Source organism: Humibacillus sp. DSM 29435, from assembly GCF_001758225.1.
GTDB lineage: Bacteria > Actinomycetota > Actinomycetes > Actinomycetales > Dermatophilaceae > DSM-29435.
In genome coordinates this window covers 1-115343 of record NZ_MAST01000004.1, presented here as the reverse complement: position 1 = coordinate 115343, position 115343 = coordinate 1, and the positions used below count along the sequence as shown (strand labels likewise).

The following is a 115343-nucleotide window of genomic DNA, read 5'->3' as shown; positions in this document are numbered from 1 at the left end:
CGCCGGTGAGGTCGGGATCGGTGGGGCGATCGTGGTCGACGGGGAACCGGCTCGCGGCCAGCACGGCTGGTCGGGCGAGATCGGCCATACGGTCATCGACCGGTCGGGCCCGCGCTGCGCGTGCGGAGCCACCGGGTGCCTCGAGCAGTACGCGGGCCTCGACGTGATTCGTCGGCGTTCCGGGCTGTCGCTCGAGACCACCGTCGACCAGCTGCTCGACCGCGAGCGTCGCAGCATCCGGGTTCGACGGTCGTTGGAATGGGCGTCGGCGGCCATCGGCGTGGCCGTGGCCACCACCTTGAACCTCGTCGACGTCGAGCGCGTCGTGCTCGGCGGGGTCTACGCCCGGCTGTTCGACCACCTCGCACCCGGGATTGAGCGAGAGGTGCGGTCGCGGGTGCTCGCAGCACGATGGGCACCGGTCGAGGTGGTCGCGGCCCTGGCCGGGCCCGACTCGGCGGCTACCGGCGCGGGGTGGCGCGTGCTCGACGGAGTGGTCGCCGACCCGGCGAGATGGATCGCCGGCCACTCCCACCCCTGACCGTGGCGACGCCATCCCGGCATCCGGCCTGACCGGGTGTACCAAAGTGGCCACTCGACCTTGGGGTCCGCCCAGCCCCAGGTCGAGTGGCCAGTTTCGTACGGGCCACTCGACCGGGTTTGCGACTGCGAGGGGTCAGGTGGTGAAGAGGGACTGACCCCAGAACTGGCCGGGGACGGTGCCGGGCGGGCACGCGAAGACCGCCGACCCGTTGTGCTCGATGTACTCGTTCAGCCCGTCCTTGCTCGCCAGGGCCCGCTGCATCGGCACGAACTGCTTGCCCGGGTCGCGCATGAACGCGAGGAAGAACAGGCCGGCATCCAGGTGACCGACGCCGTCGGTGCCATCGGTGAAGTTGTACCCCCGCCGCAGAATCTTGACGCCGCGCAGGTTGCTGGAGTGGGCCAGGCGCACGTGCGCGATCTCGGGGATCGCGGGCGTGCCGTCTGGAGCCTTCTTGGCGAAGTCGAGCTCGTCGAACTCCTTGGCCTGCCCGAGCGGAGCGCCCACCTTCTTGTCGCGACCGATGATGTCCTCCTGCTCCTGCAGCGAGGTGCGGTCCCAGATCTCGATGTGCATGCGGATGCGCCGCGCGACGAGGTAGGAGCCCCCGACCATCCAGGCGGCCACGGGCTTCTCGTCTTTCGTCGCCACCCAGACGTGTTCGGCGAGGCCGGCGGGGTCTTCGAGCTTGAGGTTGTTCGTGCCGTCCTTGAACCCGAACATGTTGCGCGGCGTGGCCTGGGCGGTCGAGGTGGAGGAGGTGCGCCCGAAACCGAGCTGGCTCCACCGCACCGACACGACCCCGAAACCGAGCCGCACGAGGTTGCGCACCGCGTGCACGGCCACCTGCGGGTCGTTCGCGCAGGCCTGGATGCAGAGGTCACCGCCCGAACGGTTCGCCTCGAGCTGGTCACCGACGAACGCCGGCAGGTTCTCGAGTGCGGCCGGCTTGCGAGCGGCCAACCCGAACCGGCCGTCGAAGAGTGACGGACCGAAACCAACCGTGATCGTCAGGCCGGATGCCGGGAGCCCGTAGGCCTCGCCGGTGTCCTCGGGCGCCGCGAAGGGTCCACCTCCGACCAGGCCGCCGGGAGCAGCCTCCGCACCGGCCGACATCCGCTCGGCTGCTCGGGTCCACGTCTTGAGCAGGGCGACCAGCTCGGCCCGGTCCTTGGTCACGACGTCGAGGGCCACGAAGTGCAGGCGGTCCTGAGCGGGGGTGACGATGCCGGCCTGGTGCTCGCCGTGAAAGTCGATGGCGGCATCCAACGACGGAACGCCGGGCCCGGCATCCGCGGGCGTGCCGTCTGCCGTTGCTCGCCCAGCGGCATACGTCACCCCGGCGCCCGCCACGAGGCCGACGGCTGCGGCCGTTCCGGTGGTGCCGAGCAGCCGCCGCCGGCTGACACCGCCCGATGTCGGGGAGGCAGCGACGGGCGTGGGCGCGTCCGACCGTTCTGCTGCTGAAGACGACTCGGTCACTTCGACTCCACGACGGCCGGCACCTTCGAGACTTCCTCGCCGAGGGCGTCGAGCGACACGGTCAGCGCCTTGATGTCGGCGGCGGTGAGCTTCGTGTACGACACGAACGAGCCGTTCACGCGGTGCGACTCGAGCAGCTTGTTCAGCTCGCCGAAGCGGGCGTCGAGGGTCTTCTGCAGGGCGGGGTTGCGCTCGGTGACGACGGGGCGCAACGTCTCGAGGGCCGACTGGGAGCCCTGCAGGTTGCCGCGGAAGTCCCAGAGGTCGGTGTGGGAGTAACGCTCCTCCTCGCCGGTGATCTTGCCGGTGGCCACCTCGTCGAGCAGCGCCTTGGCGCCGTTGGCGATCGTCAGGGCGGTGGGCTCGACCGACTTGCTCTTGGTCGCGATCTCCTTGACGTCGACGAGCAGCTGGTCGGCGATGGCGTTCGAGTCGGCCTGCAGGCCGGTGACCCAGAGGTCCTTCTCGAGGCGGTGGTAGCCGGTGAACTTCATGCCGTCCTCGATGACGTCCTCGCGCCCGTCGATCCTCGGGTCGAGGTCGCCGAAGCTCTCGGCGACCGGCTCGATGGTCTCCCAAGGCAGGCGGGCCGTCGGGTAGAGCGTCTTCGCCTTGGCGACATCGCCGGCCTTGACTGCGGTGACGAACTCCTCGGTGCCGGCGAGCAGCTTGTCGGACTCGGTCGCGACGAACGCCCGGTAGTCGGAGATCGCCTTGGCCACCTTCTGGTCGGCGCTGCCCTTGGCGGCCGTCCCCGTGACCGTGAAGTCGCTGCGGATGCCGTCGCCGACCATCCCGGGCTTGCACGCGGTCGTGAAGGTGCCCGGCTCGGTGATCTCGACCTTGAGCTGGCGCTTGAGGCCCGGGGTGATGTTCTCGACCTCCGAGACGATGCGGTCGCCGGCGGCGTAGACGTAGAACTCGTTGATCTTCGTTCCCGCGTTGGAGATGTCGAAGGTGACCGTGCCGGCCTGGGCCGTCGAGGCGCTCAGCTCGCACGCGGTGTCGGTGGCGTTGACGGTGATCGCGCCAGAGCCACCGGCCTTGGTCGACGACGACGGGGTGTCGGGCTTGTCGGTGCACCCGACCAGGGCTAGGGCGGCGATCGTGGCCAGCGCGAGGGGCGCGGCGCGACGGGCGGTGCGGGACATGGTGCTCCTGGTGGGTCGATCGCGAGGTGATGCGTGATGGGTACGGATGCCGGCGGGCGGCGTGCTGAGCCCGTCGGGGTGTCGTCCGCCTGGCCGGGTCAGGAGACGACGGCCGGCTGGCTGCCCGAGGGCTTCGCCGGCACTGTTGTGCCCGGTCGCAGCGGCCGCAGGAACAGGGTCATGACGACCGCGACGTAGAACACCCAGGCAATGGCCTGCAGCCAGGTGGTGGCCGGGGTGAAGTTGAAGATGCCCTTGAGCAGCACGCCGTACCAGCTGTCAGGGGCGATCACCGCGCTGACGTCGAACGCGAGTGAGTTCAGCCCGGGCAGGAACCGCGCCTCCTGCAGGTCGTGGAGCCCGTACGAGAGGATGCCGGCCGCAACGAGGATGAGCAGGATGCCGGTGTAGCGGAAGAACTTCGACAGGTTGATCTGCACGGCTCCGCGGTAGATGAGCCAGCCGAGCACCACCGCGCTGCCGAGACCGATCACCCACCCGAACATCGGCAGGTTGTTGCCCTGGCCGGCCGCCTGCGTGGTGGCGTAGAAGAAGATGGCCGTCTCGAGCCCCTCGCGGCCGACCCCGAGAAAGGCGACCAGGGCGATGGCCAGCGGACCCAGGTCTAGGGCGTGGTCGAGCTTGCCCTTCAGCTCGCCCGAGATGGTTCGGGCGGCACCCCGCATCCAGAACACCATGAAGGTCACGAAGACGACGGCGATGATCGAGGCGGTGCCCCCGATGAGCTCCTGCGCCTCGAAGGTCAGCGACTTCGTGCCGAAGGTCAGGAGGGCGCCCAGCACCACCGACAGGGCCACGGCCACTCCGACCCCGAGCCACACGTAGCGCAGGGCCCAACGCCGGTCGGTCTTGACGAGGAACGCCACGAGGATCACCACCACCAGGGCGGCTTCGAGGCCCTCGCGCAGGCCGATGAGCGCGTTGCTCACGAGCATGTGGTCCTGCTTTCGCCAAAGTGGTCAGGGGGCCGAACCGTCCGTCTGTGACGAGATGGGCTTACGAGATACCGCACGTCGACCTGTCGTAAACCAGGGAACCACAGGTATGCCTTACCTAACAAGTTGCGGACCAGGATGCGGCGCACGGACCCCCGTCCCCGACCACCCGACGCCGGCTCATCGTGCGCAGCCGGCCGGTCGGTAGGTTGAGCCGGTGACCACGACCAGCGCACCAGCCCCCTCAGTCGTCCCTGCGCCGGTAGCGGTCGACGCCTACGTCATCGGCGCCGGCCCGGCCGGGCTCGCGGTCGCCGCCACGCTCAAGCAGCGCGGGCTGCACGCCGTAGTGCTCGAGCGGGCCACGGGCGTCGGCAGCTCGTGGCGTCACCACTACGACCGGCTCCACCTGCACACCCCCCGTGAGCTCTCGGGCCTGCCGGGGCTGCCGATCCCCAAGGAGATGCGCCGGTGGGTCGCGCGCGACGACGTGGTGCGCTACCTCGAGCTGTATGCCGCTCACCACGGTCTCGACGTGCGCCTGGGCACCACGGTGGCCCGGGTCGACCGCTCCCCCGACGGGCAGGGGTGGTCGGTGACCCTTGACGACGGGTCGGTGCTCAGCGCTCCGTACGCCGTCGTGGCGACAGGCTTCAACCACACCCCTCGAGAGGCAGCCGTCAGCGGCATCCAGCAGTTTCCCGGTCGGGTGGTGATGGCGCACGACTACCGCACCGGCGCCGACCTGACCGGGCTCGACGTGCTGGTCGTCGGCAGCGGCAACACCGGCACCGAGATCGCGGTCGACGCCGCCGAGCACGGGGCTGCTCGGGTGCGCCTCGCCGTGCGCACGGTGCCGCACATCCTGCGCCGCTCGGCCGGCCCGTACGCCGCCCAGTACACCGGCATCCTCGTGCGACGGCTGCCGCTTCGCCTCGTCGACCGGGCTGCGTCACTGGTCGAGCGGGTGACGACACCCGACCTCTCGGCCTACGGACTGGCCCGGCCCGACACGGGGTTGCTGAGCCGTGTCGTCGACGACAACGCGATCCCCGTGCAGGACGTCGGCATCATCGACGCGATCCGCTCGGGCACGGTCGAACCGGTGGCCGCCCTCGAGTCGTTCGGGTCGCCCGGCGGCGCAGCCGTGCTCGCCGACGGCAGCCGCCTCGAGCCCGACGTCGTCGTGCTCGCCACCGGGTTCACGCAGGGCCTCGAGCCGTTGGTCGGCCACCTCGGCGTGCTCGACGCGAAGGGCCACCCGGTTCGGTCGGGAGGCGCCACCGCCCGTGGGGCGCAGGGCCTCTGGTACATCGGCTTCAGCAACCCGATCTCGGGCATGCTGCGCGAGATCGCCATCGACGCGCGCAAGATCGCCCTGTCGATGGCCCTGGCCAAGAACACCCGCATCACCGAGCTGACCGGCAAGCGCCTCTGACCCGCTTCTCGTCACTCCTGACGGCTCATCAAGCGGCGGATCAGACTGCACCTGGTGCTGCTCTGACGACACCGAACGCAGACTGATCCGCAGACTGATCCGCCGTTGACCCGATCAGGGGGTGAAGCGACCCCCGAGGTTGAGGAAGGCCGCCGCGACGGGGTCGGTCGAACTGATGGCGCGCGCGAGAGCCTCGTCGCTGGGGACGCCCGCCGCGAGGGCCTCGTGGTGGGCGGTCATCGCGGCCGCCGCCACGTCGTCGGGCACCGGTGCCACGGCCGCCACCACCGACCGCGCCCCGAGGGAGAACACGGCGGCGGCCAGGCCGAGCTGTTCGTCGCCCGGTCGGAAGGTGGCTGATCCCACGTCGCACGCCGAGAGCACGACGTGATCGGCCTGCACCCCCGAGGGTTGCAGCTCGTGGGCGAAGAGTGGCCCGTCGTGCAGGGCCAGCGACGAGAAGAGCGGCGACTCCACCTGGTGCGTGCCGTGGGCCGCCACGTGCACCACGCCCCCGCGCGTCAGCGCCTCGACGAGCCCCCGCGCGCTCGACGGCGTGGCGACCTCGACCTGGTGGCCCCCGCGCGTCCACGTGGCCGCCACCGCGTGGGCCTCCCCGACCGCCCTCGTCAGCTGGGGGCCCACACTGACGTAGACGCTGCGAGGCCCGGTGGCAACACGACCGGCGCGAGAAGGTGCGTCAGCGGTGACACCGGAGGCAGTCTCTCGGCGCGAGAACGAGGTGAGCGAGGAGGCAATGGTCAGGGGCCGGGTGTGCATCGACGGCAAGAGCGCCCAGGGCAGAGCCGACATCTCTTCGCAGGTGACCAGCACGAGACCCCCGCGCGACGAGCGCCACGGCCGAATGATGGCGGCATCGAGCCGGTCGACCGCTGACCGAAGCGACCCCCAGACGGCGCCGGCCAGTGGCCCGAGGTGGTGCGTGGCCGCAGCGCGCAGGTCGACCCGCACCCGGCGAGCCAGCTCGGCGGCCTCGGGCAACGGCATCAGGTCGCGAACGGACGCGCGTCCACCGATGACACCGACACCGCAGAGTCGCTGTCGGTGGGTGAAGAGCCACACGAGGTCGCGGTCAGCGACGTCGAGGGCCGCCCTCGCCTCTCGCACCCGCATGGGAATGGCCGACCCAGACCGGGTCTGGCTGCTCAGTGCCCAGTCACGGTCACGGATCTGCCGCTCGAGACGAGCCGCCCGCGCCTGCAGGTCGCGCAGCTGCTCCGGCTCGGGCGCCCCCCGCATGCCGGCCCGCACCGACCGCAGCGTCTCGGTCAACGAGGCGAGCTCATCGTCGGTGGGCCGTCCGAGCGAGGGCAGCCGGTCAGTGGCGCTGCGCCACCGTTCGAGCGTCTCGATCACCGCCGGGCTTCCGCGGGGAACGGCCAGATCGAGGTCGATGGAGGCCAGGCGCACTCCGTGCACGGCTCGGGCCGTGCGCAGGTCGAGGCTCGCACTCCCCTCCTGACCGGCGGCGAGACGTCTGGCGGCCCGTGACAGCAGCCGTCTGGCGGCCGCGGACTCACCGGCCGCCACCAGCACCGCGGCCGTGACCGCGGCCGCGTCGAGCTCGTCAGACAGCGAACCGGTCGAGACTCGTTCGAGGCCGAGCAGCCGGGTCCGGGCCCCGTCGACGTCACCGCCGAGCAGCAGTGCCTCACCCGACACGACCCGGGCGGCGTCGGCCAGCTCGGCGTCACCGTTCTCGGTGGCCGTCTCGACGAGCGCATCCGCCCGGCCGGCGGCCTCCAACGGCGGGCGCCGGCCGCTGCCTCGCTGCTTCGCGAGGTCGACCATCAGACCGACGAGGGTGGCCTTGGCCGCCCAGGCCGTGGCTCCGATGCGCTCGAAGGCCGCCCGCGACATCGCTGCGGCCTCGGCCGAACGGTCGAGGTGCCCGAGGAGGCGGTGAGCGCGGGCCAGCTCGAGGTCGAACTCGGCTCTGGCCTGGTCGTGGCCCTCGGCACTGAGCTCGGCCGTGCCGACCTCGAGGGTCTCGATCGCCTCCCGCACCAGCCCGGCCTCGAGCAGCACTCGGCCTCGGTCGAGGCGTGAGGGCGCCCGGAAGACGTCGGCCTCGAGCCGGTCGGCATCGGCCATGCCCGCGAGCGACCGCGGCAGGTCGCCGAGAAGGTAGGCCGCATAGCCCTCGTTGTGCCGCGCCATGAACTCCTGTTCGAGGCCGCCGAGGGCGTGCGCCAGGCGCGCCGCCTCGGCGAACGACTCGAGCGCCGCTTGGGGCCGGAACAGCTCGAAGGCGAGCATCCCCCGGCTCAGGTGCACCGAGCACTGCTCGTGCGGGGTGAAGGCGTCGAGCTGGCCGGCCGCGGCTTCGAGCCCGTCCCAGGCCGACGCGAGGTCACCCACCCGGCCGTGGATGTTGGCACGTTGGTAGTTCAACCGCGCCCGCAGCGCACTGTCGGAGAGCTCGTCGACGATCACCTCGGCCTGCGCCAACCGGGTCGTGGCCGCCTCGACACCCGACAGCATGAGCTCGGTGAGGGCGAGCGTGATCAGCGTCTTGCACCGCAGCTCGAGACGCTGGCGCGTGGGTGCCTGACCCGAGAGCCGGTCGATCTCGTCGAGGGCCGCCGCGAGGGAGTGGGCAGCCGCCATCGGCCGCCCGGCCACGTTCTCGGCCGAACCGCGCTCACGCAGTGTGCGTGCCCGCTCAAGCAGATCGATGGTTCCCGCCCGGCCTCTCCCTGCGCCGGGCCGCGGCTCAGATCTGGATCGTCGGAGTGATGACCGGTCGGTCTCCCTGGTTTGCCGGGTCGGTCACGAGGAAGTGTATCGGCCCGTGCGGCAGGTCATCCAGCACAAATCGTCCGTTGGCGTCGGAGGTGGCCGACCGGCTTCCGTCGGCGGTCACCGCCTCGACCTGAGCGCCCGGCGTGGTCACCCAGCCGTCGACCCGAACGCGTTCGTCCGTTCCACTCGGGCCGCCCGTGCCGCTCGCATCGCTCGTATCGCTGACGCCCCACGAGACCATCACACTCACGGATGCCGCTGTGAAGGTGACCGAGTCGGTGGGCGTGGGCTCCACCGCGGCGTCTGCAGCGTCACGACCGCGCGTCACGAGCAGGGCAGAGTCGATCAGCTCGGCGACCTCTGCGTGCAGAGCCTGCACCGAGATGGCGAACTTCATCCGCTCGGTGAGGTCGGAGGGAACGGGATCCGCGTGCGCGAACAGGTCGCGCACCGACCGCAGGTTGACGACGTCGTGTTCGTCGATGGCTTCGCTGTGCGACGACATGTCAGACCGCCCATCCGGTGTCGGAGCCGAGGGTGAGCCTCAGCTTCTGAAGGCATCGGCCGCGAGTCGGGCCGATGCTGCCGACCGGCATCCCGAGCGACGTGGCGAGTGCCGCGTAGTCGGGTCGGTCGGCGAACGCGATGACCCGGATCAGCTCCTGGCATCGCGGTGAAAGACTGGAGATGTGCTGCCACAGCACGCGCTGGCGCTCGGTGAGGATCGTCTGCGCCTCGGGGTCGAGCTGCTGGGTCGGGGCCTCGGGCACGTCCTCGACACCGATCTCACGCCGCGACCCGCGCGCCAGCCGCCAGGTCTCGCGCTTGACGACCACGACGAGCCAACCGAGCACCGCTGCCGGCTCGTTGATCGAGTCGGCCCGCGCGACGAGCTGGAGGAAGGCGGTCTGCATCGCGTCCTCGCACGTGGCCGGGCTGGCGCCCTGCGAACGGGCGGCGTTCCAGAGCACCGGGGTGACGATGTCGACCAGCTCGGAGAGCCGCTGGCGGTCGCCCCGCACGTAGGCCGCGAACGCCTGCCCCGCCAGGGTGCCGAGCCCATCGGAGGCCGTCGGGGTCGGCGTCATGAGCTGACCCTTCCGATACAGGCCCGCAGGGCACGGATGGCGCGCCCGCGCATCGCCCGCGGGCTCACGTCGGTGAGGTCACCCTGGTCGATGAGGGCGACCGCGAGCTCGGCCGCGAACACAGGAGTGGCGAAGGAGGTGCCACTCCACACCCCGAACCCACCGGTGTAGTCGTCGGGGTCGACCGTGCAGCGCACGGTGCCGTCGACCGCGATCTTGGTGCTCGGCTGGCCCATTCCGTTCGTGAGGGGCAGGGTGCTGACGACCGAGACGCCGAGACGCACGGCACTGACGACCGCGAGGTTGTTCGAGAACAGCGCCACGGTGATGCCGTCGGGGTTGCAGGCCCCGACGCTGGCCAGCGGCGGGTTCGACCTGGGCAGGATGCGCTTGGGCGGCTCGGCCGCGAGCGCGGCCGGCACGAAGGGCGAGCTCGTTCCGTCGTTGCCCACTCCGGCGACGACCGCGACACCGCTCTCGGCGAAGCGGTCGAGCATGTCGGCCACCGGCCCGGAGGTGTAGGTGGAGTCTTCGGCGTAGTAGCCGAGCGAGAGCGAGAGAACGTCGACGACGTCGCTGACCGGGCCGTGCTCCTGACCGTGGACGTGCCGGTCGAGCAGGGCCTGGAGCACGTCGAGCATGACGCCCTCGTCGACGATGCCGTCGTCTCCCATGACCGGGATCGACACGATGGTCGCCTCGGGGCAGCCCTGCCGGATCAGGCCCGCGATGAAGGTGGCGTGGCCCTGAAGCAGGCCGGGCGGCTCAGCCTGCGCAGAGGGGTCGCCGGGTGGGAGCTCGCTGGTCGGGAGGGTGGAAGACGCGGCGGTCTCACCGAGCGAGTCGGCCGGTACGAGCCGGCCGTCCTTCATACGGAGCCGCACCACCCGGGCGCTGTCCTTGAACCATGGGTGCTTGGCGATCTCGGTGTCGGGAACGACGATGACCGGGTTGCGGTCGAGCACTTCCGCCCGCAGCGCCGGGTCGGGCAGGGCCAGGCTCACCGGCATCCGCCCACCCCGACCGGGAACCGAATACTCCTGCAGGGCCGATCCGCCGACTCCGCCCCAGTACCCGCCGACCCCGCCCCAGTACCCGCCGACCCCGCCCCAGTACCCGCCCACTCCACCCCAGTAGCCGTCGGCCGGGCGGAGGACGTGCTCGAGGCTGAGGTTGTCGGTGGCCGGGCCGTCTGCAGCACGGAGCTGCTGGAGCACGGTCCAGGCGTCGACGGGGTCGATGGGCGAGGTCATCGACCGCAGAGTGATGCTGGTTCCCCAGGATCCCGAGTCGAGCTCACGCGGCCCACCGTCGGCGCGCGGGGTGAGCTCGTAGCGGAGGTCGAGCTTGGCCAGCGCGTCACCGATCGAGGAGAGGTCGCGGGTCAGGCCCGCGCCGTTGCGCACCAGCAACCGGTCGGAGAGGTACAGGGCGGGAAGAGGCGCCTCGCCGTCGGTCTTGCGCTTCGAGGTCGCCGGGTCGATGGCGCGGACCGGCGGCCGGGGGCGGGCACCCGCCCCCGAGGCCGCACTGGTGTCGGGGCCATCGCTGGGACCGGCTGGGCCTGAATCGGACATCTGGTTGACCTCCTGGGGACCGCGGGTCGCGGGGAGTGGGCTGGACTCGGTGCTCGTTTACGAGCCCTCATCCGCACAGAGTCGGCGACCTGGTGGTTGATACTCCTCCGACGAATCAGACTTTAGGGCGAATCGATGTATCAGCGCTGCCCCCACCGCCACTGAGCAGCGTGGGGGAGCGGATGACTGAGGCGCGGGGGGCTGCTGGGGAGCAGCGCGCCTCGGACACTCGAACTGGGTGCGTGCGAGCTTGAGGGGATCGCACGGGCCCGCGGCAGGGGCGTCGACGGTGGTTCCTTCGACGCCCCTGCCTTCGCACGCCGCGACACCGTTCGAGACAGCGACCAGCGGGCGCGAGGGCGCCTGAGCGCAAGGGCGCGAGGGCGCGAGGGTCAGGAACGCAACCGGCCCAGCCAGGCGCTGGCGTCGTGGAAGTCGGCATCGGCCGTACCCACACGCATCTCCGACGGGATGCCGTCGGCGCGCGGGTAGGAGCCCAGGAACCGCACTTCAGCGCAGACCCGCTGCAAACCCATCAGCGTCTCCCCGACCCGGGCGTCCTCGACGTGACCCTCGAAGTCGATCGAGAAGCAGTAGCTGCCCATCGCCGAGCCGGTCGGGCGCGACTCGAGACGGGTCAGGTTCACGCCCCGCACGGCGAACTGCTCGAGCAGCTCCAGCAGACCTCCGGAGTGGTCGGTGCGCTGGAAGAGCACGACCGTCGTCTTGTCGGCGCCGGTCGGATCGGGCAGGGTCCCCGGCCGGGCGACGAGCACGAAGCGCGTGACGGCCGCCTGGTTGTCACCGATGTCGTCGGCGAGTACCACCAGGCCGGCGTCGGCGGCTGCGACGGGGGCACACACCCCTGCGTCGAACATCACCTCACCCGGCTCGGCCAGCATCGAGGCCGACGCAGCGGTCGACAGGGTCGGCACGTAGACGGCATCCGGCAGGTTGGCCGCCATCCAGCCACGCACCTGCGCCCAGGCGTGCGAGTGGGTGCCGACCGCGCGGATGTCGCGGATCGGCGTTCCGGGTCGCGCGCACAGCACGAAGGTGATCGGCACGAGCACCTCGCCGATCACGACGAGCGGGTCGCCGGTCGCCAGCGCGTCGAGCGTCGCCGAGACGCCGCCCTCCACCGAGTTCTCGATCGGCACCATGGCGGCGTCGATGTCGCCACTTCGCAGCGCGGCGAGTGCGCCGTCGACGGAGCCGAAGGGCACCTGTTCGCGGTCGGCCGCACCGTCCCACGCGTCGAGCGCCATCTGGGTGAAGGTGCCGCGGGGGCCGAGGAAACCGAAGCGGTGCAGCTCGGCCGGCTTGCGCGGTGGGGTCATGAGACGTCCTTCGATCGGTGGCGGTCGGCCGGCGGGGCGCTGCGGCTCTCACCCTTGGTGGCGGAGGCGAGCGCCTGCTGCTCCTCCGGTGTCAGGGTGATGCTCGAGGCGCCACCGACCACGCCCTTGGCGTAGGTGCGTGACTCACCCCTGGCGTGGATCGACGAGATGACGATGCCGTCGCCGAGGTCGTCGACGATGGCAGCCGAGAAGGAGAGCCGGCCACCCATGTCGCCGAACGCGTCGTAGCGCACGACCGCGACGTTGCGCAGGCTCTGGCGCACGTCGTTCTCCGCCGCGGCGAGATGCTCACGAAGCCGGTCGACGTCAGCGGTGACCCGGTCGAGGCGCTGGTTCTGCGTGGCCGCCACGCGCGCGATGTCGACCTTCCCGTCACCGCCGAGGGTGCGAAAGTCACGACGCACTCCAGCCAGGCGCAGCTGGGCCAGCACGGCGAGCACCAGGGCGACCGCCGCGACCGCCGTCGACCCGATGGCCAGGCTCGTCAGCGTCGTCTCGTCCACGATCGGCAAGGGTAGCCGCGCCGCGTCTGCCGGCCGTCGCTGTTCCAGTCAGTGGCCGGTTCGGGCCGGCGACGCGAGGTCAGGACGGGGCGAGTCGGCGGCGCAGCCGACGCACCCCGAGGGCGAGGGCAATGTCGCGGTACTGCGCCGCCCGGTGCACCTGGCTGCGCCAGTTCGTTCCGGTGGCCCCGTGTCGCAGGTCGCAGGTGACCTCGACGACGCTGAGACCGGCATCGAGCACGTCGACCGTCATGGCGACCTCGGCTCCCCAGCCCCTCGCGAACGGGGTGGCCGCTGCCACCGCGGCCGGTGAGAGGCAGCGCAGCCCCGACAGTGGCTGCTTCGGCGACCAGCCGACCAGGTCTTCGATGCCCTTGTGAGCGAGTCCCACGACGAGGCCGTGCCCGCCGCCGAGGTGCATCGCCGCACCGGTCGGTTCGCTCACGTCGGGGCCCCCGGCGGCGATCGCGAGATCGGCCCGGCCCAGCATCACGGGCCGCGCCACTGCTTCGACGTCGGCTGAGGTGACCCCGAGGCCGACGTCGACGAAGAGCACCGCGGCGGAGCCACCCAGCCGGCCCGCTCGCTGCAGGCTCGCCATGCGGCCCAGGCCACTCATGAGGGCGTCGCCCCTGCCGTAGCCGCGCTCGAGGCGCACGATCTCGGCTCCCGCGTCGGCGGCCACTCGCGCCGTGTCGTCGCTGGAGCCGTCGTCGACGACGATCACGACCCCGACGCCCTCGACCTCGCCGACGCACGTGACGATGTCGAGGATGCGCTCCGCCTCGTTCCGCGCCGGGATGACCACGGCGAGGGGCGAGGCGGCGCGTGTGGTCATGGGCTCATCTCAGCGCAGGGTGACCTGGCGATTCGTCAGCCCCGCCTTGGCGCCCCGCTCGGCTGCCGTCAACGGCTCGGTCACGGCGGCCGCAGCGTCGATCAGCGTCTTCATCGCGGCAACGGCATCCTCGAACGTGGCGGCCTGCGCCTCGGCGTCGACCTCCCACACGGGGATGAGCAGGCCACTCGAACGGAAGCAGCCGAGCAGGCGCCCGCCGCCACCGAGAACGCTGGTACCGGCCGCGTGCAGCCGCGAGAGCGCGTTGGTGGAGGTGTCTTCGTCGAAGGGCAACACCCAGCGGACGTAGGCCCGTTCACCGATGAGGCACCAGTAGGCGGACGGCACCGACTCGAGCTTCACCGTCGGGATCGCCGAGTCGTTGGCGCGGTCGAGTGACTCCTTGCCGTCGGCGTCGAGCTCGGAGTCGGCGACCCAGAAGTCGAAACCGTCGTGAACCGTGATCTCGAAGGGGCTCTCGGGGTCGAGCAGGTCCTGGAGGCGCACGGTCTCGAGCGTCGACACGGGCAGCACGCTGACCGGCGACCCGGGGTCGGCCGCGACCGCCAGCTCGATCGCAGCCGCGATGTCGCGGCTGGTGTCGCCGCTCGCGTTGCCCGACTGGATGCCGACCAGCACGTCACCGTTGTCGCGGTGCAGCCCGGGCCACGCCAACGGCAGCACGGTCGCCACCGTCACCTCGGCCGGGGCGCCCTCAGGCGCCTTGCCCTCGGCAAAACGAACGGTGGCCGTGGCGGCGGGCACGATCTCACGCATCGCCACCCAGTCGGTCTCGCCCCGCAGGCCCTCGAACGGGCGGGCGACGAACGGGGCCGGCGCCGGGCGCGCAGCACGAGCGGAGCGGTCACGCGGACGTCGAGATGCCTTACCCATGCGCGCAGCCTAGTCGCCCGCCATGACCCGTCAGACCTCGTCAGACCCGGTGGGGGTAGCGGTCGCCGACCCGGCATCCTGCAGAACGGAAAGGCAGGCGCCGACGAACCGATCGCGCAGCAAGCCCTGGGCGCCGTGGTCGGTCAGTGCGAACGACGACGCGACGGGCCACCGAGCGAGGCCCAGACCGTACGACCGTTGGGTTCCTCGACCACACCCCACTCGTGGGCGAGCGAACGCACGATGCGCAGACCTCGCCCACCGGGGGCCCAGGTCGCCGGCGGGGCCGGGCGCGGCACGGAGGTCCCGCCGCCGTCGGAGACCTCGACCTCGACGACGTTGTTCTTGACCTTCCAGTGCACGCGGACTGCGCCGTCGGCGAGCGGTCGAGCGTGCCGGATGGCGTTGGCCACCAGCTCGCTGACGACCAGCTCGGCCTCGTCGATGACGTCACCGGGCACGCCGCGGGCCACCAGGTCGTCAACCAGCTCCTTGCGCACGCGGGCGGCGGCCGATGGCGCCCACTGGATGCGCATCGTGCGCTTCTCGCCGCTCGGGCCCGCGTTTCCACCAGCCGTTGCCGAACCTTGGTCCCGGTTCGTCGTCGTCACCCCGCTGCCTCCTTCAGGCATGCAACTCCACCCCTCGCCGTTGCACGGTAACGAAACCGTGGCCCCACCTCAACGCGCCGGGCGGAGACGTCGTCGACGCAGATTCTGCGCCGCACGGGGAACCTCCCCGAAAGATCGACAGGCCGTGGTTACGAAGCGGTGTCATGTGAGTGTCTCCCGTTCTGTTCGTCGGTGCCCGGGACGTCCGTAACGACGACCGCCCGCGGGGCCTACCCAGGTGGTTCGGAGTCATCGCCGTCGCGGATCCCTCAGCCCCGCCGAAATGGGCAGCCGGCGGCGCACGGCCGCTCGTGTCGAGGGTGCGAGCCGGTCGAGAGGGCAGCCGGCGTCGGCAGATCCGCTGGGAACAGATCTTGCTTCCCCGTCGTTGCCGATATATCGTCAACCTATCGCGACTGTTCGTGAGTCGCGGAACGAAAGGAAACAGCATGAACAGCAACAGAGACTTCGGATGGGACTCCGAGCCTGAGCACGAGCACGACCACCACCGCGAGCACCACGGCGAGCACGGCGGGCCCCGCCGCGGCGGTTGGCCCGAAGGCGGCCGGGGCTTCGGCCCGGGCGGTCCCGGCGGACCCCGTCGTGGCTCGCGGGGGCCCGGCTTTCCGGGCGGCGCCCCGCCGTGGCTGCACCTGATGCGCCAGTTCGGCGCACAGTTCGGCGGCCCCGCGTTCGAGCGGGAGTTCGGTCGCGGCTTCGCCCGGGAGTACGGCGGTCGCCGTGGGCCCAAGGCACGGCGCGGCGACGTTCGGGCCGCCATCCTCGACGTCCTCGCGGGCGACGAGATGAACGGCTACCAGCTGATCCAGCAGATCTCCGAGCGCACCGACGGTGCGTGGAAGCCGAGCCCCGGCTCGGTATACCCGACCGTTCAGCAGCTCGAGGACGAGGGCCTGGTCGAGGGCCGCGAGGTCGAGGGGCGGCGCCTGCTGCGCCTCACCGACGACGGCCGTCACTACGTCGAGGAGCACGCCGACGAGATGGCCGCCACCTGGCGGCCGTTCGAAGAGGCCTCCTCGCACGAGCGCACGGCCGCCGACGACATGGGCGACCTCATGCCCGTCACTACGCAGGTGATGAGCGCCATGTGGCAGATCATGACCACGGGCACCTCGCAGCAACGTGCCGAGGCCACCGAGATCCTCTCCGAGACCCGGCGCAAGCTCTACGGCCTGCTGGCCGAGGGTGACCCGAAAGGCACGTCCGAGTGACCGCCTGAGAACGGGAACACCGAACGAGGCGGATGCCGCTGGGCCACCCAGCGACATCCGCCTTCGTCGTGCGCGGGGTGGCTCGGGCAGGATGAGCCGGGTGAGCAGCGCATCAGGCATCCTCGTGGCCGGCACGTCGTCGGATGCCGGCAAGTCGGTGATCGTGGCCGGGCTCTGTCGGGCCCTGGCTCGCCGCGGGGTTCGGGTGGCTCCCTTCAAGGCCCAGAACATGTCGAACAACTCCATGGTGTGCGCCGACGGGGGCGAGATCGGCCGCGCGCAGTACCTCCAGGCCCGAGGTGCCCGAGTCGAGGCGACGACGGCGATGAACCCGGTGCTGCTCAAGCCGGGCACCGACCGACGGGCCTTCGTCGTGGTCAGAGGCCGGCCCGCCGGCGTGCTCGAGGCCGGCCAGTACGCGACCGGTCGGGCCCACCTCGCCGAGGCCGCCTTCGCGGCCTACCGCGAGCTCGAGGGCGCCTACGAGCTGGTGGTCTGCGAGGGTGCCGGGTCGCCGGCCGAGATCAACCTCCGGTCGGGTGACTACGTGAACATGGGCCTGGCCCGGCAGTTCGGGCTACCGGTCGTCGTCGTCGGCGACATCGACCGGGGCGGCATCCTCGCTGCGCTCTACGGCACGTGGGCGCTGCTCGACGATGATGACCGGGCCCTGCTGAAGGCCTTTGTCATCAACAAGTTTCGCGGCGACGTCGCTGTGCTCGAGCCGGGTCTTGCCGAGATCACCGCGCGCACCGGGGTGCCGTTCGTCGGGGTGATCCCGTGGCTGCTCGACGTGTGGCTCGACAGTGAGGACACCCTCGAGGTCGGCCACTGGCGCGCCTCCAGCGCATCGTCGGGCCTGACGTCGGAAGCGGCGCGCGACCGACTCACCGTCGCGGTCGTCAGGCTGCCGCGAATCTCGAACGCGACCGACGTCGACGCGCTCGCCTCCGAACCCGGGGTCGACGTGATCGTCACCGTCGACCCCGGCATCATGGAGTCAGCCGACCTCGTGGTTGTGCCCGGGTCGCGTTCAACCGCAAGCGATCTCGCGTGGCTTCGCGAGCGGGGGCTGGCCGACGTCGTGACCCGGCGAGCGGCATCCGGTCGACCCGTGCTCGGCATCTGCGGTGGCTACCAGATGCTCGCCCACGACATCTGCGACGACGTCGAGACCGGCCTCGGGGTCGTCGAGGGCCTGGGGCTGCTGCCAACGCGTGTCGTCTTCGGCGCCGACAAGGTGCTGAGCCGGCCGTCGGGGACGTGGCGCGGCCACCCCGTGACCGCCTACGAGATCCACCACGGCATCGCAACGGCGAAAGAGACTGGGGCAGCAGCCTTTCTCGACGGTTGGCAGGTCGGCGCGGTCTGGGGAACGATGTGGCACGGCGCCTTCGAGAACGACGACTTCCGCCGGGCCTGGCTGCTCGAGGTGGCTGGCACGGCCGGCTCCGGGTGGCGGCCGGCCACCGACGCACCGGGGTTCGGTGAGCGGCGGGAGCGGATGCTCGACATCCTCGCCGACGCCGTCGAGCAGCACGTCGACCTCGACGCGCTGCTCGCTCTGACTCGAGCTGCGACCCCGACCCCGGCCACGACGCCCCCCGACCTCACACCCACCACCCCGCAACACACCGAGAAATCGACAACCCCACGGGCCACAACCGGGGGGAGCTCACTGGTCCTCGGTGTGTTGCGTGGCGGGGAGGGCCCGTGATCAGCCGGGTGCGCATCATCGGCATCGGGATGGGCAACCCCACCCACCTCACCGGCGAGGCCGTCGCCGCTCTTGGCACCGTCGACGTCTTCCTCGTCGCCGACAAGGGCGAACGCGCTTCCGACCTCGTCACGGCGCGTCAAGCCATCTGCGACGCCGTCATTCCCGCCGACCGGCCCTACCGCCTGGTCGAGGTGCCTGACCCGAAGCGAGGGCCCGACGCCGAACGCGACTCTGCGGCCTACGGCGATGGGGTGCGTGACTGGCATGCGGCCCGGGTCGCCACCTACGCCGAGGTCATCGAGAGCCTCGGCGACGCGGAGCAGACCGTCGGGTTTCTCGTGTGGGGCGACCCGGCCTTCTACGACTCGACGATCCGCATCGTCGACGCCCTGGTGGCCCGCTGGGCGACGTCGGGTCACTACGTCGATCACGACGTGATCGCCGGTATCAGTGCGCCGCAGCTGCTCGCCGCCCGCCACCGCATCACGTTGAACCGCATCGGCTCCCCCGTTCACATCACTACGGGGCGCCGGCTCGTCGAGGAGTACGATCCGGGCCTGGGCGACGTCGTCGTGATGCTCGACGGTCACCTCGCGTGCGCTGCGCTGGCCGAGCGGCATCCGGGCCTCGAGCTCTTCTGGGGCGCCTACCTCGGAACGCCGGACGAGCTGCTCGTCTCGGGGCGGTTGCACGATGTGATCGAGCAGGTGCGACAGGTTCGCGCCGCGGCACGTGAGCGACACGGCTGGGTGATGGACACCTACCTGCTGCGCTCGCCTTGACAGGGTGTGTCGAAGGCTGGCGCCTCGACGGCGTCGCAGGCCGGACCCTCCCCCAGTAGCCGAGTCAGAGCGTCGTCGGCAGGGGTGCGCGCAGGGCGAGCAGGTAGCGCCGGGTCATGAGAGCCTGCGCCAGGTCGTCGAACGGACCGGACAGCCGGGCGAGCCGCCAGGCCGGTCGCGAGAAGGCCGTAATGGTGAGCAGCACCAGCCCGGAGGGCATCAGCTCGACCACGAACTGCTCCTCTCCCGACACCGGATGACCGGGCAACGTGCCGTAGGCGAAGCCGCGCGCCGTCGGGGTGTCGATGGTGTGCACGACACGAACCGGCGCCGCCACCCGAAGCGGACCAACCCCGACGCGAAGGTCGGCCACCTCGTCGACCGCCGCCACCGGCGCCGACGCCCGTACCTCGGTGCCGGCCCGACGCTGTGCCTGCCAGGCCATCAACGCGGCGGACGCATTGCGGAACTGGGTCGGCCCGGCGCCGATGGCGGCCCGCCTTCGCGCGTGGTGATAGCCGGCTGGAAGCTCTCCGCGGGTCGCACCGACAGCGGCGTACGTGAGGGATGCCGCCCGCAGCTCGGCCAGCCTTCGGGTGGAGAGGGTCGCCGCAGTCATAACCGTCATCATCCACGCAGGGCACACCGACCTGGAGGCGGGCTGGGGCGTCGCCCCGGGTGCACGCCGCTACCCGTCGAGAGTGGGCGTTCTCACCCCCGTGGTTCTTCGACGAGGACCGGTGCGGCAGAGGGCCGCACCAGCCCGGGTCACCACACCCGAATCCGTGAGGTGCCTGCCGACAGGGTGGCGATCGGGCCGGCCGGGTAGCGGCGGTCGAGGTTCTTGCGCTCGCCGAGAAGGTCACGGTCGACCGTCACGGGTGAGCCGTCTCGCTCCTCGAAGTCGGCGTCGACGAAACGCACCCGGGGCAGGTCGGCTCCCGTGACGACAGTGACCTGCAGCCCCTCGAACGACGGCGGGAGGTCGGCCTCGAGGAACACGGCATCCGCCTCTTCGATGATCGTGAAGTCGGCCCGGTCGAGTCGCAGCGGGCCCTCTTCGGCCGCGTACGCCGTGGCTGCGCCGGCGTACGCGTTGTGCCGGATGTAGACAGCCTGCGGCACCTCCGGGAAGCGGTTGTGGTCACCCGGGGGTTGGGCGTCGATGAGGGCGAGGTAGTCCTCGAAGGTCGACGGGTGCCCGTCGTAGCCGGCAGTACCGACCCCCGCGCCGTCGTAGGTGTGTGCTTCGCGGCCGTAGGCGAGCTCGACCTCCCCGCCCGCGAACAGGTTGCCGACCCAGCGGTCGTCGGCGCCGTAGATGACGGCGTAGCCGGCGACCTGCGTGCTGTGCGGGCGATGGTAGGGGGTGGCGCGATCCATCACCTGGGTCAGGCCGAGAGTGCCGCACACGAGGTTGCCGACGTAGGCACCACCCTGGCTGAACGACTCGATCGAGACGGGCGAGGCGAGGATGTTGTGGTCGATCACGTAGGGCCCGTGGCTCACCTCGACGAAAAGGTCGCGAGAGTTGTCGTAGAGCAGGTTGCGGGCCACCCGGGTGCCCTGGGTCTGCCAGTCGAGCCAGATCCCGAGCGAGCACGAGTGGATGCGGTTGTGGGTGATCTCGACGTCGATGGCCGCGTGCAGCTTGATGCCGGCGATCTCGTGACCGTAGAACTCCCGCTTCAGGGCGATGCGGTAGATGTGGTTGTCCTCGATCGTGGAGAACACGCAGCCGAGATGGCCGGCGATGGCGCACTGCCCGCAGTCGTAGATCGTGTTGCGTCGGATGACGTGCGAGCCGATGTGCTCCTGGTCCCAGCCGATCTGCTGGGCGGAGAAGACTGACTCGAGCTGGTACTGGTAGCCGGGCTTGTCGCCGCGGAGCGTGTAGTTGTTGTCACCGGTCGACGCCTCCTTGCCGATGGAGACGGCGACGCACTTGGCATCGTGGATGAGGTTGTCCTCGATCACCCAGCCCTTGGCCCAGTTGGGACCGATGAGCCCCGGCTGGTCCGCGGTCGGGGGCGCCCAGGGGGTGGCCGCCTGGCACAGCTCGAAACCACGCACGGTGATGTAGTCGACGTGGTGCTCGGTGGGGTAGAAGACCGAGCGCCGCACGTTGATCTCGACGAGCCGCTCGTTCGGGTCGGCATCGTGGAAGTTCGCCCAGATGGTGGTGGCCTCGGAGCCGACCTGCGCGTGCCAGACGTAGGTCGTCTGGTCGGCATCGGCGACGGGGACCGGCCGCGACGTCCAGTCGTCGACGATCTCGTCGTGGCGAGCTGCGGTCGACACCTCCTCCCTGCTGCCGACCTCGTAGAAGCTGCGCCCGTCGAGGTAGACGTCACCAAGGTGCTTGCGTGCGCCGGCTTCGATCGGTCGTACGACCCAGTCGCCGACGACCTCCTCGGCGAAGGGGTTGAAGGAGCCGAAGAGCGCGTTCGGCACCTCGACCGTCCAGACGGTGCCGACCTCGCCAGTGTGCTTCCACCCGGTCACTCGCTCGGAGCCCTTGATGACGACGTGCGCTCCTTCGGCGGCCTCGTAGGTGATCCGGCGGAGGTCGCTGAGGCCGCCTCGGGCCGGCCGGACCCACTCGCGGTACTCACCTTCGCGGACGACGACCCGGTCGCCGGCCCGGGCCAGCTCGGCAGCGCGCCCGATCGTGCGGAAGGGGCTGGCCGCGGATCCGTCTGCCTGGTCGGAGCCGGTGGTGGCGACGTGCAGCACGGTGATCACGACTAGGTGTCCTCTCGGTGGGGTGGGTGCGGGCGCGCCACTGCCAAAAGGAGGCATGGTCAGACCCGATCAGTGCGCGTCGACGACACTACGCACGTTGCGCCCGGCCAGGGTGGATGCGTGCACCTGATGGTCGGCGTCGGCACCGGATCCCCGCGCTCAGGCACCGCCACGGCCGACAAAGCCCGTCTCGTAGGCGACCACGACCGCCTGCACGCGGTCGCGTACGCCCAGCTTCGCGAGGATGCGCGCCACGTGGGTCTTCACGGTCGTCTCGGCAACCACCATCTCCGCTGCGATCTCCGCATTGGACAGGCCGCGAGTCATCGCTCGGAGCACCTCGAGCTCCCGATCGGTGAGCTGCGCGAGCTGCGCCGGGATGCCGGGGGCCGCCACCGGCTCGGCGAACCGTTCCACCAGTCGCGCGGTGATGGACGGCTCGATGAGCGAGTCGCCGGTGGCTGCCGCACGCACCGCGGCGATGAGGCGGGACGAGGGCGCGTCCTTGAGCAGGAAGCCGGCTGCGCCCGCGCGCAGTGCGCGGTAGATGTACTCGTTCTGGTCGAACGTCGTGAGCACGACAATCGTCGGCGGGTCGGCCTGACGCAGAATCTGCTCCGTTGCGGCCAGGCCGTCGAGCTCGGGCATCCGGATGTCCATCAGCACGACCCGGGGTTTCACGAGCGCTGACTGACGAACCGCCTCGTGACCGTTCGCTGCCTCCGCGACGACCTCGATATCGCCCTCGGCCTCCAGGATCACCCGGAAGCCGGTGCGCACCAGCTCTTGGTCGTCGGCGATGAGAAGCCTGATCACCCGCCCATTCTGCCGCCCACCGGCCGGTGACGAGTCCTCCTTGAGGAGGACGCGTGGCGTGAGGATCATCCTCGCTGCTGACGCCGACTACGGGGCCCGGTTGGGAGCGTTATGCCAACGGGGTCGACCAGGCGCCGGATCGAAAGGAAGCAGAGATGGACATCGTCAAAGGCCTCCGGCCCCTCGACTACGTGCTGACGGCCGTCATGGTCACTTTGGCCACAGTGAGCGGGCTCGAGAACGTCAACGCGGCAGCCGATGCCGACGTGGCTCACGCGCTCGACTCGCATTCTGTGCTCATCATCCCGGTCTTCGTGATCGCGGCACTGCCGATCCTGTGGCGACGACGCGGCATCCTGGCCGCGATCGCCGTCTCGGTGGTGGTCGTCGCGGCCAGCGTCTCGGCCTTCGGGTGGGTCACCCGCTGCGGGTTCGCCTTGCCCCTGTCTCTCGCGATGGCTTACGCCGTAGCGCGATTCGCCGGCACCAGGTCCAACCACCTGATCGGGCTGGTCGGGGTGCTCGCCCTCCAGTTCGTCACCCTGGTGAAGGACTCCTCGACCGGGGGCCTGAGCGCCCTCGCGTTCTCGGTGCCGGCAGCCGCCGTCTTCTACGGCATCGGAGTCTTCGTGCAGTCTCGCGCAGAGCAGGCCCCTACGCCTACGCTGAGCGTCGACTACGTTCACGCCTGAGGGGGTCGAGCGATGAGTGAGGGCCGTGGCCGGGTGTCCCCGGGAATCCGTCCTGTCGACTGGGTCGTGGCCGGAGCCCTCACCGTGCTCGGCACCGTGACGATGGTGGGGGACGTGCTCTTCCCCGACGGGGATGCCGCATCCGAGATGGCCGGGGGCGCCATGGTCCACGAGATGACGTCACACTCGTGGACCATGGTCCCGGTCTTCGCCCTGGCGACGGTTCCGCTGCTGTGGTGGCGACGCAACGTGATGGCGGTGACCGGGCTCGCATTGGCGGTGATGGTGCTCCACGACCTGCTGTTCGGGTGGGTGAGCCGGTGTGGCGCCGGGCTACCGCTCGCGTTCGTGCTCGCCTATCTCGGCGCGGTCGCCCTGGAACGCAAGCAGGCGTCGATGCTGCTGGGCCTCGCCACCCTGCTCACGGCGGCGGTTCTCGTGGTCGACGCGACCACCGGATTCGAGCCGTTCCTGCTGGCTTTCCCGATCGTGCTGATCGTTTTCGGCATCGGACGCGCGGTCCGCCACCGCACTGCCCTGAGCGCCGAGCTCACAGCCCGCACGGCCCAGCTCCAGCAGCTGCGTGACCAGCGAGTCGCGTCGGAGGTGGCCGACGACCGCGCCCGGCTCTCCCATCAGCTCGACGGGCTCGTGCAGGAGCGGCTCAGCCAGCTCTCGGTCGCCGCCGAGTCGGGCCAGGACCTCGACCCCCGCAGCGCGAAGGTGCTCTTCGAGTCGATCGAGAACGACAGCCGGGCCACCCTCGAGGGGATGCGTGAGATCGTGGGGCTCCTGCGAGCCGGCGACGTCGCGCTCGCTCCGCCGCCCAGCGTCACGCACCTCGACGCCTTGCTGGCCGGACACACCCAGGCGGACTCGCGACTGACTGTTACGGGTGAACCGCGATTGCTGACCCCAGTGGTCGAGCTCTCGGCTTACCGCATCGTCGAGTATCTGGTGAACGTCTTGGCAGACCAGTCGGACTCGTGCATCGAGGTCGATGTCCGTTTCGAGGACGGCTGTCTCGAGATCCGCGTGAGGGGTCCGGTCAACCGGTCCGCCGACGTCAAGGCCGCCGTGGCTCGAGCCACGGAGCGCGCGACGTTCCTTGGTGGCTCCTTGGACGTGAAGGTCAGCCGGGGCCGGGCCCACGCCGTGGCTCAGCTCCCTGTGCAGGGATAGCAGCGACCCCGATGCGTCGAGTCGAGCGGATCGGCATCGCCCTGGGGGTGTTCCTCCTCGTGGCGTTGCCGACGCTGCTGCACGGCTGGCCGACGACGCTGCGCGGCAACCTGTTCACGGTCCTCCTCCTGTGCAGCGGACTCGTGCTCCTGGGGTGGCGAAGCCATGGGCGCAGCGCCCCGGTGGTGGCCGCCGGTCTCGTCCTGGCCGCTCTGGCCATCGATGGCGGCTGGCTCCCCGACACGGCCGTCGCGATCTACTCGGTCAGCTTCGCGCTGATCGCACTCGCCTGGTCGGGGCCCGCTGCCTGGCTCGTGGCCGCGTGCGCCGTGGCCGGGCTCATCTCGTTCTACTACGTGGGTGAGATCGGCAGCTGGGTGGCTGCCGCCATGTTCACAGTGCCACCCTTCGCCGCCGGAACCATTCTGCGGCTACGTCGGGAGACCGCAGACGAGCTGGCTCTGCGCGCCCAGGAGATCGAGGACGAACGAGGGCTCTTCGCCGAGATCGCGATGCGGCAGGAGCGAGCGCGGATCGCCAGCGAGCTGCACGACATCGTCGGTCACGCGATCAGCGTGATGGTGATCCAGGCGGCTGCCGGACAACGTCTGGTCGAAGCGGACCCCGTGCGGGCCAAGGCGGCCTTCGCGGCCATCTCGGAGTCTGCCCGGCAGGGCACGAAAGACCTCGAGCTTCTTGTCGAGCTTCTCGGCGGCACCAGGAGCGACGAGGGAGAGACCGGAGGCCCCGATCTCTCTCTCGTCGACGAGGTGGTCACCCGGGCAGCCCGCAGCGGGCTGAATGTCACCTGTCGTTTCGAGGGTGACCGCGATCGCGTCCACCAGCCGCTCGCACACCTGGCTTTCCGGGTGGTGCAGGAGAGCCTCACCAACGCGCTCAGGTATGCGCCGGGAGCGGACGTCCGCATCCTCATCAGTGTGGATGGGGCCGAGCGTGGCGTGGTGGTTCGGGTCGAGAACGACTGCGCCGAGGTTGTCGAAACCCCTCTTGTCGGCACCGGTCGCGGCCTGGTCGGCTTACGCGAGCGCAGCCGCGCGCTCGGAGGGCAGTTCAGCGCCGGGTCGACCGGGATGGGCGGATGGGCGGTCGAGGTGCGTCTGCCGGGCGGATGACCCGGCCCGAGAGACGGTCGACCAGCCAAGCCGGTCGCGAGAAGGCCGTGATGGTGAGCAGCACGAGGCCAGAACGGTGCAGCTCGACGACGAACTGCTCCTCACCGCTCGCCGGATGCCCGGGCCCGAGAGGGGTCGGCGGCGACCCGGCGCCGCGGTTGCTGGTCGCGCCCCAGGGGCCTCAGCTCTCGAGGTCGCCCTCGACGTCGAGAAAGACCTGTTGCAGATCGGCCAGTACCTGCGGGTCGGGCTCGGCCCACAGCCCGCGCTCGACCGCCTCGTGCAGCCGCTCGATCATGCCCTGCAACGCCCACGGGTTCGCGTGCTGCACGAAGTCGCGGTTCTCCTTGTCGAGCACGTACGTCTGCGCAAGCTGTTCGTACATCCAGTCGGTCACCACGCCGGCGGTCGCGTCGAAGCCGAAGAGATAGTCGACCGTCGCCGCGAGCTCGAAGGCGCCCTTGTAGCCGTGCTTTCGCATCGCAGCGATCCACCGCGGGTTGATGACGCGGGCCCGGAAAACTCGGGCCGTCTCCTCGCCCAGCGACCGGGTGCGCACGGCATCCGGCGTGGTCGAGTCACCGACGTAGGCCTTCGGCTCGCGCCCGGTCAGCGCGCGCACGGTGGCGACCATGCCACCGTGGTACTGGAAGTAGTCGTCACTGTCGGCGATGTCGTGCTCACGCGTGTCGATGTTCTTGGCCGCGACGTCCATGCGGGCGTAGTTGCGCTCCATGTCGCCGCGGGCCGGGATGCCGTCGAGCCCCTTGCCGTAGGCGAAGCCGCCCCACGTGGCGTAGACCTCCGCGAGGTCGGCGTCGGAGCGCCAGTTGCCCGCCTCGATGAGCGGCAGGATGCCGGCGCCGTACGAGCCGGGCTTGGAGCCGAAGATCCTTGTCGTGGCGCGGCGCTCGTCGCCATGCTCGGCGAGGTCGTCGGCCACGTGGGCCTTGACGAAGTTGTCTTCGTGAGTCTCGTCGAGGCCCGCGACGAGCTGCACGGCGTCGTCGAGCATGACGATGACGTGGGGGAACGCGTCGCGGAAGAAGCCGGAGATACGCACCGTGACGTCGACGCGGGGGCGACCGAGCTCGGACAGGGGGATCGCACCCAGGCCGACGACCCGCCGCGACATCTCGTCCCACTGGGGGCGCACCCCCATGAGCGCCAGCACCTCGGCGATGTCGTCGCCCGAGGTGCGCATCGCCGAGGTGCCCCACACCGACAGCCCGATCGACCGCGGCCATTCACCGGTGTCGTCGAGGTGTCGCTGCAGCAACGAGTCGGCCATCGCCTGTCCGGTCTCCCAGGCCAGCCGCGACGGGATCGCCTTGGGGTCGACGGAGTAGAAGTTGCGGCCCGTGGGCAGCACGTTGACCAGCCCGCGCAGCGGTGAGCCCGACGGCCCGGCAGGGGTGTAGCCACCGTCGAGAGCGTGCAGCACCGCGTCGATCTCGCCCGCCGTGCCTCGCAGTCGAGGCACCACCTCGTGGCACGCGAAGGTCAGCGAGCGGCAGACCGCGTCGTGCTGCTCGGACGTCAGCCGGTCGCCCATCTGCCTGTCCACAATCTCGGTGACCGCCGTTGCGTCCCAGCCCGATTCGGCCAAGGCGTGCACCATGGCACTGGCCATCGCCTCCGCGTCGTCGACCTCCGACCGGTTGCCGTCACCTTCGGTGAGCCCCATCGCGGCCCGCAGCCCCGGGACCGCCCCGACCGAGCCGGCGAAGACCTGGTTGGCGCGCAGCATCGCGAGCACGAGGTTGGCCAGACCCTCCCCCTCCGGGGCCTCGCCGAGCGTGTGCAGCCCGTCGCGGATCTGCACGTCCTTGACCTCGCACAGCCAGCCGTCGACGTGCATCACGAACTCGTCGAAGGCGTCGTCATCAGGGCGGTCGGTCAGGCCCAGGTCGTGGTCCATCTTCGCGGCCTGGATGAGGGTCCAGATCTCGGCGCGCAGAGCCGGCGCCTTGACCGGGTCCATCGCGATGACGTTGCCGTACTCGTCGAGCAGCTGCTCGAGACGGGCGATGTCGCCGTAGCTCTCGGCTCGGGCCATCGGCGGCACCAGGTGGTCGATGATCGTCGCGTGGGCGCGCCGCTTGGCCTGGCTGCCCTCACCCGGGTCGTTGACGAGAAAGGGATAGACCAGCGGGATCGAGCCGATCGTCGCGTCGGGGCCGCACGCCGCCGACAGGGCGAGGTTCTTGCCCGGCAGCCACTCGAGGTTGCCGTGCTTGCCCATGTGCACGATGGCGTGGGCACCGAACTCCCTCGCCAGCCAGTCGTACACGGCCAGGTAGTGGTGGGTGGGCGGCAGGTCAGGGTCGTGGTAGATCGCGATCGGGTTCTCGCCGAAGCCGCGGGGCGGCTGCACGAGCACGACGACGTTGCCGGCCCTGATCGAGGCGGCGACGAGCTCGCCGTCGGGGTCACCTCCCGCGCCGTGGTGGTCGACGAAGACCTCCCCGGGCGCGGCGCCCCAGTGACGGGTGACCCCCTCGACCAGCTCGGGCGCCTGACGGGCGAACCACTCGCGGTAGCGCGCGGCCGGGATACGCACCGGCTGCCCCGAGAGCTGCTCCTGCGTCAGCCAGTTCTCGTCCTGCCCACCGGCCGCGATGAGGGCGTGGATGAGCGCGTTGCCGGCGGTGGTGTCGAGGCTCTCGCCGTCGACGCATTCGAGGGGCCCAGTGCCGGGGATCTCGCCGGGGGCGCCCAGGTCGTAGCCGGCATCCCGCATGGCCCGCATCAGCCGGATGATCGAGACGGGGGTGTCGAGCCCGACGGCGTTGCCGATGCGTGAGTGCTTCGACGGGTAGGCCGACAGCACGATGGCGACCTTGCGATCGGCCGGGGCGACGTGACGCAACCGTGCGTGGTTGACCGCCAACGCAGCCAGTCGAGCGCAACGCTCGAGATCGGGGGCGTAGTGCGGCAGGCCGTCGGCGTCGGTCTCCTTGAACGAGAAGACGCTGCCGATGATGCGGCCGTCGAACTCGGGCACGGCGACCTGGGTGGCGACGTCGGTCGGCGTCATGCCCACGTCGCTCTCGGCCCACTGTTCGCGGCTCCAGGTGAGGCACAGGCCCTGGATGATCGGCACGTCGAGGGCGGCGAGGGCCTGCACGTCCCAGGCCTCGTCGTCCTCCCCCGCACCGGCCGTGCCGGGCTTGGTGCCACCGGCCGCGAGCACGGTGGTGATGAGGGCGTCGTAGCCGGTGAGGTGTTCGAGCAGGTCGGCCGGGGCATCACGCAAGGAGGCGACGTAGATCGGTTCGCCGACACCGCCGGCGATGTCGACCGCGTCGGCCAGAGCGTGCACGTACGCGGTGTTCTCGGCGGCGAACTGTGCCCGGTAGAAGAGGATCGCGACCCGGGGGCGCGGCGTGTCTGCCGTCTCGGGCGTGGCCGGCTGCGCTCGCTCGAGCAGGCCCCACTTCGGCAGCGACGCCGGTGGTGAGAAACCCTGGCCCGTCATGAGCAGGGTGTCGCCGAGGAACGCGTGCAGCTCACGCAGGTTCGCAGCGCCACCCTCCGCGAGGTAGGCGTGCGCCTGGGCGACGACCCCGGGGGCCACCGTCGAGAGCTCCATCAGCGCCGCGTTCGGGGTCTGTTCGCCGCCGAGCACGACCATCGGCTTGTCGATTCCTCGAATGCGGCGGAACCCGTCGCAGAGGTCCTGCGGCCCGCCGAGGATACGCGCGACCACGACGTCGGCGGCCTCGATCGCGTCGGCCATCGACGTGTGGCCCGGCCTCGCCGGGTTGGCGACGACGTAGTCGACCCCGCTGCCCCGGGCGCACACGAGGTCGGTGTCAGACGTCGAGAGCAGCGCGACACGAAGCGAGCCGGATGCCGCCCCGTCGGGATGCGGGGGGAGGTTGCCGGCCGGCTCGTCGCCAGCAGGGGTACGCGTCATGAAGGCTCCTCGGCGGGGTATCCGCGCCCCGCGGTCGAAAGGGTGTGAGGCGCCGCCGGCAGTTCCTGACTCACCGGCCCGAGGTGCGGCTGGTTCACAGTGGCGGGACCGTCCCGGACTCACACCGGGTTCCTGGTCGATGACGCTGTCGACACCTTAGCGCGGCGCGGCGCGGCGGTTGGGGCGGGCGCGTAGAACCTCCCCCCTGCCTCGGCCTCCTGCGTCGCGCCGGGCCTACGATGTGCCGCGTGAGCGAGCCTGAGACGCAGCCGAGGTCGGCGGCGGACGCCTGCCCTGGGCTCTCGCGTCCCTTCCTGGCCGCCGACGGAGCCATCGTGAGACTGCGCACCGGAGGCCTGCCCATCTCGGTGTCATCTCTACAGGGTTTGATGAGCATTGTTGCGCACCAGTCAGATCCGAGCATTCAGCTGACCTCCCGCGGCGCCTTGCAGATCCGCGGGCTGGCCGTTCCCCTGGAGGCCGAGACCCGGGATGCGGTGGTGTCGACGGGGCTGGTGCCGTCGCCGTCCCACGAGCTGGTGCGCAATGTCGTCGTCTCGCCGCTCACCGGTCTCGACGGTGACGGCTACGCAGATCTGAGACCCCTTGTCCGCGATCTGGACAGCATGATCTGTGCCGATCCCGGGCTCGCCGCCCTGCCCGGGCGCTTTCTGTTCGCCCTCGATGACGGTCGGGGCGACGTGATCGGCCAGAGCTTCGACCTCGGCCTGATCGCCACCGGGCCCCATCGGGTCACGGTGCTGGCGGGCTCTGCGGATCGCGGCTGGTCGGTACCGCTCACCGGTGCTGCAGACCTGCTCATCGACCTCGCGCAAGACTTCGTGCGCGCGAACGAGGCGAGCGGCGGTGGGTCGTGGCACGTCGCCGAGCTCGACCGCCCTATCGGCACGCCGACCGACTGCTCGCATCGCCCGCGAGACGCTGGCGCCGCGCCCGTGTCTCGACCGCTCGGGGCAGTGGGTGATCACGCGGTCGTAGGTGTGCCCCTCGGGCTGCTCACCCCCGCTCACCTCGAAGCCCTGGCCTCCTGCACCGATCGCGTGGGCATCACCCCCTGGCGCTCGCTCGTCATCGAGAACGGCGCCGCCGCCTTGCCACGCCTCGCGACGGCCGGCCTCACGACGAGCGCTGCGTCGCCCTGGGTCAGGCTGCACGCCTGCACCGGGTCGCCCGGGTGCGCGAGGTCGACCCTCGACACCCGGTCACTGGCCCGCCACCTCGCACCCCGCCTGCCGGTCGGGTTGCTCCCTGTGCACGTGAGCGGGTGCGAGCGACGGTGCGGAACCCCGACCACTCCGTTCGTCGACCTGCTGGCGCCGAAGTCGGTCGACGCGGCCCTCGAACTGATCACCATGGAGGACCGATGAGCACTTCGACCCGTGCCACGCCGACCGAGCAGCACGAGGAACACCAGCAGTTCGGCCCACCGACGCGCCGCTACGACTATGAGCGCGACGGGCAGCAGATCTACCGGCGCTCGTTCGCAACCATCCGAACGGAAGCTCGCCTCGATCATCTGCCCGAGAGTGCCCGAGTGGTGGCCGTGCGCATGGTGCACGCGAGTGGCGACGTCGAGCTGACCGGGCAGATCGCGGTTCACCCCGGGCTCGTCGCCGCTGCCCGTTCTGCGCTCGAGTCGGGCGCGACCATCTTCACGGATGCCGGCATGCTCGCCTCCGGCGTGACCCGCGCCCGCCTGCCCTGTGACAACGACGTCGTCTGCACGCTGCGGGACGGCCGGGTTGCGCACCTCGCGAGGGAGTGGGGCACCACGAGGTCGGCCGCCGCGGTGTCGCTCTGGGACGACCGGCTCGAAGGGGCCGTCGTCGCCATCGGCAACGCCCCCACGGCCCTGTTCCACCTGCTCGAGCGGATCGCCGACGGCGGGCCTCGCCCCGCCGCGATCGTCGGCATCCCCGTCGGTTTCATCGGCTCGGCCGAGTCGAAGGTGGCCCTCACCGAGAACCCGTTCGACATTCCGTGGCTCGTCGTGCACGGCCGCCGGGGCGGGTCGGCGCTCGCGGCGTCGGCCCTCAACGCGCTGGCGCAGGAGGACGAGCTGTGAGCGGGCTCGGCTGGCTGCGCGGAGTCGGCGTCGGGCCTGGAGACCCCGAGCTCGTCACCGTGAAAGCAGCCCGCATCCTCGGTGAGGCCGACGTCGTGGCCTTCCACAGCGGCACCCGCGGCGACTCGATCGCCCGCCGCATCGCCGTCGGCTACTTCCGCCCCGACGCGATCGAGGAGCTCTTCGTCTACCCGGTGACGACCGGCTCCACCGACCACCCCCTCGGCTACCACGGGCTGATGTCCGACTTCTACGACGAGTCGGCGGATCGCCTTGCCGCCCATCTCGACTCAGGGCGCAACGTCGCCGTCATCGCCGAGGGCGACCCCCTCTTCTACGGCACCTACATGTACCTTCACGACCGTCTCGCGACCCGCTACGATGCCGCGGTCGTGCCCGGCGTGACCTCGGTGAGCGGCTCCACGGCGGCCGTCGCCACGGGCCTGTGTCGTCATGAGGACGTGCTCACGATTCTGCCGGGGACGCTCCCGGTTCCCGAGCTGGCCCGGCGTCTGGCCGACACCGAGGCCGCCGTCATCATGAAGCTCGGTCGCACCTTCGAGGGGGTTCGTGAGGCCCTTCGGCAGGCGGGCCGCCTCGACGACGCCCGCTACGTCGAGCGCGCCAGCTCTGACTCGGAGCGGGTGCTTCGCGTGGCCGACGTCGACCCCTGCTCCGTGCCCTACATGTCGATGATCGTTGTGCCAGGGCGAGATCAGCGTTCCGACGCGGCTGGTCGAGCGGCGTCGAGCTCGACTGCAGCGCAAGTGGCCTCGGCGGATGCCGTCACGCTGGGTGAGCGGCATCCGGGCGGTGAGGTCGTGGTGGTCGGTCTCGGGCCGGGCCCTGACCGGTGGCTGACCCCTGAGGTGTCTGCTGCGCTGGCCGAGGTCGACCACGTCGTCGGTTACGCCCCCTACGTGAACCGCGTGCCACAGCGTGCGGGGCTGACCCGGCACGCCTCGGGCAACACCGTCGAGGTCGATCGCGCCCGCCATGCCCTCGAGCTCGCGCGGAAGGGGGAGCGCGTCGCCGTCGTCTCCGGTGGCGACGCCGGCGTGTTCGGGATGGCGTCGGCTCTCTTCGAGGCGGCCGACGACGGGGCCTTCGGCGACGTGACGATCCGGGTGCTGCCTGGCGTGACCGCGGCGCAGGCCGTGGCGGCTCGAGCCGGCGCACCGCTCGGCGGCGACTTCGCCGTCATGTCGCTCAGCGACCGGCTCAAGCCCTGGTCGGTCATCGAGGCCCGGCTGCGGGCAGCCGCCGGCGCCGACCTGGTGGTCGCGCTGTACAACCCGGCTTCACGAAGCCGAACCGAGCAGATGGCCCTGGCCAGAGCGGTGCTTCTCGAGGTGCGCTCCGCCAGCACGGTCGTCGTCGTCGGGCGTGACGTGGGTCGTGCGGGCGAGGCGCTGACCGTGACGACACTGGGCGACCTCGACCCGGCGAGCATCGACATGTCGTGCCTCGTCATCGTCGGGGCGAGCGGCACGATCGTGACCGAGCGCGGTCAGGTGTGGACCCCCCGCTTCATGGCCGAAACCACCTCTTCCACCTGAGCGCTCGAGACCTCGGCCCGGGTCGCCGCGTCGGCCAGGATCAGGTCGACGGTCTCAGCGGCATCCTGCGCCGAGGTGTCGAGCCACCAGCCCAGGTCGCGCATGACCGTCAGCTGCTCGTGCAGCGCGGACGTGTCGTAGTCGATCTGCTCACGGGCTGGCCGCGTGGTGTTGCGCTGAACCGTGACGGCGTGGCTCGGGGCCAGCGTCACGAACAGCACGGGGCGGGGCACCAGCCACTCGATCATGCGACCCAGCACCTGCGGGTCGGGCACCACGTGCTCGATGATCGGGAAGAAGCCGGCTTCGGAGAAGTTGTTCGCGAGGCTGCAGATGTTGCGCGCCCTCAGCAGCAGCTGCCGCTCTGCCTCGTCGGCCGGCTCTCCCACCGGCCCCACCCACCCGCTCGCGACCATTCGTGAGACGTCGTCTCCGGCCACGATGGCCGAATGCGTCAGGCTGGCGGCCACGGCCCGGGCCACGGTCGTCTTGCCGGCTCCCGGCGCGCCCGAGAGCACGAGAGCCCCGTTCTGCGGAAGCAGCGAGTCAGTCATGGCTGGATGCTGCCACGGCGGGACCGAGGGCCGACTGCGGGATCCGTGCCCGGCGACTCCCCCGTGTTTGGCGCAGGGCGCTCAGTCCGGCTGGGGCAACGCTGCGAGAAGGGCAGCGGCCTCACCCGGATGACGCAACCGCACCACGGTCAGGGGCTGCCATCGTGGGTCTGTGGTTCGCTCGGTCAGCTGCACACGGCGCAGTCGGTGGCTCGACCACGCGCGCCGGAGCGGATGCCCGGGGTCGAACCAGTCGCGGAACCTCTCCACGTAGCCGTGCCACAACGGTTGCCGCGTCAGCACGCGCATCACGTGTCGCTTGAAACCCCGAGCCAGCACGACCCACTTCGGGTAGTCCAGCCAGATCACGGTGTCGGCTCGGTCCCACATCAGCTCTCGGTGGATCGGTGGCGCCGGCGAGCTCAGCGGTGCGCCTTGAGAGTCGATGACCCATCGGCTTCCGCTGGTGACGGCGTCGATCGCGTCGACGAAGTCGTCACGCATCGCCGGGCCCGGGCCGTAGTACAGATCGTCCAGGATGGTCAGGGGCAGGTCGAGGCGCGCAGCCACCGCTCGGGCCAGCGTGGTCTTACCCGAGCCACCTAGCCCGGCGAAGAGAACCCGTTCCATCTCTTCATCGTCGCACCGACTGCTCCCTGACCGCCACGGCACTTCGGCAGTACAACCTCCGCTACCGCGAGGTCGGTGCCCCAAGAGCAAGGGTGTCGCGGGCGGGGTCGATCAGGTGACCAGTGACCGAAGGCCGTCTGCTGCGGCTGCGCGTGCGAATCTCTCGCCCATCAGCTGATGGGTTGCCGCGTCGGGGTGAAGACCGTCGGGAAGCGGATGGGCGTCGGTGTCGCTCTCGGCGTAGAGCCGTCGTCCGTCGAGGTAGTGCAGGTTGGGGTCGGTGGGTTGCCGCTCGGCGACGATGCGCGCCAGCTCGTCACGGATCACGGCCAGGGTGAGCTTCCCGGCCGCGCGCTCAGCGGGGTCACCCGTGGCGCGGAACCGGAGCGTGCCCTTGGCGAGGGCATCGAGGTCGAAGGCGCACGGGCCGGGGGTGTGCTCGTGGATCGCGCAGTACGTCGCAGAGACGACGAGCAGCGGGGTGGTGGGATGACCTTCCCGGATCGTGTCGAGGAAGCCGTGCACGGCCGGACCGAAGGCACGCAGGCGCATCAGGTCGGCGTTGACGAGGTTGATCCCGAGCTTGAGGCTGATGAGGTCTGCAGCAGAGTCTCGGATGGTCCGGGCGGTGAACGGGTCAAGGAGCGCGCTGCCGCCCAGGCCGAGGTTGACCAGCTCGAGGTCAGCCAGGCGGGCCGCGACGACGGGCCAGATACCGGTCGGTCGGGTGGCGTTCGAGCCGTGGCTGATGGAGCTCCCGTGGTGTACCCACACTGCACGTGTGCGAGCCGGTCCGGGCTCAGCGGGTGCGTTGCAGCGCAGCTCGAGCAGCTCGATCCGCTCGTTGTGCGGAAGCCAGATCTCTACGTTCTTCATCGCGTGCGACAGGTCGGTGAAGCGGGCTCTGGTCACCGCTCCGACCTCCGTCTCGCAGGCCCCGGTGGTCATGTCGATCGTGATCGTGGTGCCCCCGGAGGTGGCGGAGTGCGCGACGAGGTCGCCGTCGATGACGAGCTCGAGGATGCCGTCGGGGCGGGCGGGGATGCCCCGGAACGTGGTGCGCGACCGTTGCACGTCGAGCTCGATCACTGTCGCCGCTGTGCGGAAGGCGAGGTGCACGCCGGAGGGCTGGCTCTCCACCATTGCGAGCTGCGGATCGGCGCACTGTGCACGCGCCCACGCCGGAAGCCGGTGCGGTATCACGCCGACCTCGGTCGGTTCGAGCTCGACGGCACCGAGAACGAGGGCCGTCGTGAGTGGAACGGTGGTCAGGTGGTGGGAGGTCATGGTGCTTCTTCGTCTCGTCGTGGGATCAGGGTGGGTTTCAGCGTTTCGGCCAGCTGGACAGCAGCGTGTCGAGGGCGTCGACGATGCGCGTCCAGCTCTGCGACGGTTCGGGGGCGCTGCGGTCGACGCTGCCGCTCGTCTCCAGGGTGATGACGCCACGAAGCGTGCTGCCCAGCAGTGTGGCGGGGACCGTCGCTGGCCCGGGCGGTCTCGGAGTCGAGCGAGGCCGGCGTGGCGGCGAACCGGCCGGGGTGGTCGCGGTACGCGTTCGCGAGCCCGGCGAGGGTGACGCGCTCAAAGCCGATCTCGTGAGATGCACGGGTTCAGCCGGTCTGCCCCTGCTCGCGGCTCTCGGCGATGCGGTGGGGGATCCGAAGCAGACGGATGCCGGTCACGAGCACGAGCCCGCCCACCAGGTTGCCGAACGCCGACCACCCGAGGGCCCCGAGCCAGTCGAGGTAGCCGTAGTCGGCCCTGCCGGTGAGAAGCCCGGCGAACATCAGGATCGAGTCCAGCACCGAGTGAAAGAGCTGGGCGCCGACAAGCACGAACGACATGAGCACTGCGGGCACCAGCCGGACCCCAATGCTCTCGGTCGCGTGCTGCATCCGCGTCAACAACGTGATCACCGTTCCGGCGAGCACCGCGAGAAAGAACGAGCGCCACGAGACACCGAGGTGGGCGTAGTGCGAGCCGGTCTTGACGGCCACCTCATGAACGTCGGGAAGCGCCACGACGATCATCCCCGCCATGGCGAAGCCCCCGACCAGGTTGGCCGCCAGCGTGACGACCCACAGCCTGATCAGCTGCTTGAGCGTCCCCTTCTTGGCGACCACCGAGATCACCGGCACCAGGAAGTTCTCGGTGAACAGCTCGCTGTTGGCCAACAGCAGGGCCACGAAGCCGATCGAGAACGCCATCGAGGCGAGCAAGGCGTTGCCGGTCTTCGCCTCCACCACGAGGTAGATCAGCACGCCGACCCCTACGTCGACCCCACCCAGCAGGCCGGTCGACAGCAGCGGAAGCAGGGGCCGGTCGAGCCGTTCATGACCTTCCTCGACCAGGCGGTCGTAGGTCTCCTCGAGCTCGGGCTCGGCCCGAGAGCCCTTCGGCGCGACGACGTCGTCGGAGTCACCGGACGGCCGGCTCACGATCGGGGCCTGAGCCCGGAAGAAGGTGAAATCATGACGGCACGTTATCCGCCGACTCGCACCGCTCGGTCACGGCCCGTCACGTGGCGCCCAGGGCCCGGTTCGAGCGACGGTCGGAGCAGCGCCAGTTTCGCCCGAAGCGAGCCGGTCAGAGTCAGGGGACGTTCGGCCTGGAGCGGGCGCCGTAGAGGTGGGACTCCACGGCGTCGGCGTCGTCACGGGCCAGCGCGCGCCCCACGAGGATGATGGCGGCCTGACGCAGGCCGGCCGCCTCGACCTGACCGGCGATGTCGGCGAGGGTGCCGCGCAGCACCACCTGTGACACCTGTTCGGCGTTCGCGACCACGACGACCGGGCAGTCGTGGCCGTAGTCGTCGACCAGCGATGCCGCGATCTCGCGCGTCTGTCGGATGGCGAGGTGGATCGCCAAGGTGGCCTGCGACTTGGCGAAATGCGAAAGCGCTTCTGTGTCAGGCATTTTCGTCGATTCGCGCTGCGCCCGGGTGAGCACGACCGTCTGCGCCAGCTCGGGCACCGTGAGCTCCCGCCCGATGAGCGCTGCGGCCGCCGCGTAGGCCGGAACCCCGGGTGTGACGTCCCAACCCACCCCGGCTCGGTCGAGTCGGCGAGTCTGCTCGGCGACGGCCGAGTACAGCGACGGGTCGCCCGAGCACAACCGGGCGACGTCGTGCCCTCTCTCGTGTGCTGCGACGCAGTAGGCGATGATCGCGTCGAGGTGCAGGTGCGCGGTGTCGACCAGCGTGGCCCCCTCGGGGCAGTGGGCCAGCACCTCCTCGCCGATGTAGGTGCCGGCGTAGAGGCACACCGGCGACTCACCGATGAGCCGAACGGCGCGCAGGGTGAGCAGATCGGCAGCGCCGGGCCCGGCGCCGATGAAGTGCACTGTCATCGGTCGTCGTCCCCTCGATAGCCCTGGCTGGGCTGAGCGGCAGGCTTGCTCACGCTCCACTGCACCACCGCACGGGCCGGCCTCCAGCCCGTGAAGGAGCCGATCGGCTCGAGGTCCTCGACACTGATTCGCGACAGTGAGCCCCCGTGGGCCAGCCGCGAAGCGACCAGCACCTGCTCGGTCTCGACCGTCACGCCGTGCACGACCAGCCGCCCGCCGGGCGACAACGCCCGCCACGCCAGCTCGACGACGGAGGTCGTCGCGCCGCCCCCGATGAACACGGCATCCGGCGTGGGCAGCTCGGCCAGCAGGCCGGAAGACTCACCCTCGACGACGCTCAGCCCCGGCACCCCGAGCGAGCGGGCATTGCGTCTGACCCTCTCGGCCCGCTCCGGGTCGCGCTCGACGGCGTACACCCGGTTGCGAGGGTGCTGGCGAGCGAACTCGATTCCCACCGAACCGGCCCCGGCGCCCAGGTCCCACATCACGTCTCCCGGCTGGGGAGCCAGGTGGGCGAGCGCTGCTGCCCGCACGACACGCTTGGTCAGCTGTCCGTCGTGCTCGTAGGCGGCATCCACGAGACCGGGAACGAGCGACCGGGCGACCCGTTCCCCAGCGTCGGGGCGACACTCGACGCACACGATGTAGAGACGAGGGGTGAGACGCCCGTCCCACGTTCTGGCCATTCCGTCGGTGCGTGACTCGGCGACCGACCCGAGGTCGCCGAGCACGGTGATGCGGCTGGCGGCGTAGCCCTCGTCGACAAGCAGCCCGGCCACCAGGGCGGGACCACCCGCACCGCTGGTGAGCACGATCAGCCGAGCCCGGCGCGAGAGGTCGCGTCGCAGCCGGTCGACATCGCGACCGACCAGCGTCACGACCTCCGACTCCTCGGCGCTCCACCCCATCCGCGCCCTCGCGAGCGCTGCCGACGACACGGCCGGGTGCACCCGCACGCGGCTTGCCCCCAGCAGCTCGATGAGCGTCGAGCCGATGCCCGACACCAGCGGGTCTCCGCTGGCGAGCACCACAACCCGGCGCTCACCCCACGACTCCACGAGCGAGGGGAGCGCCGGCTTCAGGGGCACCGGCCAGGTCACGAGGTCTTGGCCGGATGCCGGTTCGATCATCTCGAGGTGCCGCTCTCCGCCGATGACCACCTCGGCCGCCGCGACCAGGGCGCGTTCGAGCTCGCCGAGCGACGACAGCCCGGCGGCGCCGACGCCGACGACCTCGATGACTGCTCCCGAGCCGACGACCACAGAGCAGACCCTAGCGACGCGCCGGCGACGCGATGGGGAGTGCTCCCCATCGCGACCTGACCCGCGTCGCCGTAGGGTCGAGCCGACCGAAGGGAGGGGTGGCGGTGGCGATCTTCAAGAAGGGCTCTGACCCCGATGCGCTCGACCGCTCAGCGGCGGTGCTCACGGCCTCGGCTCGAGAGTGCACAGCGATGCGCAACACCGTCAGCGGCGTGCTCGGCTCGCTGCGTGGCAACTGGAGCGGCGACAACCTCCAGTCCCTCATCAGCCAGTGGCCGGCGATCGAGGCGCAGATCGACGGCTTCGGCACCCACCTGACCACCCTCAGCGCCCGGCTGACCCAGAACGCCGCAGCCCAGCGAGGCACGAGCGGCGAGGGCGGCAGCACGAACGCGCAGCTCACCGACGCCCCCCTTCCGCTCGGAGGAGGTGGCCCCAGTGGTACTCCCGGAGGTGCTCCCGGAGGCGGTGAGCCGCAGGCCGCCGGCTTCTGGGACGACTACCTCGAGTCGTCGGGCCTGGCGCCCGACGATGACGCCGGGCCCCTCGCCTGGCCGGGCCTCATCGGAGCGAACGCCCTGCTCGGCCTGGGTGCGACCAGCGACTACATGCGCAAGGTGGGTATCGGCGACTGGCGGCCGCGGGGCGCCAACGGCGCCTACATCACGCGTCCCACCGGCACCTGGGCGCGTGCCTGGTCGATGCGCTCCGACTCGACCTGGGTGGCCAAGTCCAACCAGGCCGGCAACTTCGCAAAGTGGGGAACGGCGGCCAAGTGGGCCACCCGCGCCGGCACGGTGCTCTCGTTCGGCACCGCCGCGTTCAGCCAGTGGAACCAGGACTCCGGCGACCCGAGCATGGGCACGACCGAGAAAGCAGCCCGGGCCGGCACGATGGGTCTCACCACCGCGGCGGGCAGCTGGGGCGGCGCGTGGGCCGGGGCCCAGGGCGGCGCGCTCATCGGAGCCGCGGTGGGCGGCCCGGTCGGTGCGGTCGTCGGTGGCCTGATCGGCGGTTTCGTCGGCGGCGGCCTCGGCGGGATGGTCGGCGACTTCGTGGGGCAGCAGATCGTCGGCCCGGTAGGAGACTTCGCCGAGTGGGCGGGCGGGGGTATCGCCGACGCGGCCGGGGCGGTCGGTGACTTCGCCGGCGATGTCGGCGACGCTCTGACCTTCTGGGACTAGGGTCGACCAATGCCCTTCGTCCTCAGTCTCGCTGGGTGCGCCCTGCTCGCGGTGGCCGGCTGGTCTCGCAGCGGCGTGAGTCGACGGTCGAGGTGGTGGGTGGGCAGCCGCCTCCACGAGAGCGCTGCCCTGTTCTGGCTTCCGGGGGTCGGGCTGATCCTGTTCGCGGCCGGCTTTCTCTCGACCCATCGCAGCGGAAGCGGCGCCGACTGGACCTTCTGGTTCGTGCCGCTCGCCGGCCTCGGCGGCATCCTCGCCCTCTGGGGAGCCTTGTTCCTCCCGATCCCGAAGTGGTACCCGCCCCGCTGGGCCCGTGACGAGCAGACCACGCTGCTCGAGAGCCGGGTTCTCGGGCTGACGAACCGGAGGAAGCGATGAACACTCTCGAGCTGGCCGGAGGCTTCGTCTCGGTCGAGGTGCCCGACGGCTGGGAACAGGTGTCCGACCCCTACCCCGGCATCGAGCTCGTCGTCGTGGAACCCGAGCAGGAAGGGCTCTTCCGGGCGAACCTCGTGGTCACCGTGACCGAGGTCGCGATGTCGTTCGGCGACTGGCAGAAGGGCACCGACGTCTTCCTCGCGGGTGAGCTGCACGACTACCTGCTGCTCGACCTCGAGCGGATGACGGTGGGTGGCCACCCCGGCGCCCGCCGGCTCGCCACCCACGCGACGGCCGAGAACCAGTCGGTCACGGTGCAGCAGTGGATGACCCTGCTCGACGGGCGCGGGGTCACGCTGAGCGCCTCGTGCGCCACCCTGGCGTTTGCCACGGCCGGCGCCCAGCTCGAACAGTCGGCCCGGCACCTGCGCATCGACCCCCACGTCGCCCACCCGACCGGTGCCCCGACGGCGGGGGGCGTGTCGTGAACCCCGTCTTCGACCCCGCCTCGGGTCGGATCCGCCTCGACGCGACCACCTTCGAGACGCTGTGTCGTGAGTTCGACTCGCCCTCACCCCCCGGCTCGGCACCGGCCTCCGACGTCACGCCGCTTGCCCCTTTGCGAACCTCGGGTGCGCTGGTCGACGGCGTCGTGCATGAGGCGCTGCGACCCGCCCTGGCGGCCGTGCAACGGCCCATCGCGATGGTGCATCTCGTCGTCGCCGGCGCGGCCGGCCGCCAGCTGCACCAGGGGTGGTTGTCGGTCGTCTCGGCCGTGCTCGCCGACCTCGGTGACGGCTCGTACGACTTCGCCGCCGTCGGCACCGAGTTCGTGCCGACGCTCGTGGCCCGGCTGACCCGGCTCGGTCTTCGTCCGCACCTGCCGGCTGGACGCGTACCGGTGACCGAGGCGGTGCTCGACGGGCTCGCTGCCCACAAGGCCGCTCCCAGAGCAGCGGCCGCGCAGGCTCTCGTCTCCACGACGGCGTCGGTCTGGCCGGCGTGGTCGGCCGCAGTGTCTGCCGGCGACTGGCGGTTCTGGGTCGTCGATGTCACCTGGCCCGAGCGGGCCGGCGGGGCGGCATCCGCGTCATCCGGTCGCCGCCTGGCGGTGCTCGACACGAGCGCCGGGCTGCTGCGGGTCGACGTCGACGACTCGGGGCCGATGCTGGTGGCCGTCACACCCACCGAGGTGTGGCGCCTGCTCAGCGGGATGCTGCCCGGCGACGACGACCTGTCACCGGGGCTGCTCGTTCAGCCCGACCGAGCCGTCAGCCGAACCTGATCTCGAGCGTAGCCGGGTGGGCGGTGCCCACGACGTCTCGCATCGCGGCGACCATGAGCGCCGCCACCGCCGGAGCGTCCCCGACGGGCACGTGCCCGTTGAGCGCGGGATCGGCGCCGGCTCCCATGACGTAGACCTCCTCGCCGATCAACGCTGGGCGGTGCACCCAGCCGACGCGTTCGAGCGCAGCCTCCTGGTCAGGGGTCCAGGCGTGGCGCCCACCGAACGACCGTGAGCCGACACATTCGGCGTAGAGGAGCGCTCCCGCACGGTGGGCCTGCACGAACGCGCCCCCGTCGACCGGCTCGTCGCTGCCGAACACGCCGCCCAACACCCGGCCGAACAGGCCACGCTTCGCCGGCGGCTCGTACACGAAGGAGGCCTCCGCGACCGTGATGAAATCCGGGTCGTCGAGCTGGCGCAGCCGCAGGGCGAGGGTCGACTCGAAGGAGGTCCAGCTCGTGGTGTCGAGCTCGGTGGCGGGCATGACGACACCCTGCCACGTCTGCCTCCTCGACGGCATCCGGCCAAGTGGTGGACGCCGTAGGGCGCGGCCACGCCAGCGTCTGACAGACTGCGATCGGCGACTGGAGAGGAATCCGGTGAGAATCCGGAGCGGTCCCGCCACTGTGAACCACCCCAGGCCGATCGGGGTGGCAGTCAGAACGTCTCCCGTCACCACCGCACTCCTTCGGGTGCGGTCAGTCAACCCACGCGGGCGAGGCACCCGCAGGAGGCTTCATGAGTGACCTCTCGGTCTTCCCGTTCTCTGCCGTGGTCGGTTCTGACGACATGGCCCTGGCTCTCGTGCTCACCACCGTGTCACCGCAGGTCGGCGGGGTGCTCGTGCGCGGCGAGAAGGGCACGGCCAAGTCGACGATGGTGCGTGGCCTGGCCGCCGTCATGCCTGAGCAGGCGGTCGTGGCCGGCTGCCGGTTCGGGTGTGACCCGGATGCCGCTGACCCCGGCTGCCCCGACGGCCCGCACCCTGACGACGTGGCCGCGGCCTACCGCCCCGCGCGGCTGGTCGAGCTGCCCGTCGGGGCCACCGACGACCGCGTGGTCGGTTCGCTCGACCTCAAGGCGGCCCTCGGGTCGGGGGTGACGGCCTACGAGCCGGGCCTGCTCGCCGCCGCCAACCGCGGCATCCTCTACGTCGACGAGGTGAACCTGCTGCACGACCATCTGGTCGACCTGCTGCTCGACGCCGCGGCGATGGGACGCAACACCGTCGAACGCGACGGGGTGTCGGTGTCGCACGCGGCACGCATCGTGCTCGTGGGCACGATGAACCCCGAGGAGGGTGAGCTGCGACCGCAGCTGCTCGACCGGTTCGGCCTCACCGTCGAGGTGGCCGCCCCGCGTGAGCCGGCCCTGCGCTCCGAGGTGGTCAGGCGCCGCCTCGCGTTCGACGCGGCGCCCGCCGCGTTCGCCGAGCGTTTCGCGGCCGACCAGGAGGCGGTGCGCGCACGCATCGCTGACGCCCGGGCACGGGTCGGCACGGTCGAGCTGCCCGATCGGATGCTGACCAAGATCGCCGAGGTGTGTGCGGCCTTCGAGGTCGACGGTCTCCGCGCCGACATCGTGACCGCCCGCGCTGCCATCGCGCACGCCGCCTGGGTCGGGCGCGGTCGGGTCACCCGGGCCGACGTGCGAGCCGCGGCCCGCCTCGCCCTGCCGCACCGCCGGCGTCGCAACCCCTTCGACGCACCGGGCCTCGACGAAGACCTCCTCGACCGCATCCTCGGCGATGACCCTGAGCCCGACCCGGGCGAGGGACCCGACGAGGGCGAGCGATCGAGCGACGAGCAGACCGGCTCAGAAGGTTCGGACGGCTCTGGCGAGTCTGGCGAGTCGGAGCAGCCCCAGCCGCCGACCGAGAACCGTTCGGACGCGAACGGATCGGCCCAGCGCGACCCCGAGCCCAGCCGGGCGGAGACCGACGACCGCTCCGAGCCGGAGCCTGAAGCCGGCCCTTCGCCGAGCGAGGGCGACGAGGCCGACCAGGCCGACCAGGCCCAGCAGCATCCGGCCCGGGTGAGCACGATCGCGTCCGGCACACCCTTCCGGGCCCGAGTGCTCACCGCGAGGGGGCTGGGGCACGGCGAGGCGGGAAGGCGCAGCCGGGCCGTCACGACGACCGGGGGCGCCATCGGCTCCACCACCGCCGCCACCGGCCGGGTGCACCTCGCCGCCACCCTGCGAGCCGCCGCGCCGCACCAGCTCGCGCGGGGTCGCGTTGGGCGGGTGCTGCTCGAGCCGACCGACCTGCGTCGCACCGTGACCCAGGGCCGCGAGTCGAACCTCATCCTGCTGTGCGTTGACGCCTCGGGGTCGATGGCCGCGCGCAAGCGGATGGAGTCGGTGAAGACGGCCGTGCTCTCGCTGCTGCTCGACGCCTACCAGCGGCGCGACAAGGTCGGCATGATCACCTTTCGCGGCGACGGCGCCCACCTCGTGCTGCCGCCCACCGGCTCCATCGACGTGGCCGCCCGTCGCCTCGACGACCTTCCGCACGGTGGACGTACGCCGCTGGCCGAGGGGCTGCTCCTGGCGCACGAGACCCTGCGGCTCGAACGCATCCGCGACCCGCGCCGCCGCCCACTGCTCGTGGTCGTGACCGACGGGAGGGCAACCTCAGGCGCCCACCCGCTCGAGCGGACCGCGGCCGTGGCCGGCCACCTCGCCTACGAGGGCGTCGACTCGGTGGTCATCGACTGTGAGTCGGGCCGCTTCCGGCTCGGGCTGGCCGCGCGGCTGGCCACCCAGCTCGGAGCCGAGCACCTGCCCGTCGACGAGGTCGCGGCCTCGACCATCGTCGAGGCCTCACGCGCCCACACGTCGATGCGCGAGATCGCCTCTGGCGCAAGGTGGGTGGCCTGATGAAGGGTCAGCCCACCACGGTGCCCGACGACGGCCTCACGACTCGGCAGCGCCGCAACCGCCCACTGGTCATCGTCAACACCGGTGACGGCAAGGGCAAGTCGACGGCCGCCTTCGGGTTGGCCCTGCGCGGCTGGAACCAGGGCTGGTCGGTCGGGGTGTTCCAGTTCGTCAAGAGCGCGAAATGGCGCATCGGTGAGCAGACCGCCGTCGAGACCCTGGCCGAGCTGCACCAAGAGACGGGCCGAGGCGGCCCGATGGAGTGGCACAAGATGGGGGCCGGCTGGTCGTGGAGCCGCAAGGAGGGCACCGACGACGACCACGCGGCCACGGCCGTCGAGGGCTGGGCCGAGATCAAACGCCGGATGGCGGCCGAGCAGCACGGCCTCTACGTGCTCGACGAGTTCACCTACCCGATGGCCTGGGGCTGGATCGACGTCGACGACGTCGTGACCACCCTGCGTGACCGCCCCGGTCAGCAGCACGTCGTCATCACCGGCCGGCGCTGCCCCGAGGCGGTGCTCGACCTGGCCGACCTCGTCACCGAGATGACCAAGGTCAAGCATCCCTTCGACTCCGGTCAGAAGGGTCAGCGAGGCATCGAATGGTGACGCGCCCCGAACCCTCACCCGCCACCACCGCCACCGCGACGGCCACGCCAACCACGCGTCTGCCCCGCCTTGTGGTCGCTGCCCCTGCCTCCGGACATGGCAAGACGACCGTCGCGACGGGCCTGATGGCGGCGCTGCGCCGAGAGGGCCTCGCCGTCGGCGGGTTCAAGGTCGGGCCCGACTTCATCGACCCCGGCTACCACTCGCTCGCCACCGGGAGGCCAGGCCGCAACCTCGACCCCTTTCTCACCGACGAGTCGCTCATCGAACCGCTGCTGCTGCACGGGGCGCAGGCCCACGGGCCGACCGACATCGCCGTCATCGAGGGGGTCATGGGCCTGTTCGACGGGCGCATCGGCCACGACGGCTTTGCCTCGACCGCCCACGTCGCCACTCTGACCCGCAGCCCGATCGTGCTCGTGCTCGACGTCAGCCACCTGTCACGCACGGCTGCCGCGATCGTGCACGGTCTGGCCACGTTCGACCCGAACGTGCGGCTCGCCGGCGTCATCCTGAACAAGGCGGCCAGTGCCCGGCACACCGGAGAGGTTCGCGCTGCGCTCGAGTCGACCGGCCTCCCGGTTCTCGGGGTGCTACCGCGCGACGCCGGCATCGAGGCCCCCTCGCGCCACCTCGGCCTGGTGCCCGTCGAGGAGCGCGTCGAGGCGGCGGCCACCATCGACCGGATGGCGGAGCGCGTCGCCGAGCACCTCGACCTCGCTGCGATCGTGACGATCGCGCACTCAGCGCCCGATCTCAGCCGGATGCCGTGGAGCCCGACGGCCGCCCTTGCCTCCGCTTGCTCCGGTTCGAGGTATTCCGCGACCGCCGGGGGTCGTGGAATACCTCGACCCGGGCGGCCGGTCGTCGCGGTGGCGGGTGGGCGGTCGTTCACCTTCCGCTACGCCGAGACCGAAGAGCTGCTCCGGGCTGCCGGCCTCGAACCGGTGCACTTCGACCCGACCACCGACGGCGACCTGCCGCCCGGCACCGCGGGCCTCTACCTCGGCGGCGGCTTCCCGGAGGTTCACGCCACCGAGCTGAGCGCGAACCACGCACTGCGTCAGGCGATCAGGGCGGCCGTTAACGGCGGTATGCCGACGGTGGCCGAGTGCGCCGGCCTGCTCTATCTCTGCCGGAGCGTCGACGGTCACGAGATGGTCGGTGCGCTGCCGGCCACGGCCGCGATGGGCCCGCGGCTGACCCTGGGCTACCGAACGGCGGTCGCGACGGTCGACTCCCTGCTCGGGCCGGCGGGCCAGCGGGTCACCGGTCACGAGTTTCACCGCACCACCATCACGCCCGATGCCGACAAGGTCGCACCCGGTCGCGGCACGACGTACGAAAGTGGCCACTCGACTGAGAGGTTTGGTCACGCGACGTACGAAAGTGGCCACTCGACTGGGAGTGTCGGCGCTGGTACCAGTCCCTCAGTCGAGTGGCCACTTTCGTACACGCGGGCCGGCACCGCGGGGCACCCCGGGTGGCTGCTCGACGGGCGGCCCGACGGGCTCAGCCTCGACCCTGCCGGAACCGGGCGGGCCACCGTGCACGCCTCCTACCTGCACATCCACTGGGCCGGCCACCCTCAGCTGGCGGCCCGGTTCGCCGACGCGGTGCACGAGTTCGCCCTCGCCGCGCCGTCGACAACCTCGCGAACCGTGGCCGGGCTGACCCAAGGAGCATCATGACGGTCGACCTGCACCACCACGGCGACCGCGACGCCACTCCGGGCCTCATCGACCTCGCCGTCAATGTTCGCGTGACCTCACCGCCGCCGTGGCTGGCCGCCGTCATCGGCGACACGATCGCCGACCTGGGGCGCTATCCCGACCCGACCGCCGCGACCCACGCCATCGCGGAACGCCACGGGGTGCCGGTCGAGGCGGTGCTCCCGACCTCGGGGGGAGCCGAGGCCTTCACGCTGATCGCCCGCGCCCTCCGCCCCCAGGCGGCCGTCGTGGTGCACCCGCAGTTCACCGAGCCCGAGGCCGCCCTGCGCGCCGCCGGTCACCGGCCGACGCGCCACCTACTCTCTCCTGCAACGGGCTTCGCGCTCGAGGTCGACGAGCTCGAGCGCGCTCATGGCCAGGCTGACCTGGTCTTCGTCGGCAACCCCACCAACCCGACCGGAGTGCTGCACTCGGCCGACCGCCTCCACGCGCTCCGGCGCCCGGGGCGCACGCTCGTGGTTGACGAGGCCTTCATGGATGCCGTACCGGGCGAGCCGGAGTCGGTCATCGGCGACAGTTTGCAGAACCTGCGGGGTCTGCTGGTGCTGCGGTCGCTGACCAAGACCTGGGGCCTGGCCGGGCTACGCGCCGGCTACGTCGTCGGCGACCCTGACCTCATCGCGGCGCTCGGTGCGGCGCAACCGCCGTGGTCGGTGTCGACGCCTGCACTGGCCGCGATGGTGGCCACCGCGACCCCAGCGGCGGTGGCCGAGGCGCAGGCTGCTGCAGGCCGGTTCGACTCGTGGAGAACGGAACTCGAGTTCGGACTCGCCGAGGTGGGTCTGCCGGTGCGGCACCCCTCACGGGCCCCGTTCGTGCTCATCGACACCTCGGCCTTCGGCCCGGGGTCGCTCCGGGCAGCGCTGGGCGACAGAGGCCTCGCGGTGCGGCGGGGCGAGAGCTTCCCCGGCCTCGGCCCGACCTGGATCAGGGTGGCCGTTCGACACCCTGCGATCTCGCGGCAGCTGGTCGCTGCCCTCGCCGATGTCAGGGAGTCGTCTCGTGCTGCGTGACCTCAGCTTCCGGGGTGAGCGGGTGCTCCTGTCAGGGGTCGACAGACACACTGCAGCGACCATCGACGCCCTGTTGCGCGACGGCGCCCAGGTCACCATCCGGTCCGATGATGCCGCGCTACCGACCAGCGTGCTCGACCTCGTCGAACGGGGGCTGGTGTCGCTCGACGAGAATTTGGCCGTCGAGGACGAAGCCGGCTTCACCGTCGTCATCCGGGCGGGGCGAGGGGGCCACACGACCTCCATCGCGGCCACCACCACCTCGGCTACCTCGACGCCAGCACCGGTACGAGGCACGGTCACCCTCGTCGGCGGGGGGCCCGGCGACCCGGGCCTGATCACCGTCGCCGGTCTCGAGGCGCTGCGCACCGCTGACGTGATCGTGCACGACCGGCTGGTACCGCTGGCCGCCCTGTCGCAGGCCCGTCCCGACGCCATCGTCGTCGACGTCGGGAAGATCCCGAGAGGGACCTTCACGCCACAGGAGCGGATCAACACGCTCATAGTCGAGCACGCCCGAGCCGGGCGCTGCGTCGTCCGCTTCAAGGGGGGTGACAACTTCGTCTTCGGGCGCGGCGGCGAAGAGGCCGAGGCGTGCGGAGCGGCCGGCATCCCGGTCGTCGTCGTTCCCGGGGTGACCTCGAGCGTCGCGGGGCCGGCGTTGGCCGGCATCCCCCTCACGCACCGCACCCTGGTTCAGGGCTTCACCGTCGTGAGCGCCCACGTGCCGCCGCATGATCCGCGCAGCACCCTCGACTGGAGCGCCATCGCCCGGGCCAACACCACGATCGTCGTGCTCATGGGTGTCGCAACCCTGCCCGCCGTGACGGCCGAGCTCGTGACGCAGGGTCTCGACCCGTCGACACCCGCAGCGGTGGTGGCCGACGCCGGGCTGCCGAGCATGCGCACGGTGCGGGCCACGGTCGCAGACATCGCCGGTGTCTCGGCCGCCGCCGGGCTCGGCGCGCCGGCGGTCGTCGTCATCGGAGCGGTCGCCGCGCTCGATGTCACGTCATGAGTCGCGCGGTCGGGCTCGCCCTCGGGTGGTTCGTCGACCAGCTCGTCGGCGACCCTCGCCGTTGGCACCCGGTGGGCGGTTTCGGGTCGGTCGCCACCCGCCTCGAGAAGCACACGTACGCCCAGCGGCGATCACGGGGGGTGGTTCACGTCGTCGTGCTGGCCGGCGGTGCGTCGGCTCTCGGGGTGGTGGCCGAGCGAACGTCAGGCCGCCACGGGTTGGCGCACACCCTCGTCACCGCAGCGGCCACCTGGGCGGTGCTCGGCGGCCGATCGCTCGCCCGAGAGGCCGCGATCATCGACGGTCAGCTGCGCGCTGACGACCTGGCGGCCGCCCGCCTCCAGGTGCAAAACCTCGTCGGCCGCAAGACGAGCGCTCTCGACGCCGACGAGGTGGCGCGCGCCTGTGTCGAGTCGCTGGCCGAGAACACGTCGGATGCCGTCGTGGCCCCGCTGGTCTGGGGCGCCACGTTCGGCGTGCCGGGATTGCTGGGCTACCGGGCGGTCAACACCCTCGACGCAATGATCGGTCACCGCTCAGAGCGCTACGCCGAGTTCGGTTGGTGCGCAGCCCGGCTCGACGACATCGTCAACTGGGCGCCGGCCCGGCTCAGCGGCATCCTCGCCCTGGCGTTGTCCCCCGGCGTCGGGCAGGGCGGGATACGCGAGGGCCTGTCGGCGATCCGGCGCGACGCTCCGGCCCACCCCAGCCCCAACGGTGGAGTCGTGGAGGCGGCGTTCGCCGGTGTGCTTGGAGTGTCGTTGGGCGGGACGAACCTCTACGACGGCGGTGCCGAGAACCGCGGTCGGCTCGGCCGTGGCCGACCCGCCGGGGTTGCCGCCATCGAGCCCGCCACCCGACTGGCCCGGCGAGTCTCCAGCGCTGCTCTGGCCCTGGCCGCTACGGCTTCGTTCGGGCTCGGCCGAGCGCGGGGGCGAAGGGAGCGGCGCGGCTGAACCCCTGGCTGCGTCAGGGCCGGTGAGCCGTCTGCGACGTTTCCGTCGGCCGCCTCACTCGGGGGCCCGGCGCCCGGGTCAGCCTCCACGACACCGCCATCAGCACCGCCAGCAACACCGCCAGCGTGGCGGCTGCGGCGTCACTGTCGCGCCACAGCCCCGACAGGGCGAGTCCCGCCGGCACCGCCGCAGTGAGCACCCCTTCGATGACCGCGACCGCTCCGGTGAACCGGGTGAGGTCGTCGCGCTCAAGCGCGAGCGTCAGGAAGAAGAGGAACCACAGCACCGACCAGGCGAGCCAGATGACGACGAAGACCCGGCCGCCACCCGCCCAGACGGAGGCCGCGTAGCCGAGCGCCGCCACCGCCACGAAGAGCGAGAACCAGCCGAGCCCCTGGCCGGGCCACCCGGTTACGGCGTTGATGCCAACCCACAGGTAGGTGAACCCGAACAGGTAGAGACCACTGGCCGCCGCGATGACCTCCCGGTCGCCGGCCGCCGTCATGATCAGGAAGGTCGGGGTGACCACCTGCAGGGTGCCGACGAAGAAGTTCAACGGCGCGGCGGCCAGCGCGGACATTCGGCCGGCCAGCATGACTCCGTTGACGATGAGCACCGCTCCGACGAACAGCAGCCCGACGTCGCTCACGGCTGCCACCCGCCCGTGCCTGCGAACGGTCGACCGCTCGGATCAGCGCTTGGCAAGAGCCGTCCAGGTGCTGACGACCGTGTCGGGGTTGAGCGAGATGGTGTCGATGTGCTGGTCGAGCAGCCACTCAGCCAGGTCAGGGTGGTCGGAGGGGCCCTGCCCGCAGATGCCGACGTACTTGCCCGACTTCTTGCACGCGGCGATGGCCAACCCGAGCAGGTACTTGACCGCAGGGTCGCGCTCATCGAACCCGGCCGCCACGAGGCTGGAGTCGCGGTCGAGACCGAGGGTCAGCTGGGTCATGTCGTTGCTGCCGATCGAGAAACCGTCGAAGTGCTCGAGGAACTGGTCGGCGATGACCGCGTTCGAGGGCAGCTCGCACATCATGATCACCTGCAGACCGTTCTCTCCGCGCCGCAGCCCGTGCTCGCCGAGCAGCGCGATGACGCCGGCGGCCTCGGTGAGGGTACGCACGAACGGGATCATGATCTTGATGTTCGTCAGGCCCATCTCGTCACGCACGTAGCGCAGCGCCTCGGCCTCCATGGCGAAGCAGTCGGCGAAGTCGGCCGAGAGGTAGCGAGAGGCCCCCCGGTAGCCGAGCATCGGGTTCTCCTCGATGGGCTCGTAGCGGCGCCCGCCGACCAGGTTGGCGTACTCGTTCGACTTGAAGTCGCTCATCCGCACGATGACCGGCTTGGGGTGGAAGGCGGCGGCGATGGTCGAGACGCCCTCGGCCACGCGCTGCACGAAGAACTCGCGCGGGCCCGCGTAGGCCTCGACCTCCTCGTCGATGCGGGCGGCCAGGTCGGCGTCGTCGGCGGCGAGGGTGCCGGCCGCGTGGTCGAGCAGTGCCTTGGGGTGGATGCCGATCTGGCGGTTGATGATGAACTCGAGCCGGGCGAGACCGACACCCTGGTTGGGCAGCATCGAGAAGCCGAAGGCCTGGTCAGGCGTGCCGACGTTCATCATGATGCCGACGTCGACCGGCGGCATGTCGCCGAGGTCGGTCGACTCGACGTCGATCGCCAGGATGCCGTCGTAGACGAAACCGGTGTCGCCCTCGGCGCACGAGACGGTGACCTCGTGGCCGTCTGCGAGCTCGAGGGTGGCCGACCCGGTGCCGACGACAGCCGGGATGCCGAGCTCTCGGGCGATGATGGCCGCGTGGCAGGTGCGGCCGCCCCGGTTGGTCACGATCGCGCTGGCCCGCTTCATGATCGGTTCCCAGTCGGGGTCGGTCATGTCGGCGACGAGCACCTCACCGGTGACGAAGTCGCGCATCGCCTCGGCGCTCGCCAGCACCCGCACCGGCCCGGCTCCGGCCTTCTGCCCGATCGCACGGCCCTCGACGAGCACCGAACGGTCAGAGTCTGACCCGGCCACGCGGTAGCGCTCGATGGTCGAGGCCGATCGGCGTGACTGCACCGTCTCAGGGCGCGCCTGCAGCACGTAGAGCAGCCCGTCGACGCCGTCCTTGCCCCACTCGATGTCCATCGGCCGGCCGTAGTGGGTCTCGATGGAGACGGCGAGGCGAGCCAGCTCTGACACCTCGGCGTCGGTGAGGCTGAACCGCGCCCGGTCGGCCGGCTCGACGTCGACGAACTCGGTGGTGCGCCCCACCGAGGGGTCGTCGGTGAAGATCATCTTGATGGCCTTGCCCCCGAGGCCGCGCTTGAGCACGGCCGGGTGCCCGGCGGCCAGCCCAGGCTTCCAGACGTACCACTCGTCGGGGTTGACCGCGCCCTGCACCACCGACTCACCGAGCCCGTACGACGCGGTGACGAAGACGGCATCCGTGAAACCCGACTCGGTGTCCATCGTGAACATCACCCCCGAGGCGCCGACGTCAGAGCGCACCATGCGTTGCACTCCCGCCGAGAGCGCCACGTGCTCGTGCTCGAAGCCGTGGTGCACGCGGTAGGCGATGGCGCGGTCGTTGTAGAGCGAGGCGAAGACCTCGTGGATGGCCTGCAGCACCGCGTCGATGCCACGGATGTTGAGAAAGGTCTCCTGCTGGCCGGCGAACGAGGCGTCGGGAAGGTCTTCAGCGGTGGCCGACGAGCGCACGGCGAACGACATCTGGTCGTCGTCGCCCACGAGCTGCGCGTAGGCCTCCCGCACCGGCTGCTCCAGCTCGGGCTGCAGCGGCTGGTCGATGATCGCCTGCCGCACCTGCTTGCCGACGCGGGCCAGCGCGTCGACGTCGTCGGTGTCGAGCCCCGACATGAGGGTGGTGATCCGCTCGGCCAGCCCTGACTGGGCCAGGAACTCGCGAAAGGCGTGGGCCGTCGTGGCGAACCCGTCGGGCACCCGCACGTCGGCTGACGCGAGGTTGCTGATCATCTCGCCGAGCGACGCGTTCTTGCCGCCGACCTCCTCGAGGTCGCCCATGCCCAGGGCGGAGAACCACTTCACACTCTCACTCATGACCTGTCCTTCGTTCGTGACTGGAGGATCTGGATGATCAGGGTCGACATCTCTTCGACCGACCGCGTCGTCGAGTTGATGACCGGTATACGGTTCGCGTGATACATGGCCTCGGCCTGCCGCAGCTCGAACCGGCACTGCTCCATCGAGGCGTAGCGCGAGTTGGGCCGGCGAGCCTGACGCACCTCTGAGAGCCGCTTCGCGTCGGCGAGGATGCCGATGCACCGCTCGCGCAGGTGACGCACCGGGCGGGGCAGCTCGGAGGCATCGAGATCCTCCTCGACGAGCGGGTAGTTGGCCACGAAGAGGCCGTGCTGCAGCGCGAGGTACATCGTGGTGGGGGTCTTGCCGCACCGTGAGGGCGCCACCAGGACGACGTCGGCCTTGTCGAGGGCCCGCAGGCTCTGGCCGTCGTCGTGCTCGATGGCGTACTCGATCGCGGACATGCGCGCGTTGTAGCGCTGCACGTCGCCGACACCGTGCAGCTTCGCGATGGAGCGCTCGGCCGTGACCCCGAATACCGACTCGACCCGCGACATGTGCAGTTCGAAGAAGTCGATGACCGGGCAACGGGTGGTGAGCAGCACCTCACGGATCTCGTCGGTGGCGGCCGTCGTGAAGGCGATCGCCATACCCGGACCGTCGGCGGCCTCGTCGAGCACGGCCACCACCCGGCGGGCTTCGGCGACACTGGCGATGAAGGGGATGAGCCTTCGCTCGAACCGCAGCTGCGAGAAGTGGATCAGAAGGGCGTTGCCCATGGTTTCGGCGCTGATGCCGGTGCTGTCAGACAGGAAGAAGACCTGCACGATGCCCTCGTCGGCAGCCATGCGCAGACTCTCCCCTTCCCTCGGCGGGCGCCTCGACGCGCCTGCCGACCCATGTCTATCGGAACCTGAGGGCAACCGCCAAAGCTGACCACCGATGAGGGCCACCCGCGGCAGGCTACGGCGGGAGGCGCTGCAGCCAGTCACGGGCGGCCCCGACGGTGTCGACGACGACCAGGCCCGTGGGCAGGGCGGGGCGGCGCACGACCACCACGGCGACGTCGAGATCGGTGGCGGCCCGCAGCTTGGCCTCGGTGAGAGGCCCGCCGGAGTCCTTCGTGACGAGCACGTCGATGGCCCGGCTCGACATGAGGTCGAGCTCGGCGGCGTGCGTGTAGGGCCCCCGCGCCCGCAGCACCTCCCACGTCGCCGGAACCACCCAGTCGGGCGGGTCTACGACGCGCGCGAGCACGTAGCGGTCGTGCCAGCCGGCGAACTCGTGCAGCTGTTGACGCCCCGTGGTGAGGAACGGCCGGCGGTGGGGTTCGGCGGCGACTCGGGCCTCGCCCACGGAGTCGACCCAGTGGAACGTCGAGGCGAGCTCGTGCGTCGACCAGCCGGGCCGTTGCAGCCGAAGCAGCGGCACACCGGATGCCGTCGCCGCCTGGGCTGCGTGCGCGGTGATGTTCGCGGCGAACGGGTGCGTCGCGTCGACGACCGCGGCGATCGGTTCAGCGGCAAGGTAGACCATCAGGCCCTCAACCCCTCCGAACCCACCGGTGCGCAGCTCCCCCACCGGTAGCGCAGGCGCCGAGACCCGCCCCGCCAGACTCGAGACCACCGACCACCCCTCCCCCACGAGCACTGCGGCGAGCGACCGCGCCTCGCCCGTCCCCCCGAGCACGAGGACCCGGGGCGAAGAGCTCGCGAAGGTTGGGTTCACGCGGGGACGCGCACCCTGCGCACGAGCTCGGTGACGGCAGAGCCGATTCCGTGGCCGAGGTGCACACAGCCCGACCCGATGGCGCCCTGCTGACGGCCACCGATACCGATCACCAGTCGCGGATAGGCCGCGCGCAGACGGTCGGCGATGACTCCGGTCGCCGCGATATCGATCTCGCGAGGCACAGCCATGACCACGGCCGCCGCACCCCTGGTCGTCACGGCGCCGACCCAGTCGTCGGCCGGCAGGTCGGCCCCGACGTAGACGGTGGCGAAGCCCGAGCGGCGAGCGGCGACGGCAAAGGCCAGCAGTCCGAGCTCATGGTGGGCTCCGGGCGCCAGCCCGACGATGACGACCGGGCCGGAGCCGAGGTTGGACGCCGCCTCGTAGGCCGCCGAGAGCCTGCCCTGCACGGCGTACGAGACGAGGTGCTCACCGGCCACGCTGATGCGTCCGTCGGCCCAGGCCTCTCCGACGCGTTGGAGCGCCGGCATGAGCCAGTCGTCGACGACCGTCTCGAAGCGGCCCACGGCGAACCTCGAGTCGAGCACCGCGGTGATGGCGTTGACGTCGAGTCGGCGAGCGGCGTCGACGAAGGCCTCCGTGTCCTCGGTGAACGAGGTGAAGACGGTGGAGGCCGGCAGGCCGGCGTAACCATCGACGCGCGCCGACGCCATCTGGTCGGGAGCCTCGGCCCGGCGTGGCGGCGACGGCAGCCCGGGTTCCCACGGCCCGTCGGTGGTCAGCGTGTCGTTCGACAGCCGCGCGAGCGTCTCGGCCGCTGCCTCCTTGGCTGACCAGCCCTCGTTGACGAGGGAGTTCATGATCGCGAGCGCTCTCACGTCGCCGTCGGAGTAGAGCCGGTAGCCGCCGTCGGAGCGCTGGGGATGCACCACGCCGTAGCGGCGCTCCCAGGCCCGCAGCGTGGCCACGCTGATGCCCGTCATCTCCGCCGCGCGCTTGATCGTGAACACCGACTGCTCCCTCCATCTCGGTCCCTGGGTCGGCCGCCTCTGCCGATGAATGCCGCTGAATGCCGCTGAATGCCGCTGGGTGCCGCTGGCCCCAGGGCCCTCAGAGCTGCGTGAGCGCCTCACGCAACCCGGCCTCGGCCTCGTCGCCGAGCCTGCGCAGCGCGGGGGCGAGCAGGGGCGCGACCAGCTTGGCGATCCCCTTGAACTCGAAGGCGGCCCGGTAGGTCACCGTGGTGCGTTCTGCCGAGCCCGAGAGGGTCATCGTGTCGTGGGCCACGACGGTCGCGTTCTCACCGCGTAGGGCGAGCTTCTCGTTCGGGGTGAACTCGTCGACCTGGTAGTCCAGCTCGGTCTGACGCCCCAGAAACTTCGAGACGTTGTGGTAGCGGGTACCGACGCCGCCGTCACCCGAGGTGCGCTCGGTACGCACCGTGCCCGGGTCCCAGTCGGTCGTGTGCGTGAAGTCGCTGAGGTAGCCCCAGACCTGGTCGATGGACCGGTCGACGGTCACCGTTCGGACGATCTCCATGGGTTCTCCAAACCTTTGACAAACCTTAGACACCGACCCTACGCTGTAGAAGGTCGATGGACAACCGGATGCCGGTCTCCACGCGTGTGAGAGCTCACCGTTCGCGACATCCGGTCCAATCTGCACGGCGGTCCGCACCGAACCTCCGCTGTCGCCGATCAACCGGTCGCCGGCCATCACCACCACGAACGAACCACCTCAGGAGGACTCGGTGAGCAGCACGCCCCCACCGGAGGACACCGCTACCGCTACCGCGGCCGGGCAGACACCGACCGGTCGGCCCACGGTCGCAGTCATCGGCGCCGGCATCTCGGGGCTCACGGCTGCGCATGTGCTGAGTCGCACCCACGAGGTCACCCTCTTCGAGGCCGATGACCGCATCGGTGGCCACGCCCACACCCACGACGTCACGTCGGCCGGGCGGGCGCTGCGCATCGACAGCGGCTTCATCGTGCACAACGAGCGCACCTACCCGCACCTGCTGCGCCTCTTCGCCGAGCTCGACGTGCCCACCCAGCCCACCGAGATGAGCATGAGCATCGCCTGTGCGGGCTGCGGTCTGCAGTACGCCGGGGGCCGAGGGGCCGGCGCGATGTTCGCCCAGCCGTGGCGGGCCGCCGACCCGCGTTTTGTTCGTCTGCTCACCGAGGTGCCCCGCTTTCACAAGGCGGCCCGCAGCCTGCTGGCCGACGAGTCGACCGACCCCACCTGGGGCGAGTTCCTCGCTGCCCAGAAGTTCTCGACCTACTTCGTGCGCCACTTCGCCGTGCCGCTCGTGGCCTGCGTCTGGTCGTGCGGTGACCTCGACGCCGCCTCCTACCCGGCCCGCCACCTCTTCCGCTTCCTCGACCACCACGGCATGCTCACCGTCGGCGGTTCTCCGACGTGGCGAACGGTCACCGGCGGCTCGGCCACCTACGTCGACAAGCTCGTCGAGCGTCTGGGCGACGTGCGCCGGCAGAGCCGCGTCCAGGCTGTGACGCGGCACGCCGACGGGGTCGACGTGCGCGTCGAGGGCGCGCCCGACCGAACGTTCGACAAGGCCGTCGTCGCCACCCACGCAGACCAGGCCCTCGACCTGCTCGCCGACGCGACCCCTGACGAGAAGACCGACCTCGCTGCCATCCGCTACTCGCGCAACCCGACCTGGCTGCACCGTGACAGCTCGGTGCTGCCCAGCGCCCAGCGAGCGAAGGCGTCGTGGAACTACCGCATGACCGCCTGCGACGCCCCGGCGCCCGACGTGATGGTCAGCTACTGGATGAACCGGCTGCACGGCATCGAAGGCGCTGACGACCACGTCGTCACGCTCAACCCGGAGGGCCACGTCGACCCGGCCACCGTCATCGCCCGGATGACCTACGACCACCCGATCTTCACGACGGATGCCGTGGCCGCCGCGGCCCGCCTGCGACAGGGCGGGGGCGACCGCCTGGCCTTCGCCGGGGCGCACCTCGGCTGGGGCTTCCACGAGGACGGTTGCCGCTCCGGCGTCGAGGCCGCTGAGTCGCTCGGCGCCCGGTGGTGACCGCCGTGCGACACGAGACCGCACCCCACTCCAGCGAAGCCCCCGGGGTTCGTGTCGACCCGCCGGCCCTCCCGGCGCTCATCGACGGCACCGTCACCCACACCCGTCGGGCCCCGCTGACCAACACCTTCACGACCGCCCACTACCAGTGGCTCGTCGACGTCGACCGGCTGCCCGGGTTCCGTTGGCCGCTCAGCCTGTTCGCCGGCTTCGACGCCCGCGACCACCTCGACTCGGGGAGTCTCGGTGGTGGCCTCCGGGGCGACGTCGAACGGTTCCTCCAGGCCCGAGGTGTCACGCTCACCCCCGACGACCGCGTGCTCATGCTCGCCAACGCCCGGGTGCTCGGCCACGTCTTCGACCCGCTCACCGTCTTCTGGTGCGTGCGACCCGACAACACCGTCGTCGCCGTCGTGTTCGAGGTGCACAACACCTACGGAGAGCGCCACGCCTACCTGCTCGACCTAGACGAGACCGGTGGCACAAGCATCGACAAGGCGTTCTACGTCTCGCCGTTCAACGACGTCTCCGGCACGTACGCCGTTCAGCTCACGCTGCGGCCAGACCGCGTCACCGTGTCGGTGCGCCTCGACCGCGACGGCGAACGCATCCTCACGGCGGTGACCACCGGAGCACCGGTCGCCGCCACCCCCCAGGCCCTCACCACCCTGATCCGCCGGCACGGGCTCATGACCCAGCGCGTGACAGCCCTCATCCGACTTCACGGCATCCGACTCTGGTTGCGCCGACTACCCGTGATGCCCCGCCCACGACACACGAAGGAGGCCGTCCGATGACCGCCACCCTGCCAGCCAACCTGCCAGCCAACCTGCCAGCCAACCTGCCGACCAACATGACCCAGCCGATCTGTCTGCGGCGCCCGGCGCTTCGCGTGCTCTGCCTCCGCGCGCGGCTCGCTCGCAACATCCTGGCCCAGGTCACCTCGCGGGTGCCGATCGACATGCTGATGCCCGACGGCTCCACCCTCTCAGGCCAGCCCGCCGCCGGTAACCGCGCGGCCCTGCAGATCGTGCGCCCGACCGCCCTGTTCGAACGGCTCGCCCACCACCCGAAGATCGGTATCGGCGAGGCCTACATGGCCGGCGACTGGAAGGCCGCCGAGGGAACCGACCTCGCCGCCGTGCTCGCGCCCTTCGCCGAGCGGATGACCACGGCCTTCCCGCCGCGACTGCTCAGGCTGCGTGCCGTCGTCGACCGCCGCATCCCGATGGCCCAGCGCAACTCGCTGCTCGGATCACGCAAGAACATCGAGGCGCACTACGACCTCAGCAACGAGATGTTCCACCTGTTCCTCGACGCGACGATGAGCTACAGCTCGGCCCTGTTCGACCGCTCGGCCGGGGCCGCGCCAGTGACAGAGCAGCCCTTCGAGGCGGCCCAGCTGCGCAAGGTGCACGCCATCCTCGACCAGGCCCGCGTCACGGCGGGCAGCCGGGTGCTCGAGATCGGCACCGGCTGGGGCACGCTCGCCATCGAGGCGGCCCGACGCGGTGCACGAGTGACCAGCGTGACCCTGTCCCGCGAGCAGGCCGCGTTGGCCGCCGAACGGGTCGCCGCCGCGGGCCTGTCCGATCTGGTCGACATCCGCATCCAGGACTACCGCGAGGTCGACGGCCAGTTCGACGCCGTGGTCAGCGTCGAGATGATCGAGGCGGTCGGCGAGGAGTACTGGCCCGAGTACTTCCGCACCATCGAGCAGCGCCTCGCCCCCGGTGGCGTGGCAGCGGTGCAGGCCATCCTCATGTCGCACGAGCGCCTGCTCGCCACGAAGCACTCGTACGGCTGGATCCAGAAGCACATCTTCCCGGGCGGCCTGATCCCGAGCCTCCAGTCCATCGACGAGACCACCAGCGCCCACACCGGCCTGCGCGTCACCGAGGTGAACGAGTTCGGCCACGACTACGCCGAGACCCTGCGTCGTTGGCGTGACCAGTTCCTCGCCAGCTGGCCGCAGGTGCGCGCGCTCGGCTTCGACGAGACGTTCCGCCGCAAGTGGGAGTTCTACCTCGCCTACTGCGAGGCGGGCTTCGGCACCGGCTACCTCGACGTCGCGCAGATCCGGCTCGAGCGCGAAGGCGCCGCGTCGGCCAGAATGGCCTGATGGCAGACGAACCCTCGGTGTCGGTGCTGTGGTTCCGACGCGACCTGCGCCTGAACGACCACCCGGCGCTCCTCGCTTCCGTGGCGGCCGGCACCACCGTGCTGCCCGTCTTCGTCATCGACCCGTCCCTCCTGCACGAGGGAACGCCCCGGGCCGACCGGCTGCTCGCGTCGCTGGCCTCGCTCTCGCGTGACACCAGAGACAACCTGGTGATTCGCACCGGCGACCCGGTCGAGGTGGTTCCCGAACTCGCCGCCGAGGTCGGCGCCTCGCAGGTGCACGTCACCCGCGAGACCACCCCGTACGGCCGCCGCCGCGACGAGGCGGTGGAGGCAGCCCTCCAGGCGGCAGGGCGACAGCTCGTGGCCACCGGCACCCCGTACGCCGTCGGGCCGGGCATCGTCGTCAACCAGTCGGGCACGCCCTACAAGGTCTTCACGCCCTTCTCCCGCGCGTGGCGGGAGCACGGGTGGCCGGCTCCGGCCGAGCGACCGACGCGTATCCCCTGGCACCACGGCGTCCGCAGCGACGACCTGCCCGAGCCGACGTCAACAGAGCGGATCGAGGCCGGCGAGCAGGCGGCCTTGAAGCGCTGGGAGGCCTTCCTCACCGGTGACCTCGACGGCTACGCGAGAGATCGCGACCGGCCCGACCACGACACCACGAGCCGGCTCTCGGCTCCGCTGAAGTACGGCGAGATCCACCCCCGCACCATCCTGGCCGACATCGCCGCCCACTCTGCGGGTGGTTCGAAGGCGACCCACACGTTCACCAACGAGCTGGCCTGGCGCGAGTTCTACGCCGACGTGCTCTGGCAGCACCCGGCATCCGCCTGGCACGACCTGCGCCCCGAGCTCGAGCGCCTCGAGTACGACTCCGGCCCCGAGACCGACGCGCGGGTCGAGGCCTGGAAGCAGGGGCGCACCGGCTACCCCATCGTCGACGCCGGCATGCGCCAGCTGCTGGCCGAGGGCTTCATGCACAACCGCGTGCGCATGATCACCGCGAGCTTTCTCACCAAGGACCTGCACGTCTGGTGGCCTGTCGGCGCCCGCCACTTTCTCGACCACCTCATCGACGGCGACATCGCCTCGAACAACCACGGATGGCAGTGGTGCGCCGGAACCGGAACCGACGCCTCCCCGTACTTCCGGGTGTTCAACCCCATCACCCAGGGCACGAAGTTCGACCCCGACGGTGAGTACGTCCGCCGTTGGGTGCCCGAGCTGCGTCATCTCAAGGGCAGAACTGCGCACGAGCCCTGGGCGCGCAAGGATGGGTATGAGCACGACTATCCGCAGCGCATCGTCGACCACGACGCCGAGCGCAAGAAGACCTTGAGCCGCTATGAGGCGGCTCGACGGTAACGAACACCGCTCTCTCGCCGTTCACGCCCGACCAGATTCAGACAGGAGGCCGATGACCCAGCACGGACCCATCGCTGAGCTGCGCGCCTTCGTCACCGCGGCCCTCGTACAGCCCGTGGAGCGCAAGCACTGGGACCCGCCTCAGGTGTTCCGCCGTCGGCAGATCGTCGTCATCCTCACCCTCATCGTGGGCAGCGGAGTGTTGGCCTGGGCCCTGCGGATCACTCCTGGCGACCCCCTGTTCTACCTCGCCACGTTGCTGCTGGCCGCGATCTGGGTGGTCGGCGCCCTCGCCTCCGGGCCGCTGCACGCCGGGATGGGCCACACCCGCCGCGGTGACCGGCAGGCGCGTCCGATCGTCCAGTCCCTCGTGCTCGGTCTGCTGTTGCTGCTCATCTTCCTGCTGGGCGCCCTCGCGGTCGCCCGGATCCCCGTTCTGCGCGAGCCGGTCGAGCAGCTGCTCGACCACGCCCGTGTCGGCTCGTTCTCCGTCGTGCTCGGCATCACCTTCCTCAACGGCATCGCTGAGGAGCTCTACTTCCGGGGCGCCCTCTACGCGGCCCTGCCTCGCTACCAGGTGCTCGTCACCACGGTGCTCTACGCCCTCACGACCGTCGGCAGCGGTATCCCGCTGCTCGTGCTCGCCGCCGCCCTGATCGGCCTGGTCACCGCCCTGCAACGCCGGGTCACCGGTGGCTTCCTCGGGCCGATGATCACCCACGTCACGTGGTCGACCGGCATGCTCCTGCTTCTGCCCCCCGTCCTCTCCCTCGCGAGGTGAACCGCATGACCCCTGCCCCCACCGACGATCCCGACCGCACCGCCCTGGTGACGGGCGCCTCCGGCTACATCGGCGGGCATCTCGTGCCGAAGCTGCTGGATGCCGGGTGGTCGGTTCGGGTGCTGACCCGCCACGCCGACTCGCTGTCCGACAAGCCATGGCGAGGTCACGTCGATGTCGTCGAGGGCGACGTCGGGTCGACCGAGGACATGGTGCGGGCGCTGCGCGGCATCCGGGCGGCGTGGTACCTCGTGCACTCGATGGACGACCAGCCCGACTTCGCCCGACGGGACCGTGAGGCGGCCCAGGCCTTCGCCGACGCCGCCGAACAGGAGGGCGTGCAGCGCATCGTCTACCTCGGCGGCATCCACCCCGACGACGAGGTGCTCTCACCCCACCTGGCCTCACGAGTCGAGGTCGGCCGCACCTTTCTCGACTCGAAGGTGCCGACCGCGGTGCTGCAGGCGGCCGTGGTGCTCGGTGACGGCTCCGCCTCGTTCGACATGCTGCGCTACCTCACGTCGCGGCTGCCGGCCATGGTCGCCCCGAAATGGCTCGACAACCGCATCCAGCCCATCGCCATCGACGACGTGACGACCCTGCTGGCCGGCGCCGGTGAGCTTCCCGACGAGATCAACCGCACCTTCGACATCGGCGCCGACGAGGTGCTGACCTACCGCGAGATGATCCAGCGGTTCGCGAAGGTGGTCGGTAAGCGCCCGCCCGTCATGGTGACCGTGCCCGTGCTCACCCCGCGACTGGCCAGCCACTGGGTCGGGCTGGTCACCCCGATCTCTCCCGGCCTGGCCAAGCCGCTGGTCGGCAGCCTCGTGCACGAGGTCGTCGTGAAAGAGAACGACCTGCTGCAGTACGTGCCACACGAGGGAAAGTTCACCTCGTTCGACGACGCCGTGGCCGAGGCGATGAAGGGTGCCGCCCCCGACACCCTGCCGCGCAACCTGCTCTACGCCGGGGCCGCCGTCGCGGCCTGCGCCGTGGTGGGTTCGCTGGCCACCAAGCCCGGCTCGAACTGGTACAAGGGCCTCGACCTGCCCGACTGGCAGCCTCCCGCCATTGCCTTCCCGGTGGTGTGGACGGCGCTCTACGCCGACCTGGCGGTCAGCACGGCCGCCACCCTCACCTCACTCGACCGTGACGACTCACCCGACAAGCGGTCTGCGTACGTTCGAGCGGTCGGTGGCAACCTGGTGCTCAACGCCGCGTGGAGCTGGCTGTTCTGGCGCTCCAAGCGGCCCGCACTCGCCACCCTCGAGTGCGCCGCGCTCACCCTCAGCTCGATCGACCTGGCCCGCCGTTCGGCGAAGCGGGAACCGCTGGCCGGGGCGGCCCTGGTGCCCTACGCGGCGTGGTGCGGGTTCGCGACCGTGCTCTCGGGAGCCATCGCGCGCCGCAACCCTCGACGCAAATGAGGGGGTGCGGCCACGGCGCCCTGATGCCGGCCGCCCCTGTCTTCCGTCGACGGAGCGAGGGTCCGTCCACGGTTTAAGCGGTTCTTAAGCGCTGTCGCCCACTCTGGGCTCACCCGGTCAGACAACAAGGTCCGATCAGTCCAGAGGAGCACCTCATGTCGCACTCCGCCGCCGCCGTCATCCGCCAGGGCTCCATTGAGGACGGTGCCGACCTCAGCACCGGCATCAGCTCGCCGAACCGTCGCACACGCGGCCTCAAGCGACTCGCCACCGGGCTGCTCCTCGCCATTCTCGCGCCGCTCGGGGTCGGCATGGCCACGGCCGCACCCGCTCAGGCAGCGAGCTACGTCGAGGGATGCTTCCGGTCCCTCACGCCCGGCATGGGTTTCGCAGGTACCCCCGTCCACCTTCAGTACTGGAACGGCAGCCAGTGGGTCATCACCTGGTCCGGCAAGCTCAACAGGAACAGCTGCACCGGGGTCAGCATCGTGGGGAACCTGCGCAACTACTACGTCCAGCTCATCGTGTCTGAGCGCGTCGGCACCGCGTACTTCTACGGCGCAACCCCCTACTACGCCAACCCCGGCAACCTGCGCGTCAACATCGGAACCGGCACCGTCTCCTGCACCGGCTGCCGCTGATCCACCGCTCGGATGGCCCAGGGTGCGCGTAGACGCACCCTGGGCCATCTGGCTTGCTGCGTTGCGGACCATGGCCCCGTGCAGGTCAGTCTGAGCACTTGCGTTCGTTGCGGGCCCCGTTTCGGAGGCGCTAGCGCCGCACACGATCGCCACCTCTTGGGTGATCTACGAAATTTCCAAGACTGGTGAATACGACGGTCATGAGGGTCAGGCGACCGCTGGGTCTTCTACCGTCGGACCGTGGCCACGATGCTGACCGGCTTTCTCACCATGCTCACGCTCATCGTGGCCATCGGTGCGCAGAACGCCTTCGTGCTGCGCACCGGCCTCACCCGCCACCACATCGGGGTGGTTGTCGTGGTGTGCGCCCTGTCGGATGCCGTGCTCGTCGTCGCCGGGGTGCTGGGGGTCGGAGGGGTGGTCACCTCGCACCCAGCCCTGCTCACCTGGGTGCGATGGCTCGGGGCTGCCTACCTGGTGGTCTACGGACTCACGTGTCTGCGGAACGCCCGCCACCCCAAGGCCCTTGCTGCGACCGAAGAGTCACCGGGTCGGCGCGGTGTGCTCGCCACGGTGCTCGCGCTCACCTGGCTCAACCCGCACGTCTATCTCGACACGGTGTTGCTGGTCGGCTCCTTGGCCAACCAACACTCAGGTGCGGGTCGCTGGTGGTTCACGGCGGGGGCGATCACCGCCAGCGTGCTGTGGTTCACGGCGCTCGGCTACGGAGCACGCTTTCTCGCCCCCCTGTTCTCCAGACCTCGCACCTGGCAGCTTCTCGACATCGCCATCGCGCTGGTGATGTTCACCATCGCTGTGGTGCTCGTGCTGAGCTGACCTGAGCTGTGGGTCTCGGGCAGAGCGCCTCCATTCCCGAACGTCGCACTCAGAGCGCGGAGGATCGTCCAGGCCAGGTGGATGCCGGGTCTGCCTCTAACCGGTCGGTTGGGCCTGTGTCAGCATCGGACCTTGACGCGGGTGCGCCAGTGTTGCCAGGTGTGCCAGGTGACCCCGGTGGCGGTGATGGTCGCGGTGAGGCGCTTGTCGTGGACGTAGCCGTGGTGTCGCCGGCACAAAAGGGCCAGGTTGCCCAAACAGGTGGTGCCGCCATCGACCCAGTGTTTGACGTGGTGCGCGTCGGTCCACTGCGCGGGGGTGGAGCACCCCGGGAAGGAGCAGCCGCCGTCTCGGAGCCAGAGGGCGGTGCGCAGGGCGCGGGTGACGAGGCGTTCTTCCCGACCGACGTCGAGTGGTTGGGAGTCGGAGCCGAGCACGACGGGGATGATGGCGGCGTCGCACGCCAGCCGGCGCACGATGGCCGCGCTGAGCACGTCCCCACTCAGGCACGACCCACCACCCGGTTTGGGCTTGCTCGTGGCCCAATCGGGTGGGCAGCCTCGGGCCGCCCAGTCCCGCAGGGCCTCGAAGCCCATCGTGACGACGATCTTGGCCTTGTCCGTGCTCGGTGCCTGACCGGGCGCGGTGACACCGCGGGCGACGAGGTCGAGCAGGGCGTCCATCCGGCGCTGGTGGGGTGGTCGGGGGTCGTCCTCGATCTTGACCCCGTCTTCATCGGTCAGGGGTCGGGGTGCGGCGAGGGGGTCGATGGCGGCTTTGAGGGTTGCGGCGCCTTCGGGGTCGAGGGTGCCGGTCATTCCGACCATCCCGGCCGCGTTGGGGCTGGTGAACCACAGGCCGCGCGCGTCTCGGCGTTTCTGGTCGTGCTCCTCAGCATCCTTCGGAGGCCGAACCTGGTCAGACAGCTCCCGGGCCAGCTTCGCGAGCTGTTCCCACCGCAGCCCGGGTGCTTCCTCGGTCAGGTGGGTGACGGCCTGCTCGAGGTCGTCGGGGTCAGCGACCGGCTTGAGGCGGTGGAAGAAGTCGATGACCTGCGCGGCCTTACCCACCGTCACCCGCCCGTCCGTGCTGGTGGTGACGGCGTCGCGCAACTGGGCCCAGCGAGGCTGGTTGAACGCCGCCCCACAGGTCACGACTGCTTTGGCCTGGGTGGCGGTCAGGGTGGGATCGACCGTGCGCAACCAGTCGACCCGGCACAACCCGCCCGGGGAGGCCACGCCGCGGGCCTCGAGCTGAGTGACCAGGCGCACCAGGTTCACCTCGCGGTGGTGTTGCACGGCGCCGAGCTGGGTGACTGACTCGAGCAGGTCAGGCTCGCTCATCCGGTGCGGTTCCATCTGGGGACGGTCCAGGCTCGCGGCCGCGAACGCGAACCCTGACGCGTACGCACCGGACACGTTCGCCCAGTTCGCCCAGTGGATCGTCAACGGCGCCGGGAACTCCCGGACCGGCACGTCCTCGCCGGCCGAGGCGGCCTCCGGCGAGATTGGGTCAGTGGCACCCAGAACAGGGCCGGCGGCATCCGCCGGAGCCGCCTCTGCGGCATCCGACGCAACCGGCTCTGCGGCATCCGGGATGGGGGTCGACCAGAACCCGGCGCCCGCGGTGCCCCCGGTGGCACGCTGGCTCGACTCGAGGTCGGCCAGCTGCTGCCGGAGCCTCTCGAGAAGCGAACCATCGTTGTTCATGACTCAAACTCTAGAGGTGACCACCGACACTGCCCCACCCATGAAACCGCCTGACCGTGAACGAAACTGGCCACTCGACCGTACGAAAGTGGCCACTCGACTGGGGGTGGGGTGCCGGGCCGATGATCACGATGACGGACGCACCGCGGCCCCGGCGCACGGACGCGAACGGCGTCATCCCTGGGTGACCGCCAGCGGGACGGTCGGGGACGCAACCGCCATGACCGCCATGACCTGGCTTGACGGCGCGAACCGGCGATAGAATGAGGCTCAGGTGATGGCGCCCGCCCGGAGCGTGAGCTTCGAACCGCAGCCCTGCTGATGGCCCCTGTTGATGGGAGGAGGACCCATGCGCAGCGGGCTTTCGACACAGTGTTCTGCTTGGTGGAACTCATTCCGGCTGTTGCCCTCGCTGAGACGGTGCGTAGTTGTACTTGATGAACCGCGATTGTCGTGGTGACTACAACGGATGTTCTCTACCCGCCTGGGCAGCGCCCGACGGAGCAGGACGGCAGTCAGCCATCGCACGAGCCGGCCTTCTTCAGGGACCTGAACCTCGGTCAGGTCATTGCAGATGTCACCGCGAACCAGGCCGACTACTCCCTGACGGGGTTGTACTGGTGTCAGCTGCGAGACCTACACACGCTGCGCTACCGCCAAGAGATATTCCGCGACCTCGACCGGGCCAACATCTGCGACCTGGTCCGCACGTTCGCTCAGCGGCGGCTGGTCTTCCAGTTTCGCTATCGAACCAAAGAGATCCGAGAGGACGACCACGGACAGCAGCACTACTACCGCACCCGGTTCTTCCTCAACGCCGTCGCGGAGTACTGCCAGGCCGTGCTCCAGCTCGCCGATGGTCTGGAGTTCTGCGAACCCCGCTCCCGCGGCCTAGGCGACCTCGCCGGATACCTACACGAATACGTGAGCTCGGCCGGGTTCCTTGCGCTGCACGACGAGACTCTACGGCTGGAAGCCGCGTTGGACGGCGTGCACTACATCGTCGTCATCCGCGGCGACCGCATCACCGTGGCCGGCGACGACGACGAGGCCGACTACGGCAAGCAGGTTGCGGCCACGTTCGCTCGGTTCCAACGGCAGCCCAGGAGCAGCGCGCGGGCTCAGCCCCGACTGTGGGAGGCCTACGCCGGCACCGGCATCCTCGACCTCGTCGCACAGCTCTACCCCGACGTGTTTGCCGCCCTGGATGCTTTCTGTGGCGAGCACGCCGACTATCTCGACCCGGTGATCGCCCGCTTCGACGGCGATATCCAGTTCTACCTCTCCTACCTCGACTACATCGCGCCGCTGCGGGCAGCTGGACTGGCCTTCAGCTATCCGCGATTGTCCGACACCGACAAGAGCGAACAGGCCCTCGACACCTTCGACCTCGCCCTGGCCCAGAAGCTGCGCCTGTTGCCCAACCGCGTTCCGGCCCCCGCGCACGAATCGGCCGACGTGGCGAGCAGCGCCGCCCATCAGACCGAGGCAAGACACGAGATCGTGGTCAACGACATCACCGTGACCGGTGCTGAACGCATCCTCGTGATCTCGGGTCCGAACAACGGCGGCAAGACCACCCTGGCCCGCACCTTCGGGCAGTTGCACTACCTCGCCCGGCTGGGCTGCCCCGTTCCCGGCCGCGAGACCCGACTGTTCGTCTGCGACCAGATCCTGACCCACTTCAACCGAACTGAAGACAGCACCACCATGACCGGGAAGCTACAGACCGAGCTGAACCGGCTGCGCGATGACTTCGCCGCCGCTACCCCGGCCAGCGTGATCATCCTCAATGAGATGTTCAACTCCACCACTGCCGCGGACGCGCTGTTCATGAGCCGCGAGATCCTTCAGCAGGTGTCAGCCCTGGACGCACTGTGCGTGTGCGTCACGTTCCTCGATGAGCTGGCCACCCTCAACGACAAGACCGTCAGCATGGTCAGCACTGTCGTTCCCGACGACCCAGCCACCCGGACCCACAAGGTTGTTCGGCAACCAGCCGACGGCCGCGCGTACGCACGCGCCATCGCAGACAAATACGGTCTCGGGTTCGACCGCCTCGTCGAGGAGCTGAGCCGATGAGAGCATTGCTGATGTTCCACGACCGCGACTTCGACCCCGAACACGACCAGCAGCCCGGTGAGGCCGACCTGATCCAAGATCTTGACCTGGCCACGCTCTGGGCGGCCGCCGCCGACGGCGACAAGGTCGTCCATGCCTCGATCCGCGCCGCCACCCTCGCCCTGCTGACCGACCCGGGCCAGATCCTCTACCGTGGGCAGACCCTCGCCGACTGCCGGGCCCAACCGGCCGTGGTGCGCGACCTGTACAAGATGGCCGGGCTGGCTGTCGACCAGGAGCACGAGATCTATCGGGCCAGCTACTTCAGCAGGAGCAGCGAAGCCCTGCTCAACCGCTCGGTCAACTCCGTGAACCTGTTCGTCTCCATCCTGCAACGCCTCCACGGATTGTCCGAACACCACGCAGCCGCGTTCACGTCCCCGGCGTTCACGCGTTTCTTCGCCACCCTCGACGCTGAGCTCGACGACGACTACTTCGCTGAGATCGCCGATCATCTGCGCACCCTGCGCTTCCAGGACGGCCTGGTCGCCAGTGCGCACCTGGGCCGTCGCAACGAGGGCGTCGACTACGTGCTGCGGGTTCCCCACCCGGAGCACCAGAACCGACTGCTGCCCCGGCATCCGCCCGTCAAGCACCCCTACTTCAGCCGCACCATGCCTCACAACGACAATGGAGCCCACGAGGACCTCGCCGGAATGCGTGACCGCATCCTCACGCTCGCCGCCGACTCGCTCGCCCAAGCCGCCGAGCACATCTTGCGGTTCTTCGTCGCGTTGCGCGCCGAGCTGGCCTTCTACCTCGGCTGCCTCAGGTTGCACGAGAAGCTGACCAGCCGAGGCCTGCCCGTGTGCTGCCCCGAACCACAGCCCGTCGGCAGTGCGACACTCACCGCGACCGGCCTCTACGACCCTTGTCTCGCGCTGCGATCCCCCAACCCAGTGCAGGGCAACGACCTGGACGCCGACGGCAAACCGCTGATCATCATCACCGGCGCCAACCAGGGCGGAAAGTCCACGTTCCTGCGCAGCGTGGGGATGGCCCACGTGATGATGCAGGCCGGCATGCCGGTGGCGGCCCGGTCGTTCTCGGCCAGCACCGTCACGGGGGTATTCACCCATTACGCCCGCGAAGAGGACGCCTCCATGACCACCGGGAAGTTCGACGAAGAGCTCCAGCGTATGAGCAGCATCGCCGCCTGTGTTCGCCCCGACGGCCTGTTGCTGTTCAACGAGTCCTTCGCCGCCACCAACGAACGCGAAGCCACCGAGATCGCCACCGATATTCTGCGCGCCCTCAACCACGTCGGCATCGCGGTCGTGTTCGTGACCCACCTCTACGAACTTGGCCACCGGTTCCAGCAGGAGTACGCCCGGTCCACGCTGTTCCTGCGGGCCGAGCGGAGCGCGGACGGCTCCCGCTCCTGTCGGCTACGTGAGGCAGCGCCCCTACCGACCAGCTTCGGACAGGACCTCTACGCGAACACGTTCGTGGCCCAGGAGGCGACCTCCCCCGCGGCCGCACCATCGGCCGCTAGGTGATGTCGAGCACCGTGCCGATCGCAGCGACCACCCCGCCACAGACCATCATGGCGATGATCCATCGTGGGCGCCGTCCAGTAGCGGCACGATGGCACCGGCGAAGTTGGCGATGCTCGCCACCAGAGCGGCCTCGACGGCCTCGCGGGCCACCTGTCTGCCGAGGGCTCCGGACGCCAGGCGCCCGGACTCGGTCAGGCTCAGCTCGTGTTCGGCGCGGGACAGCTCGGCACGGAGCTGTCCGTGTTCGGCGACGAAGACGGTGAAGATCGCGGAGACGGACGCGTCCATGCCCACTCGGGTAGCGAGCCCTGCGTCGAGGCCCCGGCCGTGCAGAACCGCAGCGGAGGCAAGCGTCAGGACATTGAGGATGCCATCGGCGATCCCCAGCGACAACGGCAGCAGCAGACGTCTGCGCCAGTTGCGTGGACCGACGCTCACTGGTGGACGTTCACCGAACGCGTGGTACCCGGTTGATGATCCGGTCGCCTACGACGATCTCGTCGATGCTGCAGCGCCGCGCCGGCCTTCTCGAAAGCGGTGAACACCCCGTTGACGTCGATGTTGTCGCCCTCGATCGTGACCCCGGTACCCATCGTCTCGACGTCGATATCGGTGACGGTGATGTTGACCGCCTCCACGCCATGAACCGTGCTGATCGCCTGGGCGAGATCGAGCAGGTCGGGGCGGGCGACGGCTTTGTCGACGTCAAGCTGGAGCCGGCGAACGTTCACGTCCCCTGCCGACTCTCGCGGAGCGCTCCCCCGGGGCGGGGCGCTCGCAACCAGACCGCTGACGTTGGGGTGTGGCGCGTGGCTGCGTGCTCGTGGGGATGCTCGGCCTGGCTGCTGAGATGGAGGCTGGGCCTCGAAGCCTCGACGAGGGGTGGGGTCATGCTTCTCGATCTTCTTTGCGTAGGCTGCGGGCTGTCCTGATCAGGCCGTGCCGGCGACGACGGCGAGCACCGCGACGACAGCGATGAGCATGTAGGCCATGTAGGCGTCCAGGCGGCCCGACTGCAGTCGCTTCGCCTGGGTGACCACGGCGAACAGCGAGGCGGCGAGCGGCAGGTAGACGTATCGTTCGATGACCTCGACGACATCGACGCGGTAACCCAGGCCGGGTTCGGCGACTTCACTGGGGGTCGGCAGGGTGACCGTGTCCGGGCCCGGCGCACCCCTGACGGCGTCGCTGCGGTTGCCGTCGGCGGAGGCGACGACGGCTGCGGGTGTGACGCCTGCCGCGGTCCGAGGGTCACCGGTCGACCTGGTGAGCAGGTCGTTGACGCGCAGCTCGGACCTGGTGCGCAGCAGGTTGGCCAGCACCTTGCGCATCACGTTGGCGTAGCCGAACGAGGTGTACTGGGTCTGGCGGGTGACGCCGACGGACGCCGAGGTCCAGACCGGCACTCGCCGCACCCGCAGCAGACCTCCGCGAGACACGATGATGGTGAAGGCGGCGATCGCGAGGAACATCAGCGGGAGCACGATCGACAGCCAGGTCGGCGACAGGGCGGAGAAGTCGGCAAAGACCGGTTGCAGCACCCACGGCGAGGGTCTGGCGTCGTCGACGAGGCTGCCGGTCAGCTGCGCGAGTCCGACGCCGACGACCCGGACCTCGAGTGGGGCGAGCACCGACAGCCCAATGCACGCGACCACCAGAGCCCCGACCCCAAGGCGCAGCAGCGGCCGATGTTCCGAGCGGTGCAGAACGGCCTGGGGGGTGCCGGGGTGACCGAAGGCGGTCAGCGACACCAGCCGCACAAAGGTCACCCCGGCTACCCCTACGGTCAGCGCCACAAGGGCGCCGGCGAACGCGGTCGCCAACTTCATCGACGTGCCATCGATGCGAAACTGCTGCATGAGCGCCTCAAGCGTGAACCACTCGGAGGCGAAGCCGGCGGTCAGGGGTAGCCCCGCCAGCGTCAGTGAGCCGACGACCAGGCCGGCGCCGGTCCACGGCAGCCGGCGAGCGACCCCGCGCAGCTGGTTCAGGTCGGTGGTGCCCAGGTCTTGTTCAGCCACGGCGGTCGCGACGAACAGGGTGGCCTTGCCGACGGCGTGGGCGGTGATCTGCAGGAATCCGGCCAGCAGGCCGACCGCAACGAGCTTGTCGTTGTGGGCGACCGCACCGACCAGGGCGGCACCGAAGCCAGCAGTGATGACTCCGGCGTTCTCGACGCTGGACCAGGCGACCAGGTAGGCCAGGTCGCGGTGCACAGCGGCGTGGGCGATGCCGAGGATGGCGGTGACGCCGGCGATGATGAGCACGGTCACGGCCAACCACACTGCGGGTGCACCGAGGAGCTGCAGTGTGCGCCACATGCCGTAGAAGCCGACGTTGACCGCAACCGCGGCCATCACGGGCCGGGCGGGGCCGGGCGCGGCGGCATAGGCGGGGGGCAGCCAGATCTGGAGCGGAACCCAACCGACCTTGATCCCGAACCCGAACAGCAGCAGCACGTATCCGACGGACGAGGTCGGCCCCCCGTGGTTGGCAGCGATGGCGGTGAAGTCCAAGGAATGGGCGTGAGCGGCCAAGATCAGGAAGCCGAGCATCAGCAGGGCGCCCGAAAGCTTGCCGAAACCTCCGGCGAGCATCGCCGCGCGGCCGCGGCCGGGCAGATGCCGGTCGTGACCCGACAGCAGGTAGAAGGCCAGGGTGAGCGATTCCCAGCCGAACAGGAACACGAATACGTTCTGCGCGGTGAGAACAAGCGCAACGGCGGACAGACACAGAGCGACGCTGCCGGCCAGTCGAGGTCGCTCCACACTGGCGATCAGTCCGGTGGCCGCGAGCAGCACGAGGGTGGCGATGGCGAAGCACAGCAGCAGGAACAGCCCAGACAACCGGTCTACGTTGAGCCGGGCGGTGCCGAGGCCGCCGAGCGATCCCAGGTTCAGCGTCGATGGTCGGTCGGTGAGAGCGCGGGCCCCGGCGACCGTGAGGACGACAGCGGACGCGGTGCACGACACCCACGCGAGCTGGGCGGTACGGCCGGCCCAGCGGGGTAGGTCGAGCAGCATCGCCAGGGCCAGCAGAAGGAAGCCGATGAGCAGCAGCAGCATCAGCCACTCCCTTCGTCGGCCTTGCCACCAGCTCGGGTGTCCTGCGGGTGAACGGCCGGAAGGCGGCCCAGGGCGAGCAGGATGGCGTGCAGGAGGCTGAACGGAGAGGCGGGTGAGCCGGGAACCCAGATGTCGACGTCGAGCACCTCACCGATCCCGGCCCGGCCGATGTAGCTGGTGCGCAGCAGCCCGCCGCTGATCGCCTCGACGCCCGCGGCAATCACGACGACGGGGTCGGGCATGGCCTGGCGAGTGCGCTGCAGCGGGGCCAGCATGCCGACGGATCCAATGCCGGTGACGAGCAGGATGTCGGCGTGCCGGGGGCTGGCGGTGAAGAAGATCCCCAGCCGGTGCACGTCGTACACCGGGTTCATCAGCGCCTGGATCTCCCACTCGTCGCTTCCGTCGGAGCCGGCGTCAACGTGGCGGATGTGTACCGAGCGGCGCAAGGACCGTACGCGCCGGGCCAGCTCGGCCTGCACCGCGCGCAGGTTGTCTTCGGTGTCGGGCACTGACCCGACGACGAGCTGGTCACGTTCCAGGCGAGCAGTGTCTGAGCCGGGGGCCCAGCTGAAAAGGTCAGGCCGCTGTGCCACGCAGCGACCGCACAGGATGCAGCGGCCCCGGTCGAGTCGCACCTGCGGCAGCCGTTGCCCGCAGCTTGCACCGCCGTTCGTACCGCCGTTCGTCGTGCCATCGGGGGGCGGGTCGGCGATGGTGATGGCCCCGGTGGGGCAGAGCCCGTCGATCTCCTCGACGCTTTCCAGCGACAGCACGGACGGGTCGGGGTTCACATCGACCGCCGCGGGGAAGGTATCGAAGTAGTCATCGGCGTGGCGAGGCCAGCGGCTGGTGACGACGCCGTTACGAAGTCCTCGGGTGACCCAGGGCATCTACATCGCCGCCCCGGCGATGGACAACCCGAAACTGGCCTCGATGAAGGGGAAGTCGGTGAAGATGTCGCCGTGGAACACGTCGTGAAACAGGGCCAGGTTGTGCAGCGACGCCGAGCGGGCGAAACACCTCACGACGAGTCCGTCGCGGATCTCCACGCTGTGCAGCGCCTCGCCCTGGGCTGCCTCAGCCACGCCGAAGCCTCGCCCGTCGGGCACCGTGAAGGCCCTGGTTGCGGCAGGGGCAGCCACCGGTTGCCCGGCCAGGGTAGGAATAGCGGCATGTAGCAGGTCGAACGCGGCCGAGATCTCCTGCCACCGCACCGCGAGCCGAGCCTGCGCGTCGCCGGCGCCGGAGTCGACCGCCGGCACGTCGAGCTGCCGGTACCCGTCATAGGGCCGCACTCTGCGGTGGTCGTCATCGACGCCGCTGGCGCGCCCGACCGGACCGAGGGCCCCCCATCGGCGGGCCAGATCGGGTTGCAGGATGCCGGTCGTGCGCAGTCGGTCCAGGAACGAGGCGGTGCGCATCAGCACGCGGGCGTCGGCCTCGACGTCGCGGCGCAGCCTCATGAGGTCGTGATCGAGCTGCGCCCAGCCGGGCTCGGGTTGGGCGTGGCGGCTCGCCACCCCTCCAGGGACGATGACGCCGCGGCCGAAGCGGCTCCCACACAGGCCTGAGGTCAGCCGCATGACCCGTTCCTTGTGCCAGCCGAAGCGCGCAGTAGCCACCGCCAACCCGGCCGCATCGCAAAGCCGCATCGCGACGTCGAGGTGGTTGGCGATCCGTTCCAGCTCGGCGTACACGACCCTCACCAGGCCGGTGTGCTCATCGATGGTGAGACCAGCCAGGGCCTCGACAGCGTGGCAGAACGCGAGCGCGTGCGCGACACCGGAGATGCCCTCGACCCGTTCGGCCACCAGGACCCCGTCATCGACGGTCAAGCCCTCGAAGGCCTTGGCAATGCCGCGGTGCTTGTAGTGCGGACGGATGTTGAGGTGCGGGATATCTTCGCCAGGGGTCTCGATGAGGTACTCGACAGACTCGAACACCCCGGAGCGCACTGGGCCGTGCGGGATGGTGAACATGCCGTACCCGGACACATCTGTCGGGCCCTTCAGCTCGGCCGGAGTGAGCCCCTCGGTGCGGGCGGGGGCCCCACCGGGACGTGGCGGATGCGTGGTGGCCTCACTGGGCAGCAACAGCGGGTCGAGCCGGGGATGCCCGAGGGGGGTGATCCCAGACAGCTCGTGCAGGGCCCGTTCGTACCAGAACGCGGCGGGCACCCGCTCGGTCAGCGACCGGTAATGGTCTTCAGTGAGATCGGTGTCGACGGCGATGACCTTCTCGGCTTCGACAAGCACGGCGGTCAGGGTGGTGCTGGTGTCGCGGCTGGTAGCAAACAGCCCGGCGAATCTCGCGTCGTTAGCGACTCGCTCAAAGATGTCGGCGCGCCACGAGCCGACGTCATGACTCTTCCCGACGTCTCGAGAGATGGGCCGGGCGGTCACTGGGCACCTCCGACCAGCAGCGCGGCCCCATGCTCCAGCAACTCCACCAACGCTGCGGGTGGGTGAACACCGAGCACGAGCAGGATCAAGACTCCGACGACGGGTGGGATGACCATCCAGATACTGGGTTCGCCACGGCCAGAGCTCGTCCTTGCCATCTCGTCGACGAGCCGCTCGTTGGGATCGTCTGCGGCGGCGCTGACCCGTTCCCCCGGCTGGCGAGCGCCAGCCGGGTGCGCTGCGAACAGACCTCGTGCGCTCGTCACCCGGACCGAGGTAGCTGTGGCAGCAGCCACGCCGGACAACACCGTGTCGGTGTCGGGGTTGTTCGAGTTGTGCGGCGGTACCAGGGTCGTCCTGGGCCGGGTTGCTCGGACGTCGACCGCCTGGCCGTCGTCGTCGTGGGCCGGGATGTCGTCAGGGTGAGTGCTGCTGTCAGGGTGAGAGGAGTGGAACAGGATTCGGGTGGTCGCCAGGCCCAGTCCCATGAAGGCGAGGGTCACCAGGGCAACCAGGATGACGGCGCCGGTGTGGCGGGAGGCCTGCAGGCCGCCCGCCACGATCTCGAACTCGCTGCGGAAGATCCCGAACGGTGGGAACGCCGACAGGGCGAGGATCGCGATCAGAAACAGCGGACCCGACCAGGGCAACCGGTCCAGGCCGCCACGGATCGTGGTCAGGCTCTTGGTGCCGTAGGCGCGCACCAGCACCCCTGCGCCCATGAAGGCGTTGCCCTTGGCTGCGGCGTGGGCGAGCACGTGAAGCAGCACCCCGGTCAGCGCGAGCGGAGCGCCGAAGCTGACGCCGATCGCGAGAATGCCCATGTGTTCCACACTCGAGTAGGCGAGCAGGCGTTTGATGTCGTTCTGATCAATGACATAGAGCGCAGCCAGCAGCAGCGACAGCACCCCGAACACGAGCAGCACGTTCTGGGGGAACGCCGGTCCGAGTCGGGCCAAGGCCACCTGGTAGAAGCGCAGGATGGCGTAGAAGCTCACTGCGAGAAGCGAGCCGGAGAGCAGCGCCGAGACAGGGGTCGGCGCTTCGGCGTGGGCATCGGGCAGCCAGGTGTGTACCGGGAACAAGCCGACCTTGGTGCCGAACCCGACGACGGCCAGCACGAACGCCAGCCGCACCGGGGTAGCCGGCAGGTCGTGGGCGGATTGGATGAGCGGGTCGAACGCAAGATCGTAGGACTGGCCCATGGCCTGGGCGCCGGCGTAGTACATGACGATGGTGGCCAGCAGCGCGATGCCCAGCCCCGACGAGGCGATCAGCACGTACTTCCAGGCCGCTTCGGTCGCGCCTTCAGTGTTGTCGATGGCGACCAGCAGCGCCGAGACGACCGTGGTGATCTCGATTGCGACCCACAACAGGGCCAAGCCGTTGACCAGCGGGGCGCACAGCATCGACCAGGCGAAGATGTTCATGCCGACGTAGAAACGTCGGCTGTAGCGGGCGAACTCGGCCGCTTCGTCCCCGCCCAACCGCTCGGCCAGCCGTGCCTCGGCCGCAAGGTAGCCCACGGAGTAGATCGCCGTCGCCGCGTAGAGGAACGAGGTGGCCAGGACGAACACCACCGACAGCGAATCGGCGCGCAGAATCCCGATCGCGCTGACCCGGTGGCCGATCTCGTGGCCGCCGACTCCGGGGATCAGCGCCATTGCCAACCCGAACGTGGCGATTCCGCTCAGCCCGGTCACCAGCTGCGTCACCCGGCGGCCCACCACGAGACCTACCGCGATCGCCAGCAACGGGAGCACCACGATCAGCAGCAGTACGACGTTCATGAGGCACCCCCTCGCCGTGCCCCGGGGACGCGAGGACTCAGCTGACGCCGATAGACGCTCAGCGGGCTCATCCGCGTAGCCGGTTCAGAGAGACGGTGGACAGGCTGCTGCTGCGGGTCTGGTGGACCCTGATCAGCACCCCGAAGACCACCACCGCCACCAGCAGGTCGAACAGGAACGCGACCTCCAAGATCAGCGGAAGCCCCGCGGCCACAACGAGGCTCGCCAGCGAGACGCCGTTCTCGAGGGAGAAGAAACCCACGGCTTGGCTGACGACGTCGCGGCGCACGATCATCAGCACGAACGACACCAGCACCACCGCGAACGACAGACCCAACGCAGCCGTCGGCAGCACTGGAGACTGGATGCCGAGAGCGCCCACTGTGAAGAACCCGAAGCCGGCCACCACAAGGGCGAGGATGATCTCGCTGGCGACCCCGAGCGCACCGCTCCCGGCTATCTCGGCGCGCGAGTCGCGTAGGAACCGAAGCATCACCCTGGGCACGATGATGACCTTGAGCAGCAGTGACACCACGGCCAGCACGTAGAGCTCCGGGATGTCGCGGCCGGCAGCGACAACCACGGCCAGCACGCTGACCGCCAGCGACTGAAAAGCGTACAGACGAATCTGAGCACGAAACAACGCCGTACGCAGCATCATGAACTCCAGCAGCAACACGATGACCGCCACGGTGTTCGCAGCCCCCTCGAACACCGTGGGTACAACAGCGACTCCCGTTGCTGCAACCACGTGCATCGTTGAAGCCACGGCCGATCCGGTCTGTATCGGTGCTGTGCTCGCAGCAGCCGATGATCCGAGCGTCGCGAGGTGTGTCAGCGTGACGTCCAGCATGGTCACCCTCCTCCCAGGTAGAGGGTGAAGACGCCGAGCACCGCGAGCAGGAACGCCGCGGCGACAAACTCCGTGATCTTCAACAGTCGAAGCTTGGCGAAGGAGTCGTCGATCACTGCCACGACGCAACCGAGAACCGCGCATTTGCCGAGGAAGGCGAAGATCGCAAACGCGATCTGGTCGACGCGTGTGGTGGAGGACAACCCCCACGGGGCGATGAAGACATTGATCAAGATCGTGTAGAGCACCATCTGCTTGGCAGCCGAGCCCCACCGAAGCAGAGCCAGATGCGGGCCGGAGTGTTCGAAACTGCGGCCCTCTTCGATCATCCCGAACTCGATGGTCCCAGTATGGGTCTCAATCGGGATGCGACCCGTCTCGAACAGGATCACCATGAACAGTGCGGCAGAGGCCAGCAGATGCGCCGGGCGCACGATCTGGTCTGGGCCGCTGAGCACGGTGGCACTCAAGGCGTACGGCAGATCGGTGGTGGTCACCAGCGCCACGGAAAACACCACCAGCAGCACCACCGGCTCGGTGATCGCACCGAAGGTCTTGGCCCGGCTGGAGGCCAGCTGCGCATACGGGTTGCCGGTCTCGGCGGCGGCGACCGCGACAACGAAGCTGGCCAACGCGAGAATGAACCCGCCGCCGAGGATGTCGCCCATGTAGCCCAACGGCAGCGGATAGCTGGTCAACACCGGAATGAGCATCGGCACCGTCAGGTAGCAGGCGAGGGAGAAGATCGGCGCCAGCAGGAAGAACGGTCCGACGCCCGCAGGGGCCAGTGCCTCCTTACGGAACAACTTGGCCAAGTCGTAGTACGGCTGCAAAATCCGCGGTCCAACTCGTCCCTGCAACCGGGCCTCGACCCGAGCGATGACGCCGCTGATCCCCGGCGCACCGATGGCGATGGTCAACACCTGCAGCGCCTGTGTAGCGGGCAGCGGCAACGTGGCCGTCATGGGCTGGACGCTTCGGCCCGAGCGCGGCGCTGTGCTGGCTCGCCCGCGCGAGCGTCCGCCCGCATTTCATCCGCAGGCGATGCCCGAGGCTGGCTGTATGACATCTGCGCTCCCTGAAGATCTCAGGGGCTATCAGCCATCTTGGCGGTTTGAAAAGCCAGGGTCACCTGGCTTCTCGGGCAAGCTCCATCACCCGTATACCATTTCTACTGTGAGGGATTCACTTTCGTCAAGCACACCGTTGAGCGCCACGCTCCCGGCGGCGTCGGAGCGGGGGCCAGCCCTCAGAACGAGACGGAGTACAGACCGGTGACCTCGAACCGTGGCGGCCGCCGGCCGAGAGGCCATCGCTGCGACGAGTATCACGCCTGAGGCGCAGAAGCGGTAACAGGGTCTACGGTGGTTCTCGGTGATGGACCCCACCAGGATGCTTCGGCATCCGAACCGCCACGTGTGGCTGACGGCTCCTGACCCGTCCTGGTGACGGGCAGGTCTGTCCGCGCCCGTCCACTCTCGTGGAAGGCGCGCCCATGAACACCGACGTCACCATCACCGGCCTGAACGGCTTGGAGATCCTTGACTCTCGCGGCCGTCCCTCGCTGCAGCTCACCGCGACCCACGACGGGCTCGGCAACCGTGTCACTGGCGAGACCCTGACCTCCACCGAGCCGAGCGTCGGGGACGACATTTGCCCCACCGACGTGGACACCATCCGGCGCGCTCCCGACGATGGTGTGGCCGCCAACTGCGGTCTGTCGTACGGGAGACCGCAGTAATGGCCGACTCCGGCCAGCCGCCCGCGGCGAGTGGAGAGGAACCACGCGGCGAAGGCCCCCAGCCACCGACGGGCGAAGCGCCATGGCTCACCTCAGGCATCCTGAGCGTGGGCGCGGCCTCGCTGTGCTCCGACACCGGACACGAGCTGGTGACGGCCCTGTTGCCGACGCTCGTCACCTCGACCCTGCATGCTGGGCCGGCTGCCCTCGGCGCCATCGACGGGGTCGCCGACGCTCTGACCGGGTTGGCGAAGCTTGCCGGTGGCCCGTTGGCCGCCGACCCTGCCCGCCGCGGCCGGCTGGCCGCGGGCGGTTACGTCGGTACCGCGTTCGCCACAGCCGGTATCGGGCTGGCCACGGCCGTCTGGCAGGTGGCCGCACTCCGTAGCCTCGCCTGGGTCGCGCGGGGGGTGCGGTCCCCGGCGCGCGACACCCTGCTGACCGACCTGGCCCCCGTCACGGCCCGGGGCCGGGCCTTCGGCGTCGAACGCGCAGGCGACAACCTGGGCGCCGTGCTCGGGCCGGTGCTCGCCGCCGTGCTCGTAGGCGTGCTCGGGGTGCGTCACGCCATGGTGCTGTCCATCGTGCCCAGCCTGCTGGCCGCCGTGGCCATCACCGTCGCGGCCCGAGAGGCCCGGACCGCTGTGGACACACCGGTGGCCCGCCAGCGTCTGGCGCTTCGGGTCGGCGAGCTTCGCCTCGCCGGGATGACCCGCGTGCTACGGCCGCTGGGATGCTTCGAGCTGGGCAACCTCGCCAGCACCCTGCTGATCCTGCGTGCCACCGGTTTGCTTACTTCGGTCAACGGCTGGACCGGGACTCGCGCAGCCAGCACCGCCATCCTGCTCTACGCCTTCCACAACGTCGCCGCCGCGGCAAGCGCCCCCCTCGCCGGGCGGCTGGCCGACCGGCGCGGCCCCACGCTCGCCCTCGCCAGCGGCGCGGCCGCGTACGTGCTCGCCTACCTGCTGCTGGCCATCGGCCCCGGGATGCCGGGCCTGCTGATCGCATTCTTGTTGGCCGGCTTCGGCATCGGGTTCGGCGAGACCGCCGCCTCCACGGCCGTCGCCAATGCGACCCCGGACGCTCTGCGGGGCAACGCCTTCGGGCTGTACGGGCTGGTCCAGGCTGGTGGTGATCTCGGCTCGACCGTCGTCGCCGGACTGCTGTGGTCGTGGTTCGGCCCCGGATACGCCTTTGGCTACGCGGCCACCTGGATGGTGCTGGCGGTTCTACTGGCGCCACGGCTCCAGCATCGCCGGCGCGGTTCTCGACACATTTGACGGACCGCCGCTGCGGGGGTTCACTGAGAGAAGGTGATGGACCCCGCCTGGGTGGTGACAGCCCTAACTGCATTTTGCTGATGGTTCCTACGACGTTCTACCGTCGAGGAGTTCCAGTGCCAGAAGACCATCTCCTGTCAGACCAGGGCAGAGGCGCGCATCGGTCATTACCGGAGATCCCAGAGCAGGCGCTCGGTGGTGTGCGTGATGTTCCGATCCCCTTCCGCAGCATCCTGTTCGGCCCTACCGACGCTCCGGCTGACCTCGATGCCCTCCCCGAGCCGGCCTGTTTCGGCGACCTCAACCTCGACCAGGTCGTCGCCTCGTTGGTAGCGGGTCGCGGCGAGTACCGCTTGGAGGGCTACTACCGCCTCCCGCTGATCGACGTCGACCTGGTCACCTACCGTCAGGAGGTGTTCCTCGACCTGCGGCGCGAGAACGTGCTGGCTGCGGTCACCGACTTCGCTGACACGATGGAGCGGGTACGCGACAAGCTGACCCTTGCGTCCAAGCGCTACCACCGTCACGAGAAGGCTCGCTGGTTCCTGGAGGCGGCCCTCGTGTACGCCGAAGCCGTGACCCACCTCGTCACTGATCTCGATGGCAGCCACCCCGAGTCGCGAGCGCTACGAGGGCTGCTGAGCTCTGCGGTCGCCTACACGAGGTCTGACGGGTTCATGCGGATGCGTGGGGAGGCCGCGCGGGTGCGCACCGCCCTGGACGGGATCCGTTACGACGTGTGGCTGCACGGCGCCCGAGTCACCGTCGGCCCGTACGACGAGGAGCGCAACTACAGCCTGGAGGTGGCCCGCACCTTCGCGCGCTTCCAGCAGCATCCGACCGATGCGGCGACCGAGCACTACAGCACCGACGGGGGCCTGGACCCGGTCGAGGCCCGAATCCTGGACCAGGTAGCCCAGGTCTTTCCCGAACCGTTCGCCGATCTGGACGAGTTCACCCGCGAGCACGCTTCGTTCATCGACCCCCTCGTCGGCGCCTTCGACCGCGAGGCCCACTTCTACCTGGCCTACCTCGACCTCATCCGACCGCTGCGCGAGGCCGGGCTGTGCTTCGACCTGCCCGCTGTCAGCACCCGTGACAAACGCGAGAACGCCAGTGCCACCTTCGACATCGCCCTCGCGGTGCAGCTCGTCGCCGCCGCGAAACAGGTGGTCACCAACGACCTGAGCCTGTCAGGGGCCGAACGCATCCTGGTGATCACCGGCCCCAACAACGGCGGCAAGACCACCACGGCACGCACCGTCGGACAGCTGCACCACCTCGCCGCCCTGGGCTGCCCGGTGCCTGGGCGGGATGTGCGGTTGTTCCTGCCCGATGCGATCTACACCCACTTCGAACGCCGCGAGGACCCGGCCGCCATGGCCGGAAAGCTCCAGGAGGAGCTGCAGCGCTTCTCCGACGACTTCGCCCGAGCGACCTCCGCGAGTCTGATCGTCATGAACGAGATGTTCAGCTCGACGACCGTTCACGACGCCCTGTTCCTCTCCCGTGCCATGCTCCAGCGCATCAGCGACCTGGGGGCCCTCGGGGTGTGCGTCACCTTCCTCGACGAGCTTGCGACCTTCGATGAGTCCACGGTGAGCATGGTCAGTTCGGTCGACCCTGACGACCCCGCCACGCGGACCTACCAGGTAACCCGACGGGCGGCCGACGGGCGAGCCTTCGCCCGGGCCATCGCAGACAAGTACGGCCTGACCCACGACCAGCTCGGTCAGCGGGTGCGGTCGTGAAGGCGCGCCTGCTCTTCCGCGACCGTGACGTCAAGCCGGTCGAGATCCCCCGCAACCGGCGGTCGGCCCTCGAGCTGCTCGCCTGGCAGTCCGACCCGGTCACCGAGGAGCTGGTCGACGACCTCGACCTGGCCACCCTGTGGACGGCCATGGCCGGCGACGACGAGGTGCTGCTGCTCGCCGTGCGCAAGGTCACCCTGGCCGGCCCGCTCACCGTCGAGGAGGTCACCTACCGCCAGCACGTGCTCGTCGACGCCCTGGCCCACCCCAAGGTCATCCGTGGCCTCTACGCGACAGCCTGCGCCGCCCTCGACGGTGAGCGCACCATTTCGCACAGCTTCTTCAGTGACCACGGCGAGGGGCTGCTCAGCCGCTCCATCCAGGTCATCGAGATGGTGTTGGACCGGCTGCGCGAGCTGCGCGCACTGAGTGAAGCGCACGCCGGCGACTTCCACTCCGAGGGGTTCACCCGCTTCTTCACCGAGCTGGCTGACCAGCTGGGCGACGACTACTTCGCCGAGGTCGAGCAGCGACTCTCGACTCTGCACTTCCGTGACGGGTTCGTGCTCAGCGCCCGCCTCGGGCCGGGCAACCAAGGCACGGGATACGTGCTGCGCGAACCCAACCCCGAGAACCGGACCGGCCTGTTCACCAAGTCGATCCTGAAGAAGCCCACCCACGGGTTCACCATCCCCGACCGCGACCAGTCCAGCTTCAACGCCCTGGGGAGACTCCGCGACCACGGCCTTGACATCGTCGCCGCCGACCTGGCCCAAGCCGCCGAGCACGTACTGTCCTACTTCGCAGCGCTACGTACCGAGATCGGCGTCTACGTCGCAGCCCTCAACCTGCACGACCAGCTCCACGCGCTCGGCGCGACCACCGTAGTACCGACCACCCTGGAGACCGGCGCTGCGAAGATCGTGGCGAGGGGGCTCTACGACCCCTGCCTCGCGCTACGCACCGCTCACCCCGTCGTCGCAAACGACCTCGACACCCAGGCAGCCACCCTGGTCATCGTCACCGGCGCCAACCAGGGCGGCAAGTCGACCTTCCTGCGCAGCCTCGGCATCGCCTACCTGCTGCAGCGAGCCGGGCTCTTCGTGCCCGCCGAACGGTTCGACGCCGGACTGGCCGATTCCGTGTTCGCCCACTTCCGAAGGGAGGAGGACGCGAGCATGACCAGCGGCAAGTTCGACGAGGAGCTGGCCAGGATGAGCCGCATCGTCGACCGGCTCCGAGCCGGCTCCGTGCTGCTGTGCAACGAGTCGTTCGGTGCCACCAACGAACGCGAAGGCTCCGACATCGCTGTTGAGGTCATCGACGCCCTGCGCGAGTCCGGTGTCCGGATGGTGGTCGTCACCCACATGTACGACCTGGCCCACCGCTACGAGCAGAAGAACGACACCGAGACCGTGTTCCTGCGCGCTGACCGCGCCGAAGACGGCATCCGGTCGTTCCAGCTAGGCCCTGGCCCGCCCCTGCCGACCAGCTACGGACAAGACATCTACCGCGCCGTGTTCAGCGACGCCCCCACCCCCCCGCCGCTACCACCCTCGGTCGTCACGGCCGCCCCCGACGCTTCCGAACCCACACGGTAGCCGCGGCAGGGCCTGGCCCGGTAATGTCGGAGACGGCGATGGATCCCGCCAGGGTGTGAGAGCCTCACCCCCAAACTGCCACCTCGGCTGATGGTTCCTGACTCGTCTGGGACGGGCAGGAACTGGCGCTCGTCCGCAACTGCCGGGAGCACACCAATGGCCCGAAACCACACTCCGCCGCAACCGCACGCGTCGCGCCTGACTGACTTCGCCGGGCATCCCCTCGTCGTCTCGGTCGTACCGCACCAGCCCGATGTCGTTGCGGCCGCAGCGACATCCCTAGCCCGCGCCATCGGAGCCCCCACGCTCTACTTCGCCTACGTCGACCCCTCCCGCTACACCGTCGACGAGTTCCCCGACGGGACCGTGCGCCACGCCTCCATCGACCCCGACGCCGACGACGACTGGGAAGACGTGGCCGCCAACCTCACCCGGGAAGTCGCAACCTCCATGCACGGACAGGACCAGCCCTGGGAGTTTCGCTACCTCGCCGGCCGCGTCGACCGATCCCTCACCCACCTGGCCCGCGCCGTCGACGCAGCCGCCTTCGTCGTCGCCACCCATCAGGGCCACCACCACCACATCCGCGACTTCGTCAGGGAGTCGATCTCCGTCCAGCTCGCCCACCACCAACACCGACCCGTGCTCGTGGTTCCCCTCGAAGTCGTCGACTGGGAAGGCCACGCTCCCTGGGACTGAACACTATTCACAACCCGCGACCCTGACCCGAAGACGGCGTACTCGACGACGCATACCCTCCACGGGCATGCGAATCCAGACTGATGCGGGTATCGGCATTGACGGTCGCCGGGGTCGTCAAAAGGGTGATCGGCGAACGGGTCGGCCTGGTGTGAGTCCGATGCCCGTGGACCGGCCCCGCGAACGGAGGATGGCTGATGGCACTGGTCACGCGGGTGTATCTCGCTCGGCACGGGCAAACGGCGCTGAACGTGGGGGGTCGGCTGCGCGGGCTCAGCAACCCGACACTCGACGACGAAGGCCGCGCAGAAGCGGAGCGGCTGGCTGCCGTGCTCGCCGACATGCGACCGACGGTCGTCTACTCGAGTCCCCTGCTGCGGGCAGTCGCCACCGCGGCGGCGATCGCCCGACGCGCGGGAGTCGAGGCAAGAGTTGACGCGCGGCTCAACGACCGCGACTACGGGCCGTGGACGGGCGAGGTCAAGTCCGAGGTCGAGCGACAGTTCGGCAGCGTCGACGCGGCCCCGGGTGTCGAGCCGGCTGAGGAGGTGTTCGCGCGAGCCAGGACGGCGTTTCTCGAGTTGGTCACCGAAGCCGAGAGTGGGCCCATAGTCCTCGTGTCGCACGACGCGATCAACCGCCCGCTGTTGCGGGCTTTCGACCCCAGCCTCGGCGAGGTCGGGCAGCGAACGGCCTGCTGGAACCAGCTGAGCCAGGTCGACGGCTCGTGGCGCGTCGACACCTACGACCAGAAGCCCGACGCGTCTTGACCTGCATCCACCGATCGGTGTGGTGGTGAGGGCGCCCGCCGCACCACATCGACCATTCGGCCGTGAGCACCATGACCACCACGGCGTGCGCAGCGGTCGTGACGCCAGTTTGTGGCCGAGCACCGTGGCCGCCTCTCCGCCCAGCACCCCTCCTCTTGCCTGACCCACCATCAGCCCGGTGCCGTTCAACCCGAACACCTGCCCTCGCGGGTCATCGAGGGTGGCGTCGACCTGGTCTTCGTCCCCGTAACCGGAACCTGCACCTGGGTCGGCTGGGACAGCCCGCACCGGTACGCCGTCCACTACCCCGTCACCGGATGCCGCTGGGCTCGGTGGGCGGTCACCTCAAGGTGCTGCTCGCGTCGGGGGCCTGCATGCGGCGGCGCTCCGGCCGCGAGGTGCTCGACTGGCGCACCACCCTCGGCGATGCGCTGGTGGCCTCCGACCCCACTCGGCGAGCACATCATTCCGAGACGGGCCTTGCCACGGCTCCACAAGCCATCCGTCAACCGCTCGGGACACGCGGGGATCTCAACCTGTGCAGGGGTCCCGAAGGGGGCTAGCGTCACTCCTGACCTGATCGACCAACAGGAGGCTGGCAGATGGCAGAAGACTGGGCAGCAGACGTGAAGAAGTATGTTCCCGACGCTGATGACGCCGCGATCAAGGGAATCGTGCGCCACTGCGGCATCGCCCTGCAGAAGCGCGACTCGTCGCTGGTCTCATTCAGCGACAGCAAGGAGACCGACCGCGTCAAGGCCGGCTTCCTCAAGAAGAAGCTCGCCCTGACCAGCTCTGACGCCGAGCTCGACGCCGCGCTGGCCGAGGTCAAGGAGACGCTCAAGGAGGACCGCACCAAGAACCGGGTGACGGTCTACTACCTTCTCGCTGAGAAGTTCGGCAAGCTCGACCTTTTCCGCTGACCGTCTGAGCAGACGGCCTTAGCCGCGAACGAACCCACCGGATGCCGCTGAGCGGAACCAGCGGCATCCGGCCGTCGGCACAACGTGCAGCGGTCGACGGGAGACACCTCGTGTGCGCAGGATGGGTGATGGACACTCACTCCCCCGTGCACGATCGTGCGCCCTTGCTCACCACGCCAACCCGCCGGCTCGTGCTCGGTTCCGTCGCGGGCGGTGCCGTCGCGGCCCTGACCGCCGCCAGCGCCAGCACGGCCTCCGCCGCCACTGCCGCCACTGCGTCGCCCGCCGTGGCCACGACCCGCATCCCGCTGCCGAACGGCATCCGGCCGGAGGGCATCACCTCCGGCCCCGGCAACACCTACTACGTCGGCTCGCTCGCCGACGGCCGCATCGTCACAGGCGATGTTCGTACCGGCGCTCAGCGCACTCTGCTAGCGGGCGCCGTGGGGCGTAGCCTGCGGGGACTCTTCCACGACGATCGAACCGGCTTCGTGTGGGCCGTGGGCAACGTCGGCGAGGTGGCCCACGTGTGGGCCGTCAACGGCAACAACGGCAAGGTGGTCAGTGACACCGTCATCCCGGGCGGCGTGTTCCTCAACGACCTCGTCGTGACGCGCAACCGTGTCTGGGTCACCGACTCCAACGTCGACCGGCTCGTGGCGGTGCCGATCGGTCGCCGTGGCTACCCCACCCGAGGCGACCTCGTAGTGCTGCCGTTGCGCGGCGGCTGGCCCGCCGGCGACGGAACGGCCCTCAACGCCAACGGTATCCGTGAGCTTCCCGACCACTCGCTCGTGCTCAACAACAGTCGGGTCGGCGGGCTGTGGCAGGTCAACCGGTACACCGGCGCCGCCCGGGAGATCCCCGTTACGGGTGGCCCCGGCATCGTCTCCGGCGACGGGCTCGAGCGCTCCGGCTCGCTGCTCTACAACGTGCGCGGCACCGGTGGGTCGACGGTCGCCGCCCTGCGGCTGCGCCACTCACGGGGTTGCTGGACGGCAGCCTGGATCGGCGAACTGAGCGACCCCGGCCTCGATGTGCCGTCGACAGCCACCGTCATCGGTCGTCATCTCTACGCGGTGAACGCCCGGTTCGGTACCCCCACCCCCGACACCGCCGAGTACTGGATCAGCCGCCTACCCCTCCGCTGAGATGCTGTGGCGCCGGGGCCTCGCGGCTCCGGCGTCGCCGGATCCCGCGCCACAGAAGCCCGCGCCGCAGGATCCGCTCAGCCCTCGCCGGCCGGAACCAGCAGCCGACGGGTGGCGCCCTCACTCCAGACCGAGGTGCGGTCGACATAGGGCCGCAACAGCCGGGTCAGACCGGCGTCGGCACGGCCTGCCATGGCCTCCGAGGCGATCCGTCGGGCGGCGCCGGCCACGAAGTCGGCGATCTGCACCCGTGGGTCGTCGACCGAGTCGACGAAGCGCACAGTCACCCGCTCTGCGGCCTCGGGGCCGACCAGCACCCTCAGGTGCCGGATGCGGTCAGGCGTCAAAGTCGCCTGCACGTCGTGCACGACATGGACCCGGCTGCCGTCGGCGCCCCAGTAGCCCACGGCCGCGGCGAGGGCCGGAACCAACGGGTCGAGCACGACCGACCGACCGGATCGGGGAAGGGCTCGGATGGAGTCGTTGAAGCCGGCCAGCACCGCACCCCAGCGCTGGTCACCCACGACCCGCGCGGCATCCCGGTGCAGACCCTCGGCAACCTTCGTCGGTGCCGTGTGCCGACGGTCGCCCGACACAGCCAGCTGACCTACGAGCATGACCGTGAGGTGGAAGGCCTTCTCGGTGAGGTGCACATGGGCCCGGCCCGCCAGCGGCCCGGCCGGGTCGAGCAGCCACTCGAGCACCCGGCGGTTCTGCCGGCGCAGGATGACACTGGCCTTGATCTCATTGGCCGGTGACCGGGCGTCGACTCGCACCCGTTCGATGCAGGCCAGGGCGGTGGCCCGGTCGAGCACGACGCTGGCGTGCGCGAAGACGTCGGTGCTACCGCCGACGAGCTTCTCGCCTTCCGAGCCCGACTCGTCGCAGGCGATCTCCACGACACGGGTCTGCGCGGCGGAGGGCACACCCCATCCTCCCTCCCCGGCTCGGCTTCGGGCGGCCGTAGCCCCGCCGCCAGGCCAGGGCCCGGTGAGCGTCACGGCATCCACTTCGGCATCCACGAAGGGGCCGACGCCCTCGGTCAACGACGCCGAACGGCTAGGCTCGCTCACCGAACGCAGCACGGGGCGGCAGCCAGACGAACCGACGGACGAGACTCAGGGAGCAGACGTGACCTCAGCAGCAGAGCTTGTGGCGCAGGTGCGGATGGCCGCGGAGGGCTCGCCCTACGCCGTCGCCGACCAGCCCTACGGTTTCGACCTGACGGTCGATGTGGTGGACGCGACCTGGTACACCCTGCTTCGCGTCAACCACATCGACCGGGTCTTCACCTACCAGGTGCGTCTTGACGAGCCGAAACAGCGGATGACCATCACCGACGTGGCCAACACCGTCGAGTGGAACGCCGGGCTCGGGTCTGCACCGACCCTGCGCGCACAGAAGAGCGTGCAGAAGGGCCGGGTCTACGAGTTCTCGTCGCATCAAGAGCTCGGGATCGACGCTGAGACCGGCGACGTGGGCAAGGTGGTCGACTACACCTTCAACGCGGGTGAGGGTCGCGACCTCATTCGTTCGGCGGCCAAGCAGGCCGGCTGGTCGGAGGCGATGGGCCGCGAGCAGAAGATCGGGCTGTACGTCGGGCTGGGCGTGATCGGCGCCCTCGTCGTTGTGGGGCTCGTGGTGGCGGCGGTCTTCATCATCCGTTGACCCCGCACGGGGCAACGGTTGTCAGCCGGTTCTCGCCACGGAGCGACAGGTGTCGTCGGTGGCTGCCGGAGGATCCGCCTGACGTGATGCGACGGCTCGGCCGGCACGCGAGAACGCGAGGCCGACGAGCACGCCCACGGCGATCGCCACCACCATCGTCGTGGTCGTCGTGGTCGTCGTGGTCGTCGTGGTCGTCGTGGTCGTCGTGGTCGTCGTGGTCGTCGTGGTCGTCGTGGTCGTCGTGGTCAGCGTTCGAAGGCGGAGGCAGCGCAGCTGACCCGGGTCGCTCCGACTGACGCACCACCGCACGCTCGACTGCCCGGTTCGCAACTGGACGGCCAAGTGAGCGTGTTCAGGCACCCCGTGGCCACAGCCGAACGCGGGGTGCCCGCTTCTGCCTCATGCGGGACCGCCCGATCCCCGCCGGCGAGTATGGCGCACAATCCTCGTAGCGGCTCTCACCCATAGCAGCTCTCGCGCCAAGGAGGTCACATGAAGGTGCTCGTCACCGGGGCCACCGGCTACGTGGGCTCGCGCCTCGTGCCCGAGCTGCTCCGGCGCGGGCATGCGGTCGTCGGTACGCACACGAGCGAGTCGCCCCGGGCCACCCCGTGGACGCACGACGTGCAATGGCGCCGGATGGACGTGCTCGACCCCCATCAGGCGGTGGCCACCGTGCGCGACGTCGACGCCGTCGTCTACCTCATCCACGGCATGAGTGACACCGACTTCAGCCAGACCGACCGGGAAGCGGCCGAGAACGTGCGAGCAGCCGTAGACCGCGCCGGCGTCGCCCGGGTGGTCTACCTCTCCGGCATCATCCCCGACGTTCCCGAGGCGGGGCTCTCCGAGCACCTCGAGTCACGGCTCGAAGTGGAGCGGATCCTGGCCGGCGCCAGCGCCTCGTGCCTCTCGCTCCGCGCTGCCGTGGTCGTGGGCGCGGCCTCGACGAGCTTCGAGATCATCCGTCAGATCTCGCACCGCATCCCGCTCGTGCAGGCGCTGCCGACGTGGATGCGTGACACCGTGGTGCAGCCGATCGCCATCGCGGATGCCGTGCACTTCCTCGCCGAGGCAACCTCGCGACCCGACGTGGTCGGGCATCTCGATATTGCGGGGCCTGACCGCGTCACCTACGCCGAGCTGCTCCGGCTGTACGCTGCCGTCGCTCGGCTCACCCGGGTCCAGGTCACGGTGCCGGGGTTGCCGGCCGACCTCACCGGCTGGCTCGCCGGGCAGCTGACCGACGTCTCGACCGCAACCGTCGAGTCGCTGATGGCGAGCCTGCAGCACGACATGGTGGCCGGCTCGCGTGACTCGGCCGCTCTCGGCTCGCACGTGCTGCTGCCCCTGCGCGAGGCGCTCGTGCGATCGCTGCCCGCCTACGACCCCGACCACGACGGAGCTGCGGTCGGTGGCGATCCCGCGCGTCCGTCGATGGTCGACCCAGAGTGGGCCAGACGGGCAGCCGGGTAGTCTGCGACCACGAGTCGTAGCCAGTGGGGCGATGACGCCAGGAGGTTTCGCGGTGGCACGAGGATTCGGCAGTTCGGGCCTGACGCTGGGCTACCGCATCACCTACCGCCTCAGGATGATCGGGTTGACCATCTTCGGCCCGGCCCAGCTCGGGGAGAGCAACGACCCCAAGCTCCGCCTTGAGCGCGAGCGGGCTGAACGGGTGGCGGCGGCCCGCGCGCGTCGCGAGAACTGACGCCAGGACGCCCTAGGCTCAGAGCCGTGACCGAAGACCAGCAGAAGGCGTCGGGCGCCGTCCATGCCGGCGAACCTCAGAACCGGGGCAGCCGGGCCCTTGCGACCCAGACCCACCCCCAGTGGATCGCGATTACGTCGGCCAATGCCCGACGAACCGCCTTCATCCTCCTCGTTGGGGTGGTGCTGCTCTGGATCGCCAACTGGGTCTTCGGGGCCACGAGCTCGTTCCTGTTCCTGCTGCTGCTGGCCTGGCTGCTCTCGATCGCCATGGAGCCGGTCGTGCTCTGGCTCAGTCGGCACGGGGTCAAGCGTGGCCTCGCCACCGGCCTGACGATGCTCGGCCTGCTCGTGCTCTTCGCGGGCCTCGGTGAGCTGTTCGGGTCGGTGTTCCTCTCACAGCTCTCCGATCTCGGCAACCAGCTGCCCCAGACCATCAGCACGGCCATCGACTGGATCAACCAGACCTTCCACACCAAGTTCGACCTCGCCACCATCCAGAAGGGCATCGAGGTCACCCCTGACAAGATCGGGGAGCTGCTCGGGCGCTATGGCGGCGGCATCGTGGGCGTCTTCGGAACCGTCGTCACTTTTCTGTTCGACTTCCTCACCATCCTCGTCTTCGCCTTCTACCTCTCGGCCGACAGCCCACGCCTGCGCCAGGCCATCGGGTCGTGGCTGCCGCAGCGCTACCAGCGCGTCTTCATGACGGTGTGGGAGATCTCGGTCGAGAAGACCGGCGGGTACGTCATCTCGAAACTGGTGCTCGCGTCACTCTCGGCCGTCTTCCACATCGCGTTCTTCTGGTTCATCGACGTGCCGTTCTGGCTGCCGCTCGGCATCTTCGCAGGCATCGTCGGCCAGTTCATCCCCACCGTCGGCACCTACATCGGGGTGGCACTCCCGGCCCTGTTCGCCCTCATCGGCAAGCCGATCAACGCACTCTGGATCGTGCTCTTCGCCACGGTCTACCAGCAGATCGAGAACTACGTCTTCACGCCCAAGGTCAGCCGCAAGACGATGGACGTCCACCCCGCCATCGCCCTCGGTTCGGTGATCGCCGGCGCTGCCCTCTTCGGCCCGATCGGGGCCCTCATCGGCATCCCACTGGCCGCAGTGGCCCTGGCGATCATGAACACCTTCAGCCAGCGTCACGAGCTGGTGCCCGAGCTGGCCTCACTCCAGGCCAAGGACGAGGAGGGCGGCGAAGAAGGCGACAACGGTGACCGGCGTTCCCGCAAGTCACGCAAGGACAAGCGAAACCAGGCGGGCAGTGGCAAGCCGGTCGACGCCGAGCCGACCGATGAGGTCTCTTCGTCGTGACGTGCGGCGGGCCCCGGCTCAGGCCGGCTGAGCCGGGCTGAGCCCCGCTGAGCCCGGCTCAGCCCGGGGGCAGATGGAGCACCCGGTCGAGGCGGCCGATCAGCTCGCCGAGAGAGGCCAGTGTCTCTCTCGGACGGTCGGTCGGGGCGCCTGCCATGAGGGTCATCAGGGCGCCCACGGCGGCGCCGGCGTAGAGCCGGATGTCGGGGTCGTCGGCCGGTCGCCCGAGCCGGATGGCGATGGCCTCGCTGAGCAGCCCGATGGGCCGAGTGATCTCGGCCAGCACCCCCTTGCGCAGCTCGGGAACCGACTGGATGAGGCGGTTGCGCGTCAGCTCCATCTCGAGCTCGTCGTCGGTCAGCTGCTGGAAGGTGCGGTTCACGGCGTACTGCAACGCCTCGATGGGGCTGAGCTCGGCCGGGGCGGCGATCATGATCCGAAAGGTGTCGGCGTCGACCAGATCGTCGAGCACCGTCTCGTCCTTGGTCGCGAAGTAGCGAAAGAACGTGCTCGGCGAGACCTCGGCGGCGGCAGCGATCTGCTCGACCGTGGTCTCGGCGTAGCCCTGCTCCTGGAAGAGGCGCAGGGCGTGAGCCCGGAGGCTGGCTCTCGTCTTCGCCTTCTTCCGCTCGCGAAGCCCCGGCACGGCCAGGTCACCCGGAGCGGGGGGATCAGTCCGCAGCGGCGTCGAGGGCATGTGACGATTGTGCCTCCTGCGCCGGCTGGGCCGGAACCGCCGCCTCGCCGCGGCTGGTCACCCTGTCGTCGGGCAGGGCGACCCACACGAGGCACGCGCCGGCGAGGCACACGGCGGCGCTGACCCACAGGGTGGCCGACAGGCCGCCGACGAACGCCGACTGCACGGCACGCTCAAGGGCGGCCGATCCCGAGCGGGCCGCCCCCGCAACCCCGGAAGTGACGTTCTGCCCGAGGGCGGCCACCTGGCCGGCCGACAGGCCACCCGTGCCGCCCACGGGCAGACCCGACCGGTACACGGCGTTGAGCAGTGCTCCCAGCACCGCGATGCCGAGCACGCTGCCCACCTGACGCAGGGCCTGGATCAGGGCTGAACCGGTGGCCGCCCGGGCCCGCGGCAGAGCGCCGAGGGCGCAGTTCTGCCCGCAGAAGAGCGCCGCCCCGACCCCGGAGCCGACGGCGAAGGTCCAGATGCCGGTCACCAGGTAGCCACTCTCGACGGTGACCCTCGAGCCGAGCACGAAGGCGGCCGCGCCGATCGCGAACCCGGCCGCGCCCAGGGTTCGGGAGCCGAACCGGGGCAGCAGCGCCATCGTGGTGCGCAACCCGACGAGCAGCCCGACGACCATCGGGATCGAGCGCAGCCCCGTGCCCAGGGCATCGGCGCCGAGCACGCCGCGCAGGTACTGCGGCACCACGAACATCGCTCCGAAGAAGGCCAGGCTCGCGGTCGCGGCCGTCACGCCGCCCCAGCGGAACGCAGGTTCCCCCCACAGCGCTGGGTCGACCACGGGTTCGAGCCCCCGGTCGCACTGCTGCCACCGCACGAAGCCGCCACCGAGGGCCCCCCCGCCGATGAGGCCGGCGAGCACCAGCGTGTCGCTCCAGCCCCGCTCCGGCCCCTCGATCACCCCGAACGTCGCCGCCGCCAGAGCCCCCGACGAGAGCAGGATGCCGACCAGGTCGAGTCGGCGGCCACGGTCACCGGTCGACTCGGGCAGCAGAGTCGCGACGGCGACGAGAGCGACGGCGATGACCGGCAGGTTGACGAGGAACACCGCTCCCCACCAGTAGTGCTGCAGCAGCACGCCGGCCAGGATCGGGCCAAGGGGCAGACCGAGCATGGTGGATGCTCCGATCACCCCGATGGCCCGCGTTCGCTCGTGCGCCTCGAAGAGCACGACGACCGATGACATGGCCAGGGGGATGAGCACTGCCGCCCCGACGCCCAGCAGGGTGCGCGCGCCGATGAGGCCGGACGCGCTGGTGGCCAGCGCGCACCACAGTGAGCCGGCGCCGAAGACGACCAACCCTCCGACGGTGAACCGCTTACGCCCGTACCGGTCGCCCAGCATCCCGGCCGGGAGCAGGAGCGCGCCGAGCACGAGCAGATAGCTGTCGGCGAACCATTGCAGCTGCGCGTTCGAGGCGCCCAGGTCGACAGCGATGTCGGGGAGGGCGACATTGAGGATCGTCGTGTCGAGCCCGATCACGAGAACGGTGAGGGCGGTTGCCGCCAGCGCGGCCCACCGTCGCGCATCTTCAGTCAAGTGAAACTTGGTTGTGTTTGATGCTCGCATGCTTTTGATAGTGACTGTCAGATTGCTGATCGTCAAGACCGAGAAGTCTCAAGCGCTGCCGGTTGAGCTCACCGAGTCACGGATCAGGGTGCAGGAATGCGGCCAGCTCCTCGATGCCGTCGACCAGCCGCAGGCCCGGCCGCACCCAGGACGCGTCGGCGTCGACCGCCAGCACCGCAGCTCCCTCTGGCAGGTGACCGTTCGCCACCAGGTCATCGGCCAGCTCTTGCGCCGCGTCACGGCCGAAGCCGCACGGAGCCACGACGTAGACCTCGGGTCGACTGGCTCGGATCGCGTCCCAGGTGGTGCGCACCGACTTCGCCCCCGCCGCCCCGAGTACCGGCTCGCCGCCCGCCGCCTCGACCATCTCCGGCACCCAGTGGCCCGGCGCGAAGGGTGGGTCGGTCCACTCGAGCAGCATGACCCGCGGCCTGCGCCGGCCCGTCACCCGGGCACGGACGGCTTCGACGCGAGCCTCCAACGACGTGGCCACGTCGTTGGCCACCTCTTGGCGTCCAGTCGCCTTGCCCAACAGTCGAACCGAGTCGAACACCTCGGTCAGGGTGTGTGGGTCGACGGTGAGCACCTCGGCGCGACAGCCGAGGTACGCGAGAGCATCGTCGACGACAGAGACGTCGACGGCACACACCGCGCACAGGTCCTGCGTCACGACGAGGTCGGGCTCGAGAGCCGAGAGAGCACCGGCGTCGAGCCGGTAGAGGTCCTTGCCGCGCGCCATGGCCGCCCGCACGAACTCGTCGATCTGTGCAGGAGTGAGACCAGCGGGCATCGTGGAGGTCGACACGACCCGGCGCGACCGAGCCTCGGCCGGGTGGTCACACTCGAAGGTCACCCCGACGACATCGTCCCCGGCACCGATGCCGAACAGGATCTCGGTGGTCGACGGCAGCAACGACACGATCCGCATGACACCGACCGTAGCCCGCACTCGTCGGCGACGCGGCCACGCCACATACTGGGTCCACCCCTTCGAAACCGAAAGAGACCCCGTGAGCCAGTTCATCGATGGTGCCGTCGTCCCCTCCGTCTCCGGCCGCACCGCAGCGGTGACCGACCCGTCGAACGGGCAGCACGTCAGCGACATCACGCTGGCGGATGCCGCTGACGTCGACCGCGCGGTGGCGGCGGCGAAGCGGGCCTTTCCGCAGTGGTCCCGAGCCACGCCGGCCGAGCGGTCGGCAGCTCTCACCCGGTGGGCCGGCATCCTCCAGGGGCAGGCCGAAGACCTGGCCCAGCTCGAGAGCCGCCAGGCCGGCAAGCCGATCCGCCTCGCCCGCGAGTTCGACGTGCCCGGCACGATCGACAACGTCTCGTTCTTCGCGGGGGCCGCGCGCAACCTCGAGGGCAAGGCCGCGGCCGAGTACTCGGCCGACCACACCTCGATGATCCGGCGTGAACCGATCGGCGTCGTCGGCTCGATCGCGCCGTGGAACTACCCGCTGCAGATGGCGGCCTGGAAGATCCTTCCGGCCGTCGCCGCCGGCAACACCATCGTGCTCAAGCCGGCCGAGAACACCCCGCTCACCAGCATCAGGTTCGCCGAGGCCGCCACCGCCGCTGGCATGCCCGACGGCGTGGTCAACATCGTCGTCGGCACAGGCCTCGACGCGGGGGCGCCGCTGCTGCGGCATCCCGACGTCGCCATGGTCTCGTTTACGGGCTCCACGCCGGTCGGGCGCACGGTGCTCGAGGCAGCCGCCACCAACGCCAAACGGGTACACCTCGAGCTCGGCGGCAAGGCTCCCTTCGTCGTGTTCGACGACGCCGACCTCGAGGCCGCGATCCACGGGGCCGTCGCCGGCAGCCTCATCAACTCCGGCCAGGACTGCACCGCCGCCACCCGGGCCATCGTGCACTGTTCCCTGCACGACGCCTTCGTCGCGGGAGTGGCCGAGCTGTATGCCGCAGTGCGCCTCGGGCCGACCGACGACCCCGAGACCGACCTCGGGCCCCTGATCTCGATGGCCCACCGCGAGCGCGTGGCGGGCATGGTCGAACGGGCCCGCGGCTACGCCACCGTGGTGACTGGTGGACGCTCACCCGGCGGCGCGTTGGAGGCGGGTTCGTACTACGAACCCACCCTCATCACGGGTGTGCAGCGAGGGCACGAGGTGTTCACCGACGAGGTCTTCGGGCCGGTGCTCACCGTGACCCCCTTCGACAACGACGACGAGGCCCTCGACCTGGCCAACGACACCCCCTACGGCCTCGCCGCCTCGGCCTGGACCCGCGATGTCTACCGGGCCATGCGGGCCACCGCCGAGATCCGTTCGGGCTGCGTGTGGGTCAACGACCACATCCCGATCATCAGCGAGATGCCGCACGGCGGTATGAAGCAGTCGGGCTTCGGCAAGGACATGTCGACCTACTCGTTCGAGGAGTACACGACGGTCAAGCACGTGATGTTCGACCGCACTGCGGCCGCCCACAAGCCGTGGCACCGCACGATCTTCGGCCTGGGCGGCTGAGCCCGTCGGCGTCGGGAACGAACACAGGACGTCACCGCGCCTGCGGTGTGTCCAGCACTCAACGGCATCCCTACTGCCCGTGGGTCTTCCCGCGATCGAGGGGCCACGCCGTGTGACGCGACTGCGAGGCGGCGGCCACTCCAGTGAGGTCGGCGACAGTCAGCTGGTGGCGAGGGGACCCGGTGAGAATCTCGTGCTCGCGCACCCGTAGGTCGGGCCCGACATGCACGAGCACCCCGGGGTCCAGCGAGCGCCAGCGGTCGTCGTCGTCGAGCCGCTCGCTCGCGATGACGACGCTCGGATGGTCGCCCAGCTCGCCCGAGCGCACCCGGGTGCCGGCCCGGCTGCGGTGGTCGAGAGCCCCCGCGCCCTGGCGCCTCTCGAGCAGCAACAGGTCGTGGGTCTCGGGGTAGCGCAGCGCCCACAGGTCGGTGGCGGTCGTGAGCACGAGGTTGACGGCGTAGACGGGCAGCTCGCCGGCCACCCAGCGCAGTGCGGTCGTCACTCCCCCGGCGACGTCGCCGACTCGGGCGATCTCTCGCGTGATCAGCGCGAAGACCCGCTCGGAGTCGGTATCACCCGTGACGCGGTCGAGGTCGTCGCCGAGGTGCTCCTCTAAGGCGCCGAGGCCCTCGACGACGCCGTTGTGCGCGAACAGGCGACCGTCCATCTCGAAGGGGTGCGTGTTGGGCGCGGTGACCGCTGAACCCGACGTGTGCCGCACGTGGGCGATGAACGTGGTGCTCTCACGCTTGCGGGCCTCGGCCGCGAAGGTGGGGTCGTGCCACGCGGCCAGGGGCTGTTTCTCGACGAGGGGGCGTCCGCTCTCGTCGAAGGTGCCCAGACCGGTGCCGTCGGGGTTGGTGTGGCTCTGGATCGCGATGCTGTCTGACGCGTCGAGCAACCAGAAGGTGGCCCTGACCCGAACCTCGCCCGCGGTGAGGCCGAAGAGTCGGCACATCGGGTGGTCTCCTGTCGTCGATGGCTCTTCATGATGTCCCAGTTCCTCGACGACGGCGCTGCCCTCGACCCCCATCGCGCGGCGGTGCAGACTGGGTCGATGGTCACGAACGGCATCGTGCGGCAGTGGCACGACGACCAAGGGTGGGGCGTGATCGACTCACTCGATACTCCCGGAGGGTGCTGGGCACACTTCTCGTCGGTCGAGACGCTCGGCTACCGGAGGCTGCCCGTCGGGCAGAGGGTGACGCTGGAGTTCGAGGATGCCGAGCAGGACGGCTTCGCCTTCCGAGCCCGCCACGTCAGGCCCAGTGACGAGACGCCGTGGTTCTCGTCCCAGGGGGAGAGCGACGCGGCGGCGTACTCCAGCACCCTCACCATCCGCTACCCCGACCCCACCGACCCCACCGACCCCACCGGCCCTGCTGGCGCGTAGCCCGTCGCGGCTAGAGCCAGCCGTTGGCCCTCGCCGCAGCCACGGCCTGCGCGCGGGTGGTGACGTCCATCTTCGTCATGATGGTCGAGAGGTAGTTGCGCACCGTTCCCCTGGTCAGGAACATCGCGCGCGCTATCGACTCGGTGGCGAGCCCCTGCTCGACGAGGTGCAGAAGCTGCACCTCGCGGGTGGTCAGCGGGCTCGGCCCGCTGCGCAGCGCGTCAGCAGCGAGCTGGGGGTCGATGACGGTGTGACCGGAGGCGACCGACCAGATCGCGTCGATGAGCTGGGCGGCTGACATCGACTTCACGACGTAGCCGGACGCCCCCGCGGCCAACGCCTTGGGTATCTGGCCGCTGCCCGGCAACGAGGTGAGTAGCAGCACCTTGCAGTCCGGTTGGGCCGCCGCCAGCTGCGCCGTAGCCTCGATACCCGTCGCGCCCGGCATGTCGACGTCGAGCAGCGCGATGTCGGGACGCGTCCGTCGGGCGGCCTCGAGCACCTCGTCGCCTCGGACGACCCGGGCCACGACCTCGAAGCCAGGTTCGGTCTCGAGCAGGGCCTGGAAGGCCTCGGCCACGAGGTCGACGTCTTCCGCGATGAGGATGCGCAGTCGGTCGTTCATGTCTGGTCTCGGCGGTCGCCGGCTCGGTGCTCCACTGGCCCAGGGGCGCCCGATGGGTTCGGGAGGGAGGCCCAAACTCGGAACCGCCGGTTCTCGATGAGCTCACCCGTGAAGCTGCCACCGGCCCTTTCGACGATCTCGCGCATGTGCGTCAGACCGGTACCGGGGGCGAAACCCGCACCGGGGGCACCCTCCAAACAGCCGTCGTTGACGACCGTCACGACGACGGCCATCGGTTCGCTACGAATCGTCAACGAACAGTGCAGGGCCCGGCTGTGCTTCAGCATGTTGGTCACCGATTCACGCACCACGGCGCCGATCTCCCCTTCGGGGACGCCGGAGGGCAGCGGCCCGACATCGACCGTGACCTCGATCCCGAGCCGCTGACACAACGTGCTGGCCGACTCCACCTCGTCGGCAAGACTCACGATGACCGGCCCGGCGGTGACCGCTCGCAACCGGGCTTGTCCGTCACTGACGACAACGTGCAGCTGTTCGAGATGCTCCCGCGCTGCACGTGGGTCGGAGTCGAGCGTGCGCAGTGCGATCTGGTTGCGCAGTGATGCAGTGACCAGAGTTCGACCGAGAATGTCGTGCAGGGCGCGTTGCATCCGCAGCCGCTCCTGGTCTACGCGGTTACGAACCAGCTCTTCACGTGCGAGTTGCAGCTCGCGGATCACGACCGAGAGCCGGGTGAAGGCGTAAAGCACTGCCGCCAGGGCGAGAATTCCGGGCGGCATGACGACGGCCAGCCGAGGGTCGACCACGAGGCCGACGTACACAGCCAGGCCGACGAGCATCAGGGCGGCGGCGAGGGTGGCCCGTAGCGGTGAGAACACGAGCATCACGGCCGACAGAGCGAGCGGCAGTGGAGCCCAGTGACCATCGACGAGCATGGCAGTCCAAGCCCCTACCGTGAGCAGCAGCACGAAGCGGCGCGTCGTCGAGGGACTCACCCCTTGCACGATCCGAACCTGCCAAACGACGTAGCACAGCGATGTCGCGATGGCGATGATCGTGCCGAGCAGGTTCAAACCGAACCAGCCCACGGTGCTGGGGCCCAGATCGCTGACGCTCTCCTGAACCACGAGGGCCACGATGATGGCCCACGACGCGACCATCGGCAGTCGAGAACCGACCGCGTTCCACGGTTGCCTCATCTCGCGAACGCTCAAGGCGTTCATCTCCGCGTCGTCCTGGTCGGCAGACACACGGTCAGCGGGTCCCCCTGGCGCGGTTGGGGGGAGGCTGCGCACGGCCCTACGCACCGCTCCACCCGAGATCGGCGCGGCGAGACCGCGTCACCACGAACCATACCGAACCGCCGTCGTCGGGGCGGGGGGCAACGATCGTTGCGCCAGTGCAGAACACGGTCGGCACAGGGTGGCGCTCACCTCCCTGCCCCGGTCACCGACCGGTTGCCGGTCGCGCTTCCGGTGATGCGTCCTCGTCGTCGAGAGGTGCGCGGATCCCACGTGAAGCAGGTGCGGAAGAGCAGGTAGCCGACGGCGATCCAGAGAATGAGCACGCCCAGCGGCTGATGAATGGCGTCGACTGCCTGAGAGAGGCTCAGCTGCGGGTGGCGGACGAGATCGTGGTTCACGAAGTCCTGCCCGACGTAGCCGGTGCGCACGATCTGTACGAAGGCGGTGGACGGCAGGTAGTCAGAGATGCGGTCGATGGTGCTCGCTACCCCGGAGGTCACCGTCAGTGACCCACTGAGGATCCACATCCCGATCACGAATGGGGTGACGATCCAGGTCGACAGCTCACTCGAGGGCAGCAGCCCTGACACGCCGAAGGTCAACAGGCCCATCGTGATCGCGCCGATCACCAGGCCGGTGACCACGAGCGTCCAATGAACCGGGGGCGCGACTGAGAAGTACCCGACCGCTATCGCGAGCACGATGCCGCTCTGGGCCAGGGCGGGCAGCGCGGCGCTGGTGGCCTCCCCGACGAGAATGGCGCTCTGCGGGATCGGGGTCGCCCGAAGCCGCTTGTAGGTGCGCGTCTCTCGACGCCGGGCGGCCGAGTTGATGACGGCGTAGGCGATCCAGATGATCGACACGCACAGTCCCGAGGGGGCCAACAGGTCGATAGGCCGGATGCCGCCGGGCAAGGGGGGCGCGTCACGCACTTGCACCATCGGGAAGATGCCCATGGCGATCGGCATGACGGCGCCGACCAGAGCGAACGCGATGTCCTGCCAGTAGACGCGCTGGGAGAGGGCGACCTGCGGCCAGACGTACCGCGGCCAGGTGGGGTTGATGCTCATGATCGGGCTCCTGTCGTCGTCAGGCTCTCGGCGCGTTCGTCGTGGTCGGCCCGGACGCCGGCCGCGTGGGCACGGTTGCCATCGAAGGGGGGACGGCCGCTTCGACCTCCACCGGGAGGCGCCGTTCCCGGCATCCGGCCGCTGTCCTCCGGCTCGTCCGGAAGGCTGAGGAAGACGTCCTCGAGGCTGCCCCTGCGCACCTCGAGGCCAAGAAGAGTGACGTCGTGGGCATCCGCCCAGCTGAAGAGCCGGCGCAGCACGCGCTCGGGGTCTAGGTCTCGAACCTCGACCCGCGCGCTTCCGTTCCGATGGTCGATGGAGGCCTGCAGCGCCGCCGGCAGCAGCGTCGCCTTGTCGGTCGGAACCTCGAACCCGATTCGGGCATCACCGGATTCGGCCCGCACCTCCTCCAGCGTCCCCATTCGTCGAATCGTGCCGCGGTGCATGATCGCGACCCGGTCGGCCAGCTGCTCAGCCTCCTCGAGGTAGTGGGTGGTCAGCACAACCGTGAGACCTTCACGCACCAGACCGGCCACGAGCTCGAGGCTCTGGTGGCGACCCTCCGGGTCCATACCGGTCGTCGGCTCGTCGAGGAAGAGCAGCTCGGGGTGGCCCAGCAGGGCCAGAGCCAGGTCAAGCCGGCGACGTTCGCCACCCGAGAGTGACGAGACTCGTGTGTCGACTCGGTGGGAGAGACCGACGAGGCCGACCGCCCCTTCGAGCGATCGCGGGCCGCGGTAGAAGCGACGCCACGCCGTCACGGTCTGCCGAACCGTGAGGGTCTCGAAGAACCCGGCATCCTGCAGCATGATGCCGATGCGTGGGGCCAGTCGGTCGCGGTCGCGCAACGGGTCGACGCCGAAGACGGATGCCGTTCCGGCGGTCGCCCCGCGGTAGCCCTCGAGCACGTCGAGGGTCGTCGTCTTGCCGGCTCCGTTGGTGCCGAGCAGCGCGAAGACCTCACCGCGTCGGACCGTGAAGCTGGTGCCGTCGACGGCGGTGGTGGTGCCGTAGTCGACGCGAAGGTCGTTGACCTCGATGACCGTGTCGGTGCTCATGCCCCAACGGTAGGAAGGCGCTGCCGCCACCACCATGAGCCGGAGTCACCAAGGTCAGTTGACAGTTGTCATACAGCGGTGAGTGTCACGGGAGCGGCATCCGGCATCGGACGGGCCACCGCCCGCGACAGTGGGTGGACGGCATCCTGAGTTCCGGAACCGCCCCCGGATCGACCGACCTATCGGCTGCTACCGGTCAACGGATGGATGGGCCCGTCAGTCCCACGGCCACAAACCGGAATGCCGCATACACTCCTCGGCCTCAACGAGCTGCCGGACACCCTCCGGCCCCCGGCTCTTGGTGACCTCTGCTCGCCAGCCCTGAGCCGAACAGCCACGAGCCGCGGCGCCCATCCCCACCTGCGCGAGATAGACGACGGCCGGCGAGCACGACGCCCGATCAAGGCCTTCGGCACCACCACCCGGGCTGTCCGCAAGGGCGTCGAGCTCGGCCGAAGCCTCTTGAAAAGCCCGCTCGTCAGTGTCGGTGTGTGTACTCATGACTCACCCAGTTCCTGGAAGTACTGCCCTTCGAGCATACGTCGCGGTCAGGCACCTGAGCGGGGCCCTTTCGGCCGCGTCACGGGGCTGGGGCAACCGGCTGACGCAGGATGGTCTTCAGCCGGGCGGCGTCGGTCTTTCGTGGGTCGGAGAGGTAGACCTCGTGGTGCCGCCCGCTCGGCACCAGGCCGTGCGCCGGAAGAAACTCGTCATGGAGCCTCTTGAGCGTCGGGCCTTCGTCGTCGTACGAGCCGACGTGCAGGATCTGAGCGCTCGGGCCTTCGGAATACCGCTCGAGGCGAACCAACCCCAGGGCCGGTAGCCGCTTCTTCAGCGCGACCGCGCGGCCCTCATCGACGAGTTCCGCGGTGATCCAGTCTGGCTGCGCGATCATCATCGTCCAGTCCCAGGCGCCCTTGTCGCGGGTGCGGAAGACCTCCAGGTCGCGTGCCGACCACAGTCCCTCCAGCGGGGCGACAGTGTGCACCCTGCCCAGCCTGTTCTTGGCCACGGCTCGCACGGCATACGAGAAGGTGTACAGCGCCTCGACGCCTTCACGGTAGGCCGGCGACGTGTTCGGGTCGCCGTGACCGTCGACCATCAGAAACGACTGGTCTGGCACGTCGACCAGTGAGAACGTTTGCGGTCTGGGCGCGTAGAGGTCCTTGCGGTCTTTCTTGAGGTCGTAGGTCTGGATTGAGCTCACCTCCCTTCACTCGTCGAACGGGCAACACCCTCGCCACAGAGTCGGAGGGGGGAACGCCGCGGCCGGCGGACGGAGCCACTGGGCCGCTGGGCCACTGGGCCACCCGAGGTCGAGGATATCGGCGATCTGACGCCCTCTCCGGCGCTGGCTCGGACGGGACGTGACGAACAGAATCCCGCAAAGACTTGATAGGCAACTGCTTGCTTGCCTATTATGAGGGGATGGCCGATGTGTTCAGGGCCCTCGATGACGAGACCAGGCGCCTCATCCTCGACGAGCTCTTCAGCAGAGACGGGCAGACCCTGTTCGAGATCTGCGCTGTGCTGAGCAGCCGACACGGCCTCGGATCGAGCCGGCAGGCGATCTCACAGCATCTCGGTGTGCTCGAGTCTGCCGGCCTGGTTGTTACGGAGCGGCGCGGTCGCTCCAAGTTCCACTACTTCAGCAGCGATCCGCTCGCTGCCATCACACGACGATGGCCTGTCGTCGGAAAGGACGACACCTCATGAGAATTCAGCTCACCAGCATCTTCGTCGACGACCAGCGGGATGCTCTCGCCTTCTATACCGACGTTCTCGGTTTCACGAAGCGGCACGATGTCCCGATCGGCGACGACGCGTGGCTGACCGTCGTTTCGCCCGAGTCCCTCGACGGTCCCGAGCTGCTTCTGGAACCCTCGAGCCACCCCGCGGTCAAGCCGTTCCGAGATGCGCTCGTCGAAGACGGGATCCCGTTCTGTCAGTTCGCCGTCGACGATGTGGCCGCAGAGTACGACCGGCTCGGCCGCGCGGGCGTTGCCTTCACCGTGCCCCCCACCGACATCGGCCCAGCCGTCATGGCGGTCTTCGACGACACGTGCGGCAACCTGGTGCAGATCATCTCCACCAAGCCGGCCCCCTCCGACGAATGAGCCTGCCCAGTACTGGACGCCCAACGACCCTCGTCGTCAGAGACGCCAGCCTCTCCCCGGTCGGTCACGACCGAGTCTGCGCGGCGGTGACGGATCCGGATGGCTCAGTCGTCACGGGAGTGACATGAGCCGCTGGGTGTGGCTGGTCGCCACCCTGGCTGGCGCAGCAGCCGTCGCCTACGGGGTGGCGTTCGCGGTCGGGATCGTTGCTGTGGTGTTGGGGGCGGCGCCACTCGGCCTGGCTGGCGAGTCGACCCCCACGCAGCCGTGGGTGCCTCCGACGGTGATCGTGGCCGCCATCGTCACGTTCGTCGCCGGAGCACGGATCGCTGTCCGTCGCTTCCGTGGCGTCGGGCGCTAGCAGGGCCCCTCGACCAGGAGTGACCGGCGACCAGCGATGGAGGCGTGCCGCGCCAATGACTGTGCTACTCGTTGGCCAGCAGCACTGCGCCCAGGCCGACCATCATGACCCCACCGGCCGCGCCGAGCTTGTCGAGGCGCTTCGGCTCGCGGGCGAACCAGTCACGGGCCTTGCCTGCCAACACGGCCCACAGGCTGTCGGAACAGATCGCCAAGGCCCCGAAGGCCAGCCCCAACATCATCATCTGCACGCCGACGTGGCCGGCAGAGGGTGCGGTGAACTGCGGCAGGAACGCGACGAAGAACAGGATCGTCTTGGGGTTCGTGACGCCCACGACGTATCCGATGCGCAGGGCGTGACCCTGCGGGGCGGCCACTTGGCCCTCCAGGGCCCGACGGGCTTCGCCTCGATGGGCGATGGCCTGCACCCCGAGCCAGATGACGTAGGCCGCGCCGAACACCTTGATGACGGTGTAGACGGTCGTGCTGGCTGCCACGACGGCTCCGAGCCCGAGCGCGACGAGGAGCACCTGCGTTGTGACGCCGATTCCGTTACCGACAACCGACAGCAACGCCTCTCGACGCCCGACGGTGAGGGCTCGACCGATGGTGAACAGCAGGCTCGGGCCGGGCACCTGGATGAACAGGATCGACGCGATCACGAAGGCGATCCACTGGTTCGAGCTGGGCACCTGCCGACTTTACCGGATGCCGCAGTCGTCATCGCCGTAACCGGCCGCGCTGGTGGCAGGGTGCTGACCTATGAACGACGATACCGCGAAGGCCGACCTCTACAACTACCTCAAGCATGAGCGCGAGGCGGTGATCGCCAAGCTGGACGGGCTCTCTGAGTACGACGTACGTCGCCCGCTGACCGTCACTGGAACCAACCTGCTGGGCCTGGTCAAGCATCTGGCGACCTGGGAGGCCAGGTACCTCGGAGAGGTCTTCGACCGTCCCTTTCCTGAGCCCCTGCCTCGGTGGGAGAGCGAGGCCGAGCTACTCGCGGACATGTGGGCGACGGAGGACGAGTCTCGCCGCGACGTCGTTGAGCGATACCGGCGCGTGTGGCGGCACGGCGACGCGACCGTAGCCGACCTTGGTCTCGATGCCACCGGCCGGGTGGCCTGGTGGCAGCACGCTGAGGTGTCCCTGTTCACCATCCTCGTTCACCTGCTTGCCGAGACCAGTCGGCACGCCGGCCACGCCGACATCCTGCGTGAAGAGCTCGACGGAGCGGTCGGAACCGATGCAGAGGACATGGCTGAGAATCGTCACGACCTTGACTTCTGGATGGAGCGGCGCGCGGAGATCGAGGCGGCTGCCAGGTCCGCCCGATAGCTCGGACCGCTTGCCCAGGCTTGTTAGCGGTGGCTGATGGCGAGATACCGCTCGTCGGTGATCTCCTTGCCCCAGTAGATCGGTTCGGGCAGGTGTCTGACGTGCACCTCGTTGCGGACCTGGAGCACGATCTGCGCTGTCTGCGCGGCAGTGAGTCCCGCACCAGTGGCCCAGTGCCCTTCGATGAGCACCACGATCCCTCCAGGTTTGAGGAGCGCGACCCACTGCCTGAGTGCGTCTGCGGGTTCGCTCATGGCCCACAAGACGTGGCGGCACAGAACGACGTCGAACTCGTCCTCGGGGAGCGGCGGAGTGGCGGCGTCCGCGATGACGAAGCGCGATTCCGGCACCTTTGCCCGGGCCCGTTTGATCATCTCCGGGGAGCTGTCGACCCCATCAACGCGGTAGCCCTCGTCGGTGAGCACTCGGGTGAGGGTGCCGGTGCCGCATCCCAGGTCGGCAACGCGAGCGGGTGCAGTGGGCAGGACCGACAAGAGCAGGTCCCTCCAGGCCGCACGAGCCGAAGGTTCGGTCAGACCGTGATCCGGCTCGGAGTCGAAGGCCTCAGCTTCCTGGTCCCAGAGGTCTCGGTTCACCGCGTCAGCGTAGGCCTCCACCCGAAGGCCACCGCAACGGGCTGCCACCCGGCTCTCACCGCCCTGGCCACCACCGCGTGGCCGCCTCGGTTCCGTAGACCGCGTGGGGAGCGCCGGCGGAGGGAGTCTGCGACATGGAGGGTTCCGGCAAGAACTGAGACTTTGGCCCGGTCACACCGGCCATAGAAAAGCTAAGGGCGGCGGTAGAGGGCCGTCACTACCTGATACACAGGGTGGTGCTCATCTGCGGGCGGCAGGGAGTGCAGGACGGTGTCGAAGTGGGCGATGAGCGCGTCAGCCTGCTCGCGGGTGAGCCGCATGGTGCGTTGATGTACGTGCGGTTCGCTGGCGGCCCGAACGTCTTCGGCCATGGTGTCGATCATGGCCGACCCGGGCCCTGTTCCGCCTGGTGTCGCAGGGAACAGCAGGTGGCCCTGCGCCCGGCTGAAGTACCTTTCGGTGCCGCCCCGCACCGTCTGGCTACGCGACAGTGTCACCAACCTCGCCGTGAGCAGTACGCCGAGGTGGTGGGACACGTTGCCCTTGTTGAGGTTCAAGCGGTGGCTGAGTTGGCTGATCGTGGCCTCTGCCGGCCCGAGAGCCGCCCACAGGCGCACCCGACTGGGGTGAGACAACGCCTTCATCTGGGCTGCGGTCGCCTCCGCCGCGTCTGGCGTCACTGGGTTCATCGATTCAGGCTAACGGGCCCATTCTGAACGGTGGAGGTCTTCGGAAGGCCTTGGCAGTGGCGGTGGGCAATGGGCGCGGCATCGTTCGGTCACTTCTTCTCTGTGCGGGAGCGCAGCTCGGCCACAGCGACCTGCACCGCTTCGGAGGCCGGGGCTGGCACGTCGGGAGTCACCCCCGTCCCTTCCCAGTTGCGCCCCGTCCGCGGGCTGCGCGGCACTGCGACAGGGAGGGCGAGCTCGACTTTCGGGTGGACACGGATGCCGATGCGCGGGTGAGCGCCACCGCGGGTCTGCTCACCAAAGACGCGGGCGCGGCCGAGTTCCTGAAGGTTGAACGCAAGCTCTTCCCCGCCGGAGAACGTCTTCGATGAGACCGCGACGGCGACCGGCAACTCCGCACCGAGGCGCGGGCCGGGGAGGAGGGGTTGGGTCCAGAACTGCTGCGTGCCCTCGCGACTGACGACGTCGGTCAGGTGCGTTGGCTCCGGCCCGAGCAGGTAGCTACAGATGAGGGCAGCAGACTCTGGGGTCCCTCCGAAACATTCGCGCAGGTCCAAGACCACTCCAGCAGCACCGTGGCACAGGTGCATCGCGGCGGCCTGCCACGTACCGGCGTAACGAGGCAGGCCGAGGAAGGGCCCGATCTGCAGAAGCGCGACGTTGCCCTCGACGCGGCCAACAGACCGGATGCCGCCTGCAGTGCGTGCGGCATGGGCCGCCCAGTACTTGGCGTAGTCGTGCTCATCCTCGGCATCGGGTGCGGCATCAGGGTGGTGGATGAACCGGAGGTGCAGGTCACCGGCCACCTCGTGCATGACGTCTGTAAGGGTCTGGCACACCTCCTCCAAGTCATCGATGGACTCGGTTCGTAGGTCACCGCCCCGCAGGTCCTCCAGGGCCACCGCCGCCCGACGCCCGACGTCGGCGAAGATGTACTGCTCGCGCAGGGCAACCGCGGCGGAGTCGATCATGTCGTGGATCAGGGAGTGCATGAGTTGACGATGACTACGCCCTGATCTCGGTGCAACCAGCCTTAACGCTTGCCTACCGGGGCGGCGCAAGCTCGTGGACACAACCGAGTCCGCCCAGTGCGGCGAACGCCCCGCTCGCACACCATCGCCACCCGGGCCAGCCGGGCCACCCGGGCCAGCGCATGTGTCCAATGGGATGGGGTCATCGGGCCCCAGACGTTTTCGGCGATCGGCGTCAGCGGCTTCATCGCGGCCAGCACTCTCGCGTCGTTACACACGCGACGAACCAGGGCGAGTCGGCAGTCTGCTTCTAACGTTTCGCTTCGTCCGCGATCGAGTACGACCTCCTGCTGACCGCGTGAACCCCGGCTCGGGCCCAGCAGGGGCCGGGCTGACTGCCCACGTGATGGTCGTCGCCAATGCACCCTCAAGGTCCGTTGCGATCGGTTTCAAAGTCTGAGAATCACTGCGGAGCAAGTCGTCCCGCGCGGGACTATGAGACAGGCCCCTCGGTGCCGCCCACCCCGTGCTCAGCGTCGGGGTCGTCTCGAGGGTTGGGAGCCGGTCTGAGTTTCACGCACAAAATGCCGATGAGTGGACGTTGCCTGAACCCCTGGCGCGGACGCGCCGCGAGTACATTGCCGAGATGACCCGGCAGCCCGTTCGCCTATTGACCACACGGTTGTCGCTACGGCAGCCGGCGCAGGCTGATGCCGAAGTGATCCTCCAGATCCTGTCGAACCCGTCGGTCGTCCAGCACAACCCGTCGGATCTGGTGACGGAGCTCGAGGGCGTCGAGGCACTGGTGAGGCACTGGCTGCGACATTGGGAGAGGTACGGGTTCGGAAACTGTTGCGTCTTCGAAGAGAAGACTGGTCGACTGGTTGGCAACTGCGGTGTCCGGTGGATGACGATCCACAGCGAGCGCGTACTCAACCTCATGTTCCGCTTTCATCCCTCGACTTGGGGACATGGCTACGCCACGGAAGCAGCGGCCGCCCAGTTGCACTGGGCGCAGGAGTCGCTTCCTACCGAACTCGTCGTCGCCCGCATCCGCCCCATGAATCTAGCCAGCCAGAGGGTCGCTGCAAAGATCGGCCTGCGACGAGATCCCGACTTCGACGACCAGGGCGAGGATGGCGTGGACTGGGCGTTCACCTGCCGCTTGTGAGTTCGGCTGGTGAGTATCGTCCGCCGGAGCGGGCTTCTGTCGCAATGGGGCGTCAGGCGTGGCTGGTTTCTTGCCCTGGAGAGTCGACCAGGCATGCAACACTGCTCGACCAGGTTGGGGAGGGCAGGTCCTCAGCCAAGAACATCCAGGGCCAGCATGGCCATGTAGTGCACGTCGATCCAGTGTCCGTCGAACAGCAGGGCGTCCCGCCAGTTCCCTCGTGCTGGAAGCCGACCTTCTCGTAGACGTGTCGAGCTCGTGGGTTGAAGTCGTAGACCTCGAGACTCACCCGGTGAATCCGGTCAGGGCGTGCTGGACCACCATGCGGGTGGCCTCGGTGCCCAAGCCACGCCCTCGGCCTTCTGCTCCGATGAGGGTCCGGTAGCTGCAGGAGCGGTTGTCCTCGTCCCACTCGTTGAGGACGACTTCACCGACCATGTGCTGGGTGGCCGCGTCGACCACGGCCAGAACCAGGCGGGCATCCGCCGTCGCCCAGCCGCCATAGCTGTCTCGCAGGTCCTCGATCGGCATCCCCTCGAGCTGCTCGGTGGAGAAGTGCACCGAGCCTGTCAGTCTGGCGATGTCGGGGTCCTCGCGCACGATCCGGACAACCGTGTCGGCGTCGGCGGCGGCGATGGGGCGAAGCGTGATCAGCGAGCCGATCAGGGTTGGATTATGACCGAAGGGGGTCTTGGACATGAGCGTGACTCTGCCCGGTCACCCCTCGTACCACAAACGAATTCTGAGCTGAGGCAGCGTCACTCAGCCGCGGTCCCATGTGGAGCCCGTGCGACCAAACATCCTCATTCGCCGCGGACCGCGCAGCTGTGCCGAGCGTTAGCACGGGCCAGCCGCCGTTCCAAACAGCCGCTGACTGCGTCAGCCCGACCCACCGCGGCGCGGGCGGGCCCGCTAACCCGTGAAGAGGTCCTCGAGGTCGGCCAGGGGCACGACATCAGACGCCATGGTGCGCAGTTGTGGATCGGTCGTCAACAGCATGTCCGCCTGCAGCTCGGTCACGGCGAGGTATTCGGCACCGGCCAGGTCCATCGAGTTGGTCCGCCGCGCATGCCCCCACGCGACTCGCCTGGACACGCGATCCCCGAGCAGCCGCACCTTGATCTCCGTCATCCGCTCGTGGATCTGGAGCGCTTCGTCATCGGTGAGCTGCCCAGCGCGCACCTCCTTCAAGAGCAGTTCCAGCGCGCGTGAGCGCAGGGAGTTGGGTGCCACCAACTGGTGAGCAGGATGCGGACGCTTGTCACCGCGGGCCAGCCGCAAGAACGTCGGTGCATCGATGCCAAAGCGCGTCACCTCGTGACCGTAACGGAAACTCAGCCGATGCCGTCGAGTACGGCCCGCGGCGCAGATTGATCATCACTCTTCTGTCGCTGGGGGATGTTCGCGAGCGTTGCCGTGGATGTGTAGTAGGGGCCCCGCTTGCGGATGACTATTCCCCCAGCTTCAGACATCCATCGATCATGTCGCGTTGAGGGAGGGACGTCCAGCAAGGCGCAGCATCGTTGTTAGAGCGACCTCGTCGTGAACAAGGTGGTCCCGTAGACGGTGTCCACTTCCTGCCTCGTGGTCTCGGTGAAACCGACCTTGGCCAGCACCCGGCGAGAAGCGCTGTTCCACTCCCAGACCGTGGCCCACAGGTTTTGGTAACCCGACGATGTCGCCCAGTCCAGCACCGCCAACGAGGCCTCGGTCGCGTATCCCTGACGCCAGACCCGTCGTAAGAACTCGAACGCCAGCTCCGGCTCTCCTTTTGCCCCTCGTTCGCTGTCGACCAGCCCGCAGTAGCCGATGACATCACCGGAGGCCTTCCGCTGGACTGCCAGCAACCCGATCGATGATGGCTGGTTGGCGCGGATCGACTTCTCTAGCTCGCCAACCCAAGGGTGTCCATCAGCATCGATTCGGCGGTGCGGCGGCAATCGCGGATCACGTTCGGTCCACAGCTCACGCAGAACCACGGCCTCGGCTACCCGCCAGGGTCGCAGCCACAGGCGACTCGTTTCAAGTACAACTTCGCGTTCAGGATTCGCTTCACCTGCCATGACCAGAATCTCTCACGCGCGGAGGCAGGTCATCAGCGTGAGGTGTTTACCGGATTTGCCGCGGAGCCGGCGTGGTTCTGGCCGGTCCGGCGATGTGACGGTGGTCGGTCCACTGTGGGTGGTCCCCGCATCTGCCGAGGTGCTTGACTACCGTTGTGCAGATCAGCGATCTGGCCGACATGGTTCCCGAGCTGATGGCCAAGCATCCCACGCACACGTGGGTCAGAACCTCGAGCAAGAACTTCCCCGCAGATCTTGTTCTTGAGATCGCCCCAGACCTCGAGCCGGAGCGGAAGGCGCGAGTGCAGGTCACGACGAGTCTTGAGGTCTACTTCATGGACTTTGCTGGCCACGGCGTGACCGACTTCGCCTACGAGGACGAAGACCGACGAGAGGTCCTAGGGGATCAGATCGACCTCGCCGCGAGAGTCACCCTCGGGCCCACCCGCGTCATCCTCGAGCGCGCCGAGGACCTCCTCGTGCGCTCGACTTTGATCGTCGATCCTGACGGTCCCGGTCGGGAGGAGTTCGTCACGTCTTACACCCCGGCTTACCTGACCGCCCGCCTGTTCCGGCGTGAGGTCGTCCGCGAGGTCCTGGAGTTCAGGGGACTACATCCCTAGTCACCCAGGCACCCGTCTTCGAAGCTCCTGTCGGCGAGGATGAGTGCCTGATGGGCACCTGCGACGCCCTGTGCGCACTGGTAGGAACGTCCGCTCCGGCCGCGATGAGGGTGGTTCGCCGCCCGACCTCGTGTCACTTGAGGAGGGGCACCTCTAGGTCGTAGGCCAGCACGACCGCACGTGCCAGTTGTGCTTCTTGTGTGGCGTTGAGATAGCCCACGGTGCGTCCAAGGGAAGCCACCGGGACGGTGAGCACGTTGTCCAGTGAAACAACGCAGTCGTGGTCCAGCCCATTGCCCGGTCCTACCCTGACCTCGCTGGACAGGTCTTTGATTGTGCTGGTGACGGGAGCAACAGTGACCTTGGTCATGGCGCCCCGAGCAGCGTCTCGCGTGAGCACGAGCGCAGGTCGCGTCTTGTCGAGGCGGACCAGGCAGATCTCCCGCACCCGGTCAGTCCTCGATCATCGCGTGGGTGCCGGTCCACTCCACCAGGGCGTCGAGGTCGTCCGCCGCACCTTGCGCCCGAAGGATCTCCGCGTCCTGCTCGGCGGCCAGTCGACGCATCTCTCTCTCCACTGCTGACGCAACCAGCGCGGCCCTGCTCGGTGCCCTGCCGGTTGCCACGGCGCGGTCGAGGAACGCGACCATCTCGTCGGGAAGGCGGACTGCGATCTGCGTACTCATGCAACTCAGCGTACGGGAGTGCATCCCAGAATGGGATGCACTGCCGTACAGCGTGTAACGCGGTCGTGCTGAATAGCGCATGTTGCTCGTGAAAGCAGTTGGCGGTTCTGGTTCTCATTCCAAGGCTGGTGAGAAGCTGGCCAGACCGGCGTCTGCATTGATAGTGCAGCGGACTCCTAGTGGCGCGACCTGCGGGTCCGGATCGTGCCCAAACGGCAGACCCGGGACAGTCGGTGGCGGGTGTGGTCCCCGGAGGAAGCATCGATCGGGGCGGTCCCGGTCAGCCGTCAAACAGGACGCGAAGTGATTGTTGTCGGGGAACCGGGTGATGTCCCCGACCTCGACCAGCAGCCGGGCCGCGCCGGAGGGCCCGATCCCGTGCAGGTCGGTCAGAGTCGTGCCCGCCGCGGTGAGCAGTTCGGACAGCTCCTTGTTCGCGGCCTTCTTGCGGGTGTAGATCCGCTCCAGGTCGCCCACCAGCTCGGCCGCGACCCGCCGCCGGGTCTTGCCCGCCACATCGCGTGGGCGCACGACCGCGAGCAGCTTCTTGGCCTGCGCGGCGGACAGGTCCTTCTTCGCCCCGCCCGGGATCAGCTCCAGCAGAAGGTGATGCAGCTGGGACACCATCCGGGTGTGGTCCTGCCCGAGGGAACGGCGCCGGTCGACCAGCACCCGCAACACGGCGAGCTGCTCATTGTTGACGACCGGGCGCAGCCCGGCCATCCGGACCCCGACGAGTGCGATCGAGTGCGCGTCGGTCGCGTCGGTCTTGCGGCCCTGACCGGTCGCGAACGTCCGCACCCGGGCCGACAGCTGCGGTGGCACGTCGATGACCTGCTCCCCATCGGCCAAGAGCCGGATCGCGACGTGCCGCCCGATCCCGTTGCAGCCCTCGATGGCCCAGACCCGCTGCGGGAAGGCCCGCGCTACCGCGAGCATGTCCTGGTAGCCGGCCGGGTCCGTGTCGAACCGGCCCCGCCCGAGGATGGCCTCCTGCGGGCCCATCACCTCGATCGTGACCGACCGCTTGTGCGGGTCCATCCCGATCACCACACGGCTTGCTGTGTCCTCTTCCATGATTGCTCTCCTTCTGCTCGAACCAACTGGTCGTCGAGCTGGGAGGGCAACGCTGCTTCGAGCTGTGGGCACACCCCTATTGAGCCTCTCCCGGCCCTTGGCGACGTCCGGGTTGCGCAGGCCAAAAGAGAGCCACACCCTGAAAGGTGAGCAGCCGCATTGAGAGCGACAACCCGAACGCCTGGACCGAGCCTTGCCAGACACCGATCCTGCGTCAATGAAACAAGCAGCCGATAAGCGCGCGATATCGACCGCCACGTCGAAGTCTTCCGACGCGGGAACGAGGTGTCCACTAGTTACGTATCGCCGCGCCTCGATGCCCGACTTGTCCGATGCTTCGACAGAATCACGCCGAACACCAACAACATCACCAGCCATATTGCGAGCCCCGTAACGAGGAAGATGCCGACTACTGCGAGGTAGTCGAGAGGCCTGCCGAGCGGGAACCAACCGCCAAGGAAGAGGGCAGGCAACACGGTGAACTGGGGTTGACCCCATTTCGTGGACATCGGTTAAGCGGCTTCTGTGGCCGCCGTG

Annotated in this window: 109 protein-coding genes and 6 riboswitches (1 of these 115 running past the window's edge); of the genes, 51 read left to right on the top strand and 58 right to left on the bottom strand. The window is 69.5% G+C overall.

Going from position 1 to position 115343, the window contains the following annotated elements; translation table 11 throughout:
* Window positions 1-541: the 3' end of an ROK family transcriptional regulator gene (locus BA895_RS04365; RefSeq protein ID WP_083282961.1), read on the top strand. It extends 719 nt beyond the left edge of the window; 541 of the gene's 1260 nt are visible here — the last part of the coding sequence; the start codon falls outside the window, past its left edge; its stop codon occupies window positions 539-541.
* A gap of 135 nt (window positions 542-676) precedes the next feature.
* On the opposite strand, the gene efeB is transcribed toward BA895_RS04365, so the two are convergent.
* The 3 genes from efeB to efeU all read right to left on the bottom strand — a co-directional run bounded on the left by efeB (window position 677) and on the right by efeU (window position 4133).
* A complete protein-coding gene (gene efeB / locus BA895_RS04360; protein ID WP_083282960.1) occupies window positions 677-2026 on the bottom strand; it encodes an iron uptake transporter deferrochelatase/peroxidase subunit in 1350 nt (449 codons plus the stop codon).
* Window positions 2023-3177, bottom strand: coding sequence for an iron uptake system protein EfeO (gene efeO, locus BA895_RS04355; protein ID WP_070190661.1), 1155 nt, complete (start codon window positions 3175-3177; stop codon window positions 2023-2025). Before efeO ends, efeB begins: the two co-directional genes overlap by 4 nt.
* A gap of 98 nt (window positions 3178-3275) precedes the next feature.
* A complete protein-coding gene (gene efeU, locus BA895_RS04350) occupies window positions 3276-4133 on the bottom strand; it encodes an iron uptake transporter permease EfeU (RefSeq protein ID WP_070190660.1) in 858 nt (285 codons plus the stop codon).
* A 217-nt stretch (window positions 4134-4350) separates the two neighbouring features.
* Here efeU and BA895_RS04345 point away from each other — a divergent pair, with 217 nt between their 5' ends.
* Complete coding sequence (locus tag BA895_RS04345) at window positions 4351-5571, top strand: NAD(P)/FAD-dependent oxidoreductase (RefSeq protein ID WP_070190659.1); 1221 nt, start codon at window positions 4351-4353, stop codon at window positions 5569-5571.
* A gap of 114 nt (window positions 5572-5685) precedes the next feature.
* On the opposite strand, the gene BA895_RS04340 is transcribed toward BA895_RS04345, so the two are convergent.
* From BA895_RS04340 to BA895_RS04300, 9 genes are all read right to left on the bottom strand, one after another.
* Window positions 5686-8217 carry a CHAT domain-containing protein gene (locus tag BA895_RS04340; protein ID WP_175442250.1) on the bottom strand — a complete coding sequence of 844 codons (2532 nt, stop codon included), beginning with the start codon at window positions 8215-8217 and terminating at the stop codon, window positions 5686-5688.
* 91 nt (window positions 8218-8308) lie between these two features.
* Window positions 8309-8842 carry a carboxypeptidase regulatory-like domain-containing protein gene (locus tag BA895_RS04335; RefSeq protein WP_070190657.1) on the bottom strand — a complete coding sequence of 178 codons (534 nt, stop codon included), beginning with the start codon at window positions 8840-8842 and terminating at the stop codon, window positions 8309-8311.
* Between the two features lies 1 nt (window position 8843).
* The gene (locus BA895_RS04330; protein WP_070190656.1) at window positions 8844-9425 is read right to left on the bottom strand and encodes an RNA polymerase sigma factor; all 582 of its coding nucleotides are present in this window, start codon (window positions 9423-9425) and stop codon (window positions 8844-8846) included.
* Entirely contained in the window at window positions 9422-11002 is a 1581-nt protein-coding gene (locus BA895_RS23845; RefSeq protein WP_070190655.1) for a S8/S53 family peptidase, read from the bottom strand. The genes BA895_RS04330 and BA895_RS23845 overlap by 4 nt, the downstream gene beginning before the upstream one ends.
* Before the next feature lie 392 nt (window positions 11003-11394).
* The gene (gene pheA, locus BA895_RS04320; protein ID WP_070190654.1) at window positions 11395-12342 is read right to left on the bottom strand and encodes a prephenate dehydratase; all 948 of its coding nucleotides are present in this window, start codon (window positions 12340-12342) and stop codon (window positions 11395-11397) included.
* Window positions 12339-12866 carry a DUF4446 family protein gene (locus BA895_RS04315; protein ID WP_070190741.1) on the bottom strand — a complete coding sequence of 176 codons (528 nt, stop codon included), beginning with the start codon at window positions 12864-12866 and terminating at the stop codon, window positions 12339-12341. The genes pheA and BA895_RS04315 overlap by 4 nt, the downstream gene beginning before the upstream one ends.
* A gap of 79 nt (window positions 12867-12945) precedes the next feature.
* Entirely contained in the window at window positions 12946-13704 is a 759-nt protein-coding gene (locus BA895_RS04310) for a glycosyltransferase (RefSeq protein WP_070190653.1), read from the bottom strand.
* A gap of 9 nt (window positions 13705-13713) precedes the next feature.
* Window positions 13714-14598, bottom strand: coding sequence for a DUF5926 family protein (locus BA895_RS04305; protein WP_070190652.1), 885 nt, complete (start codon window positions 14596-14598; stop codon window positions 13714-13716).
* A 143-nt stretch (window positions 14599-14741) separates the two neighbouring features.
* On the bottom strand, window positions 14742-15134 hold the full coding sequence (locus tag BA895_RS04300) for an ATP-binding protein (protein ID WP_070190740.1): 393 nt from the start codon (window positions 15132-15134) through the stop codon (window positions 14742-14744).
* Window positions 15135-15658: 524 nt separating this feature from the next.
* On the opposite strand from BA895_RS04300, the gene BA895_RS04295 reads away from it, so the two are divergent.
* The 3 genes from BA895_RS04295 to cobF all read left to right on the top strand — a co-directional run bounded on the left by BA895_RS04295 (window position 15659) and on the right by cobF (window position 18943).
* Window positions 15659-16441 carry a PadR family transcriptional regulator gene (locus tag BA895_RS04295; protein WP_070190651.1) on the top strand — a complete coding sequence of 261 codons (783 nt, stop codon included), beginning with the start codon at window positions 15659-15661 and terminating at the stop codon, window positions 16439-16441.
* A gap of 100 nt (window positions 16442-16541) precedes the next feature.
* Window positions 16542-18158, top strand: a complete 1617-nt coding sequence (locus tag BA895_RS04290) for a cobyric acid synthase (RefSeq protein ID WP_254666315.1) — start codon at window positions 16542-16544, stop codon at window positions 18156-18158.
* On the top strand, window positions 18155-18943 hold the full coding sequence (gene cobF / locus BA895_RS04285; RefSeq protein ID WP_139142509.1) for a precorrin-6A synthase (deacetylating): 789 nt from the start codon (window positions 18155-18157) through the stop codon (window positions 18941-18943). Before BA895_RS04290 ends, cobF begins: the two co-directional genes overlap by 4 nt.
* Window positions 18944-19007: 64 nt before the next feature.
* Here cobF and BA895_RS04280 read toward each other — a convergent pair whose 3' ends face one another.
* The 3 genes from BA895_RS04280 to BA895_RS04270 form a co-directional block, all read right to left on the bottom strand.
* Window positions 19008-19562, bottom strand: coding sequence for a DUF1990 family protein (locus BA895_RS04280; RefSeq protein WP_070190650.1), 555 nt, complete (start codon window positions 19560-19562; stop codon window positions 19008-19010).
* Window positions 19563-19711: 149 nt separating this feature from the next.
* Entirely contained in the window at window positions 19712-21688 is a 1977-nt protein-coding gene (locus tag BA895_RS04275; protein ID WP_217493819.1) for a right-handed parallel beta-helix repeat-containing protein, read from the bottom strand.
* Between the two features lie 159 nt (window positions 21689-21847).
* Window positions 21848-22504: a response regulator transcription factor gene (locus BA895_RS04270; protein ID WP_070190737.1), complete on the bottom strand. Its 657-nt coding sequence runs from the start codon at window positions 22502-22504 to the stop codon at window positions 21848-21850.
* A gap of 155 nt (window positions 22505-22659) precedes the next feature.
* Here BA895_RS04270 and BA895_RS04265 point away from each other — a divergent pair, with 155 nt between their 5' ends.
* Genes BA895_RS04265 through BA895_RS04255 form a run of 3 tightly spaced genes read left to right on the top strand, consistent with a single transcriptional unit; the run spans window position 22660 to window position 25511 of the window.
* Window positions 22660-23196 carry a hypothetical protein gene (locus BA895_RS04265; protein WP_070190649.1) on the top strand — a complete coding sequence of 179 codons (537 nt, stop codon included), beginning with the start codon at window positions 22660-22662 and terminating at the stop codon, window positions 23194-23196.
* A gap of 12 nt (window positions 23197-23208) precedes the next feature.
* Entirely contained in the window at window positions 23209-24378 is a 1170-nt protein-coding gene (locus BA895_RS04260) for a sensor histidine kinase (protein ID WP_070190648.1), read from the top strand.
* Window positions 24379-24389: 11 nt separating this feature from the next.
* Window positions 24390-25511 (top strand): sensor histidine kinase, encoded by a 1122-nt coding sequence (locus tag BA895_RS04255; RefSeq protein ID WP_070190647.1) that lies wholly within the window; start codon window positions 24390-24392, stop codon window positions 25509-25511.
* A 181-nt stretch (window positions 25512-25692) separates the two neighbouring features.
* Here BA895_RS04255 and cobN read toward each other — a convergent pair whose 3' ends face one another.
* Entirely contained in the window at window positions 25693-29433 is a 3741-nt protein-coding gene (cobN, locus tag BA895_RS04250) for a cobaltochelatase subunit CobN (protein ID WP_083282954.1), read from the bottom strand.
* A gap of 39 nt (window positions 29434-29472) precedes the next feature.
* Window positions 29473-29598, bottom strand: a riboswitch (cobalamin riboswitch).
* 83 nt (window positions 29599-29681) lie between these two features.
* Between cobN and BA895_RS04245 the strand changes: the two genes are divergently transcribed.
* The 3 genes from BA895_RS04245 to BA895_RS04235 are packed head-to-tail and all read left to right on the top strand — an operon-like array spanning window position 29682 to window position 33078.
* A complete protein-coding gene (locus tag BA895_RS04245; RefSeq protein ID WP_254666314.1) occupies window positions 29682-30821 on the top strand; it encodes a precorrin-3B synthase in 1140 nt (379 codons plus the stop codon).
* Complete coding sequence (locus tag BA895_RS04240; protein ID WP_070190645.1) at window positions 30818-31519, top strand: precorrin-8X methylmutase; 702 nt, start codon at window positions 30818-30820, stop codon at window positions 31517-31519. Before BA895_RS04245 ends, BA895_RS04240 begins: the two co-directional genes overlap by 4 nt.
* Window positions 31516-33078: a precorrin-2 C(20)-methyltransferase gene (locus BA895_RS04235; RefSeq protein WP_175442249.1), complete on the top strand. Its 1563-nt coding sequence runs from the start codon at window positions 31516-31518 to the stop codon at window positions 33076-33078. Before BA895_RS04240 ends, BA895_RS04235 begins: the two co-directional genes overlap by 4 nt.
* Here the strand turns inward: BA895_RS04235 and BA895_RS04230 are convergent.
* The 6 genes from BA895_RS04230 to cbiE all read right to left on the bottom strand — a co-directional run bounded on the left by BA895_RS04230 (window position 33030) and on the right by cbiE (window position 38872).
* Window positions 33030-33632, bottom strand: a complete 603-nt coding sequence (locus BA895_RS04230) for an AAA family ATPase (protein ID WP_070190644.1) — start codon at window positions 33630-33632, stop codon at window positions 33030-33032. The genes BA895_RS04235 and BA895_RS04230 overlap by 49 nt on opposite strands.
* A gap of 81 nt (window positions 33633-33713) precedes the next feature.
* Complete coding sequence (locus BA895_RS04225) at window positions 33714-34262, bottom strand: hypothetical protein (RefSeq protein WP_070190643.1); 549 nt, start codon at window positions 34260-34262, stop codon at window positions 33714-33716.
* A gap of 111 nt (window positions 34263-34373) precedes the next feature.
* Complete coding sequence (locus tag BA895_RS04220; protein ID WP_070190642.1) at window positions 34374-35549, bottom strand: SGNH/GDSL hydrolase family protein; 1176 nt, start codon at window positions 35547-35549, stop codon at window positions 34374-34376.
* A 323-nt stretch (window positions 35550-35872) separates the two neighbouring features.
* Window positions 35873-36700: a formate/nitrite transporter family protein gene (locus BA895_RS04210; protein ID WP_070190640.1), complete on the bottom strand. Its 828-nt coding sequence runs from the start codon at window positions 36698-36700 to the stop codon at window positions 35873-35875.
* Between the two features lie 154 nt (window positions 36701-36854).
* Window positions 36855-37610, bottom strand: a complete 756-nt coding sequence (locus tag BA895_RS04205) for a cobalt-precorrin-4/precorrin-4 C(11)-methyltransferase (protein ID WP_070190639.1) — start codon at window positions 37608-37610, stop codon at window positions 36855-36857.
* Window positions 37607-38872: a precorrin-6y C5,15-methyltransferase (decarboxylating) subunit CbiE gene (cbiE, locus tag BA895_RS04200; RefSeq protein ID WP_070190638.1), complete on the bottom strand. Its 1266-nt coding sequence runs from the start codon at window positions 38870-38872 to the stop codon at window positions 37607-37609. The genes BA895_RS04205 and cbiE overlap by 4 nt, the downstream gene beginning before the upstream one ends.
* 104 nt (window positions 38873-38976) lie before the next feature.
* On the opposite strand from cbiE, the gene BA895_RS04195 reads away from it, so the two are divergent.
* The 4 genes from BA895_RS04195 to BA895_RS04180 are packed head-to-tail and all read left to right on the top strand — an operon-like array spanning window position 38977 to window position 41719.
* Window positions 38977-40056, top strand: a complete 1080-nt coding sequence (locus BA895_RS04195) for a hypothetical protein (RefSeq protein ID WP_139142508.1) — start codon at window positions 38977-38979, stop codon at window positions 40054-40056.
* A 9-nt stretch (window positions 40057-40065) separates the two neighbouring features.
* Window positions 40066-40434, top strand: coding sequence for a hypothetical protein (locus tag BA895_RS04190; protein WP_070190636.1), 369 nt, complete (start codon window positions 40066-40068; stop codon window positions 40432-40434).
* Window positions 40431-40922, top strand: coding sequence for a hypothetical protein (locus tag BA895_RS04185; protein WP_070190635.1), 492 nt, complete (start codon window positions 40431-40433; stop codon window positions 40920-40922). Before BA895_RS04190 ends, BA895_RS04185 begins: the two co-directional genes overlap by 4 nt.
* The gene (locus BA895_RS04180; RefSeq protein WP_070190634.1) at window positions 40919-41719 is read left to right on the top strand and encodes a hypothetical protein; all 801 of its coding nucleotides are present in this window, start codon (window positions 40919-40921) and stop codon (window positions 41717-41719) included. The genes BA895_RS04185 and BA895_RS04180 overlap by 4 nt, the downstream gene beginning before the upstream one ends.
* Here BA895_RS04180 and BA895_RS04175 read toward each other — a convergent pair.
* Window positions 41706-42206, bottom strand: a complete 501-nt coding sequence (locus BA895_RS04175; RefSeq protein ID WP_070190633.1) for a hypothetical protein — start codon at window positions 42204-42206, stop codon at window positions 41706-41708. The two genes, BA895_RS04180 and BA895_RS04175, sit on opposite strands and share 14 nt — an antisense overlap.
* A 66-nt stretch (window positions 42207-42272) precedes the next feature.
* Window positions 42273-42411, top strand: a riboswitch (cobalamin riboswitch).
* Window positions 42412-42460: 49 nt separating this feature from the next.
* On the opposite strand from BA895_RS04175, the gene BA895_RS04170 reads away from it, so the two are divergent.
* Genes BA895_RS04170 through BA895_RS04145 form a run of 6 tightly spaced genes read left to right on the top strand, consistent with a single transcriptional unit; the run spans window position 42461 to window position 49933 of the window.
* Window positions 42461-44602: a putative cobaltochelatase gene (locus BA895_RS04170; protein WP_070190632.1), complete on the top strand. Its 2142-nt coding sequence runs from the start codon at window positions 42461-42463 to the stop codon at window positions 44600-44602.
* Window positions 44602-45213, top strand: coding sequence for a cob(I)yrinic acid a,c-diamide adenosyltransferase (gene cobO / locus BA895_RS04165; protein WP_217493818.1), 612 nt, complete (start codon window positions 44602-44604; stop codon window positions 45211-45213). Before BA895_RS04170 ends, cobO begins: the two co-directional genes overlap by 1 nt.
* Entirely contained in the window at window positions 45207-46904 is a 1698-nt protein-coding gene (locus tag BA895_RS04160) for a cobyrinate a,c-diamide synthase (RefSeq protein ID WP_070190631.1), read from the top strand. Before cobO ends, BA895_RS04160 begins: the two co-directional genes overlap by 7 nt.
* Entirely contained in the window at window positions 46901-47959 is a 1059-nt protein-coding gene (gene cobC / locus BA895_RS04155; protein WP_070190630.1) for an Rv2231c family pyridoxal phosphate-dependent protein CobC, read from the top strand. The genes BA895_RS04160 and cobC overlap by 4 nt, the downstream gene beginning before the upstream one ends.
* A complete protein-coding gene (gene cobA, locus BA895_RS04150) occupies window positions 47931-48977 on the top strand; it encodes a uroporphyrinogen-III C-methyltransferase (RefSeq protein ID WP_070190629.1) in 1047 nt (348 codons plus the stop codon). Before cobC ends, cobA begins: the two co-directional genes overlap by 29 nt.
* Window positions 48974-49933: a cobalamin biosynthesis protein gene (locus BA895_RS04145; protein WP_070190628.1), complete on the top strand. Its 960-nt coding sequence runs from the start codon at window positions 48974-48976 to the stop codon at window positions 49931-49933. The genes cobA and BA895_RS04145 overlap by 4 nt, the downstream gene beginning before the upstream one ends.
* Before the next feature lie 13 nt (window positions 49934-49946).
* Here the strand turns inward: BA895_RS04145 and BA895_RS04140 are convergent, their stop codons facing one another.
* From BA895_RS04140 to BA895_RS04115, 6 genes are all read right to left on the bottom strand, one after another.
* The gene (locus BA895_RS04140) at window positions 49947-50591 is read right to left on the bottom strand and encodes an AmiS/UreI family transporter (protein ID WP_254666312.1); all 645 of its coding nucleotides are present in this window, start codon (window positions 50589-50591) and stop codon (window positions 49947-49949) included.
* 33 nt (window positions 50592-50624) lie between these two features.
* The gene (gene ppsA / locus BA895_RS04135; RefSeq protein ID WP_070190627.1) at window positions 50625-53012 is read right to left on the bottom strand and encodes a phosphoenolpyruvate synthase; all 2388 of its coding nucleotides are present in this window, start codon (window positions 53010-53012) and stop codon (window positions 50625-50627) included.
* Complete coding sequence (locus BA895_RS04130; protein WP_070190626.1) at window positions 53009-53842, bottom strand: pyruvate, water dikinase regulatory protein; 834 nt, start codon at window positions 53840-53842, stop codon at window positions 53009-53011. The genes ppsA and BA895_RS04130 overlap by 4 nt, the downstream gene beginning before the upstream one ends.
* A gap of 115 nt (window positions 53843-53957) precedes the next feature.
* Window positions 53958-54722, bottom strand: coding sequence for a cobalt-precorrin-6A reductase (locus BA895_RS04125; protein ID WP_070190625.1), 765 nt, complete (start codon window positions 54720-54722; stop codon window positions 53958-53960).
* Complete coding sequence (locus BA895_RS04120; RefSeq protein WP_070190624.1) at window positions 54719-55696, bottom strand: MerR family transcriptional regulator; 978 nt, start codon at window positions 55694-55696, stop codon at window positions 54719-54721. The genes BA895_RS04125 and BA895_RS04120 overlap by 4 nt, the downstream gene beginning before the upstream one ends.
* Window positions 55697-55796: 100 nt before the next feature.
* Window positions 55797-56225: an SRPBCC family protein gene (locus BA895_RS04115; protein ID WP_070190623.1), complete on the bottom strand. Its 429-nt coding sequence runs from the start codon at window positions 56223-56225 to the stop codon at window positions 55797-55799.
* 211 nt (window positions 56226-56436) lie between these two features.
* Between BA895_RS04115 and BA895_RS04110 the strand changes: the two genes are divergently transcribed.
* From BA895_RS04110 to BA895_RS04075, 8 genes are all read left to right on the top strand, one after another.
* Window positions 56437-57753: an NAD(P)/FAD-dependent oxidoreductase gene (locus BA895_RS04110; RefSeq protein ID WP_083282953.1), complete on the top strand. Its 1317-nt coding sequence runs from the start codon at window positions 56437-56439 to the stop codon at window positions 57751-57753.
* 5 nt (window positions 57754-57758) lie between these two features.
* Entirely contained in the window at window positions 57759-58550 is a 792-nt protein-coding gene (locus BA895_RS04105; RefSeq protein ID WP_083282974.1) for a DUF1365 domain-containing protein, read from the top strand.
* Window positions 58547-59875, top strand: a complete 1329-nt coding sequence (locus tag BA895_RS04100; protein WP_254666311.1) for a cyclopropane-fatty-acyl-phospholipid synthase family protein — start codon at window positions 58547-58549, stop codon at window positions 59873-59875. Before BA895_RS04105 ends, BA895_RS04100 begins: the two co-directional genes overlap by 4 nt.
* Window positions 59875-61242, top strand: a complete 1368-nt coding sequence (locus tag BA895_RS04095; protein ID WP_070190622.1) for a deoxyribodipyrimidine photo-lyase — start codon at window positions 59875-59877, stop codon at window positions 61240-61242. Before BA895_RS04100 ends, BA895_RS04095 begins: the two co-directional genes overlap by 1 nt.
* Window positions 61243-61294: 52 nt before the next feature.
* A complete protein-coding gene (locus BA895_RS04090) occupies window positions 61295-62023 on the top strand; it encodes a CPBP family intramembrane glutamic endopeptidase (RefSeq protein ID WP_070190621.1) in 729 nt (242 codons plus the stop codon).
* 5 nt (window positions 62024-62028) lie between these two features.
* Window positions 62029-63453 (top strand): tryptophan-rich sensory protein, encoded by a 1425-nt coding sequence (locus BA895_RS04085; RefSeq protein ID WP_070190620.1) that lies wholly within the window; start codon window positions 62029-62031, stop codon window positions 63451-63453.
* Window positions 63454-63608: 155 nt separating this feature from the next.
* Window positions 63609-64094 carry a hypothetical protein gene (locus BA895_RS04080; RefSeq protein WP_070190619.1) on the top strand — a complete coding sequence of 162 codons (486 nt, stop codon included), beginning with the start codon at window positions 63609-63611 and terminating at the stop codon, window positions 64092-64094.
* Window positions 64095-64343: 249 nt separating this feature from the next.
* Window positions 64344-64931 (top strand): LysE/ArgO family amino acid transporter, encoded by a 588-nt coding sequence (locus tag BA895_RS04075; protein WP_371327690.1) that lies wholly within the window; start codon window positions 64344-64346, stop codon window positions 64929-64931.
* Window positions 64932-65050: 119 nt separating this feature from the next.
* Here the strand turns inward: BA895_RS04075 and BA895_RS04070 are convergent, their stop codons facing one another.
* Window positions 65051-66640, bottom strand: coding sequence for an HNH endonuclease signature motif containing protein (locus BA895_RS04070; protein ID WP_070190617.1), 1590 nt, complete (start codon window positions 66638-66640; stop codon window positions 65051-65053).
* A gap of 264 nt (window positions 66641-66904) precedes the next feature.
* Window positions 66905-66978, top strand: a riboswitch (Fluoride riboswitch).
* A gap of 118 nt (window positions 66979-67096) precedes the next feature.
* On the opposite strand from BA895_RS04070, the gene BA895_RS04065 reads away from it, so the two are divergent.
* Together BA895_RS04065 and BA895_RS04060 are read left to right on the top strand one after the other, a co-directional pair.
* The gene (locus BA895_RS04065; RefSeq protein ID WP_139142507.1) at window positions 67097-68722 is read left to right on the top strand and encodes a DNA mismatch repair protein MutS; all 1626 of its coding nucleotides are present in this window, start codon (window positions 67097-67099) and stop codon (window positions 68720-68722) included.
* A complete protein-coding gene (locus tag BA895_RS04060) occupies window positions 68719-70260 on the top strand; it encodes a hypothetical protein (protein ID WP_070190615.1) in 1542 nt (513 codons plus the stop codon). Before BA895_RS04065 ends, BA895_RS04060 begins: the two co-directional genes overlap by 4 nt.
* Window positions 70261-70305: 45 nt before the next feature.
* Here the strand turns inward: BA895_RS04060 and BA895_RS04055 are convergent, their stop codons facing one another.
* The 8 genes from BA895_RS04055 to BA895_RS04020 all read right to left on the bottom strand — a co-directional run bounded on the left by BA895_RS04055 (window position 70306) and on the right by BA895_RS04020 (window position 79338).
* Window positions 70306-70698 (bottom strand): hypothetical protein, encoded by a 393-nt coding sequence (locus BA895_RS04055; RefSeq protein ID WP_070190614.1) that lies wholly within the window; start codon window positions 70696-70698, stop codon window positions 70306-70308.
* Window positions 70695-70991, bottom strand: coding sequence for a DUF211 domain-containing protein (locus BA895_RS04050; protein WP_217493817.1), 297 nt, complete (start codon window positions 70989-70991; stop codon window positions 70695-70697). The genes BA895_RS04055 and BA895_RS04050 overlap by 4 nt, the downstream gene beginning before the upstream one ends.
* Window positions 70992-71192: 201 nt before the next feature.
* The gene (locus tag BA895_RS04045) at window positions 71193-73325 is read right to left on the bottom strand and encodes a proton-conducting transporter membrane subunit (protein WP_070190613.1); all 2133 of its coding nucleotides are present in this window, start codon (window positions 73323-73325) and stop codon (window positions 71193-71195) included.
* Window positions 73325-74218 (bottom strand): ferredoxin, encoded by an 894-nt coding sequence (locus BA895_RS04040; protein WP_070190612.1) that lies wholly within the window; start codon window positions 74216-74218, stop codon window positions 73325-73327. Before BA895_RS04040 ends, BA895_RS04045 begins: the two co-directional genes overlap by 1 nt.
* Window positions 74219-75583: an NADH-quinone oxidoreductase subunit C gene (locus tag BA895_RS04035; protein WP_217493816.1), complete on the bottom strand. Its 1365-nt coding sequence runs from the start codon at window positions 75581-75583 to the stop codon at window positions 74219-74221. It abuts the gene before it with no gap.
* A gap of 143 nt (window positions 75584-75726) precedes the next feature.
* Entirely contained in the window at window positions 75727-77520 is a 1794-nt protein-coding gene (locus tag BA895_RS04030; protein WP_083282951.1) for a proton-conducting transporter membrane subunit, read from the bottom strand.
* A 67-nt stretch (window positions 77521-77587) separates the two neighbouring features.
* Complete coding sequence (locus tag BA895_RS04025) at window positions 77588-78271, bottom strand: hypothetical protein (protein ID WP_217493815.1); 684 nt, start codon at window positions 78269-78271, stop codon at window positions 77588-77590.
* Between the two features lie 104 nt (window positions 78272-78375).
* Window positions 78376-79338 (bottom strand): respiratory chain complex I subunit 1 family protein, encoded by a 963-nt coding sequence (locus BA895_RS04020; protein ID WP_083282950.1) that lies wholly within the window; start codon window positions 79336-79338, stop codon window positions 78376-78378.
* A gap of 116 nt (window positions 79339-79454) precedes the next feature.
* Window positions 79455-79541, bottom strand: a riboswitch (Fluoride riboswitch).
* A gap of 327 nt (window positions 79542-79868) precedes the next feature.
* Between BA895_RS04020 and BA895_RS04015 the strand changes: the two genes are divergently transcribed.
* The 8 genes from BA895_RS04015 to BA895_RS03975 all read left to right on the top strand — a co-directional run bounded on the left by BA895_RS04015 (window position 79869) and on the right by BA895_RS03975 (window position 88292).
* The gene (locus BA895_RS04015; protein ID WP_070190611.1) at window positions 79869-80114 is read left to right on the top strand and encodes a hypothetical protein; all 246 of its coding nucleotides are present in this window, start codon (window positions 79869-79871) and stop codon (window positions 80112-80114) included.
* A 107-nt stretch (window positions 80115-80221) separates the two neighbouring features.
* Window positions 80222-81397 (top strand): MFS transporter, encoded by a 1176-nt coding sequence (locus BA895_RS04010; protein ID WP_217493814.1) that lies wholly within the window; start codon window positions 80222-80224, stop codon window positions 81395-81397.
* Between the two features lie 23 nt (window positions 81398-81420).
* Window positions 81421-81494, top strand: a riboswitch (Fluoride riboswitch).
* 103 nt (window positions 81495-81597) lie between these two features.
* Entirely contained in the window at window positions 81598-83148 is a 1551-nt protein-coding gene (locus BA895_RS04005) for a hypothetical protein (RefSeq protein ID WP_083282949.1), read from the top strand.
* Window positions 83145-84749, top strand: coding sequence for a hypothetical protein (locus BA895_RS04000; protein WP_070190609.1), 1605 nt, complete (start codon window positions 83145-83147; stop codon window positions 84747-84749). Before BA895_RS04005 ends, BA895_RS04000 begins: the two co-directional genes overlap by 4 nt.
* Window positions 84750-84774: 25 nt before the next feature.
* Window positions 84775-84856, top strand: a riboswitch (Fluoride riboswitch).
* Window positions 84857-84905: 49 nt separating this feature from the next.
* Window positions 84906-85448 (top strand): universal stress protein, encoded by a 543-nt coding sequence (locus BA895_RS03995; protein WP_175442248.1) that lies wholly within the window; start codon window positions 84906-84908, stop codon window positions 85446-85448.
* A gap of 197 nt (window positions 85449-85645) precedes the next feature.
* Window positions 85646-86218 carry a histidine phosphatase family protein gene (locus BA895_RS03990; protein WP_070190608.1) on the top strand — a complete coding sequence of 191 codons (573 nt, stop codon included), beginning with the start codon at window positions 85646-85648 and terminating at the stop codon, window positions 86216-86218.
* A 602-nt stretch (window positions 86219-86820) separates the two neighbouring features.
* A complete protein-coding gene (locus tag BA895_RS03980; RefSeq protein WP_070190606.1) occupies window positions 86821-87141 on the top strand; it encodes a DUF2853 family protein in 321 nt (106 codons plus the stop codon).
* 128 nt (window positions 87142-87269) lie between these two features.
* The gene (locus tag BA895_RS03975; protein WP_070190605.1) at window positions 87270-88292 is read left to right on the top strand and encodes a hypothetical protein; all 1023 of its coding nucleotides are present in this window, start codon (window positions 87270-87272) and stop codon (window positions 88290-88292) included.
* Window positions 88293-88369: 77 nt separating this feature from the next.
* Here the strand turns inward: BA895_RS03975 and BA895_RS03970 are convergent, their stop codons facing one another.
* Complete coding sequence (locus BA895_RS03970) at window positions 88370-89365, bottom strand: DUF3800 domain-containing protein (protein WP_217493813.1); 996 nt, start codon at window positions 89363-89365, stop codon at window positions 88370-88372.
* Between the two features lie 58 nt (window positions 89366-89423).
* On the opposite strand from BA895_RS03970, the gene BA895_RS03965 reads away from it, so the two are divergent.
* From BA895_RS03965 to BA895_RS03950, 4 genes are all read left to right on the top strand, one after another.
* Window positions 89424-89960 carry a hypothetical protein gene (locus tag BA895_RS03965; protein ID WP_139142505.1) on the top strand — a complete coding sequence of 179 codons (537 nt, stop codon included), beginning with the start codon at window positions 89424-89426 and terminating at the stop codon, window positions 89958-89960.
* Between the two features lie 492 nt (window positions 89961-90452).
* A complete protein-coding gene (locus BA895_RS03960; protein ID WP_070190602.1) occupies window positions 90453-91436 on the top strand; it encodes an NAD(P)H-binding protein in 984 nt (327 codons plus the stop codon).
* A 52-nt stretch (window positions 91437-91488) separates the two neighbouring features.
* Window positions 91489-91671, top strand: coding sequence for a hypothetical protein (locus BA895_RS03955; RefSeq protein WP_254666310.1), 183 nt, complete (start codon window positions 91489-91491; stop codon window positions 91669-91671).
* A 26-nt stretch (window positions 91672-91697) separates the two neighbouring features.
* Window positions 91698-92993: an AI-2E family transporter gene (locus tag BA895_RS03950; RefSeq protein ID WP_070190600.1), complete on the top strand. Its 1296-nt coding sequence runs from the start codon at window positions 91698-91700 to the stop codon at window positions 92991-92993.
* A gap of 58 nt (window positions 92994-93051) precedes the next feature.
* Here the strand turns inward: BA895_RS03950 and BA895_RS03945 are convergent, their stop codons facing one another.
* The 3 genes from BA895_RS03945 to BA895_RS03935 all read right to left on the bottom strand — a co-directional run bounded on the left by BA895_RS03945 (window position 93052) and on the right by BA895_RS03935 (window position 96197).
* Window positions 93052-93690, bottom strand: coding sequence for a TetR/AcrR family transcriptional regulator (locus tag BA895_RS03945; RefSeq protein ID WP_070190599.1), 639 nt, complete (start codon window positions 93688-93690; stop codon window positions 93052-93054).
* Window positions 93665-95239, bottom strand: coding sequence for an MFS transporter (locus BA895_RS03940; RefSeq protein ID WP_175442247.1), 1575 nt, complete (start codon window positions 95237-95239; stop codon window positions 93665-93667). The genes BA895_RS03945 and BA895_RS03940 overlap by 26 nt, the downstream gene beginning before the upstream one ends.
* Before the next feature lie 106 nt (window positions 95240-95345).
* Entirely contained in the window at window positions 95346-96197 is an 852-nt protein-coding gene (locus tag BA895_RS03935; RefSeq protein WP_070190724.1) for a cobalamin-binding protein, read from the bottom strand.
* Between the two features lie 82 nt (window positions 96198-96279).
* Here BA895_RS03935 and BA895_RS03930 point away from each other — a divergent pair, with 82 nt between their 5' ends.
* A complete protein-coding gene (locus tag BA895_RS03930) occupies window positions 96280-97758 on the top strand; it encodes a gamma-aminobutyraldehyde dehydrogenase (RefSeq protein WP_070190597.1) in 1479 nt (492 codons plus the stop codon).
* Between the two features lie 70 nt (window positions 97759-97828).
* Here BA895_RS03930 and BA895_RS03925 read toward each other — a convergent pair whose 3' ends face one another.
* Window positions 97829-98719 (bottom strand): class II glutamine amidotransferase, encoded by an 891-nt coding sequence (locus BA895_RS03925; protein ID WP_070190596.1) that lies wholly within the window; start codon window positions 98717-98719, stop codon window positions 97829-97831.
* A 30-nt stretch (window positions 98720-98749) separates the two neighbouring features.
* Between BA895_RS03925 and BA895_RS03920 the strand changes: the two genes are divergently transcribed.
* Entirely contained in the window at window positions 98750-99154 is a 405-nt protein-coding gene (locus BA895_RS03920) for a cold-shock protein (protein WP_217493812.1), read from the top strand.
* A gap of 10 nt (window positions 99155-99164) precedes the next feature.
* Here BA895_RS03920 and BA895_RS03915 read toward each other — a convergent pair whose 3' ends face one another.
* The 5 genes from BA895_RS03915 to BA895_RS03890 form a co-directional block, all read right to left on the bottom strand.
* Window positions 99165-99779 (bottom strand): response regulator transcription factor, encoded by a 615-nt coding sequence (locus tag BA895_RS03915; RefSeq protein WP_070190595.1) that lies wholly within the window; start codon window positions 99777-99779, stop codon window positions 99165-99167.
* A complete protein-coding gene (locus tag BA895_RS03910; RefSeq protein ID WP_070190594.1) occupies window positions 99776-100990 on the bottom strand; it encodes a sensor histidine kinase in 1215 nt (404 codons plus the stop codon). Before BA895_RS03910 ends, BA895_RS03915 begins: the two co-directional genes overlap by 4 nt.
* Before the next feature lie 179 nt (window positions 100991-101169).
* Window positions 101170-102054, bottom strand: coding sequence for an ABC transporter permease (locus BA895_RS03905; protein WP_070190593.1), 885 nt, complete (start codon window positions 102052-102054; stop codon window positions 101170-101172).
* Window positions 102051-103112 carry an ABC transporter ATP-binding protein gene (locus BA895_RS03900; RefSeq protein ID WP_083282973.1) on the bottom strand — a complete coding sequence of 354 codons (1062 nt, stop codon included), beginning with the start codon at window positions 103110-103112 and terminating at the stop codon, window positions 102051-102053. Before BA895_RS03900 ends, BA895_RS03905 begins: the two co-directional genes overlap by 4 nt.
* 580 nt (window positions 103113-103692) lie before the next feature.
* Window positions 103693-104319 carry a GyrI-like domain-containing protein gene (locus BA895_RS03890; RefSeq protein ID WP_371327688.1) on the bottom strand — a complete coding sequence of 209 codons (627 nt, stop codon included), beginning with the start codon at window positions 104317-104319 and terminating at the stop codon, window positions 103693-103695.
* A gap of 221 nt (window positions 104320-104540) precedes the next feature.
* Here BA895_RS03890 and BA895_RS03885 point away from each other — a divergent pair, with 221 nt between their 5' ends.
* The 3 genes from BA895_RS03885 to BA895_RS03875 all read left to right on the top strand — a co-directional run bounded on the left by BA895_RS03885 (window position 104541) and on the right by BA895_RS03875 (window position 105590).
* Window positions 104541-104828: a helix-turn-helix transcriptional regulator gene (locus BA895_RS03885; RefSeq protein ID WP_070190590.1), complete on the top strand. Its 288-nt coding sequence runs from the start codon at window positions 104541-104543 to the stop codon at window positions 104826-104828.
* Window positions 104825-105229, top strand: a complete 405-nt coding sequence (locus BA895_RS03880; RefSeq protein WP_070190589.1) for a VOC family protein — start codon at window positions 104825-104827, stop codon at window positions 105227-105229. Before BA895_RS03885 ends, BA895_RS03880 begins: the two co-directional genes overlap by 4 nt.
* Window positions 105230-105353: 124 nt before the next feature.
* Window positions 105354-105590: a hypothetical protein gene (locus BA895_RS03875; protein ID WP_070190588.1), complete on the top strand. Its 237-nt coding sequence runs from the start codon at window positions 105354-105356 to the stop codon at window positions 105588-105590.
* A gap of 64 nt (window positions 105591-105654) precedes the next feature.
* Here BA895_RS03875 and BA895_RS03870 read toward each other — a convergent pair whose 3' ends face one another.
* Window positions 105655-106281, bottom strand: a complete 627-nt coding sequence (locus BA895_RS03870) for a LysE family translocator (protein WP_070190587.1) — start codon at window positions 106279-106281, stop codon at window positions 105655-105657.
* Window positions 106282-106351: 70 nt separating this feature from the next.
* Here BA895_RS03870 and BA895_RS03865 point away from each other — a divergent pair, with 70 nt between their 5' ends.
* Window positions 106352-106930: a DinB family protein gene (locus BA895_RS03865; RefSeq protein WP_070190586.1), complete on the top strand. Its 579-nt coding sequence runs from the start codon at window positions 106352-106354 to the stop codon at window positions 106928-106930.
* 23 nt (window positions 106931-106953) lie between these two features.
* Here BA895_RS03865 and BA895_RS03860 read toward each other — a convergent pair whose 3' ends face one another.
* From BA895_RS03860 to BA895_RS03850, 3 genes are all read right to left on the bottom strand, one after another.
* The gene (locus tag BA895_RS03860; protein ID WP_070190721.1) at window positions 106954-107526 is read right to left on the bottom strand and encodes a class I SAM-dependent methyltransferase; all 573 of its coding nucleotides are present in this window, start codon (window positions 107524-107526) and stop codon (window positions 106954-106956) included.
* Between the two features lie 191 nt (window positions 107527-107717).
* Complete coding sequence (locus tag BA895_RS03855; RefSeq protein ID WP_070190585.1) at window positions 107718-108215, bottom strand: helix-turn-helix transcriptional regulator; 498 nt, start codon at window positions 108213-108215, stop codon at window positions 107718-107720.
* Window positions 108216-108304: 89 nt separating this feature from the next.
* Window positions 108305-109207 (bottom strand): S41 family peptidase, encoded by a 903-nt coding sequence (locus BA895_RS03850; protein ID WP_083282945.1) that lies wholly within the window; start codon window positions 109205-109207, stop codon window positions 108305-108307.
* 625 nt (window positions 109208-109832) lie between these two features.
* On the opposite strand from BA895_RS03850, the gene BA895_RS03845 reads away from it, so the two are divergent.
* Window positions 109833-110357, top strand: coding sequence for a GNAT family N-acetyltransferase (locus BA895_RS03845; protein WP_070190719.1), 525 nt, complete (start codon window positions 109833-109835; stop codon window positions 110355-110357).
* Between the two features lie 285 nt (window positions 110358-110642).
* Here BA895_RS03845 and BA895_RS03840 read toward each other — a convergent pair whose 3' ends face one another.
* From BA895_RS03840 to BA895_RS03830, 3 genes are all read right to left on the bottom strand, one after another.
* A complete protein-coding gene (locus BA895_RS03840) occupies window positions 110643-111056 on the bottom strand; it encodes a GNAT family N-acetyltransferase (protein ID WP_254666309.1) in 414 nt (137 codons plus the stop codon).
* Window positions 111057-111269: 213 nt separating this feature from the next.
* Window positions 111270-111671: a hypothetical protein gene (locus tag BA895_RS03835; RefSeq protein ID WP_070190584.1), complete on the bottom strand. Its 402-nt coding sequence runs from the start codon at window positions 111669-111671 to the stop codon at window positions 111270-111272.
* Between the two features lie 212 nt (window positions 111672-111883).
* A complete protein-coding gene (locus BA895_RS03830; RefSeq protein ID WP_070190583.1) occupies window positions 111884-112420 on the bottom strand; it encodes a GNAT family N-acetyltransferase in 537 nt (178 codons plus the stop codon).
* A 155-nt stretch (window positions 112421-112575) separates the two neighbouring features.
* On the opposite strand from BA895_RS03830, the gene BA895_RS03825 reads away from it, so the two are divergent.
* Window positions 112576-113043: a hypothetical protein gene (locus BA895_RS03825; RefSeq protein ID WP_070190582.1), complete on the top strand. Its 468-nt coding sequence runs from the start codon at window positions 112576-112578 to the stop codon at window positions 113041-113043.
* Between the two features lie 133 nt (window positions 113044-113176).
* On the opposite strand, the gene BA895_RS03820 is transcribed toward BA895_RS03825, so the two are convergent.
* The 3 genes from BA895_RS03820 to BA895_RS03810 form a co-directional block, all read right to left on the bottom strand.
* The gene (locus tag BA895_RS03820; RefSeq protein ID WP_070190581.1) at window positions 113177-113491 is read right to left on the bottom strand and encodes a type II toxin-antitoxin system PemK/MazF family toxin; all 315 of its coding nucleotides are present in this window, start codon (window positions 113489-113491) and stop codon (window positions 113177-113179) included.
* Window positions 113492-113495: 4 nt separating this feature from the next.
* Entirely contained in the window at window positions 113496-113729 is a 234-nt protein-coding gene (locus tag BA895_RS03815) for a ribbon-helix-helix domain-containing protein (RefSeq protein ID WP_070190580.1), read from the bottom strand.
* Between the two features lie 114 nt (window positions 113730-113843).
* Window positions 113844-114806, bottom strand: a complete 963-nt coding sequence (locus tag BA895_RS03810; RefSeq protein ID WP_254666308.1) for a transposase — start codon at window positions 114804-114806, stop codon at window positions 113844-113846.
* Window positions 114807-115343 lie beyond the last annotated feature (537 nt).

Coding starts and splice junctions, on each gene's coding strand:
- BA895_RS03915 (WP_070190595.1), bottom strand. CDS start 99,779: ATGAACGACCGACTGCGCATCCTCATCGCGGAAGACGTCGACCTCGTG.
- BA895_RS04115 (WP_070190623.1), bottom strand. CDS start 56,225: ATGGAGATCGTCCGAACGGTGACCGTCGACCGGTCCATCGACCAGGTC.
- BA895_RS04170 (WP_070190632.1), top strand. CDS start 42,461: ATGAGTGACCTCTCGGTCTTCCCGTTCTCTGCCGTGGTCGGTTCTGAC.
- BA895_RS04280 (WP_070190650.1), bottom strand. CDS start 19,562: ATGACTGCGGCGACCCTCTCCACCCGAAGGCTGGCCGAGCTGCGGGCG.
- BA895_RS03905 (WP_070190593.1), bottom strand. CDS start 102,054: ATGAGCATCAACCCCACCTGGCCGCGGTACGTCTGGCCGCAGGTCGCC.
- BA895_RS03855 (WP_070190585.1), bottom strand. CDS start 108,215: ATGAACCCAGTGACGCCAGACGCGGCGGAGGCGACCGCAGCCCAGATG.
- BA895_RS03830 (WP_070190583.1), bottom strand. CDS start 112,420: ATGGCAGGTGAAGCGAATCCTGAACGCGAAGTTGTACTTGAAACGAGT.
- BA895_RS03885 (WP_070190590.1), top strand. CDS start 104,541: ATGGCCGATGTGTTCAGGGCCCTCGATGACGAGACCAGGCGCCTCATC.
- BA895_RS03995 (WP_175442248.1), top strand. CDS start 84,906: ATGGCCCGAAACCACACTCCGCCGCAACCGCACGCGTCGCGCCTGACT.
- BA895_RS03880 (WP_070190589.1), top strand. CDS start 104,825: ATGAGAATTCAGCTCACCAGCATCTTCGTCGACGACCAGCGGGATGCT.
- BA895_RS04220 (WP_070190642.1), bottom strand. CDS start 35,549: ATGACCTCCCACCACCTGACCACCGTTCCACTCACGACGGCCCTCGTT.
- BA895_RS04045 (WP_070190613.1), bottom strand. CDS start 73,325: ATGCTGCTGCTGCTCATCGGCTTCCTTCTGCTGGCCCTGGCGATGCTG.
- BA895_RS03900 (WP_083282973.1), bottom strand. CDS start 103,112: ATGAGCACCGACACGGTCATCGAGGTCAACGACCTTCGCGTCGACTAC.
- BA895_RS04330 (WP_070190656.1), bottom strand. CDS start 9,425: ATGACGCCGACCCCGACGGCCTCCGATGGGCTCGGCACCCTGGCGGGG.
- BA895_RS04020 (WP_083282950.1), bottom strand. CDS start 79,338: ATGACGGCCACGTTGCCGCTGCCCGCTACACAGGCGCTGCAGGTGTTG.
- BA895_RS04190 (WP_070190636.1), top strand. CDS start 40,066: ATGCCCTTCGTCCTCAGTCTCGCTGGGTGCGCCCTGCTCGCGGTGGCC.
- BA895_RS04300 (WP_070190740.1), bottom strand. CDS start 15,134: ATGCGCATCCAGTGGGCGCCATCGGCCGCCGCCCGCGTGCGCAAGGAG.
- BA895_RS03975 (WP_070190605.1), top strand. CDS start 87,270: ATGGACACTCACTCCCCCGTGCACGATCGTGCGCCCTTGCTCACCACG.
- BA895_RS04230 (WP_070190644.1), bottom strand. CDS start 33,632: ATGACTGACTCGCTGCTTCCGCAGAACGGGGCTCTCGTGCTCTCGGGC.
- cobN (WP_083282954.1), bottom strand. CDS start 29,433: ATGACGCGTACCCCTGCTGGCGACGAGCCGGCCGGCAACCTCCCCCCG.
- BA895_RS04070 (WP_070190617.1), bottom strand. CDS start 66,640: ATGAACAACGATGGTTCGCTTCTCGAGAGGCTCCGGCAGCAGCTGGCC.
- BA895_RS04335 (WP_070190657.1), bottom strand. CDS start 8,842: ATGTCGTCGCACAGCGAAGCCATCGACGAACACGACGTCGTCAACCTG.
- BA895_RS04030 (WP_083282951.1), bottom strand. CDS start 77,520: ATGAACGTCGTACTGCTGCTGATCGTGGTGCTCCCGTTGCTGGCGATC.
- BA895_RS04095 (WP_070190622.1), top strand. CDS start 59,875: ATGGCAGACGAACCCTCGGTGTCGGTGCTGTGGTTCCGACGCGACCTG.
- BA895_RS04160 (WP_070190631.1), top strand. CDS start 45,207: ATGGTGACGCGCCCCGAACCCTCACCCGCCACCACCGCCACCGCGACG.
- BA895_RS04085 (WP_070190620.1), top strand. CDS start 62,029: ATGACCCCTGCCCCCACCGACGATCCCGACCGCACCGCCCTGGTGACG.
- BA895_RS04130 (WP_070190626.1), bottom strand. CDS start 53,842: ATGGCTGCCGACGAGGGCATCGTGCAGGTCTTCTTCCTGTCTGACAGC.
- BA895_RS04075 (WP_371327690.1), top strand. CDS start 64,344: ATGCTGACCGGCTTTCTCACCATGCTCACGCTCATCGTGGCCATCGGT.
- BA895_RS03845 (WP_070190719.1), top strand. CDS start 109,833: ATGACCCGGCAGCCCGTTCGCCTATTGACCACACGGTTGTCGCTACGG.
- BA895_RS03980 (WP_070190606.1), top strand. CDS start 86,821: ATGGCAGAAGACTGGGCAGCAGACGTGAAGAAGTATGTTCCCGACGCT.
- BA895_RS04090 (WP_070190621.1), top strand. CDS start 61,295: ATGACCCAGCACGGACCCATCGCTGAGCTGCGCGCCTTCGTCACCGCG.
- efeO (WP_070190661.1), bottom strand. CDS start 3,177: ATGTCCCGCACCGCCCGTCGCGCCGCGCCCCTCGCGCTGGCCACGATC.
- BA895_RS03935 (WP_070190724.1), bottom strand. CDS start 96,197: ATGCGGATCGTGTCGTTGCTGCCGTCGACCACCGAGATCCTGTTCGGC.
- BA895_RS04310 (WP_070190653.1), bottom strand. CDS start 13,704: ATGACCACACGCGCCGCCTCGCCCCTCGCCGTGGTCATCCCGGCGCGG.
- BA895_RS04225 (WP_070190643.1), bottom strand. CDS start 34,262: ATGGAACGGGTTCTCTTCGCCGGGCTAGGTGGCTCGGGTAAGACCACG.
- efeU (WP_070190660.1), bottom strand. CDS start 4,133: ATGCTCGTGAGCAACGCGCTCATCGGCCTGCGCGAGGGCCTCGAAGCC.
- BA895_RS03920 (WP_217493812.1), top strand. CDS start 98,750: ATGATGTCCCAGTTCCTCGACGACGGCGCTGCCCTCGACCCCCATCGC.
- BA895_RS03815 (WP_070190580.1), bottom strand. CDS start 113,729: ATGAGTACGCAGATCGCAGTCCGCCTTCCCGACGAGATGGTCGCGTTC.
- cobC (WP_070190630.1), top strand. CDS start 46,901: ATGACGGTCGACCTGCACCACCACGGCGACCGCGACGCCACTCCGGGC.
- BA895_RS04205 (WP_070190639.1), bottom strand. CDS start 37,610: ATGACAGTGCACTTCATCGGCGCCGGGCCCGGCGCTGCCGATCTGCTC.
- pheA (WP_070190654.1), bottom strand. CDS start 12,342: ATGACCCCACCGCGCAAGCCGGCCGAGCTGCACCGCTTCGGTTTCCTC.
- BA895_RS03925 (WP_070190596.1), bottom strand. CDS start 98,719: ATGTGCCGACTCTTCGGCCTCACCGCGGGCGAGGTTCGGGTCAGGGCC.
- cobO (WP_217493818.1), top strand. CDS start 44,602: ATGAAGGGTCAGCCCACCACGGTGCCCGACGACGGCCTCACGACTCGG.
- BA895_RS04255 (WP_070190647.1), top strand. CDS start 24,390: ATGCGTCGAGTCGAGCGGATCGGCATCGCCCTGGGGGTGTTCCTCCTC.
- BA895_RS04265 (WP_070190649.1), top strand. CDS start 22,660: ATGGACATCGTCAAAGGCCTCCGGCCCCTCGACTACGTGCTGACGGCC.
- ppsA (WP_070190627.1), bottom strand. CDS start 53,012: ATGAGTGAGAGTGTGAAGTGGTTCTCCGCCCTGGGCATGGGCGACCTC.
- BA895_RS04040 (WP_070190612.1), bottom strand. CDS start 74,218: ATGCCCTGGGTCACCCGAGGACTTCGTAACGGCGTCGTCACCAGCCGC.
- BA895_RS04060 (WP_070190615.1), top strand. CDS start 68,719: ATGAGAGCATTGCTGATGTTCCACGACCGCGACTTCGACCCCGAACAC.
- BA895_RS04240 (WP_070190645.1), top strand. CDS start 30,818: ATGAGCACTTCGACCCGTGCCACGCCGACCGAGCAGCACGAGGAACAC.
- BA895_RS04145 (WP_070190628.1), top strand. CDS start 48,974: ATGAGTCGCGCGGTCGGGCTCGCCCTCGGGTGGTTCGTCGACCAGCTC.
- BA895_RS04100 (WP_254666311.1), top strand. CDS start 58,547: ATGACCGCCACCCTGCCAGCCAACCTGCCAGCCAACCTGCCAGCCAAC.
- BA895_RS03875 (WP_070190588.1), top strand. CDS start 105,354: ATGAGCCGCTGGGTGTGGCTGGTCGCCACCCTGGCTGGCGCAGCAGCC.
- BA895_RS03865 (WP_070190586.1), top strand. CDS start 106,352: ATGAACGACGATACCGCGAAGGCCGACCTCTACAACTACCTCAAGCAT.
- BA895_RS03990 (WP_070190608.1), top strand. CDS start 85,646: ATGGCACTGGTCACGCGGGTGTATCTCGCTCGGCACGGGCAAACGGCG.
- BA895_RS04260 (WP_070190648.1), top strand. CDS start 23,209: ATGAGTGAGGGCCGTGGCCGGGTGTCCCCGGGAATCCGTCCTGTCGAC.
- BA895_RS04185 (WP_070190635.1), top strand. CDS start 40,431: ATGAACACTCTCGAGCTGGCCGGAGGCTTCGTCTCGGTCGAGGTGCCC.
- BA895_RS03810 (WP_254666308.1), bottom strand. CDS start 114,806: ATGGAAGAGGACACAGCAAGCCGTGTGGTGATCGGGATGGACCCGCAC.
- BA895_RS04080 (WP_070190619.1), top strand. CDS start 63,609: ATGTCGCACTCCGCCGCCGCCGTCATCCGCCAGGGCTCCATTGAGGAC.
- BA895_RS03840 (WP_254666309.1), bottom strand. CDS start 111,056: ATGTCCAAGACCCCCTTCGGTCATAATCCAACCCTGATCGGCTCGCTG.
- BA895_RS23845 (WP_070190655.1), bottom strand. CDS start 11,002: ATGTCCGATTCAGGCCCAGCCGGTCCCAGCGATGGCCCCGACACCAGT.
- BA895_RS03850 (WP_083282945.1), bottom strand. CDS start 109,207: ATGCACTCCCTGATCCACGACATGATCGACTCCGCCGCGGTTGCCCTG.
- BA895_RS04295 (WP_070190651.1), top strand. CDS start 15,659: ATGAACAGCAACAGAGACTTCGGATGGGACTCCGAGCCTGAGCACGAG.
- BA895_RS03960 (WP_070190602.1), top strand. CDS start 90,453: ATGAAGGTGCTCGTCACCGGGGCCACCGGCTACGTGGGCTCGCGCCTC.
- BA895_RS04015 (WP_070190611.1), top strand. CDS start 79,869: ATGAACACCGACGTCACCATCACCGGCCTGAACGGCTTGGAGATCCTT.
- BA895_RS04305 (WP_070190652.1), bottom strand. CDS start 14,598: ATGGGTAAGGCATCTCGACGTCCGCGTGACCGCTCCGCTCGTGCTGCG.
- BA895_RS03945 (WP_070190599.1), bottom strand. CDS start 93,690: ATGCCCTCGACGCCGCTGCGGACTGATCCCCCCGCTCCGGGTGACCTG.
- BA895_RS04175 (WP_070190633.1), bottom strand. CDS start 42,206: ATGCCCGCCACCGAGCTCGACACCACGAGCTGGACCTCCTTCGAGTCG.
- cobA (WP_070190629.1), top strand. CDS start 47,931: ATGTCAGGGAGTCGTCTCGTGCTGCGTGACCTCAGCTTCCGGGGTGAG.